The following is a 111,830-nucleotide window of genomic DNA, read 5'->3' on the forward strand; positions in this document are numbered from 1 at the left end:
ATGTTCGCGCTCGGCATGGTGCAGAAGCTGCCCTGCTACAACGGCGGCTGGTTCTTCGGCGCCACCAGCCAGTACGTCCACGCCTGCTACTCGGACATCCCCCACCTCTACTCGGGCCGGGGCTTCGCCGACGGCCTGATCCCCTACTTCGACAAACTGCCCGGGGACATGCAGTACCTGGAGTACCCGGTGCTGACCGGGCTCTTCATGGAAGTCGCCTCGTGGCTGACTCCGCACGGCGGGGCGATCCAGGGCCGGGAGCAGATCTACTGGCTGGTCAATGCCGGCATGCTGATGGTCTGCGCCGCCGTCATCGCGGTCTGTGTGACCCGAACCCACCGGCGGCGCCCGTGGGACGGTCTGCTGGTGGCCCTGGCGCCGGCCTTCGCCCTCACCGCCACCATCAACTGGGACCTGTTGGCGGTCGCCCTGACCGCCGCCGGCATGCTGATGTGGTCGCGCAGTCGCCCGCTGGCGACCGGCGTCCTGATCGGGCTGGCGACCGCGGCGAAGCTCTATCCGGTGCTGCTGCTGGGCCCGCTGCTGGTGCTGTGCTGGCGGGCCGGGACCTGGCGCGCATACGGGCGGACCGTCCTCGGCGCGGCGGTCTCCTGGCTGGTGGTGAACCTGCCGGTGATGATCGCCCACGATGCCTCCGGCTTCCACATCCGGGAGGGCTGGGCGAAGTTCTACACCTTCAGCCAGGAGCGGCCGATCGACTTCGGCTCGCTCTGGCTGTTGCTCTCCCAGCGCACCGGCAACCCGCTGGAGAACGCCAACCTCTACGCGACGCTGCTGATGATCGTCGGCTGCGGCGCCCTCGCGCTGCTGACGCTCTACGCCCCGCGTCGACCGCGCTTCGCCCAACTCGCCTTCCTGGTCGTGGCGTTGTTCATCCTCACCAACAAGGTCTACTCGCCGCAGTACGTCCTGTGGCTGATCCCGCTGGCCGCGCTGGCCCGACCGCGCTGGCGGGACTTCCTGATCTGGCAGGCGTGCGAGGTCATGTACTTCCTGGGGATCTGGATGTACCTGGCCTACACCGGCAACGGCGACAAGCACCAGGGGCTGCCGCCCGAGGGGTACCAACTGGCCATCGCCCTCCACCTGTTGGGCACCCTCTATGTGTGTGCCATGGTCGTCCGGGACATCCTGATGCCCGAGCGCGACGTGGTCCGCAGGGACGGGGACGACGACCCCTCGGGTGGTGTCCTGGACCGCAGCTCCGATGTCTTCGTGCTCGGGCGGACGGCCCACGAGCCGCAGCGCGCGGTGCGCTTCGAGGCGACACCGCGGGTGCGCTGGGGCATCGCGCGGGACTGAGCGACGGAACGCGTCAGGGGCCCGGTGCCGCGGAGAGTTCCGCGGCACCGGGCCCCTGACGTCGTGTGCGGGCCGGCCGGCTCAGCGGTCCACGACGCGGTCGTACTGCGTGGTGGTGTGCCGAAGGTGGGCCACCAACTCCTCGCCCACCTTGGGCTCGGGGGCGTCGCCCGGGACGAAGAGGATCGACACCTGCATGTGCGGGGGCTCGGCGAACCAGCGCTGCTTGCCGGCCCAGACGTACGGCGCCAGGTTGCGGTTGACGCTCGCCAGGCCGGCGCGGGCCACGCCCTTGGCGCGCGGCATCACCCCGTGCAGCGCCTTGGGCGACTCCAGGCCCACGCCGTGCGAGGTGCCGCCGGCCACCACGACGAGGTAGCCGTCCGAGGCCGCCTTCTGCTGGCGGTAGCCGAACCGGTCGCCCTTGGCGACGCGGGTGACGTCGAGGACCGAGCCGCGGTACTCGGTGGCGTCGTGGTCGCCGAGCCACAGCCGGGTGCCGATCCGGGCCCGGAAGCGGGTCTGCGGGAACTGCTGCTGGAGCCGGGCGAATTCGTCGGGCTTGAGGTGGCTGACGAACATGGTGTGCAGCGGGAGGCGGGCGGCGCGCAGCCGGTCCATCCACCCGATGACCTCGTCGACGGAGTCGGAGCCGTCGGTGCGGTCCAGCGGCAGGTGGATCGCGAAGCCCTCCAGCCGGACGTCCTCGATGGCCGCGGCCAGCTTCGGCAGGTCCTCCGGCTGGACGCCGTGCCGCTTCATGCTGCTCATGACCTCGATGACGACACGGGCGCCGACCAGCCCGCCCACGCCCTCGACCGAGGAGACCGAGCGGATCGCCCGATCGGGCAGCGGCACCGGCTCCTCGCCGTGCCGGAAGGGCGTCAGCACCAGCAGGTCGCCGCTGAAGTAGTCCTTGATCTGGGCCGCTTCGTAGGTCGTGCCGACCGCGAGGATGTCGGAACCGAGCCGAGTGGCCTCCTCGGCGAGGCGCTCGTGGCCGAAGCCATAGCCGTTGCCCTTGCAGACCGGGACCAGCCCGGGGAACTGCTGGAGAACGCTCTGCTGATGCGCCCGCCAGCGCGCGGTGTCGACGTAGAGGGTGAGCGCCATGGCCGGCCCGGAACCTTTCTCGTGGGGGTGTGTCAGGAGTACGGACGGAGCGGTCAGCGGCGCGACATGTAGATGTCGAGCGCCTTGTGCAGGAGCTTGTTGAGCGGGAAGTCCCACTCGCCGAGGTACTCCGCCGCCTGCCCGCCCGTGCCGACCTTGAACTGGATCAGGCCGAAGAGGTGGTCGTTCTCGTCCAGCGAGTCGCTGATGCCGCGGAGGTCGTAGACCGAGGCACCGAGCGCGTGGGCGTCCTGGAGCATCCGCCACTGCATCGCGTTGGAGGGCCGGACCTCGCGGCCGATGTTGTCCGAGGCGCCGTACGAGTACCAGACGTGCCCGCCGACGACGAGCATGGTCGCGGCGGAGAGGTTCACCCCGTTGTGGCGGGCGAAGTAGAGCCGCATGCGGTTCGGGTCCTCGGCGTTGAGGGCGGACCACATGCGCTGGAAGTAACTGAGCGGGCGCGGCCGGAACTGGTCGCGCTTCGCGGTGATCTCGTAGAGCCGCTGCCACTCGTCCAGGTCCTGGTAGCCGCCCTGGACGACCTCGACGCCGGCCTTCTCGGCCTTCTTGATGTTGCGGCGCCACAGTTGGTTGAAGCCCTTGTGGACCTCTTCGAGCGGCCGGCCGCCCAGCGGGACCTGGAAGACGTAGCGGGGCTGCACGTCGCCGAAGCCGGCGCCGCCGTCCTCGCCCTGCTGCCACCCCATGCGGCGCAGCCGGTCGGCGACCTCGAAGGCGCGCGCCTCGATGTGGCTGGCCTCGACATCCCGCAGCCGCTTGACGTCGGGGTCCTGGATGCCCGACTTGATCGCGGCGGAGTCCCAGCGGCGGATGACCACCGGCGGGCCCATCTTCACGGAGAAGGCGCCCTGCTGCTTGAGGTGGCCGAGCATCGGCTGCAGCCAGTCCTCCAGGTTCGGCGCGTACCAGTTGATGACCGGGCCCTCGGGAAGGTAGGCGAGGTACCGCTTGATCTTGGGAAGCTGGCGGTAGAGGACCAGACCGGCGCCGACCAGCTCGCCGGACGCGTCGAACCAGCCCAGGCTCTCGGACCGCCACTCGGCCTTGACGTCAGCCCAGGCCGGGACCTGCATGTGGCTCGCCGCGGGCAGGCTCTGGATGTATGCCAGATGCTGCTCTCGACTGATGGTCCTCAGGGTCAGGCTCATGCGGGGCGCTCCTCGGCTGGTGTGTCCCCACGGTCGGGGCTCCGGCTCTCGCGCCGAAGCCTACTGTGACCCGGGAGCGCCCCGTTTGGGCTGTACGGGACCGGGCTCCGTACAGCCGCCGCCGTGACGGGTGCGGTCTAGCCGATGACGCCGCCGAAGAGGCCGCCGTGGGCCAGGCCGATGTAGAACCCGACGCCGGCCGCGCCGAGCCCGATGATCAACAGGAACCGCTCCGCCGTCGTGGAGGAGATGTACTGGCCCCACAGGCCCGTACCGATCCCGATCAGGCCCACCCAGGAACTGACCAGGTGGAGGCTGGGGGAGAGAGCGGTGAAGGCGGCAATCGCTCCGAGGACGAGGGTCACGACCGCGAAGGTGTTCTCTACGGGATGGGTTTGGCCGTCGCTGTTGAGGATCGCGAGCAGATTCCGCTGGGTCCGTGCTGCCTGTGCCATACGGCACCTCCCACTGACGGGGCGGCGCACTGTAACGCCGCTCACACCCGTTGCGTTCCAGATTGCGGGGTCCGGCGGGCGGATTTCAACCGGAAGCACGGAGGCAGGTACTCTGTACGGTCTGCGCCCATGTCTGCCCGGATGACGGGCCGGCGGGCGCGGAAACGCATCACGACCCTCCTGCCACGGAACGACCGTGGCCGCTGAGTCCAAAGGAGGTGGGTTCACCATGCGTCACTACGAGGTGATGGTCATCCTCGACCCCGATCTGGAGGAGCGCGCCGTCGCCCCCCTGATCGAGAACTTCCTCTCCGTCGTCCGCGAGGGCAACGGAAAGGTCGAGAAGGTCGACACCTGGGGCCGTCGTCGTCTCTCGTACGAGATCAACAAGAAGCCCGAGGGCATCTACTCGGTCATCGACCTGCAGGCCGAGCCTGCGGTCGTCAAGGAGCTCGACCGTCAGATGAACCTGAACGAGTCGGTTCTTCGGACCAAGGTCCTCCGTCCCGAGACCCACTGAGCGCGTACGCGTTCAGCGGTAACCGGGTTCGAGTAGCAGCAACACCAGCAGCCAGCAGCACACCCGCCGAGAGGTTCCCCTAATGGCAGGCGAGACCGTCATCACGGTCGTCGGCAATCTTGTCGACGACCCCGAGCTGCGCTTCACCCCGTCCGGTGCGGCGGTCGCGAAGTTCCGCGTCGCGTCCACTCCCCGCACCTTCGACCGCCAGACCAACGAGTGGAAGGACGGCGAGAGCCTGTTCCTGACCTGCTCGGTGTGGCGTCAGGCGGCGGAGAACGTCGCCGAATCCCTTACGCGGGGTACCCGCGTGATCGTCCAGGGCCGTCTCAAGCAGCGGTCCTACGAGGATCGCGAGGGCGTGAAGCGCACGGTCTACGAGCTCGACGTCGAGGAAGTGGGCGCGAGCCTGCGGAACGCCACGGCGAAGGTCACCAAGACCAGCGGTCGCGGTGGCCAGGGCGGCGGCTTCGGCGGCGGCCAGCAGGGCGGCGGCCAGGGTGGCGGCGGCTGGGGCGGCGGCCCCAGCGGCGGTCAGCAGGGTGGCGGCGCTCCGGCCGACGACCCGTGGGCCACCGGTGGTCCCTCTGGCGGTGGCCAGGGTGGCGGCGGTGGCTGGGGCGGTGGCTCCGGCGGCTCCGGTGGCGGTGGCTACTCGGACGAGCCGCCCTTCTAGGTCCGGCCATGCGCTCCTCCGCCGGTGTTTCACGTGAAACGGCGTGTTTCACGTGAAACGAGGTCGGAGAGCGGCCGGCGCCTGAGGGCGTCAGCACACACTTCTTGAACTCACTGGAGAGAGACAATGGCGAAGCCGCCTGCTCGCAAGCCTAAGAAGAAGGTTTGCGTGTTCTGCAAGGAGAAGATCTCCTACGTCGACTACAAGGACACGAACCTGCTGCGGAAGTTCATCTCCGACCGCGGCAAGATCCGTGCCCGCCGGGTCACCGGTAACTGCACTCAGCACCAGCGTGACGTCGCCACGGCCGTGAAGAACAGCCGTGAGATGGCGCTGCTGCCCTACACGTCCACCGCGCGATAAGGGAAGGGTGACCGACACATGAAGATCATCCTCACCCACGAGGTCTCCGGCCTCGGCACCGCCGGCGACGTCGTTGACGTCAAGGACGGGTACGCCCGCAACTACCTGGTTCCGCGCGGTTTCGCGATCCGCTGGACCAAGGGTGGCGAGAAGGACGTCGAGCAGATCCGCCGCGGTCGCAAGATCCGCGAGATCGCCACGATCGAGCAGGCCAACGAGGTCAAGGCTCAGCTTGAGGGCGTCAACGTGAAGCTGGCCGTGCGTGCCGGCGAGGCCGGCCGCCTGTTCGGCTCGGTCACCCAGGCCGACATCGCCTCGGCGATCAAGGCCGCCGGTGGTCCGGATGTCGACAAGCGCCGCGTCGAGGTCGGTTCGCCGATCAAGACCCTGGGCGCGCACCAGATCTCGGTGCGTCTGCACGCCGAGGTCGTCGCGAAGCTGGGCGTCGAGGTCATCGCCGCCTGAGCGTAGTTCGCAGCGAACGCCAAAGGGCCGTACTCCCTCGTGGGGTGCGGCCCTTCGCGCTGTGCGGGCGGGCTGAGCGGTGGTCAGTCCTCGTCCTGGGCGCGCTTGTAGAGCTTGGCGATGTCGTCGTCGAAGTACGCGGCGTAGGAGACGTCGTCCTGGTCCCCGCCGCCCTCGTGACCGCCGAGGACGCCGATGACCGTGCCCGTGTGGCTCTTGGGGTCGTAGTCGGCCAGCCAGGGGCTGCCGCTGGTGCCGCCCTCGAAGTCGGTGCACTGGATGCGCATCTGGGTGTCGCTGAACTTCGTGGCGCGGTTCTGGCAGGAGATCGGGGTGTCCCGGCTGGTGGGGTAGCCGGTGATCTTGACCTCGTTGTCGAAGCCGCGGTCGATGCCGAGGGTGTTGCCGCCGAGGACGTCCTGGATCTGCTTGCCGTCCTTGGCGTCGAGGCTGAGGAAGGCGACGTCGAGGTCCTCGTCCTGCGACTTGGCCCAACGGTCGTCCACCACGACCTTGTTGACCTTCCACAGACCGGTGGGCTCGTTGCCGTTGCGGTAGTCCGGGGCGAAGACCAGGTCGTCCACCGGCTTGCCGGTGTCGGCGTCGAAGGCGCAGTGGGCCGCGGTGATCAGCATGTTCCGGCCCGGGCTCTGCACCACGCTCGCGGTGCAGAAGTGGGCACCGTGGTCGTCCTTCTCGAAGACCGCGCCGATCCGGCCGTTCTCCTCGGTCCTGCGCGGGGTGTAGGCGTTGCCGTCCTGGGGCGGGGCGGAGGCCGACGGGTCCTGGTCCTGGGGCGGCCCGCCGGGCTCGCCGGACTTGCCGTAACCGGCGGGGCCACTGCCGGCTCTGCTGTGGTGGTTCTCCTCCGCGGCGTAGCCCACCACTGCGGCTGCCCCGACGATGACGAGCGTCAGGGGCAGGACGGATTTCCTGGCAAGCGAGCGCACAAGGTCATTATCTGTGTAGGGCCGGAATTCGGCAGGTGCTTCATCGCGAGGCCCCGGTCACAATCCACCGTCCGGATCGGGTGCGCAGCCAGAGCGTCAGCATCCGGACGGTCATCATGAGGGCCATCGCCCACCACACGGCGACCAGACCGCCGCCCAGAGCCGGGACGGCCAGGGCGGCCGGGACGAAGACGGCCAGCGTCACCACCATCGCCCCGGCGAGGTAGGGCCCGTCCCCCGCGCCCATGAGGACGCCGTCGAGGATGAAGACGACGCCCGAGACCGGCTGGGTGACCGCGACGACCAGGAGCGCGGCGAGCAGTGGGTGTTGAACGGCGGGGTCGGTGGTGAAGAGGGGGATGAAGAGCGGTCGGGCGAGCGCCACCAGCACGCCGAGGACCACGCCGGAGGCGATGCCCCACTGCACCATCCGGCGGCAGGCGGCCCGGGCGCCGTCCTCGTCCCCGGCGCCGAGGTAGCGCCCGATGATGGCCTGCCCGGCGATGGCGATGGCGTCCAGCGCGAAGGCCAGGAGGGACCAGAGGGACAGCACGATCTGGTGGGCGGCGACCTCGGCGTCGCCGAGCTGGGCGGCGACGGCGGTGGCGATCATCAGCACCGCGCGCAGCGAGAGGGTGCGGATCAGCAGCGGGACGCCGGCCTGGGCGCAGGCCCGGATCCCGGCGGCGTCCGGGCGGAGTGAGGCACCATGGTGGCGGGCGCCGCGGACCACGACGACGAGGTAGGCGGCGGCCATGCCGCACTGGGCGATCACGGTGCCCCAGGCGGAGCCGGCGATGCCGAGGCCGGCGAGGTAGACCAGCCCGGCGTTGAGGGCGGCGTTGGCGGTGAAGCCGCCGATGGCGACGTAGAGCGGGGTCCGGGTGTCCTGGAGGCCGCGCAGGACTCCGGTGGCGGCGAGCACGACCAGCATCGCGGGGATGCCGAGCGCGCTGATCCGCAGGTACGTGGTGGCGTACGGGGCGGCGGCCGGAGAGGCGCCGAAGACCTCGACGAGCCAGGGGGCGGTGGGCAGGACGACGGCGATGACGGCCGCGCCGAGGAGCAGGGCGAGCCAGATGCCGTCCATGCCCTGGCGTATCGCCGCGGGGAGGTCGCCGGCGCCGACCCGGCGGGCGACCGCGGCGGTGGTGGCGTAGGCGAGGAAGACGAAGACCGAGACGGCGGTCGTGAGGAGGGCGGCGGCGACGCCGAGACCGGCGAGCTGGCGGGTGCCGAGGTGGCCGATGACGGCGCTGTCGACCATGACGAAGAGCGGTTCCGCGACCAGGGCACCGAAGGCCGGCAGGGCCAGCGCGATGATCTCGCGGTCATGGCGGCGGGGGGCACGCCGTGGCGTCGCGGGGGCCTGTGTCATGAGCGGCAATCTAATCGTCCACAGGTAACAGATGCAACTATCTTGTGATCCTTACTTTCCGCTCTGTGGAGGTGCCTTCTCTGTGGCGTTCGCGGCGATCATGAACAGGTTGCCGAAGTTTTTCTCCCCCACAGCCTATGGATGAGAAAAGCGCAGGTCAGGTGGGTGTGGATGGCGTAATTGTGTGCTTGTCCACAGAAGTTTCCCCCGGCCCGTGCACAGGATCCGGGGACTTCTCCACAGCTATGGGGCGGTCATCCACACGGCCTGTGGATAACCAGATTGGCGGACGGTGCGTGCGGGCCTACCGTGGTCCGGCACCCGCCGCCTGTTCCGGCCAGGAAACCCCGTCCGAACTCGACGCGCCGTAACCGGAGTCGGGCGACTTGATTGTCAGAGCTGTGCCGTAAGAAAGAACCGCACAGCAAGGTCCGCGTCGCGGACGGGAGGAGGTGCCGGGGTGAGCATTCCCGAGCCCATGGAAGACCCCTGGGCGGACTCCGGTCCGAGCGACCTGCTGCCGGCCGCCCGCTCCCGTCGGGGCGACGGCAAGGGCCGGGGGCGCGGCGACCGCCCGGACCGCGACGACGAGGGCGGTGGTTCCTGGTCCGGCGGCTTCGAGCGCGTCCCCCCGCAGGACCTCGACGCCGAGCAGTCCGTGCTCGGCGGCATGCTGCTGTCCAAGGACGCCATCGCCGATGTCGTCGAGGTGCTCAAGGGCGAGGACTTCTACCGTCCCGCGCACGAGCTGATCTACCAGGCGATCCTCGACCTCTACGCCAAGGGCGAGCCGGCCGACCCGATCACCATCGCCGCCGAGCTCACCAAGCGCGGCGAGATCGGCCGGGTCGGCGGCGGCTCGTACCTGCACACCCTGGTGCAGTCCGTTCCGACGGCCGCCAACGCCGAGTACTACGCGGAGATCGTCCACGAGCGGGCGGTGCTGCGCCGCCTCGTCGAGGCCGGCACCCGGATCACGCAGATGGGATACGCCGCCGACGGCGACGTCGACGAGATCGTCAACAAGGCCCAGGCGGAGATCTACGCCGTCACCGAGCAGCGGACCAGCGAGGACTACCTGCCGCTCGGCGAGATCATGGAGGGCGCGCTCGACGAGATCGAGGCGATCGGCTCGCGCCAGGGTCAGATGACCGGTGTGCCGACCGGCTTCACCGATCTCGACGCGCTCACCAACGGTCTGCACCCGGGCCAGATGATCGTGATCGCGGCCCGTCCGGCCATGGGTAAGTCGACGCTGGCGCTGGACTTCGCGCGGGCCTGCTCGATCAGGAACAACCTGCCGAGCGTGATCTTCTCGCTCGAAATGGGGCGCAACGAGATCGCGATGCGTCTGCTGTCCGCCGAGGCCCGGGTCGCGCTGCACCACATGCGCTCCGGCAGCATGACCGACGACGACTGGACGCGGCTGGCGCGCCGGATGCCGGACGTCTCGGCGGCGCCGCTCTACATCGACGACTCGCCGAACCTCTCGATGATGGAGATCCGCGCCAAGTGCCGCCGGCTGAAGCAGCGCAACGAGCTCAAGCTGGTCGTCATCGACTATCTCCAGCTCATGCAGTCCGGCGGTTCCAAGCGGGCCGAGAGCCGTCAGCAGGAGGTGTCGGACATGTCCCGAAATCTCAAGCTGCTGGCCAAGGAGCTGGAGCTCCCGGTCATCGCGCTCTCGCAGTTGAACCGTGGTCCCGAGCAGCGCACGGACAAGAAGCCGATGGTCTCCGACCTGCGTGAATCCGGTTCCATCGAGCAGGACGCCGACATGGTCATCCTGCTGCACCGCGAGGACGCCTACGAGAAGGAGTCGCCGCGGGCCGGCGAGGCCGACCTGATCGTGGCGAAGCATCGTAACGGTCCCACAGCGACGATCACGGTGGCCTTCCAGGGCCACTACTCGCGCTTCGTGGACATGGCGCAGACCTGAGCCGAGCGGGCACCCCGCGCCGAAGCGGTGGCGCCCGGCGGTCGGGCGGGGCGAACTGCCGCCGGACACCGACCCCGGGCAGATCGGGTTCGAGGCGATCGGCATCCGTCCGGGCTGACCCCACGGTCCGGCCTGGTGGTTTGACCTTCGAGTTGGTCGAAGCCCGACAATCGCGGCCATGGACGACGGGGAACTGTTGGGCATCGGCGCGTTCGCCCGATGCGTGGGGCTGACGCCGAGCGCGCTGCGCTTCTACGACGACTGCGGGGTGCTACGGCCGGACCGGGTGGACGCCGCCACGGGATACCGGCGCTACGGGTCCGGGCAGGTGTCGCGGGCGGTGCGGCTGCGACAACTGCGGGCGGCCGGGCTGCCGTTGGTGGACGTGGAGACCGTGCTCGACGGGCCCGAGGACGCGGCCCGGGACGTACTGCGGGCACATCTGGAGCGGACCCGGCGGGCGGCGGACGAGGCGCGGACCGTCGTGGAGGGCTTTCTGCGCGAGACGTCCGCGTACCCGGCCCGGTCCGCCGGCACGGCACGGGCGCGGGTGGACGGGCCGGAACTCGCCAGCGCGGTGCGTCAGGTGGGGCCCGCGGTGGCGACCGGCGGGGTGGCAGAGGAGTTCCCGGTGCTGGGGTGCGTGCTGCTCGAACTCGCCGACGGGGAAGTGCGGTTGGTGGCCACCGATCGCCATCGTCTGGCGGTGCGGGTGCTGCGGCCGGAGGGCTACGAGGGCGGTCCGCGGCGGGTGCTGATCGCGGCGGACCGCGCGCGGCGGATGGCCGAGTGGGCGGTACGGCAACCGGCGGTGGAGGTGGAGTGGTTCCCGGTCGCGGGGGACGCTCCGGGCGTCGCGCGGGTCCGGTTGCGGAGCGGTCGCGAGTGCTGGGACGTCGACGGGCCGGCCGTCGGAGCCGAGCCGGGGGAGTTCCCGGACTACCGGCTGATGCTGTCCGGGTTGGCCGCCGTCCGGCACCGGGTGATCGTGGACCGGGTCGGGCTGCGGGACGCGGTGGCGGAGCGGAGCGTCGGGCCGACCTCGCTGGCGTTCGGGCCGGACGCGGAGGGCGCCGCGGACGAGACGTTGGAGGTGTCGGGCGGGGAGACCCGGCCCGTACGGCTGCGCGCGGTGCGGACCGGGCCCGGGGTGCGCGTGGCCTTCGATCCGGCCGTCCTGGTGCCGGTGTTGGAGTCGGGCGTGGGGCCCGACGTGCTGCTGGAGATCGTGGCCGCGGACCAGCCCGTCGTCGTCCGTTCCGCGGACCAGGGGAGCTTCACGACGGTGGTGATGCCGGTGCGGGAGCGCTGAGGGGTGGGGAGCCGACGGGCAACGTGGAGAACCGGAGGGCGGGAACGGGCGATGGCTGAGGGGGAGAACGGGCGGATGGATCCGGAACTGCCGGTGGTGCGGCTGTGCGTGGCGGGCATGGAGGCCGAGGCGGAGGGTCGCCCCGGGGCGGCGCGGGAGCTCTTCCGACAGGCGTGGGACGGGGCCCGCGACGACTACGAGGCGTGCATCGCCGCGCACTACCTCGCGCGGCACCAGAACTCGGCGGAGGCGAGGCTGCGTTGGAACAGGGAGTGCTTGGACCGCGCCGACCTGGTCGGGGACGAACGGGTGCGGGGCTTCTATCCGTCGCTGTACCTCAACATGGGGAACGCGCATCGAGAGCTCGGCCAACGCGCCGCCGCCCACCGGTACTTCGTCCGCGCGGCCGAGCGGGTGGCCGAGGCCCCCCGAGGGGCAGTACGGCGACTGGAACCGCTTCGCCGTCGCGGAGGGGTTGCGCGAGACCGCGGGCGAGGGGGACGAGGCGGCCGCGGGGCACGGGAGCATGGGCGCGGGGGGTGTAGAGCCCCTGCGGGTTCTGTTCGCCCGCTGGTGTGAGCGGGGCGATCTCAAGGCGCTGGGGCTGACGTTGCCGGCCTATCTGGGTTTCTTGGGGACGGACGAGGACCGGATGCGGCTGCGGAGTGCGCTGCACATGGTGCATGCGGCGCGCTGGTTGCCCGAGGGCGAACAGGCCGTGCTCCAAGAGGTGTTGGGGGCTTTGGCAGCGTCGTGACGGTGCGCGTCGGGCGGTGTTTCACGTGAAACGGCGCGCTGCTGCATGCGGTTGTTTCACGTGAAACATGGCGGCGTCGTCGACGGCGGGCGGGCAGGATGGCGGCGCGGTGGGCGTCGTCCGCCGTTGACAGGGACCGGCCGGGCCGGTGCGGCCGGCGGGAAGTCTCATTGGGGAGCGTCATGACGGTCGTGGAGTCGACGGAGTCGCAGGAGCCCGGGGCGGGCGAGGGCGGGGTGGGCGCGGTGGTTCCGCGTGACGGTGTCGTCGTCGAAGTGGGTGAGGAGTACGCGGAGTTGTTGCCGCAGACGCGGCGGGGCTTGGTGCGACGGTTGGCGGTTGCGCAGTCCGAGGGGCGGGCGCCGTCGATGATGGGGGCGGTGGTCCGCGGGGGCCGGGTGGTGTGGGCGGGTGCCCGCGGCGCGGTGGACGGGAAGGTGCCGCACGGTGATGTGCAGTACCGGATCGGCTCGCTGACCAAGAACTTCGTGGCCGTGCTGGTGCTGCGGCTCCGGGACGAGCGGCTGCTGGGGCTGGACGATCCCATCGGGACCTACCTCAAGGACGTCCCCGTTCCGGAGGCGACGGTCGCCCAACTCCTCTCACACAGTGCGGGGTTGGCGGCGGAGTCGCGAGGCCCCTGGTGGGAGCGGACCGACGGCGGACTGCGGCCCGAGCCGGCCGATCTGTTCGGTGAACGGTCCCGGGTGCATCCGGTGGGGCGGCGCCACCACTACTCCAATCCCGGATACGCCGTGCTGGGGGCGCTCGTGGAGCGGCTGCGGGGTGGGACGCCGTGGGGCGAGGTCCTGCGGCGCGAGGTGTTGGAGCCGCTAGGCATGGCCCGGACGACGCTTCTGCCGGAGGCGCCGCACGCGGAGGGCTGGGCGGTCCATCCGTGGGCCGATGCGGTGCTGCCCGAGCCCGCGCACGACACCGGATTGATGGGCCCGGCGGGGCAGTTGTGGTCCACGGTGGAGGACCTGTGCCGGTGGGCGGCCTTCTTGCTGCGGGGCGACGAGCGGGTGCTGAGCGGGGCGAGCCTGGCCGAGATGCAGGAGCCCGCGGTGCCGCCGGAGGGCGACACCTGGGACGGGGGGTACGGGCTGGGCACGCAGCTCGTGCGGCGGCGCGGGCGGCTGCTCGCCGGCCACACCGGGTCGATGCCGGGGTTCCTGGCGACGCTGTGGACCGACCGGGGGCAGGACACGGCGGCGCTGGCACTGGCGAACTGCACCTCCGGCGTGCCGATCAGCACGGTGGCGGCCGACTTCCTGGAGATCGTCGCGAGCCAAGAGCCGCGGATCCCGGAGCCGTGGCGCCCGCTGCCGGGCCCGGTGGACGAGGCGCTGCTGGCCCTGACCGGGCCCTGGTACTGGGGCGCGAACCCGTTCGCGCTGCGGTTGATGGACGGGCGCGGGCTGGAGTTGATCACGCTGTCCGGCGGCGGGCGCACCTCGCGCTTCCGGGCCGAGGGCGACGGTACCTGGACCGGGCTGGACGGCTACTACGCCGGCGAGACGCTCCGCGCGCAGCGGGCGCCGGACGGCACGGTCACCCACCTCGACCTGGGGAGCTTCGTCTTCACCCGCGGGCCCTACGAGCCCGCAGGACCGGTGCCGGGCGGGGTGGACCCCGAGGGCTGGCGGGGCGTCTGACCCGGAGGCGGGGAACGGCAGCGGGGGCCGGTCGGGCGGCCCCCGCGCCGCGGGCCATCCGGGCCCGGGGAGGGGCCCGGACCCGGCCGACGGGGGTGCACCGGCGGACGTACAGTCGAGCGAGATGTCAGGAGCCGCCGCAGTGCGCGGCTCGCCACCGCTGGAAGGCCACCGTGACTGCCGTGACTGCGAACGCCGACGCCCCGCTTCTGCTCGACCTGCCGCCGCTCGACGCCGCCCGCTTCGGACGGATCGAGGACAAGGTCGCGGCCCTGATGCGCACCCGCTGCGATGTCGTGACGATGCAGGGCGAGGCGCTGCTGCCCCTGGAGGCGTGCATCCGCTCGGCCGTGCGGCCCGGCAGCACCGCCCTCAACGTCATCACCGGTCCCTACGGCGAGACGTTCGGCGGCTGGCTGCGGTCCTGTGGCGCCGAGGTGATCACCATCAGCGCGCCGTTCACCGGTGCGGTCAGCCCCGAGCAGGTGGCGGACGCGCTGCGGGAGCACCCCGAGATCGACTTCGTGAGCCTGGTGCACGCCGAGGCGGCGACCGGCAACACCAACCCGGTCGCCGAGATCGGCGCGGTGGTGCGGGAGCACGGGGCGCTGCTGATGCTGGACGCGGTCGCTTCGGTGGGCGCCGAGCCGCTGCTCACCGACGCCTGGGGCGTGGACCTCTGTGTCATCGGCGGTCAGAAGGCGCTGGCCGGCCCGGCCGGGGTCTCCGCGGTGTCGGTCAGCGCCCGCGCCTGGGAGCGGATCGCCGCCAACGAGCAGGCGCCGCGGCGCTCTTACCTCTCGCTGCTGGACTGGAAGGAGCGCTGGATCGACGCCGGCCGCACCGCCCTTCCGCACGCCCCGGCGCAGTTGGAGATGCTGGCGCTGGAGCAGGCCGTGGACCGGATCGAGGAGGAGGGGCTGGACGCGGTCGTCACCCGCCACCGGGCGGCCGCCGCGGCGGTCCGGGCGGGCGTCGCGGTGCTCGGCGGCCCGGTGCCGTACGTGATCCGCGACGAGCACGCGGCGCCGGCCGCCACCACGCTCCGTGCGCCGGCGGGGGTGGACGCCCGCGAGGTGGTGTCCGCGGCCCTGGCTGCCGACGGCTCGGTTCCGGTGCAGGCCGCCGCCGGTGCGCTGGCCGCGGAGATGATCAGGGTGAACCACTACGGGCGGGCCGCGGACCGGGCGGTGGTGCTCGCCTCGCTGGCGGCGCTGGCCGCCGGTCTGCGGGCGCTGGGTGTCGCGGTCGACGAGGACGCGGCGGCTGGCGCGGCCGGTGCGGCATGGGACGGGGCCGTCGCCGCGGCCTGAGCCGTGCCGGCCCACTGACTCGGCGGGCGGTTCCCGGCCGCCGGACGCACCTTCGACACGACGCCAGGGGTGTGGTCTGTTTCACGTGAAACAGACCACACCCCTTTTTTTGTGTGGGGGCGCGCCTACGCCCGCCGTGTCCGGCGTGCTGCCCGCCCGGAGCCCGCGTCGCCGCCCTCGCCTCCGTCTCCCCGCTGTCTCCGTCGCCCCGCGCCCCGTTCCCCGCGCCTCCCCTCCCCGCCCGTCACCCCAGCGTGGCGATCCGCACGTGTGTTTTAACGGCCTCGTAGAATCGGAACGATCAACCCGGTTGTTCTCCCGGGTGTGGAGCGCGGAGGAGCCGGGTGGTGCCAGCAGGTGTGTGGCGGGCGGAGAGCCGGTCGGCGACCCCGCGCGCGGATGCCCGGCGCAATCGTGCGCTGGTGCTCCAGGCGGCCCGATCCGCCTTTGAGGAACGGGGGTTGGGCGTCCCGCTCGATGAGATCGCCCGGCGCGCCGGGGTCGGTGCCGGGACGGTGTACCGCCATTTCCCTTCCAAGGAGGCCCTGTTCAGGGCGGCGGTCCGGGACCGGCTGCGGCTCTTCGCCGATGCGGCTGGGGAGTTGACCGATGCGGATGACCCCGGCGAGGTGTTCTTCCGCTTCCTGGCGTCGGTGGTGCGGCTCGCCGCCCCCAATCGGGCGCTCTGCGAGGTGCTGGAGGCGGCCGGGGGAAGCGGTCCCGGGGCGACCGAGGAGGGCGATGCGGGCCCGGAGCTGGAGTTCCTGGTGGCCCTCGCCGTGCTGCTGGCGCGGGCCCAACGTGCCGGCGCGGTAAGGGCGGACGTCGATCTGGACGACGTCCGCGTGCTGCTGGCGGGGTGTCTGACGATGGAGCGTCGGCGGTCGGCCGGGCAGGGGGCCGCGGGCGTGGACGGGGAACCCGGTGCGGCGCCGGCGGGCCGGATGGCGGCGCTGCTGCTCGACGGGCTGCGCGCCGACCGAAACGTAACGGAACTTCCGACAGCGGGGGCGAAGCGTAACGAAACCCGGTGTCAGGTGTGCGGGGCGGCGCTCGCGGCGGCGCGCACCGGGCGGCCCGCGCGGTACTGCGGCGGGGCCTGCCGACAGAAGGCCCACCGCGCCCGCCGCACCGCTCCCCCGGCCGGCCGCTGACCGTTCCCGGGGGCCGTCAGAGGGTCAGCTTGAAGCCGAGGTGGGACGCCTCGAAGCCGAGCCGCTCGTAGAAGCGGTGGGCGTCGACCCGGGTGGCGTCAGAGGTGAGCTGGACGAGCTGGCAGCCCAGCTTCCGGGACTGGCTGACCGCCCAGTCGATGAGCTCGGTGCCCAGGCCGGCGCCGCGCTCGTCGGCGTGGATCCGCACCGCCTCGATGATCGAGCGGGTGGCGCCGCGCCGGGAGAGTCCGGGGACCACCGTGAGCTGGAGCGTGCCGACGACCCGGCCGCCGCGGACGGCGACGACCAGGTGCTGGTGCGGATCGGCGTCCAGGACGGCGAACGCGGCGCGGTAGGGCGTCAGGTCGTCGGGGGACTCGCGGGTGGCGCCCAGGGGGTCGTCGGCCAGCATCGCCACGATGGCGGGCAGGTCGTCCTCGGTGGCGCGCCTTATCTCAAGATCGCTCATGGCCGCGACCTTATGCCGCGCGGGCCGGCCTGCCCAGGGTTCGGGCGATCGCCGTACCCGCGGCGGGTCGTCCCCGTTACCCGGAGGTGCCGAGCGTCTCGACCGCCGTCACCAGCGGTGCCAGCTCGGGCCGCTGCGCGGCGTCCCGGAGGGCGTCGCGCAGCGCGGTGTCGTGGGCGGGCCGGGCCGCTTCGAGGAGGCGCAGGCCGTCCGGCGTGACGTTGGTGTAGATGCCGCGCCGGTCGTCGGGGCAGAGGTAGCGGGAGAGCAGCCCGCGCTCTTCGAGCCGGGTGACCAGGCGGGTGGTGGCGCTCTGGCTGAGCACGACCGCGTCGGCGACCTGGTGCATCCGGAGGTGGCCGCCGGGCCCGTCGTGTTGCTCGCTGAGCACGTTGAGCACCGAGAACTCCCGGACGCTGAGGCCGTGTTGGGCCTGCAGGGCGCGCTCGATGTGCGACTCGATGCGGCCGTGCAGGGCGGAGAGCGCGCACCAGCCCTGGGCGAGGGCGCCGGAGGCGGCGTCCCGCGTCGTGGTCGTCTCCCGCGTGCGCTGCGTCATCGCAGACCTCCTCATCCGTCGTCCGCACCAGGATAGGCCACATCCGAAATAGTCGGCGCTTGCAAATAAAGCGCGCCTGCAATTATTGTCTGCGCCGGTTGAGGATGTGTGCAATCAAGGGGAAGGACCCGCCATGCCTCTCGCGCTCCTGGCGCTCGCCATCGGCGCCTTCGGGATCGGAACGACCGAGTTCGCGGTCATGGGGCTGCTGCCCGACATGGCGGCGGACTTCGGCGTCTCCATCCCGCTCGCCGGCTACGCGACCACGCTCTACGCCCTCGGCGTGGTGGTCGGCGCCCCCCTGATGACGGTGCTCGGCACCCGCTTCACCCGGAAGCAGATGCTGATGCTGCTGATGGGCCTGTTCGTGGTGGGCAACCTGCTCACCGGCCTGGCGCCCACCTTCGGGCTGGTGCTCGTCGGCCGGGTCGTCTCGGCCTTCGCCCACGGCGCGTTCTTCGGCATCGGCTCGCTGGTGGCCGCCGACCTCGTCGCCCCGGAGAAGCGGGCCATCGCGCTCTCGCTGCTGTTCAGCGGCCTGACCGTGGCCAACGTCGTGGGCGTGCCGGCCGGCACCCTGGTCAGCCAGCAGCTCGGCTGGCGCACCACGTTCTACGCGATCACCGTGCTCGGCGTGCTGGGGCTGTTCGGCATCGTGAAGCTGGTCCCGGCGCAACGGGCCAGGGCGGCCGCCCGGATCGGCAGCGAGCTGGCGGTCTTCCGCAACCCGCAGGTCGGCCTGGCGATGCTGATGACCGTCCTCGGCTTCGGCGGGGTCTTCGCGGCCCTCACCTACCTCGCCTCGATGATGACCGGGGTCGCCGGCTTCGCGCCGTCCTCCGTCGTCTGGCTGCTCGCGGTCTTCGGCCTCGGGATGGTCGGCGGGAACCTCGTCTCCGGCCGGTTCACCGACCGCGCCATGATGCCGATGCTCTACGCGTCCCTGGCCGGACTGGCGGTGGTGCTGGCCGCGTTCACCTTCACCGCGCACCACAAGGTCGCCGCGGTGATCACCATCGGGCTGATCGGCTTCTTCGGCTTCGCGACCGTACCGCCGCTCCAGAAGCGGGTGTTGGACCAGGCGGCCGCCGCGCCCACCCTGGCCTCGGCCGGCAACATCGCGGCCTTCAACTTCGGCAATGCGCTGGCCGCGTGGCTCGGCGGCCTGGTGATCTCGGGCGGGCTCGGGCTGACCGCGCCCAACTGGGTGGGCGCGTTGATGACGGTCGTGGCGCTGGGGGTGGCGGTGCTGGCCTCCTCCCTGGAGCGCCGGCAGCCGGGCCACGGCCAGGTGGTGGCCGCGGGCGGTCCGGTCGTGACGGGTGAGCGGACCGAGGGGGTCGAGGCGGCCGCGCCGGCGGCGCGGAGCTGAGCGTTCCGGTTGCCGGTCCCGGTGGGTCCGCGCCGCTGCGGCCCGCCAACGGGCGCCGTCACGACGCGACGCCCGTCCGGGCCCGACCCCCGGTCGGCCGTGCCCCGCGCGGTCGGCCGCCGCGCGTGGTGCGCCCCCACGGCTTGAGGACGGAGAGCGCGGTCAGGAAGAGGTACAGCGCGGAGGCGACCCCCGGGGCCACGAGGAGGCCGACGTCGGACGCGGGGTGACCGGCGGCGGCCGCCGCGGCGAGGCGGGCGACGCCGGGGCGGAGCGCGAGCACCGTCAGCAGCAGGGCCGGGGGCGTCAGCCACGCCTTGGTGAGGACCCAGCGGTACCGGGTCAGCCCCCACGGCGTACCGAGGGCCAGCACCCACCCGCTGGCCAGTGAGGCCAGCGCCACCGGGAGCACCAGGTGGTCGATGAGGAGCCGCATCGCCCGGTAGGCGACCTCGGCGGTCGGGGCGGAGGCGGCCGTGAAGCCGGTGACGCCGAGCACGAACAGCCCGGCGGTGAGCCCCAGCCAGCCGACGGAGCAGGCGACATGGGCGACGAGGAGGGCCCGGCGGGCGGGCCGGCGAAGCTGCATGCCCCCACGGTGCCGGGCGACGGGGAGCGGGACATCTGACGGCGGGAGTATCCGCGTGTACGCGGCGGCGCGTACGGCCCGGGCCTGCCGGCGGACGGCGGGACGTCGGGGGCGGCGACGTCCTCGTTAGGCTCCGGCCATGAGCAAGCTGCATCTGTTCGATATGGACGGCACCCTGCTCCACGGGTCCGCGGCCGCCGTCGAGATCGCCCGTCAGCTGGGGCTGGAGCGCGAGATCGCCGAACTGGAGCGGGCGTTCGCGGCTCGGGAGTTGACCCCGGCGGGCTTCGCGCAGCGGGCCTGCGACCTGTGGGCCGCCGAGCTGACCGAGGCGCATGTGGCGGCGGCCTTCGAGGGGGCGCCGTGGTTGGCCGGCATCCGGGAGGTGTGGGCCGACATCCGGGCCCGCGGCGAGCGGTGCGCCGTGATTTCCCTCTCGCCCGGATTCTTCGTCGAGCGGCTGCTGGACTGGGGCGTCGACACCGCGCACGGCTCCCGTTGGCCCGCGGTGCCGATCCGCACCCCGGTGGAACCGGCCGGCATCCTCTCGTCGTCAGCGAAGGTGCGGATCGCGGACGAGCTCTGTGCGCGGTACGGGCTGGGCCGGGACGACTGCGTGGCATACGGCGACTCGATGTCGGACGTCGAACTCTTCGCGGTGGTACCGGAGTCGGTGGCGGTGAATGCCGATCACCATGTCAGCGACCTGGCCAGGTATGCGTATGCGGGACGTGATCTTCGCGCGGCATACGAACTGGTGCGTACCGGCGGGTAATTCGACGGGGCGCGCGTTTTCCGCGGCGCATTCGTCCGCCGCGGGTACGGAATTTGCCGTCTGTGGGGAGGATCACTGGTATTGGCGGGGGCGCGTTGAGTGTCCCCGGATCGGGGGTTGTGGTTTCAACTACTGCCGGTATGGTCGACTCCGGCTCGACGGGGGGCGGGTCCTTCGCGGGGCGTGGACGGCGGGCAAAGCTCGTCAGCCTAGCGGGGAGACGGCCCGTGTCACCCGGACTTCCGGCTGTTTGTCCGATGCGGTGGAGCGGGGTGGCATGCTGACGGAACGGCATGTGCGCCGCTTGCCACAGGGAAGTGAGATGTGTCCGCGTTAGAGAGTGTTGCCGGGATCGCTTGAGGCGACGAAGAATTCCGGGCAGGGCGGGGGAATTCCGGGCAGTTCCGGTCAGGGGAACGGCAAAGACCACCGAAAGACGTTCGAGGCGAGGCAGACCATGGACGCTCCGACCACCACGTCGGCCGATAACGGTCCTTCTGGCGGCAGCAGTGGCGATTGGGGTTGGTTCACTCCGCCGGCGAAGAAATCTTCCGGAGACGAGCCGGGCCGGCAAAACGGCCGGGACGAGCCGGAACCGGCGCACGAGGACCGCGCCGAGCCCGGCGAACGCGTCGATGCGGAGCGGATACCCAGCCGGCCCGTGAACCCGATACGCCCGGTGGGCACCGCCGCCGAGCGGGAGCGCGAGCCGGAGGCGCAGCGGGTGCCGCGGCAGGGCACGCTGCCCCGGTGGGGGACGGACCGTCAGCTCGCCGCCCCGGACCCCGAGGAGGGCACGGCGCCCGCCGCCCCGCGTCCCGGGACGGAGCCGGAGCCGGTCCACGAGCCCGCCGCGCACACGCCGTTCGACGCCTTCGGCGGCTTCGACCCGCACACTCCGGCTCCCGGGCCCGCCCCGGAGGCCCCCGCGGCCCCACCGAACACGGTGGCCCCCGCCACCCCGTCGGCCGCTCCTGAGCCACCGTCCGCCCCGGCCCCGCCCGCACCACCGGCCCCGCCGGCGGCTTTGCCCTCCCTGGCCGCACTGGAAGCCACCGGCCCGTCAGAAGCGACGGCCTCTCCCGACGCGGTGCTCATCCGGCGCACCATGAACGAGATCGAGCCCGTGGCCGACAAGGTCACCTCGTACTTCTACGCGCTGCTGTTCGTCCAGCACCCCGATCTGCGGGCGCTGTTCCCCGCCTCGATGGACACCCAGCGCGACCGGCTCTTCAAGGCGCTGCTCACCGCCGCCAAGCACGTCGACAACGCCGAGGTGCTCGGCCAGTACCTCACCCAACTCGGCCGCGGCCACCGCAAGTACGGCACCCTGCCCGACCACTATCCGGCGGTCGGCGAGTGCCTGCTGAGCGCGCTCTCCCGTTATGCCACGGCCACGTGGAGCCCGGAGGCCGAGGGCGCCTGGGTGCGTGCCTACACCGCCATCTCCCAGATCATGATCGACGCGGCGGCCGAGGACGAGGCCGTCGCCCCGGCCTGGTGGCAGGCCGAGGTCGTCGCGCACGAACTGCGCACCCCCGACACCGCGGTGGTGACGCTCCGCCCGGACCAGCCGTACCCGTTCCGCGCCGGCCAGTACACCAGCCTGGAGACCCCCTGGTGGCCCCGGGTGTGGCGGCACTACTCCTTCGCCTCGGCGCCGCGCTCCGACGGTCTGCTCTCGTTGCACGTGAAGGCGGTGCCGGCCGGCTGGGTCTCCAACGCGCTGGTGCACCGCGCCCGGCCCGGGGACTCCGTGCGGCTGGGCGCGCCCGCCGGCTCGATGACGGTCGACCACTCCACCGGCAACGGCCTGTTGTGCGTCGGCGGCGGCACCGGCATCGCACCCATCAAGGCGCTGGTCGAGGACATCGCCGAGCACGGCGCCCGGCGCCCGGTGGAGGTCTTCTACGGCGCCCGCAGCGACCACGACCTCTACGACATCGACACCATGCTGCGGCTGGAGCGGACCCACCCCTGGCTCTCCGTCCGCCCGGTCGTCACCGTCGGGCCAGGGACCCGGGGCGGCCCGAACACCCTCACCGGCCAACTCCCCGATGCCGTGCGGCAATACGGGCCGTACCGGGAATACGACGCATATCTTTCCGGCCCGCCGGGGCTGATCCGCAGCGGTGTGGAGGCACTGGTGGGGGTCGGCGTCCCGGCCGGGCGGATTTGGCACGACTCCATCGACGAGCTGGTAGCAACGGGAGACTGAAGCCTTGGCAGCACACGGTGAACACGACCGCGCGACGGAGGGTGGGGACCCGGGCTGGCCGGCGGAGCGGCCCGGGAGCGACGGTGAGCACCTGGTGCAGCGGAGACTCGGGACGACCGCGCGCGCCGACCGCTTCTACGCGGACCAGGTCCTGGACCATCTCAACGCGCGGATGCGGGAGTTCGTGGCCTGCCAGGAGATGTTCTTCCTGGCCACGGCCGACCGGCACGGCGAGTGCGACTCCACCTTCCGGGCCGGTCCGCCCGGCTTCGTCCAGGTGCTGGACGACCGGCTGCTGGCCTATCCGGAGTACCGCGGCAACGGCGTCATGGCCTCCCTCGGCAACCTCTCCGAGAACCCGCGACTGGGCATCCTCATGGTCGACTTCACCCGCTACCGGATCGGGCTGCACATCAACGGCCGGGCCCGGGTGGTGCTGGACGAGGAGATGCGGGCGCACTATCCGGAGCTGCCGGTCGATCCGGTCCCGGGCCGGCGGGCCCAACTGTGGGTGGTGGTCGAGGTCGAGGAGGCGTACATCCACTGCTCCAAGCACATCCCGCACTTCCGGAAGGTCCCGGCGACCGAGCGCCGGGCGCGCGCCTGGGGCACCGACGACGTCAAGCGCAAGGGTGGCGACTTCTTCGGGTCCGCCGCCGAGGCCGACCGGCGCCCGGCGTTCCGCCGCCCGCAGCGCGGGACGGAGCATCTGCGCGGCGGACTGCACGAGGACGTCCCCGACTCCGGCCAACGGCGGCCCGCGCGGGACGACTTGGCCGCGGAGCTGAACGAGGAGTTCCTCGACCGGGTCGACGCGGTGCTGGCCCGGGCCCAGCCGCGCCGGCCGGCCGAGGACGGCCCGGAGTTCCGCGGCTGGTTCGACCGGCGCGACGGCTGACCGGGGGTCGGTCGCTGCTAGCCGAGGTCGGGGGCGTGCATCGCGCGCACGCCCTCGATGTTGCCGTCCAGATAGTGCCGCAGGGAGAGCGGGACGACGTCGACCGAGGCGATCCCGATCCGGGTGAAGGGCACCCGCACGATCTCGTACTCGCCGCACGGCTCCTCGACCTCGGGGCCGTGCCGGCGGGCCGGGTCCATCGAGTCCAGCCGGCAGACGAAGAAGTGCTGCACCTTGACGCCGTCCACCCCGCCGTCGGTGAGGTGCTCGACGGTGTCGACGAAGACCGGCACCACGTCGGTGACCTTGGCGCCCAGCTCCTCGTCCAACTCGCGGTGGAGGGCCTCGATGACCGTGGCGTCCTCCGGCTCCACGCCGCCGCCGGGGGTGATCCAGTACGGGGCCCGGCCCGGCTTGGTGCGCTTGATCAGTACGAGATCCGTGCCGTCGAGCAGGATCGCGCGGGCGGTGCGTTTGACGACTGGCCGTACGGTCATAGGGGACAGATGCCGCAGTCGGGCCGGGGTGAAACCCCCGTCCCACGGCTCACGTCACCAGTCGGCCGCGGTCCGCAGCAGCCACTCGTGTGCCCGCGCGATGTGCGGCAGCCCCAGCGTCCCGGTCCGCACGGCCAGGAAGTAGGTGCGCAGCGGCGGCACCGGCGGGTCGAGGAGGGCGATCACCGCGCCGCTGTCCAGCGCCTCGACGCACAGGTAGCGGGGCAGGACGGCCAGCCCGGCGCCGGCCGCGACGCAGGACAGCACCGCCCGCAGATCGTCGACGACGACCGCGGCGGAGGCGGTCGGTTTGGCGTCGAAGACGGCGGCCCAGTAGCGGGCGATCAGCGGCAGGCTCTCGTGGACCTCGACCAGCGGGACGGGTTCGAGCACGCGGACGCCGCCGGCCTGGACGACGCCGGGGCCGCCCAGCCGGGTCGCCCAGCGGGGCGCGGTGACCAGCACGTGTTCCTCGTCGCAGAGCGGGGTGGCGGTGAGCAGCCCGCCGCGCGGTCGGGTGGTGGTGACGGTCAGGTCGTGGTGGCCGGCGGCCAGGCCGTTCAGCAGCTCGTCGGCGGCGCCGTAGGCGGTGCGTATGGACAGGCCCTGGGAGACCAGCGGGCTCAGCGCGGGTAACGCGCGCTCGGCGGTGAACTCCGGGGGGCCGCCGAGGTGGAGGGTGCGGGTGGTGGAGTCCTGGTCCAGGCCCGCCTCGGTGATCTCGGTGAGGGCGTCGAGGTGGGGCGCGACCTTGTGGGCGAGTTCGTCGCCGAAGGTGGTGGCGGTGACGCCACGGGCGCAACGGACGAAGAGCGGGCGCCCCAACTGGCGCTCCAGCGTGCGTATTTGGCTGGTCACCGCGGGCTGGGAGAGCCCGAGGAGCGCGGCGGCCCGGGTGAACGAGCCGGCCCGGTGGACCGTGACGAAGGTACGCAGCAGGGCCAGATCCATCGCGTACCTCCTGCGCCCCTCAGAAGCCTGGTCGCGGGGCAACTATAAATTTGTCGATAGGGCTGTGTCGCTAGCGTGATTGGACACTGACGCTGAGTCAACTAGCCTTGTTGAAGCGGTTCGTTTCACGTGAAACATCCGGCCCGTGAAGCGTCCGGACCGGATCCACGTTGAGCCGCAGGCCGGCAGGGTGACGAGGGGGGATACCCTGCCGGCCTTTTTTCGCGTAGCGGTGCTGCCGGACCGCGCGCGGGACGTGCCCGTTCGTCCGCCCGACGCGGCACTACGGTCTCGCCGCGTCCAACGCCCGCCGCACATCGGCTATCAGGTCCTGCGGCTCCTCGATGCCGACGGAGAGCCGGATGAAGCCCTCCGGGACGTCGTCGCCGCCCCAGCGGGCCCGGCGTTCGGCGGTGGAGCGCACGCCGCCGAAGCTGGTCGCGTTGTCCACCAGCGTCAGCGCGGCCAGGAACCGCTCCGCGTACGCCCGGTCCGGGAGGACGAAGGAGACCACGCAGCCGAAGCGGCCGGGGCGCATCTGCCGGACCGCGAGGGCATGGGACGGGTCCGACGGCAGGCCGGGGTGGCGCACCCCGGTGACCTCGGGGCGCGCGGTCAGCGCGGTGGCCAACGCCAGCGCGCCCTCGGCCTGTTGGCGGACGCGCAGGGCCAGGGTGGCGAGCGAGCGGTGCGCGAGCCAGCTCTCCATCGGGCCGGGGATCGCGCCGACCGTCTTGCGCCACAGCCGGACGCCGTCGGCCAGCGCCGCGTCACGGGTGCTGGCGTACCCGAGCAGCAGATCGCCGTGGCCGGTCAGGGCCTTGGTGCCGCTGGCGACCGCGAAGTCCGCACCGAGGTCCAACGGGCGCTGGCCGAGCGGGGTGGCGAGGGTGTTGTCGACGGCGACCAGTGCGCCGCGGGCGTGCGCGGCGTCCGCCAGCCGCCGGATGTCGCAGACGTCGAGGCCCGGGTTGGAGGGCGTCTCGATCCACAACAGTTGGGCGCCGTCGAGGACGTCGAGCTGGGCGTCGTCGGCGGTGGGCGCGGTGCGGACCTCGATGCCGTAGCTCTCCAGACGGGCGCGGACCGCGGGCAGGAGCTGGTAGCCGTCGTCGGGGAGCACCACCGCGTCGCCGGTGCGCAGTTGGGAGAAGAGCACGGCGCTGATCGCCGCCATCCCGGAGGCGAAGGCGACGGTGTGCGCGGGCTCGTCCGGCGATTCCAGCTCGCCGATGGCGGCTTCCAGCAGGGACCAGGTGGGGTTGGTGTCGCGGCCGTACGTATACGGGCCGGTGGCCTCGCCGGGGAGATGGAAGTGGGCGGCGAACACCGGGCCGGGGAGGGCCGGTTCGTGGGCCGCCGGCTCCGGGAGCCCGGCCCGGACCGCGCGGGTGCCGTCTGCCGTCATGCGCTCTCCTTGGGGTGCGCCGTCATGCGCTTTCCTTGTGGGGCGGGTGGTGCAGACCCGGTCGCGGCACGGCGGGGCCCGGCGCACCGGAGGTGACCTCGGCCCGGACCGCCTCCAGGAGGCCGTCGCAGGCCGCTTCGATCATCTCCAGGCACGCCGCGAAGCCGGCGGGGCCGCCGTAGTACGGGTCCGGCACGTCGAGGTCCGCGGGCCCGGCGGACGGGCCGGTGCCGCAGCTGTAGGCGCGCAGCAGGTGGACCTTGGCGGCGTCCTCGGCGGTGGGGGCCAGCCGGCGCAGCTCGCGCAGATGGCCCGAGTCGAGCGCGATCACCAGATCGCGGCGGGCGAACCAGGAGGCGCGGAACTGGCGGGCGGTGTGCGCGGACGGATAGCCGCCGGTGCGCAGCACGTCGCGGGTACGGGGGTCGGCTGCTTCGCCCTCGTGCCAGCCGCCGGTGCCGGCGCTGTCGATCTCGACGAGCGCGTCGAGCCCGTCTTCCGCGATGTGGGCACGGAAGACGGACTCGGCCATCGGCGAGCGGCATATGTTGCCGGTGCAGACGAAGCAGACGCGGTACGGGGTGGTCAAGCGTCAGTCCTTGTCGGGGAGGAGCACGTGCATCGCCCAGGAGACGATGGAGACGATCACGCCGCCGAGCAGAGCCGTCCAGAAGCCGTCCACATGGAAGGCGAGGTTGACCTTGCCGGCGAGCCAGGAGGTCAGCAACAGCATCAGGGCGTTCACGACCAGTGTGATCAGGCCGAGCGTGAGGATGAAGAGGGGGAAGGAGAGCACCTTCACCACGGGCTTCACCAGGAAGTTGACCAGCCCGAAGATCAGCGCCACGAGGATCAGCGTGAGCACCTTGCGACCGGTGTTCTCACCGGTGAGCGTGATGCCCCTGAGGAGCCAGATGGCCACGGCCAGTGCCGCGGCATTGGCGAGCGTCTTGACCAGGAAATGCTTCATGGTGAGATCGTCGCAGACGACAGCAGACCGGTGAGAGGTGCGAACGGCATGAAGGCTTTCCGACTGGATGAACTGGAAGCGGAACGGGTCGCGAACGACGGCGCGTATCTCCAGTTCCTCCGGGAGCGCAATATGTCGGTGGGGCTCTACGCACTGGACGCCGGCGGCGTCGACCCGCAGCAGCCGCACCGCCAGGACGAGGTGTACATGGTGGTGAGCGGCCGTGGGGCGATCACGGTGGGGACGGAGACGGAGTCGGTGGCCCGCGGCAGCATCGTCTACGTGCCCGCCGGGGTGCCCCACAAGTTCCACCACATCAGCGAGGATCTCCGGGTCGTGGTGGTCTTCTCTCCGCCCGAAAGCTGAGACCCGACCCCCGGAACCCGTAGGGGTCGGCTCAGGGACGAGCCGGGGCTGTCGGGCCCCCACGGAGGCCCTCGGCGCCCTAGCATCGTTGATGTACAGGGGGAACCGGAGACGCGGCGCGGTAGACGCGAAACACGCGCGGACGGTGCCACCGGACGGCAGAGACCGACAAGAGCGCGACCGACAGAAAGCAGGGCAGAGCAGTGGCTGGTAAGGGGATACTCGCAGGGCTTCCGTGGTGGGTCACCTGGGTCGTGGTGCCCGTCATCCTGATCGTCGTCTTCGGCGGACTGATCACCACCGCACTCGGCTTCCTGATCGGCCTGCTCTTCAAGGTGCTGGTCGCGGCGGCCCTGATCGCCGGTGTCATCTATCTGGTGCGCAGGTTCACCGGTTCCTCGTCCTCGTCGAAGAGCGACTGGTAGGCCGAGCCCGAGCGACCGGTACCGTCCGGCCCCCACCGTCCGACGACGCCCTGCCCCCATCCCGGGGCGGGGCGTCCGGCGTTCCGGGCCCGAGGACGACACTCCCGCGAGGGAGTCGAACGCGGATCGGAAAGCCGGTTGCCGGCCGTCCCGGCGCGCTCGGTGCTCCGGGCGTTGCGCCTGTTCACCATGAGTGCGGGTGGCGCTCCGTAGGGTCAGTGGTGTCCGAGAGGCGGTCGCTCCAGGGGTAACTCCCGGACTTTCGGCTCCCGTTGTGGACCGCCCGGGCTAAAGTGCAGATCGCAGGCGTCTTCCGGACGTTGACGTTCCGGAAAGCACCGAGCGATCGGGCCGGGCGTCGGGGCGGACGTCCTGGGAGACGCGCGGTCGCGGGAGCGGGTCCCGTGGCCGGGGCCGCGGGGACCATGGCGCTCGGACCTGGGGGTTGGCGTTGGTGATCGACAACGGCGAATCCGGCTCGCACCCCACCCTGATCGGGTCGGTGCAGCGGGCGCTGCGACTCCTGGAGGCGGTGGCCGCGCACGCCGGCGGCGCGCCCGCCAAGCAGCTGGCCAGGGAGGCCCAACTGCCGCTGCCCACCACGTATCACCTGCTCCGGACGCTGACCCACGAGGGCTATCTGCGCCGGCAGAACGGCGTGTTCGTGATCGGCGAGGGCGCCGAGTCCCTCGGCCAGGCGGGGGCCCGGCGGCGCCGCCGTCGCGAGCTGGCCGACGCCCTGGCCGCCGCGGGCCGCGAACTCGGTGCCGCCGTCTACTTCGCCGTCTACCGCGAGGGGGAGATCGAGGTGGTGGCGATAACCGACGACCCGGCGCGACCACCCGTCGAGGAATGGGTCGACTTCCGCTCCACCGCCCACGCCCACGCAATCGGGCAGTGCCTGCTGGCGCAGCTCGACGAGGCGACCAGGAAAGAACATCTGTCGCGCTATCCCGTGCAGTCGATAACGCCCTTTTCGGTGCGTTCCGAGGGTGATCTGCTGAATCGGCTGGCTACGGTGCGTCGCGGCCAGGTCGCCTACGATCGCCAGGAATATGCCTTGGGCACGGTGTGCTCGGCGATCCCCATTCGCGTCGGCTCGGCCGCCGCGACCCTGGCGGTTTCTCTTCCTGCGACGGAAGTGCACCGATTGCAAACAGTTACGAACCGACTACGGAAAATGGCGGAGACGGTACTAACGACACTCGCTTTCTCTATCAGTATCTGAAAACTCACTCCTTGTGATCTGCCTGCACGTGACCGACGATGGCGTCAATAGGGCTTCAGGGGATGATTCCCGGCCATCTCCGATCAAGTGCGGGGCAGTGGTTGATGAACGACACGGTTCAGGCAGAAGTGATCATGAGCTTCCTCGTCTCGGAGGAGCTCTCCTTCCGGATCCCGGTGGAATTGGATTTCGACAGCGGCGACCCCTACGCCGTCCGGCTCACCTTCGATCTTCCCGGCGACGCGCCCGTGACCTGGGTGTTCGGCCGTGAACTGCTGCTGGACGGGCTGAACCACCCGGCCGGCGAGGGGGACGTACGAGTCGAGCCGTCCTCCCCCGAGCGACTCAGCGATGTCTACATCAGCCTCCAAGTCGGCCCGGAGCGCGCCCTGTTCCGGGCCAGCGCACCACCGCTGATCGCCTTCCTGGACCGCACGGACCGCATCGTTCCACTCGGCAAGGAGGAGGTCTGCGACACCCTGGAGGCCACGCTGGACCGGATCCTTGCGGAGGCCCCGGCCGGCTGACCCCCGGTCGCCGGCCCTCCACTGCACCGTTGCCGCGCCCGGCCGGACGTCGGTCACCCCTGCCCGGAACCCCCAACGCCCGCCGCCCACCCGCCACTTCGCCCGCCCCTCGTCCCCGCTCGCCCGCCCCCCGTGTCGCCCGCTCAGTGCTTGCGGCGTCGCCCGCGCGCCGCCCGGCGCCCGCCCCGTCCCCCGGCGCTCGCCCCGCCCGGCGCCGGACGATCCGCCGACACCACCAGGGCCGCCAGCAGGGTGGTCACCGGCACCGACGCGACCAGCCCGATGCTGCCCACGAGCGTGCGGACGATCTCCTCCGCCACCACTTCGCTGCCGGCGACCGTGCCGACGCTGCTCTGCGCGATCGAGAACAGCAGGAGCAGCGGTAGCGCGGCGCCCGCGTAGGCCATGACCAGGGTGTTCACCACGGAGGCGATATGGTCGCGCCCGATCCGCATCGCTGCGCCGTACAGCTTGCGCCAACCCGCCGACGGATCAGCGTCCTTGAGCTCCCACACCGCGGCGGTCTGGGTCACCGTCACATCGTCGAGCACCCCCAGCGACCCGATGATGACGCCCGCCAGCAGCAGGCCGCGGATCTCGATGTTCGGGTAGAGCCCGTGCACCAGGCCGGTGGTGTCGTCCGTATTGCCGGTCAGCAGCGCCCAGTTGATGAACACCGAGCCCAACAGCCCGATGAGCAACAGCGAGGCGAGGGTGCCGAGCACCGCCACGGACGTGCGGGCCGTCAGCCCGTGGCACATGTAGAGCGCGATCAGCATGATGGCGCTGCCGCCGACCATCGCCACCACCAACGGATCGGAGCCCTGGAGGATCGCCGGCAGGATGAACATCGTCAACAGCCCGAAGCTGGCCGCCAGCGCGACCAGCGCCAGCACTCCGCGCAGCCGTCCGATGGCCACCACGGCGAGGGCGAAGAGCGCGGCGAGCACCCACATCGGAACGGTGCGGTCGACGTCGGTCACCGCGTACTGCAGTTCCTTCGGCGCCTTGGGGGAGTAGGAGACGACCACGTCCTGCCCGGTCGTGTAGTGCCGCGAGGCGTCCGGCGTCACCACCGTCTGGAAGGTCCGGCCGGCGTTCTGCCCCGTGGTCACCTTGACCGTCGCCTGCTCGCAGGGCTTGTCCCGGGCCGCTCCGCCGGTGGCCGGCTGCCCGCCCGGCGTGGTGGGACCCGGCTGCTGCTCGGCGTGCACCGCCGCGCAGTTGACCTCCTCGACCTTGATGACCCGGGCGCTCTCGGTCGGCTGGTCGAAGCCCACGCCGGACGGCTTGTGCGGGGGTGCGCCACCGGGCCAGAGGACGATCAGGCCGACCGCGACGGCGACCGCGAACGGGATCAGGACGGCGGCGATGACCTTGCGCAGATGCCGGGAGACGGGGGCGGCGGGCCCGTGGCTGTGGGTGTGGGTAGGGGCGGCGGGGACGTGCGGGACTTGGGGAGGGCTCACCGCTCGATCATTGCAAGAAGCGATGGGGCCCCCTGTTCACACTGCCGCATCGGCCGCTACCGTGGTGACACCTTTGCAATCGCGGGAGCTCGGAGCACCGGGCTGAGAGGGCGCTGACCTCCGTCCCAGCGGTGTTTCACGTGAAACACCGGATGACGGAAGCCGCTGCGTCGACCGCCGAACCTGTTACCGGGTAATGCCGGCGTAGGGAGTTGGGTCTCAATGACTCTGGATGCACGCACGCCCGAAAACGACCCGGCCGACGGCGAGCAGTCGCAGATCGGCTGGCACAAGGGCTATGTCTCCGGATCGCGTCCGGACCTCCGGGTCCCGGTCCGGCGGGTGCACCTCACCAACGGCAAGCATGTGACGCTCTACGACACATCAGGGCCGTACACCGACCCCGCCATCGAAACCGATGTCCGCCGCGGTCTGGCACCGCTGCGGGAGAACTGGATCATCACCCGCGGCGACACCGAGGAGTACGCGGGCCGCCCGATGCGTCCCGAGGACGACGGGATCAAGCACACCTCCCCGCGCGGGGGCCTGCGCAACCTCGACGCGGTCTTCCCGGGTCGGCCGCGGCAGCCGCGCCGCGGCCGGGACGGTGCCCCGGTCACGCAGCTCGCCTACGCGCAGCGCGGCGAGATCACCGCGGAGATGGAGTACGTCGCCCTCCGCGAGAACGTCAGCCCCGAGTTCGTGCGGGACGAGATCGCGGCCGGACGCGCGGTACTGCCCGCGAACATCAACCACCCGGAGATCGAGCCGATGATCATCGGCAAGAACTTCCTGGTGAAGGTGAACGCCAACATCGGCAATTCCGCGGTCACTTCCTCGATCGAGGAGGAGGTGGAGAAGATGACCTGGGCGACCCGCTGGGGCGCCGACACGGTCATGGACCTCTCCACCGGCCGCAACATCCACACCACCCGTGAGTGGGTGCTCCGCAACTCCCCCGTGCCGATCGGCACCGTCCCCCTCTACCAGGCGCTGGAGAAGGTCGACGGCAAGGCCGAGGAGCTGACCTGGGAGATCTACAAGGACACCGTCATCGAGCAGGCCGAGCAGGGCGTCGACTACATGACGGTGCACGCCGGCGTGCTGCTCCGCTACGTCCCGCTGACCGCCAACCGCAAGACCGGCATCGTCTCCCGCGGCGGCTCGATCATGGCGGCCTGGTGCCTGGCGCACCACCAGGAGTCGTTCCTCTACACGCACTTCGAGGAGCTCTGCGACATCCTGGCCGCCTACGACGTCACCTTCTCGCTCGGCGACGGCCTGCGCCCCGGCTCCATCGCGGACGCCAACGACGAGGCGCAGTTCGCCGAGTTGCGGACCCTCGGCGAGCTGAACACCATCGCCAAGCGGCACGGCGTGCAGACCATGATCGAGGGCCCGGGCCACGTCCCGATGCACAAGATCAAGGAGAACATCGACCTCCAGCAGGAGATCTGCGAGGAGGCCCCGTTCTACACGCTCGGCCCACTCACCACCGACATCGCGCCCGCCTACGACCACATCACCTCCGGCATTGGCGCCGCGATGATCGCCTGGTGGGGCACCGCCATGCTCTGCTACGTCACGCCCAAGGAGCACCTGGGACTCCCGGACCGCGACGACGTCAAGACCGGCGTCATCACGTACAAGATCGCGGCCCATGCGGCGGACCTGGCCAAGGGCCACCCGGGCGCCCAGGAATGGGACGACGCCCTCTCCGACGCCCGCTTCGAGTTCCGCTGGGAGGACCAGTTCAACCTGGCCCTCGACCCGGACACCGCCCGCGCCTTCCACGACGCGACGCTGCCCGCGGAGCCGGCCAAGACGGCCCACTTCTGCTCGATGTGCGGGCCGAAGTTCTGCTCGATGAAAATTAGCAGAAGCATCACAGAGCAGTTCGGCGGTGGGGAGGGCTCGACGCCTGACGAAATCGCGGCGGGGATGCTGGAGAAGTCCAAGGAGTTCGCGGCGGCCGGCAACCGGGTCTATCTGCCGTTGGCCGACTCCTGACGTGGAGGGCCGCCGCCGACGACGCGGAGATCCGTCAGAAGCGCCCTAGCCTGAGCTTGTGCCAACGGATGCGCCCCGTCCCCTTTTTAGGGGCGGGGCGCATCCGTGTGTACTGCCTCCAGCAGCGTCAGCTGCTTGCTGGAGAGCGTCCGTGCTCCAGGTACTGCGTGTGCCCCTGGGCCCGCGCCGTGATCGCCGTCTTCACGCGCCGGGCGAGTCGGGGGATCAACAACCCTTCAAGATCGCCTGCGGGTTGGAACTCGGCAGCCAAGAGCTCGCCGGGGTCGAGCTTGATCTCGGCGAATTGCTCCGGGCGCAGTTGCCCGCCATCGAACACGTACAGGACCTTGTCGCCCTCGGCCTCGCTCGGCGCCCAGTCAACGACCAGCAACGGGCCGATGCCCGGGGTGATGCCTAGCTCCTCCTGGACCTCGCGTCGGCAGGCGGTCAGCGGGGATTCCCCGCGCTCGATATACCCGCCGGGGATCTCCCACTTCGGCTTGTAGGACGGCTTGACCAAGAGGACCTGGTCCTGGTCGTCGAAGAACAGCGCGCCTGCTGCCATCCGCGGGGTTGCCATGCGCTGTTCGTGCTCGTTCTCGGCCATGTTGCCGACCCTAGCGGCCGTCGCTTGGCGGTCGTGAGATGCCTCGACCCCTGTCATTCGTTGTGCACGTCGTGTGACACTCGGCGGGGCAGAGCGAGGGGAGCGTGGCCGTGCGCGGCATGACTGACCATCTTGAGTTCGGCAAGCGCGTGAGGTTCTACCGCAAGCGCCGGGGCATGCAGCAGCGTCAACTCGGCGAGCTGCTGGGGCGGTCTGAGGACTGGGTGTACCGGGTCGAGTCCGGCCGGATTCCCGTGAACAACGTCAAGATGCTCGCGGACCTGGCCGATGCGCTGCGGGTGCACATCGAGGACCTGCAAGGGGCGCCGGTGTTGCTGGAGGACAGCGACGGGTTCGCGGCCAGTGTGCCCGCGATCCGGGCCGCGTTGATGCAGTCCCGGCGGTTGGCCGGTTCTCTGATCGCCGGTGGGGAGCCGCTGAGGTTGGGGCTCCTGGAGGTGGAGGTTGGGACAGCGTGGGAGCTGTATCAGGCTGGTGAGTTCGCCTCGCTGGCTGAGCGGCTGCCTCGCCTGATGGCTGATGCGCGGTCCGCGAAGAATGAGTTGGCGTCGGGAGACGAACGCCGGGAGGCTCAGCGGCTGTTTGCGCTGTCATGCCATGTGGCGGCGGCGCTGCTGCGGAAGTTGGGTGAGACCAACCTGGCGTGGACGGCCGCGGACCAAGGCGAGATGGCGGCGATTGATTCGGGTGACACTGCCGCCCTCTTGTCCCTACGGCGGGGCATCGCTCATGTGCAGATCGGCGCCAACATGGCGGCGGAAGCGGTGAAGAGCACTCTGGACAGTGCCGATGACCTGGAGCGCGGCTGGTGGGCCTCCTCCCCAGTGGCGCTCTCCCTGTACGGAACGCTGTTCCTCAACGGCTCCATCGCCGCAGCCCGGATGAGGAACCGCGAGATGACCACCTACATGCTCGGCAAGGCGAACGAAGCAGCCGAACGGCTAGGCACGGACGGCAACGAGATGTGGACCGCCTTCGGCCCGGCGAACGTGGGTATCCATCGGCTTGCGACCGCCCTTGAGTTCGAGGACTACCAGCGGGCTGTCGACATAGCGCCCACGGTGCGGGCGGTGGGGCTTCCCAAGGAGCGGCGGGCGCGGCTGCGGCTGGATGTCGCTCGGGTCTACGGGGAGACTGGGCGGACCGATGACGCAGTGGACAATCTGAAGCGGGCCTATACGACCGCGCCGGAGCAGATGAGGGCGCACGAGTTCGCGCGAGACTTGGCGCGTAGGCTGCACAAACGCTCGCGGCGGCGGGACGCGCAGCAACTCGCCGTTGACCTGGGGGCGATCGCCTAGCTGGTAGCCGGAAAGAAAAGCACGAACCCGGAATTTTCTTCCGGGTCCGCTCGTGTTTGGGGTCCTACCTTCTTCACCGTTCGACGTCCCATAGGCGTCTGGAAGGCGGTAGGTGACGGTGGATCGCAGCGCGATGGGCACCCGAAGAAGCGCGACCAGGACCGGGAGCCGGCCGGTGGTGAGTCGCTGGGCGCGGCATCCGCGCTGCGTCGCGCTGGCCCGTGCCGAGTTGGGCAAGGTGCTGGTCCGGTGGCGGCTGACCGAGGTGTCCGACGATGCCCTCCTGGTGCTGTCCGAACTGCTGACCAACGCGGTGCGCCATGCCCAAGGCTCCCGTGGCCGGGAGATCGAGACGCGATATTCCCGGGAGCCGCGTGGCGTTCGTATCGAGGTGCACGACGCTGCCCAGAGCTGGCCGCAGCCCCGTGTGCCCGACGTCGACGCCGACGGCGGCAGGGGCCTGACGATCGTTGCCGCGCTGGCTGCCTGCTGGGGCACGGAAGTAAGGGACGGCGGCATCGGGAAGTTGGTGTGGGCCGTCGTTGCGGCCCCCGACGGAGGTGAGGCGTGATGGCGCGGATGTCCGTGCTGAAGGTACGCGGTGGCGACGTGGTGTGCGTCGGCGGTCAGTGGCGAGAGGTCAAGGGGGTCCGATCCGGCGTTCGTTCATCGGGGCGCCCCTTGGCGGTTCTGACGTTCAAGGAGGGGCCGTCGCTCAGCATCGACGCTGGGGAAGAACTGGCCGTGCGCCGTGGTGGGCGGGGGCGGGGGTGATGGCGATTACCGAGACCTTGCACGTCGCGAACTGGGGGATGAACGTTGGCATTTCGGATAGCGGATCGACCTACGAGAACCAGTGCGTGACCTGCGGTCAGAAGTCCGGCATGGCCGTCACGGCGGAGGGGCCGGACACCTGGTGCCTGCGGCACGCGCAGCGTACGGGGCACACCGAATTCCGCGGCTCGGTCACTACGTTCTTCCGCGCTTCCCTGGCAAAGGGGCCTCGTTGATGACTGCTAACGATCACGAGCAGCGTGCGGCGGAGATCATCGCGCAGTACAACGCGGGTCTGCCTGTGAAGCGGCTGGAAGAGCGGTTCGCGCTCTCGACGTGGGCGCTCTACAACCTGCTGCAACGTCATCAGGTGCCGCTGCGAGGAACGATGCGCCCGGACTCGGCAACGAGTAGGGCAGTGGCGGAGTACGAACGGCAGCGCGCCGACGGTATGACGCGTGACGAGATCGCGGAGAAGTTCGGGATCAAGCCCGGCACCTTGTATCGGGCGCTGCTGCGGAGGAGATCGACGGTAAGTCGCTGACGGCGCGCCAACCCTCCTGGGGCTGGTCCTCGCCGTGCACAACAACCTCAGACGTCATACCGGACCACCCCTCTAACCCTGGCAGGCGCGGGGTGGTCCGGCTGGGGCCCACGTAGGCGAACCCCGGTGCCGATGGTACCGGGGCCGTCGTCGTGGGTTCATCCGGCGGGCTCGCCAAATGTGCTGCTCAACCGCTGGTCAGGGAAAGGGACGTGACGATATGTGCGACATCGGGGGAGATGGCTTCGAGGCGGAGGGCCTGGACCCTGACGCGCTGCTGTGGGTGCGTGGTGTGGACTACCTGACCGGCTGGCGTGAGGCGGCGCGGGTGGCGGCGGAGCTGGGCGACGCGCTGACGGCGGTCGGCGTGGACCTGGAGGGGGCGAAGCTCCAGGCCGTCTCGGCCGCAGACGGTTCCGGCGTGGTCCGACTCGATCTGCCGACGGCTACGGCGCGCGAGGTGGCCGTGCTTACACGCGTGGCGGCGACGAAGTGGCGTAAGGCGGGGTGACGGGCAGCCGGCCGGGGGACGTGCGGTGCCTGGGTGGCGCGCTGTGCAACCGCCGGTGGTCGTGGGGACTTTGGGCGGGAGCTGCCACGGGGCGAGAGAACAGGGGGCCTTACGCTCGCCGCGAATCGGGCTGGTCTTGGACCTGCCCGCAATGGCCCGATCGGCCCCCTGTTCTTAGAGGCTCGCCCCGTGGTGGCTGCCTAAAGTCTCCACGGCCGCCGGCCCCAGCCACAACGCCCCGATCCGGTACGGCGGTTGCCCGCTGGCGAGCACTCGCTGCGTGCCGTGGTGTGCGGGCGGTGGGCGCTCGCCGGGACCGGCCGGCAGGCCGCAGCCCGGCGGGGCGGCCTAACCGCCCGGCGCGCCGCAGGCGCGCCCTTGAGTAAGTGAAGCCAGCTTTCGACAGTCGCCGAGCCGCGGGCTTTAGGCGGTGCGGAGTGCGCGGGGGCTGTCGGCGGAGAGGTGGTAGGCGAGTTGGGCGCGGTCGGCGCCGGTGCGCAGCTCTTCAAGGAGCAAGGGGCGCCGCTCGGCCCCAAGGGTCACGCGCGAAGCCAGCAGGATCGGCGTCACGTCGGGGACCCGTAGTGCGTCGCGTTCGTCGGGCAAGGGCATGCGGGCGCTGACGGTCTCGTCCCAGGTGAGCTCGTGCCCGGTCGCGGCAAGCAGGGCGTAGATCTGCCCGGGATCGGCGTCCGGGGCTTTGGCAAGTTCCTCGGCCTGGTCGGCGGTGGCGAACGGGATGAGCACGCGGTGCAGGGCGCGGGCCTCGGTGTGCGGGTCGGACAGCAGCCGATCGACGGCGAACAGCGCCTCGCCTTCAGGGAGTTCGAGCAACTGGCCTGTGATCGCCGTGGTCGTGGTGCGATGGACGGTGGGGGCCTCGATCTGCTGCCAGTCCTGGTGGCCGGTGCGGAAGGTCTTGCCGCTGCGGGTGATGGTCCGCTCGATGTTCACCGCGGGGGCGGGGAGTGCGCGCACGTAGCTGCCCTTGCCGTGGATGACCTCGATCAGCCCTTCGGCGCGAAGCGCATCGATGGCCTTGCGCACGGTCGGCCGGCTGACCCCGTACCGCTCGATGAGCTGAGCTTCCGACGGGAGCAGGGACCCGGGCTTGTACTCACCAGTGGTGATACCGCTTCGGATCTCGGCCGCGACTTGCTGGTAGAGCGCGCCGGGGCGCTGGATTTCTCCCATGTCGGGGGTCTCCTCATCACCTGTTGTCGGCTGTCGTGACGTTATCTGACGTCACTCGTAAGCATAAGTTCTTGCCCTGGCGGGTCAAGGCGTGCATAGTGGATAGCAACTCGTAAGCACGAGTGACGTCACATGACGTCTCGCCTTTGTGTGCTCAAGGGGGCCACCACTCATGCAGTCCATCCCTGTGGACACCTCCCGGCTCGGCGTGCTCCGGTGCGCGGTCGGACCCGAGCCGAAGCTCGCGGACTTCGAAACCAAGCAGGTCAAGAAGGACCGGGAAGGCAACACCATCTACACCGTCGGCGTGACGGTGCGTCAGGACGGGCGGCGGGTCTCGGTGATCGAGATCGCCGTACCGGGCGAACCCAAGGGCGTCGCCGAGGGCATCGAAGTGCGGGTGACCGGCATGGAAGCCTTCGCCTGGGCCATGGGCGACCGGCACGGAATCAGCTTCCGCGCCGCCGCCATCACCCCCGTACCCGCCCCGTCTGCTGGTTCCGCCGGTAAGGGCGGCGGTGCCTGATGGGAATGCTCCTGTTCACCTGCGTCCTCGCGCTGGTGATCTGGTTACTGGTCTTCGGCAACGAACTGCGACGGCGTCAGCCGCAATGGCACTGGTACCTCGTCGGCTACCCGATCACCGCGCTACGCGTGACGTTCACCTGGCGCCGGGTCGCTTACCTCAACGGCCTGACCGTCTCCCACAAACCAAACCGGCGAGTGCTCGGCGACCTGGCGGTCAAGGGAGAACCGCTACGCACCCACACCCCCCGCATTTCCTTCCCCCGCGCCACCCCGTACGGCCTGGAGGTGACCGTTCGACTCCAGGCGGGGCAGACCCCGGCGCCCTTCCTCGCCTCGGCCGACTCCTTCGCCCACGCCTGGCGTGTCCACGGGGTGCGTGTCGTCTCCCCTGAACGCGGCGTCGTACGGCTCACCGCCACAGCCCGTGACCCACTGGAGCACACGGAGCACCCCGGTGCGTCGGGATCGGCGGAGCTGCTGTCGGTGACCGTCGGCGGTCTGGAGACGGGGCGCGCGTGGGTGATGAACTTCCGCCGGGTTCCGCACTGGTTGATCGTCGGCGCGACGCAATCGGGCAAGTCCACGCTACTGGCACGGCTGGTCACCGAACTCGCTCCGCAACCGGTCGCCCTGGTCGGTATCGACTGCAAGGGCGGCATGGAGCTGGGCCTGCTGGAAATGCGGCTCTCCGCTCTGGCCACCTGTCGCAGTGAGGCGGTCACTGTGCTGGCCGCGCTGGTCACCGAGATGCAGGACCGCATGCGCAAATGCCGTGCCGCGGGGGCCCGTTCGATCTGGGAGCTACCCGAGAGGGCACGGCCCGTGCCCGTCGTCGTGATCGTCGATGAACTGGCGGAGCTGTACCTGACCAACGGCAGCAAGGAACAGCGCGCCGAAGCCGAGGAGTGCACGACCTACCTCCTGCGCGTGGCCCAACTCGGCGCCGCCCTCGGCCTCCACCTGGTCGTCGCCGGCCAACGCGTCGGCTCCGACCTCGGCCCCGGCGTCACCGCGCTACGGGCACAGCTCAGCGGCCGGATCTGCCACCGGGTCAACGACCCCGGCACCGCCGAGATGGCACTCGGCGACCTCAACAAGGACGCCGTGGTCGTCGCGCAGTCCATCGGTGAAGCCGAACGAGGAGTGGCCGTCACCACCAGCGATACGGGTGGGTGGACGCGCGGCCGGTCTCACCTGGCGACGCCGGCCGAAGCGCGGGCAGCCGCGGCCGAGTTCGCCAGGTTGACGCCCCGCCCGAAGTTCCTGGCGGGCACTCCCGGAGGAGGGACGCTCCTGTGAGCGAGCACTCGGCCACGCTGCTCGCCGTGGTCTTCGGCGCCATCACCGTCCTCCTCGTCCGCTCCCGCGACTGCAAGTGGTGGGAGGCGACCCTGATCGCCCTGTTCGGCATGTACGCGGGCCAGACGCCCCTCCTCTTCGCCGCGGATGGCCTCGTGCACTGGGTCATCTCCATCGCCACCCACACCTGACAGCCAGAAAGGCACCAAGCGATGACCATGCGCCCCGTCCGCTGCCCCGTCTGCAAGGGACAGCGCTACTTCAGGACCCCCTCCGGCCAACGGCGCCGCTGCCGCTGCTGCCGGGGCACCGGCACCGTCCGCTAACCCACCCACCGACGACAGAAGGGATCGCCGTGGACCCATCCGACCCAACCGCCACCGTCCGTGCCGCTTCGGCGGCTCACCCTGGGAGGTCCCCACCATCACCGCCGACATCACCTCGGCTGACAGGCGCGCCGCCGTCGACCGCGCGGCGCGCCTGCGTCAGCTCTCCGACATCGACCGCGACGCCATCCAACTCGCCCAAGACCCGCAATTCCCCCGTTGGTTGGAGCAGGTCACCGCCACAGGTGGCTGCGCCCACCCGATCCACCTCACGGGCTCCACCACCACCCGCGACGCAGCCACCGGCGAGATCCTGCACCACTACGACACCCGCAACGAGCCCGGCGAACGGCTCCTCGTCCGCTGTCGCAACCGCCGGGCAACCGTCTGCGCTCCCTGCTCCCGCCTCCACGCCGGTGACACCTTCCACCTCGTCCGTGCCGGTCTTCTCGGGGGCAAGAACGTCCCCGCCGAGGTACGCGAGCACCCTCGGCTCTTCGTTACCCTTACCGCTCCGTCGTTCGGGTCGGTCCACCGTGCTACCGCGGACGGCGAACGGTGCCGTCCTCGCCGCAACGTGGAACGCTGCGAGCATGGCCGTCCCCGTGGCTGCCCGGCTGCGCACGACGACACCGACCCGCTCATCGGTCAGCCCCTGTGCCCTGACTGCTACGACTACCCGGCGCACGTCCTGTGGCACGCCCACGCCGGCCGGCTGTGGAAGGCGTTCACGGACAACTTCTACAACCACCTCGCCGCCCGCACCGGACGCACCCGCACTGGCCTACGCCGCGCCGTCCGCATCTCCTACGCCAAAGTCGCCGAGTATCAAAGGCGCGCCGCTGTTCACGTCCATGCGGTCGTGCGCCTGGACGGCGCGTCAGGTCCCGGTGATCCGGCTCCTGCGTGGGCGTCGTGCAAAGACCTGACTGCTGCCGTGCGGACCGCCGCAGCAGCGGTCCTCCTGCCCACTCCGTACAGCCGGGCCGTGGGAGTACACGAACTGTGCTGGGGCTCCGAGCTGGACGCCCGGCCGCTCCGAGCCTTCGACGGGAACGAGGGCCCGGCTGACGAGGCCATAGCGGCCTACGTCGCCAAGTACGTGACCAAGGGCGCCAACGACACGGGGGCCGGCACCGACTACCGACTCTCGTCCTTGGACGACATTGACGCCATGCCCGTCACTCCGCACGTTCGGGCGCTGCTGCGAACCTGCTGGAGACTTGGCGGGCTCGCCGAGTTCGAGCCCCTGCGACTGCGGGCCTGGGCCCACACCCTCGGCTACCGAGGCCACATCCTCACCAAATCCCGCGTCTACTCCACTACTTACACAGCTCTCCGCGCCGAACGCGCAGCGCACCAGGGCGCTACGACCAAGACCGACCTACCCAACGTCCCCGACACGGTCACGGACGCGCACTGGCGCTATGCCGGCTCCGGCCACACTCCCGGCGCTGCTCTCATCGCGTTCGGTGTCGCTGAAGATCTCGCGTGCAACAGGGAGTTGGTACGCGAGGCATCGAACGCTACGGGTGATGAGTGATGAGCCGCGTTCGGTCAGAGCAAGCGGCGAATGCCAACAGGAGATCCAAAGAAGAAGCCGCTAAGAGAGCATGGGTTGAACGGCATGTACGCGAATCTCCCCCACTCTCCGACGATCAGTTGCGGAGCCTGGGGGAGATCCTGGGGCTTCAGCTCATCCGCCGGAAGTCCGCGGCACGGGCTTGAGGAGTTCCGGGTCGAATGCCTTGTTGCCCTTGCCGCCAGGTACGGCGATCACTGCGCTGAGAACCTTCTTGATCGCGTCTCGCTTCTGCGTGAGCGTCTTCGACGTCCACGCACTTTCGATGTCCTCTTGCGCCGCTTCCGCCTCGGCCTTCAGCGCTTCGTGCTTGGCCCGGTCAGCACGTAGCTCCTTGATGCGCCGTTCCCAGACCGGAAGGTTGCGGAAGAAAGTCTCGTCGTCGATGTCCTCGTCTTCGTCGTCCTGCCAGCGGCGTTCAAGCTCGTTGCGGCTCGTGATTGCCCGTTGCAGGGCATCGGCCTTGTCCCAGTCGGGCACGTCCTGGGACTTGCTCGCCGCGTCCTCCACCAGCTTGGTGATGACGAATTCCTCGATCAGCTCATCCGTCTTGTCGCCGCGCTTGTAGGTCTTGTTGCAGCCGCCATCCACGGTCTTCTTGCACATGTAGGCGTGCTTGTACGTGAGCCAGTCGTTCGCCTTGACCCCGATCATCTTGCTGTTGCAGACGGTCCCGTCTTCGAGCACGTTTCCGCAGCGAAGAATGCCGGTGAGCAAGTACTTGTGGACCAGGCCGCCACGAGGCAGACCGGACCCTTGACCCCGCTCCTTGATCTTTGCTGTGACAGCGAACCATTCCTTCGGGGTGATGATTGATTCCCACTCGCCCACGATCGGTTGGTCGTCGCCGTCACGGACCAACTCGCCCTTGATCTCCCGGTATCCACACAGCCGCGCGTTCAAGAGGACCTGCTTGACGGTCTGGTACTGGAACGGATTGCCGCGGCTCGTGATGAACTCGGCTTCCTTCCAACGGCGGGTAATCTCCGAGATGGAGGCACCGGCGATCACGTCGTGCACGGCCTTCCGGATCGCTTCTGCTTCTTTCATGCGGAGCGTGACCTTGTCGTCGTCCCATCCGAAGGGGCGCCATGCTGCGACGGCCTGGCCGCGGACCGCGCGGCTGCGGTGGCTGTTCCGGGATCGCCGCTGCTTCTTCCTCGTCTCGCTGAGGGACATGGCCACACCCACGAGCCCCTTGATCTCGAAACCTTCCGCGTACAGATCCTGCACGCCGTTCGAGTCGTGGTAGACGCGTCCTTCATGTGACGTGAACGCCTTCAGGTAGCGCTCCCAGTCGCTCGGACGCCGGTACAGGCGATCGTCGTTCACGGCCATGACGCCGTGGATCGGGTAGCCCTCCGGCGTGGTGCCTGTCGCGAGATCGTTGAGCAGTTGCTCGAAGTCGTCGCGAACGACGCTTTCCTTGCTGGCGCTCTTGTCGTTGTCCGTATAGCGGTAGACGACCAACCAGTCGAGCTTGCCGGCGTCTCCTGCCATGTCGCGGTGCTGGTCCTCGATGCCGTGGGCGTCCTTGACCCGGCCGTCGAACGAGATCCGGGCGTAACAGACGACGCACCTGAGATTGGGGTTGGCGGCTGCCATCGCGCGGACTTCCTCGACGGACGGCAGTCCCTCCGGCACGCCTCGCAGCTTGCTGATGACCTCTTCACGCTTGCCCACAGGGGTCCCCCTCGGTCCGTAGGACGGGCTGCTGGAACGACCGTAGCGTATGGAGGCTTAGCTAATGTTGTGCTCGATGAAGATCTCCCAGGACATCCGTCGTGAACACGGTGGTGCTCTGGCGGTCGATCCCGAGGCCGGGATGGCCGAGAAGTCGCGGGAGTTCGCGGCGGCCGGCAACCGCGTGTACCTGCCGATCGCGGACTGAGCGGGCCGGAGCGAGCACCGCGGGCCGGGCCGGCCCGAAGACGCGTCTGTGGCGCGGTCTTCGGCCGGCCCGCTCCGGGTCCGCGGCGCTCCGGCCTACTCCGGTCGCTGCTCCGGCCCCCCGTAGTCCGGGCTGCTGAAGTCCGGGCGGGAGTAGCGGGGGCCGGACCAGGAGGCACCGCTGTCGGGGCTGGCGAAGCGCGGGCGGGTGTAACCGAGGGTGGGGGTGCGGCGCTCGGGGGCCTCCAGGGGGCGGGGGACGTAGCGGGCCGGGTCGTCCGTCGGATCGGCCGAGGGGTCGGCCAACGCCTCGCGGAGGAAGGGCAGTAGCCCGCGCTCCAGGAGGGCCTCCCGCCAGACGCCGTGGGCGCTGTCCAGCGCGGCGGCGCGCTCCTTTGCCGCGGTGTCGCGGGACGCGCCGTTGCGCAGCGCGGTGACGAGCACGCAGCCCATGGCGACCAGCGCACCGGCGGCGGCCAGCGCCGCGAAGATCCAACCGACGCTGACCAGCGGCCGGGAGACGGCCGGGTCCGGGTCGACGGCGCGCAGCACATAGCCGATGACGAGGAAGAGGACGGCCGCGATCCCGGCGAGCACCGGGATGAGCACGGTGGCCATCGCCGCAAGGCCGAAGCCGGCCGCATCGGCGGCCGGTTCGTCGTCCGCGGTGTCCGGTCCGCCCCCCTCGTCAGGTGACCGGTCCGTCGACGGGCTATCACCGCGCACGCCGTATGCGGTGGGCGCAGGGGCGCGCAGTTCGGCGCGCAGCCGTATGTAGCGCTGGTATTCGGCCGTCGCGCAGGCGGCGATCGCGCTGGTCGCGCTGAGCGCCATCACGCGCAACTGCTCGGTGCTGAGCCGGTGTTCGGCGGCAGCGGCGGCGTGGTCGTCCGGGCGGTATGCGGCGGTGCGCAGCGCCTCATCAAGGATCCGCGCGAATTCCGCGCGGTCCTCGTTCAGCAGGTGCGGAGCGCTGTTCATGTGGATCCCCCGAAGCTCCGTAGTGCCGTACGGGCCGGCCTGGGCCGGGCGCCGGGCGGAAACGGAGGAGAGCCTGCTACGGATAGACCGATGGTAGAGGGCTCGCGGCGGGGGGTGACAGGGAGTTTGTGGAATTTCCGGTCGGCCCCGACCGGATTCCTTCCGTCCCGCTCGTCCGACGGAGCGGAGCCCGCCCCTCCGGTGAACCGTCAGCCGGCCAACGGGAGTTGGCAGACCAGCAGCTTTCCGGCCATCGTGATACCGCCGTCCATCGCGATGGCCAGTCCGTCCGCATAGACGTGCGGACCGTCCACCGCGGCCCCGTCGCCGTCGCCGTCCTCCGCGCCGACCTCGCCCAGGAGGTACGGGATCGGGCTGTGCCCGTGCACCACGCGGGTGCCGCCGTAGGTGTCGAGCAGCTCCCGGACGGCCCCCACGCCGGCGGCCTCGTCGCGGAAGGCGAACCGCTTGGTGAACTTGCGGAAGAGGTCCCAGACTTCGTCCGCCTCGCTGCGCGTCAGCACGTCGTGGACGGTGTCGTTGACCTCCTCGATGGAGGTGCCGTATTCGAGGTAGGCGGTGGTGTCGGAGTGCACGAGCAGGTGCCCGTCCTCCTCCATCACGGCGTCGAGGCGGGCCATCCACTGGATGTGGTGGTCCTGCAGCCGGTCCATGTCGGTCTTCTGGCCGCCGTTGAGGAGCCACGCCGCGTGGAAGGAGGCGGTGCCCGCGCCGGACTGGACGGGGGTGTCGCCGAACCGCTTGGCGCCCAGCAGCAGCAGTTCGTGGTTGCCCATCAGGGCCTTGCAGTAGCCGCCGGCCGCCGCGGCCTCGGCGGAGAGCTGCATGACCAGGTCGATGACGCCGATGCCGTCCGGGCCGCGGTCGGTGAAGTCGCCGAGGAACCACAGCCGGGCGTTGCCGGCCGCCCACCCGCCCTCGGCGTCGATCAGCCCCTCGGCCTCCAACGCGGCGCGCAGCTCGTCGTAGTAGCCGTGCACGTCGCCGACGACGTACAGCGGGCCCAGCCCCTCGGCGGCGGGCGCCGGCTCCGGGACGGACAGCACCGACGGGTGGTCCACGAGGGTGTCCGTGTGGCCGATGACCGGCAGGTCGCGGGCGGTTGGGGTGTACTCCTCGGGCAGCGGGGCCACGGGCGCGGGCGGCGCGACCGGGGGCGCCGCGGGCGCGGCGAGCGGGGGACCGGCCGGCGGTCCCGAGGGCGCTCCGGGCGGCGGAACGGACCCCGGAGGTTGTGCCCCCATGGTCCACACCATGGGTCCTTGACTGGCCCCCTGAGTCATCGACCCCTCCACCGTTGCGCCGCCGTGCACCTCTCGGACCTTTGCCTGGTCGACGGCGGTCCGCGGTGTCGTGCGCCCATCATAGGAACGCCGCTCGCGGGTTGTGACGCACCCGGGGGTGATCAATCCTGTGGAGCCCGGCATTCACGATGGTTTTCTCCCGGGATCGCCCTGTTTTTCCTCGGTGGACCGGCCGCCCCGTGCGCCCGGCCCGCCGTGCCGGGCGCACGTTCAATCGCCGGCCGGGCCCCGCGGCGGGCTGACGGTCGTCCGCGGGGAGCGGCGCTGCGAGGAGGTCCGCACGATCAGGTCGGTCGGTATCACCTGCTCGACCGGGCAGCTACCGTCGAGCCCCTCGATGGCGTCGATCAGGATCTGGACGACGGCGGTACCGATCCGCCGCGGCTTGAGGGAGAGCGTGGTGATCGGCGGCTCGGTGGTGGCGTAGACGGTGGACTCGCTGCAGCAGACCAGCAGCAGGTCGTCCGGCACCCGCAGGCCGTAGCGGCGGGCCGCGGCCAGCAGGTCGGTGCCGTTGGGGTCGAACAGCCCGTAGACCGCGTCCGGTCGGTCCGGGCGGGCCAGCAGCCGGTCCGCGGCCACCGCCCCCGCCCGCGGGTCGTACGCGGGATAGGACTCGTAGACCGGGTCCTGGCCGACGCGCTCGCACCAGCTCAGGTACGCGGTGGTCGACAGCCGGGTGTAGGTGTCGGTGGTGGTGCCCGTGAGCAGCCCGATGCGGCGGGCGCCGGCCTCGGCGAGGTGGTCGAGCAGGCCGAGCACGGCCTCCTCGTGGTCGTTGTCGACCCAGCCGGTGACCGGGAGGGTGCCGCCGGGGCGACCGTCGGAGACGACGGGGACGCCGTGCCGGACGAGCTCGGTGACGACGGGGTCGCCGTCGGCCGGATCGATGACGACGGTGCCGTCGAGGGCGACGTTGGACCAGACGTCGTGCCGGGAGGTCGCGGGCAGGATGACCAGCGCGTAGCCGCGGGCCAGCGCGGCCGAGGTGGCGGCCCTGGCCATCTCGGCGAAGTACGCGAACTCGGTGAAGGTGAAAGGTTCATCCCCGTACGTGGTCACGGTCAGACCGATGAGGCCGGACCTGCCGGTACGGAGGGTGCGGGCGGCGGCGGACGGGCGGTAGCCCAGCCGGTCGGCCACCTCGCGGACGTGGCTACGGGTGGCATCCGGAAGCCGGCCCTTGCCGTTGAGCGCGTCGGAGACAGTCGTGATCGATACGCCGGCTGCGGCGGCCACGTCCCGGATGCCCGCCCGTCCCAGTCGGCGACCGGTCGACCGGCCCACCTGGTGCTTCCCTGCTGCTGTCATGGCGAGCCGATAGTAGGGCTCGGTACGGCCATTCGCGGCGGACCGATGACGATGGCGAGAAGGCACGTTTCTGCATGGTGATGCACCCTCAATTACCTTGAAATATAAGGAAGTTGTTGATTTCGGCAATCAATCAAGGAGAGTGAAATCCGCTCTACCTGGCGATCCGCCCAGGTCTCGAAGAGGTCTCAAGTCACCTTGACGAGGGACGCGCGCCACGGAGCGAGCCACCGGCGCGCGACTCCAGGACTAGCGCTCCCTCGAGGGTGCGCGCCCGGCGCCCGCTACGGCGGTGCCGGTGGAACGGTGGATTTTCCGGGGCCTGCCGCTGGGAGGGGCAATCCTCATAAGGTGTGCAGTATTGGAGTCGAGAGGGATGGTTGAGGAGGACCTGCGGTGAGCGAGAAGACCCCGAGGCTGCGTGCTGCACTGGACGGTGTCCCCACCTACAAGCCGGGGCGGCCGGCGGCGGCCGGCGGCCCGGTCGCGTACAAGTTGTCCTCCAACGAGAACCCCTATCCGCCGCTCCCGGGCGTCCTGGAGAGCGCGGTGGCGGCCGCCGGATCGTTCAACCGCTACCCCGACATGGCGTGCACGGGGCTGATGGCGGAGCTGGCCGACCGGTTCTCGGTGCCGCTCACGCACCTGGCGACCGGCACCGGATCGGTCGGGGTGGCCCAGCAGTTGGTCCAGTCGACGGCCGGTCCCGGTGACGAAGTGATCTACGCCTGGCGGTCGTTCGAGGCGTACCCGATCATCACGCAGGTCTCCGGCGCGACGTCGGTGCAGGTGCCGTTGACCTCCGACGAGGTGCACGACCTGGAGGCGATGCTGGCGGCGATCACCGAACGGACCCGGCTGATCTTCGTCTGCAACCCCAACAACCCCACCGGCACCGTCGTGCGCCGTGCGGAACTGGAGTCCTTCCTGGACCGGGTGCCGGGCGACATCCTGGTGGTGCTCGACGAGGCGTACCGCGAGTTCATCCGCGACGAGGACGTGCCGGACGGGATCGAGCTCTACCGGGACCGCCCCAACGTCTGTGTGCTGCGCACGTTTTCCAAGGCGTACGGGCTGGCCGGGCTGCGGGTCGGCTTCGCGGTGGCGCACCCGGAGGTGGCCGCCGCGCTGCGCAAGACGGCGGTGCCGTTCGGCGTGAGCCAGCTCGCCCAGGAGGCCGCGGTCGCGTCGCTGCGCAGTGAGGCGGCGCTGCTGGAGCGGGTCGATGCGCTGGTCGCCGACCGGGCCCGGGTGCACGACGCGCTGGTGGCCCAGGGGTGGACCGTGCCGGCCTCGGAGGCGAACTTCGTCTGGCTGCGGCTGGGGGACCGGACGACCGAGTTCGCCGAGGCGTGCGAGCGGGCCGGGGTGGTCGTGCGGCCGTTCCCGGGCGAGGGCGTGCGGGTGACGATCGGTGAGAAGCCGGCGATGGACCTGTTCCTGCAGGCGGCGGAGGAGTTCCGCAAGGCGCTGTAGCCCTTTCGCCGACGGGCGGGCGCGGTGGCGCGCCTCCGTCGTGGTGGTGTTCTCTGAGGCCGCGGGTCCATCGGACCCGCGGCCTCAACTATGTGCGCCCTCAGGCGAGTTGGACGTGGACGGCGTCGCCGGCGCGGACGGTGGCCAGCGCGCGCGGGTCGCCGTCGACGCGGCCCACCACGTTGCAGGGGGAGGTCAGCCGGGATTCTCCCCCGAACCTCGTTCGGGAGGATCCCCACCCGCGGGATATCGGGGTGGGTCCGTAGGGGAGCGCGAGGGCGTTGCCCTCGGTCCAGAAGGCGACCGTGCCGGGCTCGACGACCTGGCGGGCGTCGGGCTCCAGGGCGGGGGTGAGCCCGGTGTCGAAGTAGACCTCCTCGCCCCAGGTGCGGGCGGTGGACCGGAGCGGCAGGGCGGCGAGGAGCGCGGCGGCGGTCGGGGTGTCGTCGAGGGTGGCGATCACGTTTCCGGCGGGCCAGGAGATGCGGATCTTCATGACGGCGAATTCAACAATATGTTGAAGAAGTGCGGAAGGGTGCTCGCATAATCACGGCATAAATGTTTCACCGGCCATGGATTCCAGCGTGATGGCAGTCACGTACCCCCCTTCCGCAAGGCCGGAGTCGCATGGGAGATAATGCTTGTGAATGTGAACGCGTTCACAAGCTCGCGTCCTGGTTTGTGCTGCTTTATGTAGCACAAAAGGGACAAGCCGTTGCTGTAACGGCGACGTAAGGACGTAAGGAGGTCGCGACGTGGAACTGGCGCTGGCGCCAGAGACTATGGCGCGATGGCAATTCGGCATCACGACCGTCTACCACTTCCTGTTCGTGCCCCTGACGATCTCGCTCGCTGCCCTGGTGGCTGGGTTGGAGACCGCATGGGTGCGCACGGGTAAGCAGAAGTACCTCAAGGCCACCAAGTTCTGGGGCAAGCTGTTCCTGATCAATATCGCGATGGGCGTTGTCACCGGCATCGTCCAGGAATTCCAGTTCGGTATGAACTGGTCCGACTACTCGCGGTTCGTCGGGGACGTCTTCGGTGCGCCGCTCGCCTTCGAAGCCTTGATCGCGTTCTTCTTCGAGTCCACCTTCATCGGATTGTGGATCTTCGGCTGGGACAAGCTGCCGAAGAAGATCCACTGCTTCTGCATGTGGATGGTCTCGATCGGCACCATCCTCTCGGCGTACTTCATCCTGGCGGCGAACTCCTGGATGCAGCACCCGGTCGGCTACAAGTACAACCGCGCCACCGGGCGGGCCGAACTCACCGACTTCTGGAAGGTGCTGACGCAGGACACCACCCTGGTCGTCGTCTTCCACACCCTGACCGCGGCCTTCCTGACCGGTGCCGCGTTCATGGTCGGCGTCGCGGCGTACCACCTGATGCGCAAGAAGCACGTCAAGGTGATGCGGACGTCGCTGCGGCTCGGCCTGGTCACCCTGGTCGTCGCCGGACTACTCACCGCGGTCAGCGGCGACAGCCTGGGCAAGGTCATGTTCAAGCAGCAGCCGATGAAGATGGCCTCGGCCGAGGCGCTGTGGGACACGGCCGCGCCCGCGCCGTTCTCGGTCTTCTCCTACGGCGACGTCGCCAAGGGGCACAACAAGGTCGCCATCGAGATACCCGGCGTGCTGTCCTTCCTCGCGCACAGCGACTTCTCCTCGCCCGTCCCCGGCATCAACGACGTCAACAAGTCCGAGCAGCAGAAGTTCGGGCCCGGCGACTACCGGCCCAACATCCCGGTCACCTACTGGGGCTTCCGCTGGATGATCGGCTTCGGGATGACGTCGTTCGTCATCGGTCTGGCCGGACTCTGGCTCACCCGCAAGAAGTTCTGGCTCGCGCCCGCGCTGCGGACCGGCGACGAGGAACCACCGCACCTCGCGCTCACCAAGAACAGGACGCTGGGCGAGCGACTGACCAAGTGGTACTGGCGACTGGCCTTCCTCACCCTCGGCTTCCCGCTGATCGCGAACTCGTGGGGCTGGATCTTCACCGAGATGGGCCGCCAACCCTGGGTCGTCTACGGCGTGCTGCGCACCCGTGACGCGGTCTCGCCCGGCGTCTCGCAGGGCGAGGTGATCACCTCGCTGGTCGTCTTCACCACGCTCTACGCGATCCTCGCCGTGGTCGAAGTCAGGCTGCTGGCGAAGTACATCAAGGCCGGACCCCAGGAACTCTCCGACTCCGACCTCAACCCGCCCACCAAGATCGGCGGCGACTCCACGGACGCCGACCGGCCGATGGCCTTCTCGTACTAAGGAGGCGACCGTGCAACTCCACGACGTCTGGTTCGTCCTCATCGCCTTCCTCTGGACCGGGTACTTCTTCCTCGAAGGCTTCGACTTCGGGATCGGCGTGCTCACCAAGCTGCTCGCCCGGGACCGGCGCGAGAAGCGGGTGTTGATCAACACCATCGGTCCGGTCTGGGACGGCAACGAGGTCTGGCTGCTCAGCGCGGGCGGGGCGACCTTCGCCGCCTTCCCCGACTGGTACGCCACCCTCTTCTCCGGGTTCTACCTCCCGTTGCTGCTGATCCTGGTCTGCCTGATCGTGCGCGGTGTCGCGTTCGAGTACCGCGCCAAGCGGCCCGAGGAGCGCTGGCAGCGCAACTGGGAGCACGCGATCTTCTGGACCTCGCTGCTGCCCGCCGTGTTGTGGGGCGTGGCCTTCGGCAACATCGTCCACGGCGTCAAGATCGATGCCCACAAGGAGTACGTCGGCACCGTGCTCGACCTGCTCAACCCGTATGCGCTCCTCGGCGGTCTGGTCACGCTGGCGCTGTTCACCTTCCACGGTGCGGTGTTCGCGTCGCTGAAGACCGTGGGGGACATCCGGGAGCGGGCGCGCCGGATGGCGGGCGTCCTCGGGCTGATCACCGCCGTGCTCGCGGTCGGGTTCCTGGGCTGGACCCAGGCCGACAAGGGCGACGGCACCAGCCTGATCGCCATGATCGTCGCGGTGGTGGCGCTGGTCGCCGCGCTCGGGGCCAACCGGCTCGGGCGCGAGGGCTGGGCGTTCGCCTTCTCCGGGATCACCATCGTGGCCGCCGTCGCCATGCTGTTCCTGACGCTCTTCCCGAACGTCATGCCGTCGACGCTGAACGAGAGTTGGAGCCTCACGGTCGCCAACGCCTCGTCCAGCCCCTACACCCTGAAGATCATGACGTGGTGCGCCGGCATCGCCGCGCCGCTCGTGATGCTCTACCAGGGGTGGACCTATTGGGTGTTCCGCAAGCGGATCGGCACCCAGCACATCGCCGAAGCCCACTAGCCGCGTCCCGCCCCGCCAGGGCGGGACCGGGAGAACGGAAGGTTTCACGTGAAACCGATCGACCCGCGCCTGCTCCGATACGCCCGCGCCACCCGCGGATTCCTCGTCGCGGTGGTGGTGCTCGGGCTTGCCGGAGCGGGCCTGGTCATCGGACAGGCCATGCTCATCGCGGAGATCGTGGTCGGCGCCTTCCAACACGGCCGTCCGCTTGGCGCGTTGGTCACGCCGGTGGCGCTGCTCGCCGCGGTTTCCGTGGGCCGGGGGCTGGTCTCCTGGCTCACGGAGTTGGCCGCGCACCGCGCCAGCGCCTCGGTCAAGTCCGAGCTGCGGATGCGACTGCTCGCGCGGGCCGCGGAGTTGGGCCCGGGGGTGGCGGTCCGCCGCGCCGAGGGCACCGCGGACACCGGCAACCTGGAGCTGAGGACCGGGGAGTTGACGACCCTGGCCACCCGCGGCATCGACGCCCTGGACGACTACTTCGCCCGCTATCTCCCGCAGTTGGGTCTGGCGGTCGTGGTGCCGGTCGCGGTGCTGGCCCGGATCGTCACCGGGGACTGGATCTCCGCGCTGACCATCGTCATCACCCTGCCGCTGATCCCGCTCTTCATGGTCCTGATCGGCTGGGCCACCCAGTCGCGGATGGACCGCCAATGGCGGCTGCTGTCCCGGCTGTCCGGGCACTTCCTCGACGTCGTCGAGGGGCTGCCGACGCTGAAGGTCTTCGGCCGGGCCAAGGCCCAGGCCGCCGCCATCCGCGCGATCACCAGCCAGTACCGCCGGGCCACCCTGCGCACCCTGCGGATCGCGTTCCTCTCGTCCTTCGCCCTCGAACTCCTCGCCACCATCTCCGTGGCCCTGGTCGCGGTCGGCATCGGCATGCGCCTGGTGAACGGTGAACTCGACCTCTACACGGGGCTGATGGTGCTGGTGCTGGCACCCGAGGCGTATCTGCCGCTGCGGCAGGTGGGGGCGCAGTACCACGCCGCGGCCGAGGGACTCTCGGCGGCGGAGGAGATCTTCGCCGTGCTGGAGACCCGGCCGCGGACACCCGGCACCGCGCCCGCGCCCGCGGGCACCGGGCTGTCCGTCGAGGGGCTGGTGGTCCGCCATCCCGGACGCACCGCCGCCTCGCTGCCCGCGACCTCCTTCGAGGTCCGGCCCGGCGAGACCGTCGCCCTGGTCGGGCCCTCCGGCGCCGGCAAGTCCACGCTGCTGAGCGTGGTGCTCGGCTTCACCGAGCCGTCCGAGGGGCGGGTCCGCGTCGACGGGCGGGACATCGCCGGCCTCTCCCCCGACGACTGGCGCCGCCGGATCGCCTGGGTGCCGCAGCATCCGCACCTCTTCGCCGGCTCCATCGCCGAGAACGTCCGACTGATGCGGCCGGACGCCGATGACGCCGCGGTCCGCGCCGCCTTGGACGAGGCCGGGGCGCTGGACTTCGTCGACGCCCTGCCGGACGGCGCGGCCACCCGCCTCGGGGAGTCCGGCGCCGGGCTCTCCGCCGGCCAGCGGCAGCGCATCGCGCTCGCCCGGGCCTTCCTCGCCGACCGCCCGATCGTGCTGCTCGACGAGCCGACCGCCAACCTGGACGGCGAGACCGAGGAGGCGCTGGTCGAGGCCGTCGCTCGACTCGCGGCCGGGCGGACGGTGTTGCTGGTGGTCCACCGGCCGGCGCTGCTGGCGGTGGCCGACCGGACGGTGCGGTTGGTGGCGCCGGAGGAGGGCGCCGGGACGGCGGAGCCGGTGGCCGCTAAGGCGCCGGTGGCCGGCGCCCCGGAGGTTCCGGCCGAGCCGGGCCCGGTGGTGGACTCCGGGGCGGTGCCGGCCGGCGGTGCCGCGCCCGCTCCCGCCCCGGTTTCGGCGTCGCGCTCCGCGTTGCGGCGGCTGCGCGGCCTGGCCCGGGCCCGGCGGGCGCGCTTCGGGCTGGCGCTGCTGCTCGGCAGCCTGGCGCTGGGGTGCGCGGTCGGGCTGATGGCGACCTCCGGCTGGCTGATCTCGCGGGCCTCGCAGGAACCGCCGGTGCTCTATCTGATGGTGGCGGTGACCGCGACCAGGGCGTTCGGCATCGGCCGGGCGGTGTTCCGGTACGCGGAGCGGCTGGTGGCGCACGATGCGGTGTTCCGGATGCTGGCCGATGTCCGGGTCGCCGTCTTCCGGCGGCTGGAGCGCCTGGCGCCGGCCGGGCTCAAGGAGCGCCGCCGCGGCGATCTGCTGTCGCGGCTGGTGGCCGATGTCGACGCGGTGCAGGACTACTTCCTGCGCTGGCTGCTGCCCGTCGGGGCGGCGGTGCTGGTCGGCGCGGGCACCGTCGCCTTCACCGGCTGGCTGCTGCCGGAGGCCGGGCTGATCCTCGCTGTCGGGCTGCTGCTCGCCGGTGCCGCGGTGCCGGCGCTGTCGAGTGCGCTGGCGCGGCGCGCGGAGCGGCGGCTGTCGCCGGCCCGCGGGACGCTCGCCACCCGCGTCGTCGATCTCCTCACCGGGACCGCCGAGTTGACGGTCGCCGGTGCCCTCGGAGCCCGTACGGAGGCGGTGCGCCGCGCCGACCGGGACCTGACCCGGATCGCGTCCCGCTCGGCCGCCGCGGCCGGTGCCGGTGCCGGGCTGTCGGCGCTGCTGTGCGGACTGACCGTGGCCGCCGCCGCGGTGGTGGGCATCCAAGCGGTGCACGCGGGCCGGCTGGCGGGCGTGGAACTGGCCGTCATCGTGCTGGTCCCGCTCGCCGCGTTCGAGGTGGTGGCCGATCTGCCGCTGGCCGCGCAGTACCGCCGGCGCACCCGGCACGCCGCCGAGCGGGTCTTCGAGGTGCTGGACGCCCCGGCGCCGGTCCGCGAGCCGGACGCCCCGGCGCCCGCGCCCGCGGCACCGTTCCCGCTGGTCCTGAACGGGCTGACCGCACGTCACCCCGGCCAGGAGGTCCCGGCGTTGGACGGCGTCGACCTCACGCTCGCCCCGGGCCGCCGGCTCGCCGTCGTCGGGCCGTCCGGCTCCGGCAAGACCACGCTCGCGCAGGTGCTGCTGCGCTTCCTGGACCGGGAGTCGGGGGTGTACACGCTGGCCGGGACGGACGCCGAGGAACTGGCCGGCGACGCGGTCCGGCGGCTGGTCGGGCTGTGCGCGCAGGACGCGCACCTCTTCGACAGCTCGCTGCGGGAGAACCTCCGGCTGGCCCGGCGGGACCGCGGCGACGGCCCAGGCGCCGCGGATGACCGGGACCTCTGGGAGGCGCTCGGCCGGGCGCGGCTGGCGGACTGGGTGCGCGGGCTGCCCGACGGGCTGGACACCATGGTCGGGGAGCACGGCGCACGGCTGTCCGGCGGCCAGCGGCAGCGGTTGGCCCTGGCCCGCGCGCTGCTCGCGGACTTCCCGGTGCTGGTGCTGGACGAGCCCGCGGAACACCTCGACCTGGCCACCGCCGACGCGCTGACCGCCGATCTGCTGGCCGCCACCGAGGGCCGGACGACGCTGCTGATCACGCATCGGCTCGCCGGTCTGGACGCGGTCGACGAGGTGCTCGTCCTGGACCGGGGCCGGGTGGCGCAGCGCGGCACCTACGCGGAGCTGGCCGCGGCCGACGGTCCGTTCCGGCGGATGTTGGAGCGCGAGCGGGCGGTGGACGCGGCGTACCCGCGGATGGTGTCCGCCGGAGGCCGGGAGCTCGCCAGGGTGCCCGCGTCCGCGTGAGGCGGGGCGGGGCACCGGCGCGCGCCGTCGCCCCGCCCCATCGCTCGCCAGGACGGTGTCCCATAACTGAACTTTCCTCGGAAATGGGCCCTTATTAGGCTCGTGGCATGGCAGCCACGGCAGGATCGCCTTCAGACCCCGCGGACCCCGCGCGCAGCGGCGAGCGCCCGGACCCCATGGACGCCGCCACCGAGGCCACCCGCAGCCTCCAGGGACTGTCGTCCAAGCTGACCGCGCGGGTGCCGCAGTTGCTGGAGGCGATGCGCACCATCGGCGCGGGGCTGGACCTGCACATCACGCTGGACCGGATCGTGGAGACCGCCGCCGAGCTCGCCCATGCGCGCTATGCGGCGATCGGGATCATCGACGACGCCCGGGAGGGGTTGTCGGACTTCGTGACCTACGGCGTGACCGGGGAGCAGCACGAGCGGATCGGTGCGCTGCCCGACGGCCACAAGGGCCTGCTCGGCGCGCTGATCCACGATCCGAAGCCGGTGCGGCTGGCCGATCTCACCAGGGACCCGCGCTCGGCGGGGTTCCCGCCGGGCCACCCGCCGATGCGCTCGTTCCTGGGTGTCCCGATCCGCGTCCGGGGCGAGATCTTCGGCAACCTCTATCTGACCGAGAAGCGCGGCGGGGAGTTCAGCGAAGAGGACCTGCACATGGTGCGGGTGCTGGCGACCGAGGCGGGCATCGCGATCGGCAACGCCCGCCTGTACGCGGCGGCCCGGCACCGGGAGCGGTGGATCGACGGCTCGGTGGCGGTGACCACCGAACTGCTCGCCGGTAGCGACGTCGATGACGCGCTCGCGGTGGTCGCCGAGCAGGCCCGGAAGTTGGCGGATTCGGCGGCCGGCATCGTGCTGCTGCCCGACGAGGACGGGGGGTTGGAGATCGTCGCGGTGTCGGCGGACGACCCGACCGGGATCATCGGCACCCAGATCCCGCGGGACAGCCCCGTGACCGAGCAACTCCTCGCCGGTGACCCGGTGTTCGTGGACGATTCGGCCAGCGACCCGCGGATGGTCACCCACCTCGCGCCGCGCTACGGGCCGAGCATGATGCTGCCGCTCAAGAGCGGGGGGCGGGTGCTGGGCACCCTCGCCACGCCACGGGCCCGCGGCGCCCGTCCGTTCTCCGCCGCCGAGCGGACCCTGGCCACGCAGTTCGCCGCACAGGCCGCGCTGGCGCTGGTGCTGGCCGACGCCCAGCGCGACCGGGAGCGGCTGGCGGTCTTCGAGGACCGCGACCGGATCGCCCGCGACCTGCACGACCTCGTGATCCAGCGGCTGTTCGCGACGGGGATGGTGCTGGAGAGTGCCCAGCGCAGAACCGTGGTGCCGGAGGTGGCGGGCCGGGTCGGCAAGGCCATCGACGAACTCGACATCACCATCCAGGAGATCAGGACCGCGATCTTCGCCCTTCAGCAGAGCCCCGCCGAGGCGCCGTCGGGGCTGCAGACCCGGGTCCTGCGGGAGATCGGCACCGCCGCCGTGCCGCTCGGCTTCCAGCCCTCGGCGCAGTTCTTCGGTCCGGTCGATGCCAAGGTCAGCGAACTGGCCGGGAAGAACCTGATCGCCGCGCTGCGTGAGGCGCTGTCGAACGCCTTCCGGCACGCCGGGGCGACCCGGATCGAGGTGGTGGTCGACGCGACGATCAGCTTGCCGGACGGCACCCCCGGAGTCCGGTTGACGGTCGCGGACGACGGGGTGGGGATCACGGAGGGCGGTCGCCGCAGCGGACTGAAGAACCTCGCCAAGCGGGCGGAGTCGCTGGGCGGTTCGAGCACCTACGGGCCCGGGCTGGGCGAGGACGGCGGGGGGACGATGGTGAGGTGGGAGGCGCCGCGGTGAGGGAGCGGGGCGTTGGCCGGCCCGGCACGGTTTCACGTGAAACCCACGCCCTTTTCCGGGAGTTGACGCGTTTCACGTGAAACGGAGCCGCTGGAGAAGCACGTGCCGTTTCACGTGAAACAACTCAACTCGCCCTATCCGCCTGTGGTTTCACGGGAAACCGCTCTTGCCGCTCTCCCGGCGCCTCCCCGGTGGTTTCCGAAGGCGGCTCAACGCTCCTGAAGAATCCGCTCGATGGCGAGCGCCACGCCGTCGTCGTTGTTGGACTCCGTGCGGTGGGTGGTGACCGCCAGCACGTCGGGGTGGGCGTTGGCCATGGCGTACGAGGTGCCGGCCCAGGTGAGCATCTCGATGTCGTTCGGCATGTCTCCGAAGGCAACGACCTCGTCCGGCGCGATACCGCGCTCCGCGCAACATCGGGCGAGGGTGCCGGCCTTGCTGACGCCCAGGCCGCTGATCTCCAGGAGGGCGGTGGGGCTGGACCGGGTGAAGGACGCCAGGTGGCCCGCGGTGGCTCGGGCCAGCGTGAGGAAGGCGTCGGGGTCGAGGTCGGGGTGGTGCGCCAGCAGCTTGAGCACGGGCTGCTCGGCGCCGTCGACCGCCGCGGTTCCCGCGTCCGGTCCGGTTGCCTCGGCGTCGGCCGAGAAGGGGCCGTCCGTGCCGGCGCCGTCCTCCGGAGCGGGGCACGACGGCGCGGTGAAGTCCTCGGAGAGCAGCTCCTCGGCCGGCGCTATCGCCGCGGCCGGGTCGAGGAGGAAGGGCGGGTACCGCGGCTCGTAGTGGATGCCGCCGGTGCGCTCGACGGCGAAGGAGGAGCCGGGGGCCGCCTCGCGCAGGGCGTGGACGACGTCGAGCGCCACCTTCTGGTCGAGGGGGCTGACCTCCACGATCCGGTTGCCCCGGTGCAGATCGACGACGGCGGCGCCGTTCGCGCAGATCGCCAGGCCGTGGCCGTGCACATGGTCGCTGACCACGTCCATCCAGCGGGCCGGCCGCCCGGTGACGAAGAACACCTCGATGCCCGCCTCCTCCGCGGCGGCCAGCGCGGCGATGGTCCGGTCGGAGACCCTCTTGTCGTCGTGCAGCAGCGTGCCGTCGAGGTCGGTGGCGATCAGCCGGATGGGCCGGGGCGGCGTGGCGGAGGCATCAGTCACGGGGTCATCTTCGCGTACCGGTACGTAGGGGCCTGCGGTGGGTGGCCCGCACGAGCCCGGGGGAAGACGCGGCCGGACGGGGTTTCCGCGGGAGCCCCGTACGCTCGGGGACATGCGACTGAGCACTGTGATCCTGCCCGTCCGCCGTTGGTCCGAGGGCGGGAAGGAGGCGTGGCAGCGCGCCGAGGAACTGGGTTTCCACGCTGCGTACACCTATGACCACCTGTCCTGGCGCAGCTTCCGCGACCTCACGTGGTTCGGCGCCCTCCCGACGCTGACCGCGGCCGCCGCCGCGACCTCCCGGATACGCCTGGGCACCCTCGTCACCTCGCCGAACTTCCGCCACCCGGTCACCCTCGCCAAGGAACTGATCTCGCTGGACGACATCAGCCAGGGCCGGGTCACGCTGGGCATCGGCGCCGGCGGCAACGGTTTCGACGCCACGGCGCTCGGCCAGGAGCCCTGGTCACCGCGTGAACGGGCCGACCGCTTCGCCGAGTTCACCACCCTGCTGGATCGGCTGCTGACCCAGGACGCCGTCACGTACGAGGGCACGCACTACTCCGCCGACGAGGCGCGCAATGTCCCCGGCTGTGTGCAGCGACCGCGGCTGCCGTTCGCGGTGGCGGCCACCGGCCCCCGCGGGCTGAAGCTGGCGGCCCGCCACGGCCAGGCGTGGGTGACGACCGGCGACCCCAAGGTCTCGAACGCGGGCGGCACGCCGGCCGAGTCCCGTGACGCCATCCGCCGGCAGATCGAGGGGCTGGCGAAGGCGTGCGCCGACCAGGGCCGGGACCTCGGTGAACTGCGGAAGATCATGCTGACCGGCTTCACGCCGGACCAGCCGTTGGATTCCCTGGACGCCTTCGTGGACTTCGCCGGCCGGCACGCCGAGTTGGGCATCGACGAGCTGGTGATCCACTGGCCGATCGCCGATTCGATCTTCGCCGCCGACCCGGCGGTCTTCGAGCGGATTGCCACCGAGGGGCTGGCGCAGCTCGGCTCCTAGCGGTACATCCACGACGTCAGTCCGTGCGCCCTGGTTCACCTCGGGATCCGGCCGAGGCTTTACCCGGTATATAGCCATCAAGAGGGAGAATTAGGGCAGCGGCGCAGTGTGTGGGGCCCGGCGCGCGCGAGGACGGCGTGTGACCGGGCCGGGGCACTGCGCGAAGTGCGGTGCGTTGTGGAGGAGCCATGGCACAGACCCGATTCGCCCCGGACCGGGGGCTGACCTCGCGCATGGTCATGACGATGTTCTTCATCGGACTGCTGTACGTCGTGGTCGTCAGCGCTCTGGTGGTGCTGCTCAAGGGCGCCTGGGTGGTGGTGCTGCTGATCGCGGGGGCCATGTTCATCGCGCAGTTCTGGTACAGCGACCGGATCGCGGCCTTCAGCATGGGCGCGCGCGAGGTCACGCCGGAGCAGGCGCCCGAACTGCACGGCGCGGTGGACCGGCTGTGCGCGCTGGCCGACATGCCCAAGCCGAGGGTGGCGATCGCCGAGTCGGACGTGCCGAACGCCTTCGCCACCGGCCGTAACCAGAAGAACTCCATGGTCTGCGCCACGACCGGCCTGCTCAGGCGGCTGGAGCCGGAGGAACTGGAGGGCGTGCTGGCCCATGAGCTCTCCCATGTCGCCCACCGCGACGTCGCGGTGATGACCATCGCCTCGTTCCTCGGCGTCCTGGCCGGCATCATCACCCGCGCCGCCCTGTGGAGCGGTGTGGGCCGCAACAACCGGGACCAGAACGCCGCCATCGCCGTGCTGGTCGTCACCGCCGTCAGCGTCGTCGTCTACGCCATCAGCTTCCTGCTCACCAGGCTGCTCTCGCGTTACCGCGAGCTGTCCGCGGACCGCGCCGCCGCGCTGCTGACCGGCCGCCCCTCGGCGCTGGCCTCCGCCCTGACGAAGGTCACCGGTCAGATCGCGCGGATCCCGACCGAGGACCTCCGCAAGGCCCAGCCGTTCAACGCCTTCTACTTCGCCCCGGCGTTCAACAAGGAGAGCTTCAACCAACTGCTGTCCTCGCACCCCACGTTGGAGCAGCGGCTCGACCAGCTCGGCCGGATAGCGGCGGAGTTGGGGCGGCCGTGAGCGGCAGCGCCCGGCGGGACGACGGAGGACGGCGGGTGGGATGTTTCCCGTGAAACATTCCGCGGAGCCAACGCAGCAACGGATCAAGGAGTAAGCCGCGCATGGGATTTCTGGACGCCATCCTCGGCCGCAGCAAGCCGGTACGCCCGGATCTGGACCAGCTCTTCGCGCTGCCGTCGGCCGCGGTCACCCTCCAGGCCGCGGCCGAATTCACCCCCACCGGGCTCGGGTCGGTGTGCTTCGCGAGCGTGGAGGGCGGCGCCTTCTCGCGGCTCCAGGAGGAGGCGCGTGCGCTCCTGGACGGTTCGGTGGAGTTCACGCAGGACGCCTACGGCTATACGTGGCTGCTGGTGCGGCACGCGCCGGAGGACGTGGCGGGCGTCGTCAACGACCTCCACGCGGTCAACACCTCCCTGGAGGAGGCGGGGTTCGGGCCGCAACTGCTGTGTTCGCTGCTCGGCTTCCGCGATGCGCGGCAGCGGTCGCTGGCGCTGGTCTACCTCTACAAGCGCGGCACGTTCTACCCGTTCGCGCCCCGGCCCGATGGTGGGGAGAAGCGCGACAATCCGCTCGAACTCCAGGTGCGGGCGATGCTCGGGAACGACCTGACCATCGAGAAGGACCTTGCCCGGTGGTTCCCCGTGTGGGGGGCGCCGGGACTCTGACCCGCCTGCCGTTGCCGGCGACCACTTCCACCCACTCCGCCAGGGAGAAGGGGGGTCCGTGCCGCGCGGCCGCTTCGGGTGGCTCGGTGACCGGCACCCAGTCCCGTGCGTCGAGGGCGATGCCGATCCGGTCCGGCGTGTGGCGACGCGCGTCCGGCGCGCCTCACTCCGTGGGGGGCGGCTCCGCCTCCGGCCCTCCGTCCCGGGTCTGCCGTCCCCCGTCGTGCTGCGCGCGGGCCAGTTCGCTGGCCTTCTCGGCCTTGGCGCTGGTCACCTCGTCGGCGGCCCAGCGGGCCCACTCCTCCATCGTCGCGGTCATCCGCAGGCCGTATTCGAGCGCGATCCGCCCGTAGACGGAGATCATCTCGTCGTCCCACTCCGAGGTGCGGTCGACCTCCTCGTATGCGGTGCGCTCCTGGGCGGCGTTCTCGGCCCGGGTGAGCAGATACGTCTGTGCCTCAAGCGGCGTGAGGATGCCGAGGAAGAACACCCGCAGCAGGCCGTCGTGGCGCTGGACGCCGGTGGGCGCGACATCGGTGAGCCAGTGGCGCAGCTCGGCCAGGCCGTCGTCGGTGATCGCGTATTCCTTGCGACCGCGCGGACCGTGGGCGGTGACCTCCACCAGGCCGGCCGTCGTGAGCTTGTTGAGCTCGCCGTACACCTGGCTCTGGGTCGCCGGCCAGACGCTGCTGAGCGAGGCGTTGAACAGCTTCATCAAGTCGTAGCCGCTCGCCGGGGATTCGGAGAGCAGACCCAGCACCGCGTGTCTCAGGCTCATGACGCGCACACTACCTTCCACAACTGACACGTCAAAGCTGGACTTTCCAATCTCGACATGTCACAGTTGGAATGTCGCTGGGGTGGGGAGGATCGATCCCGGGGCTTGCGTTGCGGTCGTGTTCGCGGCCCGGCGCAGGAATGACGCAGCCGTCGACCGTGGCCGGTCGCGAACAAGGGGGGAATCATGAGCTATCTGCGGGGCTTCGTGCCGTGGCTGGTCTTCGCGGGGGTGTCCGCGATCGGCTGGCAGTGGGGGGCGCTCGCCGGGCTGTTGGCCTGCGTGGTGCTGCTGACAGCGGACCGCGCCGCGGGGTTCTCGCTGGAAGCCCGGCTGCTGGAGTACGGCACGCTCCTCTACTTCGCCGCCCTCTCCGTCCTGGCCTTCACCCATCCCGACAGTGCCCTCAAGGCATACAGCGGCGCACTCTCGATGGGTTGGCTCGCGCTCGTCTCCTGGGCGTCGATCGCCGTCCGGCGCCCCTTCACCGTGGCGATCGCCCGCCGCATGGCCCCGCCCGAGGTCTGGCACACCCCGTTGTTCCGCCGCGTCAACGTCGTGATCACCGCGGCCTGGTCCCTGTCCTTCACGCTGTCCGCGATCGCCCAGGCGGTCATAGTCGCCGAGGGCCTGGGCCCCGTCTTCTCGATCCTCGTGCAGATCGCCGGGTTCGCCCTTCCCGCCCGCTTCACCGCCGCATACCCGGAGCGCGCCCGGGCCCGCTTCCTGCAACGGTCCGGCACTCAGCTCGACATCCAGAGAGGTATCGCCGCATGACCACCACACCGTCCACCTCGGCCTCCGAATCCCTCGCCCCGCCACCGCACTTGGCCGGCAACTTCGCCCCGGTCACCGACGAACTGACCGCCTACGACCTCCCGGTCACCGGTGCCATCCCACCGGAGCTCACGGGGTGGTACCTGCGCAACGGCCCCAACCCGCGGGACGCCGCCAGCCCGCACTGGTTCTTCGGGGACGGCATGGTCCACGGCGTGCGTCTGGAGGGCGGCCGGGCCATCTCCTACCGCAACCGCTGGGTCCGCACCTCGACGTTCACCGACGCCATCCGCGTCGTCGACGCCCAGGGGCACCGCGATCTGGCGGCCGGCTCGGCCAACACCCATGTCGTCCGGCATGCCGGACGCACGCTGGCGCTGGTCGAGTCGTCCTTCCCCTGCGAAATCGACTGCCGTCCGGGGCACGAGCTGGAGACCCTCGGCCCCCACGATTTCGGCGGCCGGCTCACCACCGCCATGACCGCCCACCCCAAGACCTGCCCCGTCACCGGTGAGCTGCACTTCTTCGGCTACGGCAGCGGAGCGCCGCCCTATCTGACCTACCACCGGGCGGACGCGGCAGGGGAGTTGACGGTCAGCCGGCCCATCGAGGTGCCCGCCGCCACGATGATGCACGACTTCCATCTGACGGCCCGCCATGTCGTCTTCATGGACCTGCCGATGGTCCACGACCGCGGCCGCCCCGGCATGCCGTACGGCTGGGATCCCGAATACGGGGCCCGCCTGGGGGTGTTGCGCCGCGACGACCCCTACGGCGAGGTCCGCTGGCTGGCCATCGACCCCTGCTATGTCTTCCACTCGCTGAACGCCCACGACGACGGCGACCAGCGGATCGTCCTCTACGTATCCCGGTACGCCACGCTGGACGCCCCGGCGCCGCCCTGCCTGTGGCGCTGGACGATCGATCTCGCGGCCGGCACCGTGACCGAGGAGCAAATCGACGACCGGGTGGGCGAGTTCCCCCGGATAGACGACCGGCTCGCGGGTCAGCCCGCCCGCTTCGGCCATGTCACCGCCGCCGAGGCCCCGGGGACGGGCGCGATACCCGGGGCCCTGATCCGCTACGACCTGTGGACCGGCGCGACGGCCCGCCATGACTTCGGCCCGGGCCGCGTCCCGAGCGAGGCGGCGTTCGCCCCGGCCGACGACCGGCCGGGCGGACCGGGTTGGCTGATCGCCTACGTCTATGACGCCACCACCGACACCAGCGATCTGGTGATCCTCGACGCGGAGGACGTCAGCGCCGGCCCGGTCGCCACGGTGTCCCTACCCCGCCGGGTGCCTTACGGATTCCACGGCAACTGGCTCCCGGATCCGGCCGCTTGAGAGAACCCGTCGGGGTGGCCGGGCGGGCGCGGTGTCCGGCTCGATCCTTGACAACTGGAGAGAGAAGCAGGCGGGGCACGGCCGGCGGCCGCGGTTGGCCGCCCGGGGCAGCTCAGCGTCCCGGGGCGTCCCCCGCCCCGGTCCCGGGGCCGCGCGCTTCGGCGGCCAGGGCGTCCATGGCGCGGGCGTGCACCTCGCGCTGTGCGGCGGCGGCGATAAAAGCGGCGGCGTTCCCCGGACCCACCAGATCACGCACCGCCCGAACCACCTCGTCGGGCAGCAGCACGGCTTCCGAGCCGGTCGCGGGACGGGGGTCCGCGACGGGACCGGAGGCCGGGGCCTTCATGGGGCGGGCCTCCGGGAGAGGGCTGGCCGTTGCCTCGGCCGCCCAGGAGCCGCGCCCGGCCTCGGCCCGCTCAACGGACCGTGCGCTGTCGCCCGGCTCGTGGGATGCCGGCGCGGCCGGGCACCGGGCGTCCGTGGCGGTGCGGTCGTCGTCCGGTCCGTTCGGCGCGGTGGCGACCGGATCCCGTTGGTCGGGGGGCAGGGCCTCCGTCAGGTGGTGGCGGATGTATCGGCTGGCCAGTGTGCGCATGGCGCGGGCGAGTTCGGCGTCGACGGTCTGCTGGGCCAGCGGGCGCAACCGCCGCACCAGCGTCGTGGCCTCCGCCGCCTCGGCCTCGGTGGGCGGGTGGTCCAGGAACGCCTGGAAGACGTGCTTGGTGGTGAAGTCCAGGAAACGGGAGGCGATGTGCTCCACCTGGCCGCGCAGCTCCCGCAGATGCCCGGAGATCGCCAACAGCGGGACGCCCGCCGAGTACAACTCGACGGCGACGGCGAGCTCCTGCGGGCTGGGGACCAGGAACTCGTCGTCCCGCCCGGGCACGGGCACGAGCACGCTCAGCTCGACGGCCTCGGCGACCGCCTGTTCGTTCGGGGCACCACCGAAGGCGGTGTCCAGGTCGGTTCGGCTGACGCGGGTCGGCTTCTCGTCCGTCCACGGTCCGTCGATCTCGGCGACCAGGCCCAGGACCCCGTCGAGCCCGCGTCCGGCGTCCCAGGCTTCGAGGAGCTCCTTGATGCTGGCGAGGGTGTAACCGCGGTCGAGCAGGTCGGCGATCTGGCGCAGCCGGGCCAGATGGGCGTCGCCGTAGACGTTGGCGCGGCCGCGCCGTTCGGGGCGGGGCAGCAGCCCCCGGTCCTGGTAGGCGCGGATGGTGCGGACCGTGGCGCCACTGAGATGGGCCAGGTCCTCGATGCGGTACTCGGCCGTCGGCGGCGGCTCGGTGGTCACTGCGGTGCTCCTTACGGGGCGGCCACCTCGTCGGGGTGGCCGTGGGCCGGTCAGCCATCCCCGGGTGGTGGCGGCAGGGCGGTTGCCTACGGGGTGGCCGTGCCGGAGGCCGGGTGGGCCACGGGCGCTGGCCCCGCCACGGGCGGCCTCGGCATGGGCCGGGTCTGGCGGTGCCACGATACGGCCGCCGCGGGGACCCGGGCGGGGCGGCCGCGGCTGCGTTACGGGTGGCCGGCCACGGCGTAAGCCCGCCCGTTACGGCCGGGCCGGCCCGTCACGGCTCCGGCCCGCCCGCAGCGCCCGGCCCCGGCCACCCACGTCCCGGCCCGCAGGCCGCCGTACCGGAGCCGGAGCGTGCGCGCGTCACGGCAGAGCCGCGCGCCCCACCGCGCCCGCTGCGGTGCGGGCGGCCGGGGAGGAGGCCAGGTAGGCGATGGCGGCACGGAGCGAGCCTTCCTGGGAGGGGTGGTAGGAGCGCCGGAGGTAGCGGGGGACCGCCGCGCCCAGTTCCCGCCAGGTGGGCAGCAGGCCCTTGCGGGCGGCGCGGTTGTGCTGGCGCAGCGAGTAGCGGGCGCGCGTGGCCAGTTGGGGATCGCGGCGTAGGAGGTAGGCCGCGCCCCAGGCCCAGAGGTAGAGCAGGACCGGCGCCGTCACGGCCATCGCCAGGGCCCGGCGGGCGTAGCGGGCGGGTTCCTCGCCGCCGGTGTGCTGGTACATGTCGAAGGCGACCGCCCGGTGTTCGACCTCCTCGGCGCCGTGCCAGCGGAGCAGATCGAGCATCACCGGGTCGGGGGCGACGCGGTCCAGGCCGTCGGCGGCCAGCACCCAGTTGCCCAGCACAGCGGTGAACTGCTCGATGGCGGCGATCAGGGCGAGCCGGAAGCGCAGCCACTCCCGCTCGGGCACCGGGGTGCCGAAGGGAGGCCGCTCCCCCAGGAGGTACTCGAAGAGGAAGTCGACGTGCCGGGTGTAGGGGGCGGTGTCGAGGCCCTGGTGGGCCAGGTGGTCCAGGACGTAGGAGTGCTGGACGCTGTGGGTGGCCTCCTGGCCCATGAACCCCTTGACGTCCTTGAGGAGTTGCTCGTCCCGGACGAGGGGGAGGGCCTCCTTGAAGACCTTGACGAACCACCGTTCGCCGGCGGGGAGCAGCAGGTGCAGCACATTGATCACATGGGTGGCGGTGGGTTCGTCCGGTATCCAGTGCAGCGGTGTCTCGCGCCAGTCGAAGGCGACCCGGCGGGGCGCGATGGGGTGGTGCTCCTGGGGGCGGGGCGTGCTCATCAGCGGCTCCTGACGTGCGGGTTCTCCTGATCGTGGGCGTGGGGCGGGCGTTCGGGCCGGGGCGGCCCGAACGCACACCGGGTGCGGGCTGTGGGTCGAGGGGGCCGGCTACAGGGGCGGTTCGATGCGGGCGAGGGCCCGCAGCGCCCGCGGCGTGAAGCGGGACAGCAGTCGGGCGCCGTGCGCCTCGGGCGTGACCGGGACCACCGCCTGGTTGCGGACGACCGCGCGCAGGATCGCGTCGGCGACCTTCTCCGGCGGGTAGTTGCGCTTCCCGTACATCCGCGCGGCCTTGTCCTGGCGGCGCTTCTCCTCCTCGGCGGAGACGCCGGTGAAGCGGGCGGTCCCGGTGATGCTGGTGTTGACCAGCCCGGGGCAGATGGCGGTGACGCCGATGCCCCGGCCGGCGAGTTCGGCGCGCAGGCACTCGCTGAGCATCAGGACGGCCGCCTTGGAGGTGCTGTAGGCGGGCAGGATCCGGGACGGCTGGAAGGCGGCGGCCGAGGCGGTGTTGACGATGTGGCCACCCTGGCCGCGGTCCGCCATCCGCCCGCCGAAGATCCGGCAGCCGTGGATGACGCCCCACAGGTTGACGTCCAGGACCTTCTTCCAGTCCTCGGCGGTGGTGTCCAGGAAGGAGCCGGACAGACCGATGCCGGCGTTGTTGACCAGCACGTCCACGGGGCCGTACTCGGCGTCGACCTTGTCGGCCAGCTTCTCCATCGCCGCCTCGTCGGAGACGTCGACGGCCTCGCCCCACGCCTCCGGTGCGCCGATCAGCCGCGCGAGCTCGGCGGTCCGGGACGCCCCCTCCCCGTCCCGGTCGACGGCGATGACCCGCGCGCCGGCCTCCGCGAAGGCGAACGCGGTGGCCCGGCCAATGCCGCTGGCCGCGCCGGTCACCAACACCAGTTGGCCACCGAAGCGATCGGCGTACGGGCCGGTGGCCACGACGCCCTTCGCCGGATCGCCCTCCTCCTTGGCGGTGATGAACTCACCGATCCAGGCGACGAGTTGGTCGGGGCGGGTGCGGGGCACCCAGTGCTTGGCCGGGAGCGTGCGGCGCACCAATTGAGGCGCCCACTGGTCGAGATCGTCGTAGAGCCGCTGGGAGAGGAACGCGTCCCCGGTCGGGACGATGAGCTGGACCGGGCAGTGGGCGTAGGCGTCGGCGCGGGGGCGGCGCAGCCGGGCGCGGACGTTGTCGCGGTAGAGCCAGGCGCCGTGCGCCGCGTCGGTGGGGAGTGACGCGGTGGGGTAGTCGCCGTCGGGCACCTTCTCCACCCGCTGGAGGATGCTCGACCAGCGCTTGCCGAGCGGGCCCTTCCAGGCGAGCTCGGGGAGCGCGGGTGTGTGCAGCAGGTAGACGTACCAGGACTTGGCTCCCTGGCCCAGCAGTTGGGCCGCCCGCCCGGGGGTGGGGCGGGCCATCCGCTTCTTGATCCAGTGGCCGAAGTGGTCGAGGGACGGCCCGGACATCGAGGTGAAGGAGGCGATCCGACCCTCCGTGCGCCGCACGGTGGCGAACTCCCAGGACTGGACGGAGCCCCAGTCGTGGCCCACGAGGTGGACCGGCCGATCGGGGCTGACCGCGTCCGCCACGGCCAGGAAGTCGTCGGTCAGCTTCTCCAGGGTGAAGCCGCCGCGCAGCGGCCGCGGCGCGGTGGACCGGCCGCAGCCCCGGACGTCGTAGAGCACCACGTGGAAGCGCTCGGCCAGGCCGCGGGCGACCTCGGACCACACCTCCTTGCTGTCCGGGTAGCCGTGCACCAGCACCACCGTGGGCCGGTCCGGATCGCCGAGTTCGGCGACGCACAGTTCGATCCCGCCGGTGCGCACCCGGCGCTCCCGGGCCTCCGGGAGCCCGGCGGTCGTCGCCGTCCCCCCGTCCGCCCGTTCGCGGCCCTGCTGTGCGTCCCGTCCACGTCCCGTCTTCACGCGGCCTTCTCCTCCTGCCAGCGCCGCACGTGCGGCAGATCGTCGTCCAGCCAAAAGGCGCTCTCCTGCGGGTCCTTGGAGTCCGTCACGACCAGGATCTCCTCGAACTTCGCCCCGGTGCCCCGGAAGCCGAGGTGGGGCTCGACCGCCCACAGGCCGGGCTGCGGTGGGTGGTCGGAGAAGCGGTACGGGCTCCACAGCGGGGACCAGCCCTCCCGGTGGCCGTGCAGCGCGTCCGAGGCGAGGCCCTTGAGGGACTGGGTGCCGAACCCGAAGAGGGTGGGGGACCAGCGGCGCTGCCGGACCCGGTCGACCTTGTGCGCGATGACGCCGAAGGGATAGGCACGGTGGCGGTTGGCGTACCCCTGCCGGATCATCAGCCGGTCGACGTCCTGGTAGATCTCGCGCAGCGGGCGTCGTTCGCGCACCTCGCGCAGGATCAGTTCGCGGTGGGCCTCAAGGTCGGCGAGGAGCCGGTCGTGCAGGGGGTTGAGGCCCAGGCAGCCGGAGTAGCCGATGTCGGCGGTGAAGCCGTTGTGCACCGGTGCCATGTCGAGGATGAACGGCATCCCCGGTTCCAGTTGCCGGTTGGTCGGGAAGAACTGGAGCGGCACGCGGAAGTCGACGAACGCGGTGCGGTCGCCGAACCACGCGAACGGCAGGTGGAACCAGTCCTGCACGCCGCGCTCGCGCAGCCACTCGCGCTGCATCCGTGCCGCGGCACGCTCGGTGATCCCGGGCTTGAGCTGGGCGGCCACCGCTTCCGCGCAGGCGTAGGCGAGCCGTTGGACCTCCCGGAATCCCCTGAGCTCGGTGGTGAGTCCTCCCGTTGCTGCTGCGGTCGCTGAGGTGACTGAGGCCATCGCCAACCGTCCGTCCGTGAGCGGTCCATTGCGGTACGTGCCCGTAACTTGCCACTGATGAATGTGACAATGACCGGCGGCTGCGTCAAGGGGTGTGCGCCGACGTGGCCGACGACACGGCGCACCCCTGAGTCCGACTGCCGCTGGAGCATGAGAACCCCTACGGGTTCGTCGTACCGGAGTGGTACGCGAAGACCACCGCTGGGGTTGACGACGGGTGTGGTGGGTGCCACTACCTTCGAACACGTGACTGTGATCGTGACCGAAAGCCTGACCAAGCGGTACCCGAGGGTGACCGCGCTGGACCGGCTCTCCGTGGACATCGCCCCCGGCGTGACGGGCCTGGTGGGTGCCAACGGTGCCGGCAAGTCGACCCTGATCAAGATCCTGCTCGGTCTGGCCCCGGCCACCGAGGGGACCGCCCGCGTCCTCGGGCTGGACGTGACCAAGGACGGCGGCACCATCCGTGAGCGGGTCGGCTACATGCCCGAGCACGACTGCCTGCCGCCGGACGTCTCGGCCACCGAGTTCGTGGTGCACATGGCGCGGATGTCCGGCCTGCCGCCGACCGCCGCCCGGGAGCGCACCGCCGACACCCTGCGCCACGTCGGCCTCTACGAGGAGCGGTACCGCCCCATCGGCGGCTACTCCACGGGCATGAAGCAGCGGGTGAAACTGGCCCAGGCGCTGGTGCACGACCCGCAGTTGGTCTTCCTGGACGAGCCGACCAACGGCCTGGACCCGGTGGGCCGGGACGAGATGCTCGGCCTCATCCGGCGGGTCCACACCGACTTCGGGATCTCGGTCCTGGTCACCTCCCACCTCCTGGGGGAGCTGGAGCGGACCTGCGACCACGTCGTCGTGGTCGACGGCGGCAGGCTGCTGCGGTCCTCCTCCACCACGGAGTTCACCAAGGTCACCACCTCACTGGCGGTGGAGGTCACGGACACTGACGCCCACCCGGACGGCACCGGCGCGCTGCGCGCCGCGCTGACCGCGGCCGGCGCCGCGGTGACCACCGGCGCCCCCGGGACGGAGGGGCTCGCCTCCCCCGGGCACGTCCTCTTCGTCGAGGCGTCCGGGGACGGGACGTACGACCTGGTGCGGGACACCGTCGCCGGGCTCGGGCTGGGCCTGGTGCGGATGGAGCAGCGCCGGCACCAGATCGCCGAGGTGTTCCGCGACGCGGACGCGCAGGCGGCGGCAGGGGCGCGGCCGCAGGCCGGTGCCGCGCAGGAGAGCAACGCGACGGCGGGGCGGGGCACCGATCGCCCCACCACCGTGGGCGGAGGGAACGCAGGATGAGTACGGAAACCACGCCGGGCGGCGCCTACATCCACAACATCGGCTACCGGCACTACGACGGCCCCCGGTTGGGCCGCGGCTACGCCCGGCGGTCGCTGTTCTCGCAGAGCCTGCGCGGCGCCTACGGCATCGGGCGGTCGGCGAAGAGCAAGGTGCTGCCGATGCTGCTCTTCGCGGTGATGTGCCTGCCGGCCGGCATCCTGGTCGCGGTGACAATGTTCACCAAGGCCCACAGCCTGCCGCTGGGTTACACCGAATACGCCGTCTACCTCCAGGCCGTCATCGGCCTCTACCTGGCGTCCCAGGCCCCGCAGTCCGTCTCCCGCGACCTGCGCTTCAAGACCACGCCGCTGTACTTCTCCCGGCCGATCGAGCGGGCCGACTACGTCATGGCGAAGTTCGCGGCGATGGCGAGCGCGCTGTTCCTGCTCACCGCCGCGCCGCTGGTGATCCTCTATGTCGGGGCGCTGCTGGGGAAGTTGGACTTCCTCGACCAGACCAAGGGGTTCGGGCAGGGGCTGGTCAGCGTGGCGCTGCTGTCGCTGCTGTTCGCCGGCATCGGGCTGGTCGTCTCGGCGCTCACGCCCCGGCGCGGGTTCGGCGTCGCCGCCGTGATCGCCGTGCTCACCATCCCGTACGGCGCGGTCAGCGCGATCCAGGGCATCGCCACCCTCCGGGGCAGCGACGGCGCCGTCGGCTGGCTGGGGCTGTTCTCGCCCATCACCCTCGTCGACGGCGTGCAGGCCACGTTCCTGGGCGGCAGCAGCTCCTTCCCCAACGGGCTGACGCCGTCCACCGCCGCCGGGTTCGTCTCTCTCCTCGTCTCGCTGCTCGTCATAGCCGGCTGCTACGGCCTGCTGATGCGCCGCTACCGGAAGGCCGGACTGTGACCGCCCGCCCCTCGCCGTCGCCCGAAGACCACCCCTCAAGGAATGGGCTGCGCCCATGAGCACTCTCAGCATCGACCACGTCTCGCGCTGGTTCGGCAACGTCGTCGCCGTCAACGACATCACCATGACCATCGCCCCCGGCGTCACCGGCCTGCTCGGCCCCAACGGTGCCGGCAAGTCCACCCTCATCAACATGATGGGCGGCTTCCTCGCCCCCTCCAACGGCACCGTCACCCTCGACGGCACGACGGTCTGGCGCAATGCCGCCAGCTACCGCCACATCGGCCTCGTCCCGGAGCGCGAGGCGATGTACGACTTCCTCACGGGCCGCGAATTCGTCCTGGCCAACGCCGAGTTGCACGGCCTCGGCCGGGCCGCGGCGGCCCGGGCGCTGGCCACGGTCGAGATGGAGCACGCTCAGGACCGCAGGATCTCCACGTACAGCAAGGGCATGCGGCAGCGGGTGAAGATGGCCTCCGCGCTGGTCCACGACCCGTCGGTGCTGCTGCTCGACGAGCCGTTCAACGGGATGGACCCGCGGCAGCGGATGCAACTGATGGAGCTGCTGCGGCGGATGGGCGACGAGGGCCGCACGGTCCTGTTCTCCTCGCACATCCTCGAAGAGGTCGAGCAACTGGCCTCGCACATCGAGGTGGTGGTGGCCGGCCGGCATGCGGCCTCCGGCGACTTCCGCAAGATCCGCCGGCTGATGACCGACCGCCCGCACCGCTACCTCGTCCGGTCCGACAACGACCGGGCGCTGGCCGGAGCGCTGATAGCCGACCCCTCGACGGCCGGCATCGAGGTGGACGTGGTGGAGGGCGCCCTGCGCATCCAGGCCGTCGACTTCGGCCGGTTCACCGAACTCCTGCCGAGGGTCGCCCGCGACCACGGCATCCGGTTGCTGACCGTCTCGCCCTCCGACGAGTCGCTGGAATCGGTCTTCTCCTACCTCGTAGCGGCCTGAGGCCAGAAAGGAGCCCTGAGGCACATGTCCACGACCTCTCCCGCGGCCCCGCCGGCGCCCGCCGCCGCGCCCAAGGCCGCGCTCTTCCACCCGACCGTCGCCCGGCTCACCTACCGGGCGCTGCTCGGCCGGCGCCGCGCCCTGATCCTCTTCGCGCTGCCCGCCCTCCTGGTGGCGATCGCCCTGGTCGTCCGGGCGTTGACCGGCGCCGACGACGCCACCGCCGGCGGCATCCTGGGCGGCTTCGCGCTGGGCACGATGGTCCCGCTGATCGGCGTGATCGCGGGCACGGGCGCGATCGGCCCGGAGATCGACGACGGCTCGGTGGTCTACCTCCTGGCCAAGCCGGTCCGCCGCTCGACGATCATCGTGACCAAGCTGCTGGTCGCGATCGGGGTGACCGTCGTGTTCTCGGCGATACCGGTGCTCGTCGCCGGCTTCGTCCTGAACGGCAACAGCCAGCAGATAGCCGTGGCGTACGCGGTGGCTGCGGCCATCGCCTCGGTCGCCTACAGCGCGCTCTTCCTGCTGTTCGGCACCATCACCCGGCACGCCGTGGTCTTCGGCCTGGTCTACGCCCTGGTCTGGGAGGCGTTCGTGGGCAACGTCGTGCCCGGTGCGCGGACCCTCAGCATCCAGCAGTGGGCGCTCGCGGTGGGGCAGAAGGTCGGCGCCGACGGCGCGTTGAGCTCCGCGGTCCAACTGCCGCTCGCCGTCTGCCTGCTGGTGGCCGTCACCGGCGCCGCGACCTGGTACGCGGCGCGTCGGCTGAAGGCCCTGACGCTGGCCGGGGAGGAGTAGGCGCGCCCCGCCCGGACGGGCGATCGTCCGGGCGGCGCCGGGTGCGGGCCGGGCCCGCGGCGTCGGGCGGGCCGCGGGTGGCCGGACGGCTATTCGCCGGCGGTGGTGGTGTTGCCGGAGCCGCCGGTGGCGCCGTTCTTCTGGCCGTTGTTGAACTCCTGCACGTTCCGTAGGTGTTCCTGGTAGTTGGCGGTGAAGCGGGTGTCGCCCGGTTTGACGGTGACGAAGTAGAGCCAGTCGCCGGCGGGCGGCGCGGCCGCCGCCTTGAGCGCGTCGGCACCGGGGTTGGCGATCGGGGTCGGCGGCAGGCCCTCGAACTTGTAGGTGTTGTACGGGCTGTTGGTGCGGGTGTCGGCGTGGGTGGTGTGCAGCGTGCTGCGGCCGAGCGCGTAGTTGATCGTCGAGTCCATCTGCAGCGGCATGTTCCTGGCGAGCCGGTTGTCGACGACCCGGGCGACCTTGCCCATGTCGGCCGGCCGGTCCGCCTCGGCCTGCACGATGCTGGCGATCACCACGGTGCGGTACTGGGTGATGCCGTCGGCGGTCAGCCGCTGGCCGGCGGTCTTGACCATGTAGGAGAGCAGCGACTCCGGGGTGGTGTCCTTGCGGAGGGGGTACGTCGCGGGGAAGAGGTAGCCCTCGGGGTTGCCCTTCGCCTCGGCGGGCAGGTCGAGGTGCGCGGTCTTGGCGGCCCGTGCGGTGGTGCCCTGGGGCACGTGCAGGGCCTGGTCGACGGAGGCGTAGATCTGAGAGGCCCGCTGGCCCTCCGGGACGGCGAGCTGACCGTACTGCCGCTCGCGCAGCAGCCGCGGCACGATCAGCACGGCGAGGACGACCACGACACACAGAACGGCGACGAGAAGGAGCCAGCCGGTGCGGGAGAGCCGCGGTCCGGGCCGGCGACCGGCGTGCTGAACATCGCTCATGGGGGCACGGTAGGCCAGCCGGCTGTGAAGCGGCACGGTCACGTCGCGTGGGAGCGCGGCGGGTTCTCCGGGCCGGCCGTCCGCTGATCGAACCCCGGCCCGGGCTCGACTACCACGCAGGGTCGCGCCGCGCTCACCACCCGCGGCTAGACCGTTGGTGGGGCGGCGGGAAGAAGGGCGTCAGCGGTGGGACGGCGGGGGCAGTGGGAGACCTGGGGGACGAGTGGGGCGGCCGCCACCCCAGGCGGTCGCCAGCCCCCGACGCGGATCCGGGCCCGGCCGTGGATCCGGACCCGGCCGCGAAGCCGAGCCAGGCCACGACGCCGGGCCCGAGGCAGCCTGCCTTACCGATCCGGGTCAGCTCGCCCCCAGCGCGAGGGGCACAGACGGCGGGCAGGGCGGGCAGGGCAGGCAAGGCGGGTAGCGAACCCAGCGGAGTCGGCCGGCCCCGCGGCACGCGGGCCGCTCAGCTCGCCCCGCCGATCCGGCGGTCGCGGCCCGCGCCCAGAGCCAGGAGGGCGAGGCCGGCGCAGACGGCGAGCAGGAGGAGGAGCGGGACGGTCCAGCCGTCGGTGGCCTGGTGGACGGCGCCCAGGGCCAGGGGGCCGACCGCGGCCAGGAGGTAGCCGCCGGTCTGCGACATACCGGAGAGCCGGGCGGCGGTGTGCGCGTCGCCGGACCGCAGCACCATCATCGTCAGGGCCAGGCCGAGCGCACCGCCCTGGCCGACGCCGAGGATCGCCGCCCACAGCCAGGCGCCGGCCACCGGCGCGATCAGCAGCCCCGTGACACCGCAGGCCATCAGCGCGGAGACCGCCACGCCCAGCGCTCGCTGGCGGCGCATCCGGCCGGCGAGCGTCGGGACCACGAACGAACCGACCGTCTGCACCAGCGTGCTGAAGGCGAAGACCAGTCCGGCCTCGCTCTTGCCCATGCCGTGGTCGGTGAAGATCGTCGGCATCCAGGCGATGATCACGTAGGCGATCAGCGACTGCGAGCCCATGAAGACCGTCACCTGCCAGGCGAGCGGCGAGCGGGTCAGCTTCGGGCCGGACCCGGCGGCGTGGGCGGGCGTCGCCGCGGCCTCGCCGTGGTGCGTGCCCCGGCGGGCGAGCACGGCCTGCGGGAGCCAGACGAGGGCGGCCACGGCGGCGAGCAGCGCCCAGGAGACGAGGGAGCCCTGCCAACTGCCGAGCGCGTTCTCCAACGGGACGGCCGAGGCGGCCGAGACGGTCGCGCCGAGGATCATCGCGGTCGAGTAGAGCGCCGTCATGCCCGCCGCGCGCTCCGGAAAGTCCCGCTTGATCAGGCCCGGCATCAACACGTTGAGCAGGGCTATGGACGCGCCCACCACCGCGCAGCCGGCGAACAGCGCGGCGACCGGCGGCGCGATCCGCAGCACGATGCCGCCGCACAGCGCGACCAGCGCGCCGCACAGGGCCGCTTCGGTGCCCCAACGGCGCGCCGCCCGCGGCGCGATGAGCGAGCCCAGGCCCATGAAGACGAGCGGAATGGTGGTCACCAGGCTGGTGGCGGTGGCGGCCAGGTGGAAGTGCTGCGCCATCTCGTTGAGCAGCGGCGAGACGCCGGCGAGCGCGGCCCGCATGTTCACCGCGGCGAGGACGATGCCGACGAGGAGGAGGGCGGGGTGGGTCCGCAGTCGGCGCCGGGCCGCGGCCACTTGCGGGGCCGGGATCAGGTCTTCCTCGGCGTCGATGAGATCGGCCGGAGCGGTCGAGTCGGTCCCTGACATGCGTGCGTACCTAGCCAATCGTGCACTCGTGATGGGGAGGGGAGAGCAGGGGAGGGGGAGGAGTGGGGAGGGGAAGGCAGGGGGGAATGAGGGGAGTTGGGGAAGGGGAAGGGGAAGAAGCCGCGGGGTCAGTCGTCGGCGGCGGCGAGGAGGGCCTCTACGGCCCGTTTGGGCTTGTCCAGGAGGGCACGGGTGGCGCGTTCGGCGGCGCCCGGGTCGCCGTGGGCGATCGCGTCCAGGACGGCTCGGTGGTCGCCGTGCACGATCTTCGGCATCGCCTGGTCGTCGAGGGCGGTGACCAGCGCCTCCCGTACGGAGCTGCTGAACCAGCCGTAGGTCGCCGTCAACGCGGTGTTGTGCGCGGCCTCGACGACGGCCTTGTGGAAGGCGATGTCGTGGTCGGCGTAGAGCTCCAGGCTGCCGGAGTGCGGCTGGCCCTCGGCGTCCTCCAGCTCGACCTGGGCGTCCAGGGCCGCCCGCATCCGGGCCAGGTCGGCGGGTTCGTGGCGGAGCGCGGCGAGCCGGGCGGCCTCCGCCTCCAGGGCGATGCGGAGCTCCAAGACGTCGCGGATGCCGGCCCGTTGGACGCCCCGCATGATCTCCGCCGGGTCCGCGGTGGAGACGACGAAGGTGCCCTCGCCCTGGCGCGAGCGGAGCATCCCGGCGTGGACGAGGACGCGCACCGCCTCGCGGACGGTGTTGCGGCCGACCTGGAGCTGTTCGGCGAGGGCGTGCTCGGTGGGGATGCGGGTGCCGACCTGCCACTCGCCGGCGGCGAGCTGGGCACGGAGGGCCTCGACGACCGTGTCGACGAGGGATTGCCGTCCTGCTGCCTTGAGTGCCATCGCCCTGTTTCCGTGCCCGTCCTGTGCGTCGTGTTGTGCCTGGGCCGCTCATGCCGTTCCCACCCAGTTGCCCAGTCATCCTACAACTGACTGTTTCGTGGGCCAACTAAATGCCCTGCGGGTGGGATGGCCCGGCGGCCCGCGGACAGCCCCACGCACCTGCGAGACCGGACAAGAACGGAGACCAGAGGGACCAGAGAGGCCAGAGAAGCCAGAGAGGCCAGAGAAGCCAGAGAAGATCCAGAGAAGGCCGGAGAGCCGGAGACTGGAGAGCCGGAGACCAGAGACCGGGGAAACGGGGATCAGATGGCCGGCAGTTTCTACCACGTGTGCTTCGTCGTGCCCGATATGGCCGCGGCGATACGGGACTTGGGGGCGGCGGCCGGCGTCGAGTTCAGCGCGCCGCGGGCGGACCGGATCGGGGAGTGGGACTTCCGGATCGCCTTCACGCGGGGCGCCCCGCCCCACATCGAGCTGATCGAGCCGGCGGCGCCGGGCGGCCCGTGGGACGTGTCCGAGGGGGCGCGCTTCGACCACCTGGGGTTCTGGACGCGGTCGATCGAGGACGGCGGCCGGCGGCTGGCGGCGGCGGGGCTCCCGGAGGAGTTCAGCGGGTGCCCCTACGGGCGACCGTTCGCCTACCACCGGGTGGGGAGCATCGGCGCCCGGGTCGAACTGGTCGATCTGGCCCGCCAGCCGGCCTTCCTGGCGGCCTGGAACCCGGGCGGGGAGCCGATGCCCCCGGTGGAGGCCGGGCCGGCCCCCGTGGCCGCGGAGACGGTGATGCCCCCGGTGGAGGGGCCTTGAACAGGCGCGCCTCCACCGGGGGGTCGGGGGTCAGGGCCGCTGGGAGCGGGCCCTGAGCAGATGGCACAGCAGACCCCGCTTCAGGCCGTGCAGCAGGGTCCGCATCAGAGCCCGATGTCCCGCTCCTGGATGTCCGCCAGGGACTCCCGGCGGACCAGGAGTCGGGCGTGGCCCGAGGTGACCGCGACGACCGGCGGGCGGCCGACGAGGTTGTAGCCGGAGGCCATCGACAGGTGGTACGCGCCGGCCACGGGGACCGCGAGCAGGTCGCCGGGGCGGACGTCGGAGGGCAGTTGGACGTCGGAGGCGAGCACGTCGCCGGCCTCGCAGTGTCGGCCCACGACGGTGACCGGTTCGGTGGCGGCGGCCGAGTGGCGGCCGACCAACCGGGGCGCGTAGCGGACCCCGTAGAGCGCGGGCCGCGGGTTGTCGCTCATCCCGCCGTCCACCGCGACGAAGGTGGTGGAGCCGGTGCGCTTGACGGCGAGCACCCGGTAGAGGACGACGCCCGCGGGGCCGACGATGGCGCGGCCCGGCTCGATGGCCAGCCGCGGCACCGGAAGGCCGGCCGCCGCGCAGCCGCCGGCGAGTTCGGCGCGGACCTTGGTGGCGAGGCTGGCCACGTCGAGGGTGGGCTCGCCCGGGCGGTACGCGACGCCGTGGCCGCCGCCGAGGTCCAGCTCGGGCAGGATCACGCCGTGCTGCTCGTGGACCCGGGCCAGCAGGCCGACCAGCCGGCGCACGGCCGAGAGGTAGGGCTTGACGGCGGTGATCTGGGAGCCCAAGTGGCAGTGCACGCCGACGAGTTCGAGGCGCGGCTGGCCCAGGACACGGGTGATGGCGTGCTGGGCGGAGCCGTCGGCGAGGGACAGCCCGAACTTCTGGTCCTCGGTGCCGGTGCGGATCTTGGCGTGGCCGCCGGCGGCGATGCCCGGGACGACCCGGATCAGCACCTTCTGCCGGCTGCCCACCGGGACCGCGGCGGCCAGCCGGGCGATCTCGGAGGTGCTGTCGATGACGATCCGGCCGACGCCGAGCCGCAGCGCGGCCCGCAGGTCGGTGGGGCTCTTGGCGTTGCCGTGCAGCACGATGCGCTCGGGCGGGAAGCCGGTGGTGACGGCGAGTTCCAGTTCGCCGGCGGAGCAGACGTCCAGGCCCAGGCCCTCCTCCGCGACCCAGTGCGCCATGGCGCGGCACAGGAACGCCTTGGCCGCGTAGTAGACGTCGGTGTCGGGGAAGGCGCGGAGGTAGGCGCGGCAGCGGCTGCGCACCTCGTCCTCGTCCAGGATGTAGGCGGGGGTGCCGAAGTGGTCGGCGAGTTCGGTGAGCGCGACGCCGCCGAGGGAGAGGTCCTCGTCGGCCAGGGGCACGGTGGAGGCGGGCCAGATGGCGAGCTCGTCGGCGTCCGGGGAAGCGGACGGGCGTGGGGCCGTCGTGCGCGGTGCGGGCGGTGCCGGGGTGCCGGCCGTCCGGGGCAGGGTGGTGTGGCTCATGGTGGGGGTGCCGCTTCCTCAGACGGCCCGTAGACGACTGCTACGGGGGATGCGGGGTGCGGGGGTGAGGCGGGGCTCGCGCAGGACGTCGGGGGCCAGGCGCGGTTCGCGGGGCAGGTCGGCGGTCAGCCGCGGGTCGCGGGCGACGTCGCGGACCGGCCGCGGGTCGCGGGCGAGGTCCGGGAAGGCCCGGCCGTCCCGCGCGACGTCGGGGGCGATGCGCGGGTCGACGGTCACGGTGGTCGCGCCGACCGGCTCGGTCAGCGCGCGCAGCGCGGGCTCGGAGAGCCGCACCCAGGGCTGGCCGCCGCCGAGGACCTCGGCCAGCCGCTGAAGCGAGGTGAAGCCGACGGCCGTGCGGCCGCCGAGCGGCGTGCGGAACAGGCGGGCGGTGCAGCCCGCGGGTCCCGACCGGACGGGTACGAAGAGAGGTCCGGCCGGGACGCGATCAGCAGGCTCGGGGTCTTCCGCGGGGTGATGGTGGGACACGTCGTTGCTCCTCGACGGGACGGCGGCCCCGGACCGTTGGTGGACTTGTGCGTATGCCGGGGCTCGGCACTGACGCTATGCCCGCTGCGGGGGGCCTCCGGCCGCTCCATGACGCTTCGTTGACGCTTTGCGGACCGGACTTGACGCGATGCTGCCATCGTCGGCCGGAGTGTGCGGGTCGAAGCGCGCGTGCCGGTCGCTCCGTGCTGCGGGAGGCCGGCGGACGGTGACCGGACCCGGGTGTTCCGCTGCGGTTGCGCTGGTCCTCCGGGTGTGCGTGCGCCCGTCTTTCCGGTGTGTGGGCGGCGGCCGTTGACCTTGACACTGTGGAAACCGCTCGACTGGGAGGCGTCATGTTCACCATCGGAGATTTCGCCCGGTACGGCCGGGTATCGGCCCGCATGCTGCGTCACTACGACGCGATCGGGCTGCTGCCGCCGGCCCGTACCGACCCCGTCACCGGCTACCGCTTCTACGCGGCCGGCCAGCTCGCCCGGCTCAACCGCATCATCGCGCTCAAGGACCTGGGATTCGGCCTCCAGCAGGTGGCGGCCATCCTGGACGAGCGGGTGGACGCGGCGGAGCTGCGCGGCATGCTGCGGCTGCGGCGGGCGGAGCTGGCGGCGGAGAGGAGCGCGGCCGAGGCCCGGCTGGCGCAGGTCGAGGCGAGGCTCCGGTCGATCGAGAGTGAGGGACACATGTCCGTCGACGACGTGGTGCTCAAGCGCACCGAACCGGTCCTGCTCGCCGAGTTGCGCGGGACCGCCGCGAGCTACGGCCCCGAGGACATCGGCCCGGTCATCGCGCCGCTCTACGCGGAGTTGGGGCGCCGGCTGGCCGCCGCCGGGGTGAGCGCGGCCGGCCCGGGGCTGGCGTACTACGAGGACGCGCCGGAGGGCGCCGGGGACGCGGTCGTGGTGCACGCCGGGTGCCAGGTCACCCGCGAGGAGCTGGCAAGGGCCGCGCGGGAGCGGGGAGACGACCCCGGAGCCGTGGGTTCCGCGGCTGACCGGACCGGGCGCGGTTTCGACGTCGTCACGCTGCCGGGGCTCGACCTCGCGGCGACCGTCGTCCACCGCGGCCCGATGAGCCGGATCATGCCGACCGCGCAGCACCTGGCGCGCTGGATCGACGGCAACGGCTACCGCTCGGCCGGATACGCCCGCGAGCTGTACCTGGAGTGCCCGGAGGACCAGGAGGGGTGGGTCACCGAGATTCAGGAGCCGGTCGTGCGGGCCTGAGGCAGGAGCCCGGGGGCGGCGCCCGGCGACCTGAGGGCGGCGGTCGAAGTCCCGCCCGTCAGCCACCGGTTCACCGTCTCGGCGAACTCCACCGCCGCCGGGCCGAGCGCCGCCCACTGCCGCACCGCCCACCCGGTCGTCAGCGGCGGCAGCGCCGGTATCGGCACCAGGCGCAGGCCCGGGTGGCCGGCGGTGGCCCGGTGGCCGGGGAGGCGGGGGACGACGGCGGGGCCGACGCCGAGCTCGGCGAGCAGCAGCGCGGTGTCCCAGTCGGCGACGCTGGTGGCGCTGGGCCCCGGCACCTCGTCCCCGGGGGCCAACGCCCCGTCCCGGTGGCCGAGATGGCCGTCGAGGCGCATCCGGGAGGTGGAGTTCTCCGGTAGCCGGATGAGGCGGAGGCCGGCGAGTTCGTCCGGTTCGATGCGGTCGCGGGCGGCCAGCGGATCGTCGGCGCGCACCGCGAGCACCCAGGGCAGGCCGATCACCGGGTGCTGCTCGATGCCCCGTATGGGCGGGCCGATGGTGATCCAGGCGAGGTCGGAGTCCCCGTCCGCGACCGCCTCGAAGCAGCGGCGGCTGGAACTCTCGGTGTGGAACTCCAAGGTGACGTGCGGCTGCCGGTCCCGGAAGGCCACCACCGCGTCGGACATGAAGTGCCGGACGGTGGTGGCGCCGGTGGTGACCCGGACCGTCCCGCCGTCGCCCCGGCGCATGTCGGCGAGCCGGCGCAGCGCCAGGTCCAGCGCGCCCAGGCCGTCGAGGGCCGCGCGGTGCAGGACGCGGCCCGCGGCGGTCGGCGCCACCCCGCGCGGCCGGCGCTCCAACAGGCCGATGCCCGCCGCCCGTTCGAGGCGCTTGACGCGCTGGCTGACGGCGGACTGGGTACAGCCCAGGTCGCGGGCGACGGCGCTGAGGCTGCCCGCCTCGCAGACGGCCACGAAGGCCCGCAGATCGTCGAGGGTCACCGGGCCACGCTAGCCCGGGGTCCGACGCCAACCCAAGCCTGAGCTAAGGGATTTGGAAGGAAACCCGAGGATTGACTTGGGAGTGGCGTCCCGGGACGATCGTTGGCAGGGCCCAGGGCGGCAACCCGGAACCGTGGACGGCCGTGCGGTTCCGGGTGCCGACCCGCCCGCACGGCCGTCCTACGGGGTCACGCCGTGGCCGGCGCCCGCTCGCCCGTGGGCGCGTCCTGCGCGTGCCGGCCGCCCGTACGGGAGCCGGGTGCGGGCCCGTCTTCCGCGCGCGGCGCGCGCCGGACCACCGCGAGGACCAACAGGCCGGTGACGACCGCCACCAGACCGGAGATCAGCGTGATCTCCCGCAGCCCGGAGAGGTAGCCGGCGGCGAGCGCGCCCCGGCCGCCCGTCGCGGCCCCGGAGTCGCTCAGCGCGCTGCCGAAGACCGTCCCGAGGACGGCGATGCCGAACGCGAACCCGAGCTGGCGGAAGGTGTTCACCGCCCCGCTCGCCATCCCGGCCCGCTGCGGCGGGGCCGCGCCCAGCGCCGCCGACACCAGCACCGGCATCGCCGCGCCGACGCCGAGCCCGCTCACCGCCAGGCCGGGGATCAGGGTCGCCCAGTCGGACCCGGTGCCGAGCAGCGCGGCGTGCAGCAGCCCGCCCGCGCCGATCAGCAGCACGCCGATGCCGAGCGGGAGTTGGGGCGCCAGGCGCTGCAGCCACCGGCCGCCGAAGGCGCCGACCAACAGGGACATCAGCGCCATCGGGGTCACCGCCAGCCCCGCCCCGATCGGGCTGAGGCCGAGCAGGTTCTGCGCCCACAGGCCCACGAACGTCAGGTACGGGAAGGCCGCCGCCTGCATCAGCAGCGCCGCCGCCATCAACACCGCGAACGACGGGCGGCGCAGCAGCCGGAGGTCCAACAGCGGTGCGGCGGTGCGCCGTTCCGCTACCACGAACACCAGCAGCGCCAGGACGGCGAGCGCCAGCGCGGTCAGCGTGCCGGTCTCCGTCCAGCCGTGCTCGCCGCCGCGCATCAGTCCGTACGTCAGCGCGCCCGCGCAGAGCGTGAAGGAGAGGGCGCCCGGCCAGTCGATGCGGGCGAGGGCGGACCGGCCGCCCGCGCCGCCGCGCGCGCGGTCGGGGTCGCCGTAGGACTCGTCGAGGTGCCGCAGGGACAGCCAGACGGCGACCGCGGTCAGCGGCAGGTTGACCAGGAAGATCGCCCGCCAGTCGGTCCACTCGGTGAGCATCCCGCCCAGGACGGGGCCGACCGCGGCCGCCGCCCCGCTGGTGCCGCCCCAGACGCCGAACGCCACGCCGCGGTCCCGGCCCTGGTAGGCGGCCATCAGCAGCGGGGTGTTGCTGGCGAACATCGCCGCCGCGCCGACGCCCTGCACGACCCGGGCCGCGACCAGCAGGTCCGCGCCGGGCGCCAGCCCGCAGGCCAGCGAGGCGAGGGCGAACAGCACCAGCCCGCCGACGTAGACGCGGCGGCGCCCGAAGAGGTCGGCCGCCGAGCCCGCCACCATCAACAGCGCGGCCAGCGCCAGCGCATAGGCGTCCAGCACCCACTGGAGGGAGGTGAAGGAGGCGCCCAGGCCGTCGGCGATCTTGGGCAGCGCGGTGTTCACGATCGTCACGTCGACGAGCAGCATGAAGTTGCCGAGGGTGATGGCCACCAGGGGCCACCACTTGCCGCGCGCCCTGGGGGCCCGGCCGTCGCCGCCCCCTCCGGGCCCGCTCCCGGGTGCGTACCGCATGATCATTTCCTCCGTTGGGTGGTGCGCGTCGTTCCGACGGCCGGGCAGGGCGCCCGGCCGGTGGTCCACTCTCCGCCGGGCCCGGCCCGCTCCCCCAGCCACGGCGCTGCCGGCGGCGCAATCCGACACGGGTTAGCCTCCAACGGTGAAAACCGACGGTTCCGCCCCCCGGCCCGCGCCGTTCGACGACCTCGACCGCCGGCTCATCCAGGCCCTCCAGACCGACGGCCGGGCCCCCTTCAGCCGGATCGCCGCGGTGCTGGGCGTCTCCGACCAGACCGTCGCCCGGCGCTACGGCCGGCACCGGGGCTCCGGCGCGTTCCGGGTGCTGGGACTGGCCGAGCCGCGGGCGCTGGGCGAGGTGGAGTGGATGGTGCGGGTGCAGTGCGCGCCGGACGCCGCGCTGCCGGTCGCCGAGGCGCTGGCCCGCCGCTCGGATACCTCCTGGGTCAGCCTGATGTCCGGCGGCACCGAGATCACCGCGGTGTGCCGGGCGTCCAGCAGCGAGCACAGCGACGCGCTGCTGCTCCAGAAGCTGCCGCGCACCCCGAGCGTGGTCGGGGTGACCGCGCACTGCCTGCTGCACGAGTTCTACGGCGGCCCGCAGAGCGCGGTCAGCAAGTCCGGCGCGCTGACCGAGGAGGAGGTGGCCCGGCTGAGCCCGCCGCCGCCCCGGCCGCTCGACGAGCCGGTGGTGCTCTCGGACGGCGACCGCCGGCTGTTCGAGGCGCTCGGCCGGGACGGCCGCGCCCCGCTCGCCGAACTGGCCGCGGTCACCGGCTGGTCGCCCACCACCGTCCGCCGTCGGCTGGAGTCCCTCCGGTCGGACGGCGTCCTGTACTACGACGTCGACTACGCTCAGCACGAGTACGGATACGGCGTGATGGTCGCCCTGTGGCTGTCGGTCGCGCCCGCCGAACTCGCCGCCACCGGCGAGGCGTTGGCGGCGCACCCGGAGGTCGCGTTCGCCGGCGCCACCACCGGTCCGCACAACCTCTTCGCGTCCATCCTGTGCCGGGACACCGGCGCCCTCTACACCTACCTGACGACCCGGATCGCGGCCCTCCCCGGTGTGCGGACGATGGAGAGCGCGCCCCGGATCCGGCACATCAAGGGTCCGGGCCCCTACCTCGCCCCGGTCACGACGAGGAGCCGCCGATGAAGCCACCGCCGCCCCGGGTCCTGGCGGTCCGGGCGAAGGACCTGGTGTGGGACTGGGTGCGGTCGACGCCCGGGACCCACATCTGGCTGCTGATCATCGGGATCACCAGCCTGGTGATCGCCTCGGCCTCCGCCCGCCTTGAGCAGTTCCTGCTGCACCGCAACAGCAGCAACATCCACGAGCTGAACGAGCACCCGGTGCCGGCGCTGCTGATCAGCGGGTTCTGGATCGAGCAGCCGGGCTCGTTCCTGCTGTACGCGGTGATGTTCGAGCTGGTGCACGCCAACGTCGAGCGCTGGATGGGGAGTTGGCGCTGGCTGCTGACGGTCGGCGCGGCGCACGTCGCGGCCACCCTGGCCAGTCAGGAGCTGGTGCTGCTGGCCATCGAGGGCCACCGGCTGCCGCGCTCGATGACCCACGTCGTGGACATCGGCGTCTCCTACGGGCTGGCGGCCGCGGCCGGCGTGCTGACCTACCGGCTGCCGCCGCCGTGGCGCTACGCCTACCTCGTCGGGGTGCTGGCCTTCTTCGGGGTGCCGTTGGCGACCGGCGCGACCTTCACCGACTTCGGGCACGCCATCGCCCTGGCGATGGGCCTCGCGTGCTGGCCGCTGACCCCGGCGGCGCGCGTCGGGCCGGCGGACGGGGACGGGGGGCCCTGCTCGATCGAGGGCGGGGCCTCGGGCAAGACGGGGCCGGGCGGCGGCGCCGGTGTGCCGCCGCCCGAGGGCCGTCAGGAGTAGAGCCGCTCCAGGACCACGGCGATGCCGTCGTCTTCGTTGGAGGCGGTGATCTCGTCGGCGACGGCCTTGAGTTCGTCGTGAGCGTCGGCCATCGCCACCCCGTGCGCGGCCCAGCCGAACATCGGGATGTCGTTGGGCATGTCGCCGAAGGCGATGGTGTCCCGCGCCGTGACGCCCAGGCGGCGGGCGGCCAGCGAGAGGCCGGTGGCCTTGGTCAGGCCCAGCGGCAGCAGTTCGACGATCCGGGGCCCGGCGACCATGACGCCGACCAGGTCGCCGGCGACCTGTCGGGCGGCCTCGGCCAGCGCGTCGTCGTCCAGGGTCGGGTGCTGGAGGTAGACCTTGTTGAGCGGCGCGGCCCACAGCTCGCCCGGGTCGTCGACCGGGAGGTGCGGCAGCGGGCCCTCCTGGACCGCGTAGCCGGGGGTGACCAGCACCTCGCCGGCCAGGCCGTCCCGGCTCGCGGCCAGGTGGAGCGGGCCGACCTCGGCCTCGATCTTGGACAGCGCGAGGCCGGCGAGCTGGCGGTCCAGGGTCACCGAGGTCAACAGCCGCTGCTCGCCGGCGTGGTAGACCTGCGCGCCCTGCCCGCACACCGCCAGGCCCCGGTAGTCCAGGGCGTCGAGGATGTGCCGGGTCCAGGGCACCGCCCGGCCGGTGACGACGATGTGCGCCGCGCCCGCCGCGGTGGCCGCGGCGAGCGCCTCACAGGTGCGCGCGGAGACGGTCTCGTCGTGGCGCAGCAGCGTCCCGTCGAGGTCCGTCGCGACGAGCTTGTACGGCAGCGGCGACCAAGCCGGGGCTGAGGAGTTCACTTGGCGACGGGCTCCAGCACCTCACGGCCGCCCAGGTAGGGGCGGAGCACCTCGGGGACGCGGACCGAGCCGTCGGGCCGCTGGTGGTTCTCGAAGAGCGCCACGATGGTCCGCGGGACGGCGCAGAGCGTGCCGTTGAGCGTGGCCAGCGGGCGAACCTTCGGCTTGCCCTCGTCGGTCTCCCGCATCCGCACCGACAGGCGGCGGGCCTGGAACTCGTTGCAGTTGGAGGCCGACGTCAGCTCGCGGTACTTGCCCTGGGTCGGGATCCACGCCTCGCAGTCGAACTTGCGGGAGGCGGACGCGCCCAGGTCGCCGGTGGCGACGTCGATCACCTGGAACGGCAGCTCCAGGGAGGTCAGCCACTGCTTCTCCCACTCCAGCAGCCGCTGGTGCTCGGCCTCGGCGTCCTCCGGCGCGACGTAGGAGAACATCTCCACCTTGTCGAACTGGTGGACCCGGAAGATGCCGCGGGTGTCCTTGCCGTAGGTGCCGGCCTCGCGGCGGAAGCACGGCGAGAAACCGGCGTAGCGCAGCGGCAGTTGCTCGGCGTCGACGATCTCGTCCATGTGGTACGCGGCGAGCGGGACCTCGGAGGTGCCGACGAGGTAGTAGTCGTCGCGCTCCAGGTGGTAGACGTTCTCGGCGGCCTGGCCGAGGAAGCCGGTGCCCTCCATGGCGCGGGGGCGGACCAGGGCGGGCGTCAGCATCGGCGTGAAGCCGGCCGCGGTGGCCTGCGCGATGGCGGCGTTGACCAGCGCGAGCTCCAGCAGGGCGCCGACGCCGGTGAGGTAGTAGAAGCGCGAGCCGGAGACCTTGGCGCCGCGCTCGACGTCGATGGCGCTGAGCAGTTCGCCGATCTCCAGGTGGTCCTTGGGCGCGAAGCCCTCGGCGGCGAAGTCGCGGAGGGTGCCGTGCGTCTCCAGGACCGTGAAGTCCTCCTCGCCGCCCACCGGGACGTCGGGGTGGACGAGGTTGCCCAGCTTCCGCAGCAGCGCCTGGGTCTCCTCCTTCGCCTCGTCCTGCTCGGCGTCGGCGGCCTTGACGGCGGCGGCGAGCTCGCCGGCCTTCCTCAGCAGCTCGGCCTTCTCCTCGCCGGCGGCCTTGGGGATGAGCTTGCCGAGCGCCTTCTGCTCGGAGCGCAGCTCGTCGAAGCGGACGCCGGACGACCTGCGCCGCTCGTCGGCGGAGAGGAGCGCGTCGACGAGCTCGACGTCCTCTCCACGGGCGCGCTGGGAGGCGCGCACACGGTCGGGGTCCTCACGGAGCAGGCGAAGGTCTATCACCCCACCAGGCTACCGGGGACGGGAGCGCCCCTCGAAGCGCTATTCACCGGTGGGGCTTTTTGCCCGTTTTGCGGTTATTTATTCCGTTGCGGGGAAGCGAGGGGGAGTGTGGTGGCGGCGAGGGGGAATCGGCTCGGCGGGACGTTCGCGGGCGGTGGTGATGACGCTTGTCGCGGCGGTTGTCGCGGTGGTTGTCGTGACGCTTCGTGAGGCCCTGCGGAATTCCCGGTTCATGCCGCGAAAAGGGCATTCGCGGCATGGATTCCCTTGGGGTCGGCGCCCCGCCGGCGCGGTTGCGCCCAGGTTATCCCCCGGGTTGTCCACAGGGGGGAGGGGTTGGCGGATTCTTATCCACAGGCTGTGTGTGAGATCTGTGGAAGCCGGAATTGATCATTCTGCACCCGAAATGCTCGCTATGGATTCTTCGTCCAAACCCTGTTCACGCACTCTTTCGTGTGGGATTACCTCGCCCTAAAGGATTGATCACGGGAATTGTGCTGACGCGTGCCCCAGTGGTCCACTGTGGGTAACTGTGGATGTATGTGGGGTCACTAGGGGGATATGTCGACTCCGTCCGACTCGCATGTCGACTTACCCACAGGTCGAGAAGCGGGCCTGTGGATAACTTTGTGGACAACCGCAGGGGTGGTCGGACGGCACCTCGGAACGGCGCCTCCGGTCCCACCGAAGGCGCAGGTCACAGCCCGTAACGCGGGCGGGAGGGGGCGGACCGGCTCAGCCCCGGCCGTCCAGGCAGCGCGTCAGCCAGTCCGACGCCTCGGCGAACGCGGTGTCGGTCACCTGCGGCCGGACGCTCGCGGTCACCTCGTCGGCCCGCGGGTACGAGCCGAGGAACCGCACCTCGCGGCAGACCCGCTTGAGGCCCATCAGCACCTCGCCCACCCGGCGGTCGGTGACGTGCCCCTCGCAGTCGACCGAGAAGCAGTAGCGGCCGATGCCCTCGCCGGTCGGCCGGGACTCGATCCGCATCATGTTCACGCCGCGGACCGCGTACTCCTGGAGCAGCTCCAGCAGCGCGCCGGGGTGGTCGGCGGACAGCCACAGCACGACCGAGGTCTTGTCCGCGCCGGTGGGCGCCGCGGGCCGGGCCGGGCGGCCGACCAGGACGAAGCGGGTGGCGGCGTTCTGCGCGTCGTGGATGTCGGTGACCAGCGGCGTCAGCCCGTACGTCGCGGCCGCGAACTCCCCGGCGAACGCGCCGTCGTAGCGGCCCTCCTGCACCAGCCGCGCGCCGTCGGCGTTGGAGGCCGCCGACTCCCAGACCGCGTCCGGGAGTTGGGCCGCCAGCCACCGGCGGACCTGGGGCTGGGCGACCGGGTGCCCGGTCACCGTCTTCACGTCGGTCAGCTCGGTGCCCGGGCGGACCAGGAGGGCGAAGGCGATCGGCAGCAGCACCTCGCGGTAGATCATCAGCGGTTCGCCGGAGGCCAGTTCGTCGAGGGTGGTGGTCACCCCGCCCTCGACGGAGTTCTCGATCGGCACCAGCGCGGCGGCGGCCTCGCCGGCGCGCACCGCGTCCAGCGCGGCCGGGACCGACACCATCGGCACCAGTTCCCGGGTCGCCGCCTCGGGGAGGGTGCGCAGCGCCGCCTCCGTGAAGGTGCCCGCGGGACCGAGATAGGTATAGCGACTGGCCGACATGGAAGTGGACTCCCTCACGTGCCTGCGGGAGCGCCCCGCCGTCTTCCGCCCTGCCCTGTCACGATACCGAGCCGACGGGGGCCCGGCGGACGCGTCCCACCAAGCGGTCAGCCCTCCAGCAGCGACTGGGCCACGTAGTCGCCCTCCGACGGGGCCGGCGGCACCGCGTACAGGCCGCTGGCCTCGTGCCGCAGGAACGGCGAGAGCGCGTCGCCGCGGTCCAGCTTCCGCTGGATCTGGGTGAAGGCGCGCAGCGGGTCGGCCTGCCAGCAGACGAAGAGCAGCCCGGCGTCCGGGGCGCCGTCGTCGCGGAAGCCGTCGTGGAAGGAGAACGGGCGGCGCAGCATCGCCGAGCCCTGGTTGGCCTCGGGGGCGGCGATCCGGGCGTGCGCGTTGGCGGGGATCACCGGCAGCCCGTCGGCTCCGGTGGCGTCCAGCTTCATCGGGGTGGTCTCGGTGCCGCCGGTCAGCGGGGCGCCGTTGTCCTTGCGCCGGCCTATGACCCGCTCCTGCTCGGTGCGGGAGCGCTTCTCCCAGTCGTCCAGCAGCATCCGGATGCGGCGCACCACCGCGTACGAACCGCCGCGCATCCACTCCTGCTGGGTCTCCGCGCCGACGAAGATCCGCCGGTCGAAGTCCGGTTGGGACGGCTTGGGGTTGTTGGTGCCGTCGATCTGGCCCATGAGGTTGCGGGCGGTCAACGGCTGCGCGGTGGCGCCCGGGGTGCGGTTGAAGCCGTTCATCTGCCACCGCAGCCGGGCGGTGTCCGCCGCCTCCTTCTGGAGCGCGCGCAGCGCGTGGAAGGCGACCAGCGCGTCGTCGGCGCCGATCTGGACCCACAGGTCGCCGTCGCTGCGCTTGGGGTCGAGGGCGTCGGCGGAGAAGCTCGGCAGCGGGTCGAGTTGGACCGGTCGGTGTCCGGTCAGGCCGGTCCGGTCGAAGAAGCCGTGGCCCAGGCCGAAGGTGACGGTCAGCGAGGACGGGCCGGCGTCCAGCGCCACGTCGGTGTCGGCGGCCGGGGTGCGCCCGGCCATCAACTCCTGCGCGGTGCGCGTCCAGCGGCGCAGCAGCGCGGCGGCCTCCTTGCGGCCGGCGCCGGGCGCCAGGTCGAAGGCGACGAGATGGCCGCGGGCCTGGAGCGGAGTGGTGATGCCCGCCTGCTGCTTGGCGCCCGAGGCCCGAAACGGCACCGCGGTCGACCCGATCGTGGTCAGCGCCTGCGGGTCGTCGCCCATGGCCCGCGCGGCCGAGACGCCGAGGGCGCCGCCGGCCCCGCCGAGGATCAGCCCGGTCGCGCCGGCCGCGCCGACGGTCCCCAGGAGGCGGCGGCGGGACAGCTCCACGGTGGTGCCGTCCGCGGTGGACGGCCCGTCGGGGGTGCGGGCGGCGTCGTCCTGCGGGGTGTCCTTGACGTCCTGCTGCTTGCTCATCAGTTGATTGTCACGTTCCTGGTCTCGGTCACCTGGTCGATGTCGGAGGTCCGGACGAGCAGCGAGAGCTCCCACCGCCCGGGGACCGGGAGTTGGACGCCGCTGGCGGTCCAGTGGCCGGTCCCGCTGTGCCGGAGCGCGACCGGGAGCGGCCCCAGCTTCTTGGCGGCGAGCGTGAAGGAGACCTTCACCTCGGGCACGTCCCGGACCTTCCCCGACGGGTCGGCGATCCGCAGCCGCAGCTCGTTGCCGCCGCCGCTGTGCCCGGGGTCGAGGTCGAGGCGGGCGGTGCCCTTGCCGTCCGGGCCGCCGGTGTCGAACGGGACGGTCAGCACCCGCGGTTGGTTGGCGTCGGGGGACTGCCCGGCCTGGGCGGCCTGCACGGCCTCCTCGGTGCGGGCCGGCTCGGTGGTGGTCAGGGCGGTGGTCACCCCGAGCAGCAGCACCGCGACGGTGGCCTCGGCCAGGACGGAGCGGCGCAGCCCGTGCCGCACCGGGTCGGCGTCCCGGACCTGCTTCTTGCGGGCGGTGGCCAACGCGTCCCGTTGGCGGGCCAGTTGGGCGGCGCGCACCGGGTCGACGGCGGCGCCGCCGGAGTCCCCGGAAGCGGCGCCGCCGGCGGGGACGGCGGCGGGCTCGGGTGCCGGGGCCGCGGAGTCCGCCGCCTCGGCCGCCGCGGTCCGCCCGGCCGCGTCCGCCAGGCGCCCCGTCCACCGTCGGGACAGCCCCGCGACGGCCACCATGACCACCACCAGCCCCACCTTGACCAGCAGCAACTGCCCGTAGGAGGTGTCGACCAGCGCGCGCCAGGTGCCGACCTGCCGCCAGGACTGGTAGATGCCGGTGGCGACCAGCACCAGGACGGAGCCGAAGGCGATCCGGGAGAACCGGCGGACGGCGGCCCGCTCGATCGCCGGGCCCCAGTAGAGGGACACCAGCAGGGCCGCCAGCCCGCCGAGCCAGGCGGCGACCGCGAGCAGGTGCAGCACGTCGACGGGCATCGCCACGAAGGGCTGGAGCCCGGTCGAGGCGTGCTCGGCGAGCGCCCAGGTGGTGGCGAGCCCGACGGCGACCACCGTCCCGCCGATGCCGAGCCCCAAGGTCAGGTCCGCGCGCCGCTCGGCGCCGTCCTCGGAACCGTCGGAGTCGGCGGAACCGGCCGGCCCGTCGGAGCCGTTGGGCTGCGCCGGCCCGTCGGCGGCCGGCGCGTGCGCCTTGGCGTACGCGCCGAAGAGCACCGCCACGAACAGCGCCGCCGCGGCGAGCAGCAGCAGCCGGCAGAGCAGCGCGGCGCCCGGCTTGGTCAGCAGCGCCCCCTGGAGGCCGCCGAGGTCGAGGACGTCGGCCAGCTTCCCGGACCCGGTGTACGGGGCGCGCAGCAACAGCAGCGCCAGCGTGGCGCCGGTCAGCAGCGCCCACCCCCGGACCACCAGCCGCTGCACCGACCGCACCCGGGAGGCGGCCGGCCGGCAGGCCAGCACGAACGCCGAGCCGCCGACCAGCAGCACGAAACCGGCGTAGGAGAGGTAGCGGCCGACCTGGTAGAGCGCGCCCACCAGGCCGCCGCCGACCTGCTCCTGGGGAACGGCGGCGGCGGTCTTGGACGGCGCCCCGATGGAGAAGGTGAAGGCGCCGGAGACCGGGTGGCTGTCCGCCGAGATCGCCTGCCAGGCGACGGTGTACGTCCCGTTGGGCAGCCCCGGCGGCAGCCCGGCCCCGTACTTGACGGTGCTGCCGCTGCACAGGTCGCGCAGCTTGCCGCGGTCCACCCGCTTGCCCTTCGGATCCAGCACGCGCAGCGAGTCGTTGCCCATCGCCACGCCCTCGGAGAAGGTGAGCGCGACCTGCTCGGGGGCGTGTGCCACCACCGATCCCGGCGCGGGGTCGCTGCCGGTCAGCGCGGCGTGCGCGCTGGCCGGGGCGACGCCCGCGACCAGTGCGCAGAACAGCACCGCCACGACGACCAGCAGCCGCCGCGGTCGGAAGCCGGTGAGGGCCATGGTGCGCGCTCCCCTTCCCGTTGGCATGAGTCCGTCTCCTTCACTGGGGCCGTCGTCCGGCCCGCTGCGTCACGGGGTCCGCGGCGGTGCCGCGGCCGTCACTTCCCCGGCCGGTAGTCGGCCGGCTTCACCGGCACCTCGACCTTCACCGGGGCGGCGGTGGCGAAGTGCAGCTCGATGGTGACCTTCTGGCCGGCGGTGGGCTTGTGCGTCAGGCCCATGAACATCACGTGGTCGCCGCCGGAGCTGAGCTTGAGCTCCCCGTTGGCCGGCACCGGCAGGGAGTTGACGTGCTCCATCTTGTTGCCGTTGGTGGTGTGGAGGCTGATGTCCTTGGACAGGTCGCTGGTGACCGAGGTCAGTTTGTCGGCGGTGCCGCCGTCGTTCTTGACCACGAAGTAGGCGCCGGCCATCTGGTCGGTGACCGGCTGCGGCATGTACGCGCCGCTGACCGAGAGCTTCGGGGCGCTGTCCTTGCCGCCGCAGCCCGCGAGGGCGAGACCGGTGGTGAGGACGAGCGCGGAGGCCATGGCTATCCGGCGGCTGACGGGGGCGAGGGGGGTGGTGCGGCGGGTCACGGGTTCTGTCCCTTAATGATCTTCGGAAGTGCGGTGGTGTAGTTGTCGGCGGTGGCTTCCTGCATGCCCATCCAGTGGATCTTGTCGTCCTTGGGCGAGCTGAGCAGGACCTGGGCGCCGTGGGTGGAGACCACGTCGCCGTTCTTCTTCTTGACCGGCGCCTCGATGCCGATGTTCACGCTGCGGGCGGCCTGTTGGATCTTGTTGAACGGGCCGGTGAGCCCGACGAAGTCCTTGTTGATGCCGCCGAGCCACTTCTTGAGCTGGGCCGGGGTGTCCCGCTCGGGGTCGGAGGTCACGAAGACCACCCGCAGGTCGTTCCGCTCGGCCTGCGGCAACTGCTTCACGGCCACCGCGATGTTGGCCATCGTCGTCGGGCAGACGTCCGGGCAGTTGGTGTAGCCGAAGTAGATCAGGGTCGGGTGGCCCTTGGTCTTCTCCAGCAGGTCGTAGGACTTGCCCTCGGAGTCGGTGAGGGTGAGGTCCGGCTTCTCCATCGGGCTGTCGAGGGTGACGATCGGCTTGGCGGCCGTCCCCCCGGAGACGTCGGCGGCCGGCTTGTCGGCGTCGCCGTTGCCGCAGGCGGTCAGGGTGAGGCCGAGGGCGGCGGCCGCGCCGAGCGCGGACACCAGCAGTTTTCTTCTACGCATGACGGATATGTCCCGTTGTATCGGTTGCTTGGGGCCGGTTCGTGTCAAGAGTCTTCTCGTATCGGGGTGTTCGTGCCGGAGGGGGCCGGACCGGCGTGGGGGCGCCGGTCCGGCCGCGGTGCGCGGCGGGGTGCGGGTCAGGCGTTGCGGCGCCGGCCGGCGAGCACGCCGAAGGCGACGCCGACGATGCCCACGACGATCCCGCCGACGGCCAGCACGCGGGCCGTGGTGTCGCTGGTGGAGGTCGGGGCGGCCGCGGTGTTGCCCTTGGCGCCGTTCTTGCCGTCACCCTGGTCGCCGCCCTGGGCGTCGGCCGCGGTGAGCTTGAGCACCGGAGCCGGGTTCTCCGGTTCCGGGCCGCCCGGCTTGGTCGGCTCGATCCAGCGCACGACCTCCTTGTCGGAGTACGTCTGGAGGGCCTTGAAGGCGATCTGGTCGGCGTCGGTCGGCAGTTGGCCCACGGAGAGCGGGAACTGCTGGAACTGGCCGGGCTCGATGCCCTTGCCGTCCGCGGTCCAAGTGATCTTCGAGGGCGCCTCGTTGATCTTCTCGCCCTCCATCTCGACCGGCTTGGGCAGCTTGGACTTGGTGACCTCCACCGTCCAGCCCGGCACCGGCTGCGGCATGACGGACGCCAGCGGGTGGTCGGTCGGCAGGGCGACCTCGACCTTCACGGTCGAGGCGTTGTCGCGCTCGTTGGGCACCTTGATGTCGACGGTGGCGAAGCCGCCCTTGGGGGCGGTGCCGGGCTGCACGGTGACGTGCGCGAAGGCCGGACCGGCCAACAGCAGCACGCTGCCGGCTGCGATCCCGCCGACGACGGGCAGCCGGCGGGCCAGCCGCCGCGTCGAGGACGCCGAAGCCGGCGCCGCGCTGCTGCCCGAAAACGCTGACATACCGGACTTCTTGGCCATGCTGAAACGCTCCATGAAACGCTCCATGAGGAGAGGGGGAAACGACGGATGACGGGGTGGGCGGGGCCCGGCCCGGCGCGCGACGGCAACGCCCGCGCGCACGCGTCGAATCCCGGGAGTCCTCCGGGAGCGTGGGGTGCGGGGCGTCAGGCCGCGAGGGCCAGGTGACCGTTGGCCGGCGGTCCGCGCCGTACGACGCTGTGGTGCAGCGCCGGATCCCGCGGCGCGGGGGTGTCCCCGTAGGCCGAGGGGGCGCACCGCCCCTGCTCCCGCGCCGCGCCGAGGGCCGCGAGCAGGACGTGGACCAGCGCGAGCGACCGGCGCACCACGCCGATCAGCGCCCGCGCCGCGACCTCGTGCGCCGCCGGGGCGGACAGCCGCACCAGCCGCCACAGCGCGGCCTCGCCCCGCCGCAGCAACCAGCCGAGGCCGAGCGCGGCGAGCAGGTGCCCGAGCACCATGGGGACCGACGGCGCCAGGCAGTGCGCCATCATCGGGACGCCGGCACCGCTCGTCGCGTGCCCACCGGCCCCGGCCAGCCCGGTCTCCTTGGCCATCGCCAGCCCGCCGGGGCCGAGCAGTTGGCGCGCCCCGCCGCCGTCGAGGTCGACGCCGCCCAGCCCGCACGTCAGGTGCCGGGCCAGCGCCACCGCCGCCTCGTCGGAGAGGCCGGCGGCCCGCCCGGAAGAGACCGTCTCCGGGTGCTGGCCCAGTGCGAACAGCGAGTGCAGCGCCATCTGTCCGAGCGCCAGCGCGGCCGCGATCCCCGGCAGCGAGCGCTCCCGGCCGGCCAACGGGGCCGCCACCGCGAACACCGCGACCGCGGCGAGCCCGAGCGTCCACAGCGGAACGGCGGCCAACGAGGCGGCCATGTGCCCGGCCGCGGACAGCGTCACACAGACCGCGGTGAACACCGCGGCCCGCAGCAGCCGCAGATCGGCGGCCGCGCGCGCTGGGGGGACGGCAGGGGCACTCATGGCGGGCGCCATCATCCCACTGCCCCGGTCCGTGGCCTACGGCAGGGTTTCGCCGTGTCCCGCGCGAGGGCTTCACGGGGGCGCCCGCCAGGGGCGTCCGGGATCCCGGGCCGGGCGCGCGGTGGCGTGCACCCGGCACCTCGCCTACACCCGTGCGCTCACTTTCCGCATCCGCCGAATGAGCGGTATCACGTTCCCGAGAGGCTTACGGACCTTGCGGCGAGGCAATACGTATCGGTATGTCGAGCCGCGGCCAGGAGGCAGGAGCGATGAGCATCTGGTGGTCCCTCCATCTGCGGCGTGAGCCCGCGAGCGTGCCGCTCGCCCGACGCCTGCTGCTGGGCGCGATGGAGACCGCCGGCGTCGACCCCGACATCTGCTACGACCTCTCGGTCGCCCTCTCCGAAGCCTGTGCCAACGCCGTCGAGCACGGCGGCGACGCCACCGACGACTACCGCGTCACCGCCTATCTCGACGGCGACACCTGCCGCATCGAGGTCACCGACTCCGGCCCCGGCTTCTGCCGCCCCGCCCCGCCGCATACCGCCGCGGACCGGTCGTTGCCGACGCCGGCCCCCGTCCCCACCCCCGCGCAGGCCCCCGGATACGCCGAGGACGGCCGGGGGCTCTTTTTGATCGAGGCGCTCACCGACCACGTCCAGTACCGCAACCGCACCGGCCGGCGCGGTGCGGTGGTCAGCTTCGACAAGATCCTCAAGTGGCGCGAGGGCGCGGCGCTTCCGATGGCGTCCTGAGCGAGGGCCCTCGCCCCCTCGTCAGTGGTGGCGGTTGAAGACGAGCACGAGGGTCGTGACCACGACGGCCAGGACGACGACCGCGAAGGCGATCTTCCAGGGGCTGTAGGGACGGTCGCCGGTCACCTCGCCGGTCTCGGCGTTGACCATGACCTGCCACTGCTTGCCGTTGTAGACGTACGAGGCGAACCACACGGGCAGCATCAGGAGCTTGTAGGTCACCGCCGTGTAGTCGGTGTTGATCTCGTGCACCCGCTGCCGGTCGCCGCCGATGTCCCGCTTGACGTCCTTCTCGATGACCTCGGCCATCTTCTGCTGGGCGGTCTGGAAACCGGCCTCCGGCTCCACCTCGTACCGCAGGGTCCGGAAGCCCGCCAGGTACTCCTCCTGATACGCCACCGCCTGCTTGAGCGGCCAGGGCTCCAGGGCCTGGAGGCGCTCGGCCGGGATGTTCCCGACGCCGGGGACGAGGACGTCGTCGAAGACGCGCTGGACCGAGCCGTTGACGCGGTACCAGCGGACCTTGGTCTCCTTGTCGTCGCCGCTGCCGACGGTGTACTCCTCGCCGCGCTGGCCGCGGTACGTGGAGGAGGTCTCGGCGTCGTACGTCCAGTGCGGCACGTAGGTGCCGTGCAGGGTCTCGGCCGCGCTGACCTTCTTGAGGTTGTTCGGCGCGAACCAGCGGGAGCGGGCCCACTTGCGCAGGTTGTCGTGCACCTCCCGCTTCGCCACCCGGAACGGCACCAGGCCCTCGGGCGCGATGCGGTCCCCGGCGGCCGACGCGACCAGGGGCGTGGCGCAGAACTGGCAGCGGCCGGAGAGCGCGGTGGTCTCGTTGACCGCGCCGCAGCCGGGGCACTTCAGGGCCTGCCCGCCGGGCTCCAGCGGCTTGGGCGGCAGGCTCGCCAACTCCTCCCACGCGTGCTCCCGCACCTCGCGGTTGACGGGGGCGATGGGCTGCTCGAAGCGGCAGTTGGGGCAGCGCAGGACGCTGGTTCCGGGGGCGTACTCGGTGGTGGAGCCGCAGCTCGGGCAGGCGTAGGTGCGCGGCTGCTGCTGCCCGTCGGGCTGCTGGGGCTGGGGCGGCACAGGCGGCTGCGGTTGCTGGTACGGCTGTTGCTGCTGCGGTGGCGGCTGCTGTTGGTAGGGCTGTGGGGGCTGTTGTTGGTACGGCTGTTGCGGGTACGGCGGTTGGGGAGCCTGCGGCGGGTACGGCTGCTGCGGTGCCTGCTGCGGGTAGGGCTGTTGGTATGGCTGTGGCGGCTGTTGCTGCTGCTGGTATGGCGGTTGGGGTGGGTACGGCTGCTGCGGCTGCTGTGGCTGGTAGGGCTGATAGCTCATGGGTCACGGCCTCCTGGCGGTGGTCACGCCTGCGGCGGCAGCGGGGGCGGGGTGGCGCGGAAGTGCGGGGCGAGCTCCGGCACGTTCTCCACCGGCTGCCACGAGGCCATGCCCTCCCGCCAGGCGAGCATGCCCGGCCGGATCGCGCCCGAGCCGATGTGCCCGGTGAACGTCGCGTGGTCGTAGGGGCCTTGCTGCTGCCCGTCCACGGCCACGTACCACTGGTGCTGCTGACCGGGCAGCGGCGGCGGAACGGCCGCGCCACCCGGGGCCGGTGCGGCCGACGGCTGCTGGCCCTGCGGCTGGTTCTGCTGGGGCGCGAACGCCTGCGCCATCTGCTGGCCGGCGGCCATGCCGAGCCCCAGGCCGATGCCCTCGCCGGCGCCGCCGGGGTTGTTCGCCGCGTCCCGGATCGCGTCCGCGGCCTGGAGGCGCGCGTAGTTGTCGACGTTCCCGATGATGCCCATCCGGCTGCGGGCGTCGATGGCCTGCTCGACCTCGGGCGGCAGCGAGATGTTCTCGATGATGAACTTCGGGATGGACAGGCCGTGCGAGGGGGCCAGTTCGTCGGTGAGCGCCTTGGCCAGCCGGTCGCCGAGCTCGCCCTGGCGCGCGGCGAGGTCGAGCATCGGGATGCCCGAGCCGGCCAGCAGCGTGCCCAGCCGCCCCACGATCAGCTGTCGGAGGTACTCCTCGACCTCCTCGGTGCGGAACTGCGGGTCGGTGCCGGCGAGTTCGGTGATCAGCTTGGCGGGGTCGGAGACCCGCGCCGCGTAGCCGCCGAAGGCCCGCAGCCGCACCATGCCGAACTCCGGGTCCCGGACCGTGACCGGGTTCTGGGTGCCCCACTTCAGGTCCGTGAACTGCCGGGTGGTGACGAAGTAGACCTCTGCCTTGAACGGCGAGTGGAAGCCGTACTTCCAGCCCTGGAGGGTCGCCAGGATCGGCAGGTTCCCGGTCTGGAGCTCGTACATGCCCGGCGCGAAGACGTCGGCGATCCGGCCCTGGTTGACGAAGACGGCGGCCTGCGACTCGCGCACGATGAGCTTGGCGCCCATCTTGATCTCGTTCTCGTAGCGCGGGAAGCGCCAGACGATCGTGTCCCGACTGTCGTCGGTCCACTCGATGATGTCGATGAATTCGCCGCGTACGCGGTCCATGAAGCCCACGACAGGTCCCCCAGTTCGCTCCGCCCGCCCCGGCCGGGCCGTTGCCGGCGGCGACGGGGACGGAGTCCGTCCGCTCGAATGTCCCGCTCATAGTAGAAGCCGGGCCCGGGGGCGGGGGGTGGTGGCTCCGGGTGGCCGGTGCCCGGACGGTCCTTGTTGCGGCACCGGCACATCGGATACGTTCCCGTATCGGTTTGTTACGGACATGGACGCGACAAGGCTGTCGGCCGGTGCGCGGGCGGCCACCGCGGAACCGTAGAGGAGCTCCCATGAGTGAGGACGCCGACGTCATCGTCGTCGGGGCCGGGCTGGCCGGACTGGTCGCCACCCACGAACTCACCCGCGCGGGACGGCGGGTGATCGTGGTCGACCAGGAGAGCGGGGCCAACCTCGGTGGCCAGGCGTTCTGGTCGCTGGGCGGGCTGTTCCTGGTGGACAGCCCCGAGCAGCGGCGGGCCGGCATCAAGGACTCGCCCGAACTGGCGCTGTCCGACTGGCTGGACTCGGCCGGCTTCGACCGCGAGCGGGAGGACCACTGGCCGCGGCAGTGGGCGCAGGCGTACGTGGACTTCGCCGCCGGCGAGAAGCGCCGCTACCTCCACGACCTGGGGCTGCGGCTGACCCCCACCGTCGGCTGGGCCGAGCGCGGCGCCGGCACGGCCAGTGGGCACGGCAACTCCGTGCCCCGCTTCCACCTCACCTGGGGCACCGGCCCCGAGGTCGTCCGGGTCTTCGCCGAGCCGGTGCGGGCCGCGGCCGAGCGCGGGCTGGTGCGGTTCCGACACCGGCACCGGGTCGACGAGTTGATCGTGGAGAACGGGGCGGCGGTCGGGGTGCGCGGCACCACGCTGGTGCCGTCGGACCTGCCGCGCGGCGTGGCCTCCTCGCGCGAGGCCGAGGGGGAGTTCACGCTCCGCGCGCAGGCGGTGGTGGTGACCTCCGGTGGCATCGGCGGCAACCACGAACTGGTCCGCAGGAACTGGCCGGTTGACCGGGTCGGCCCGGCCCCCACGTCGATGATCACCGGCGTGCCCGCCTACGTGGACGGGCGGATGCTCCAGATCACCGAGCGGGCCGGCGGCTCGCTGGTCAACCGCGACCGGATGTGGCACTACACCGAGGGCATCAAGAACTGGGACCCGATCTGGCCCGACCACGCGATCCGGATCATCCCCGGCCCGTCCTCGCTGTGGTTGGACGCCACCGGACGGCGGCTGCCCGCGCCGCTCTTCCCCGGCCACGACACCCTCGGCACCTTGCGCCACATCCTGCACACCGGCCACGACCACACCTGGTTCCTGCTCACCCGCTCCATCGTGGAGAAGGAGTTCGCGCTCTCCGGCTCCGAACAGAACCCGGACATCACGGGCAAGGACCTCAAACTCGCCCTGGCGCGGGTGAAGAAGGGCGCGCCCGGCCCGGTCCAGGCGTTCCTGGACCGCGGGGAGGACTTCGTCGTCCGGCGCACCCTGCGCGAACTGGTCGCCGGGATGAACGCCCTGGAACCGTCGACTCCCCTGGACTACGCGCAGGTTGAGCGGGAGGTGCTGGCCCGGGACCGGGCGGTGGCCCACCCCTACTCCAAGGACCTCCAGGTGATGGCGGTGCGCAACGCGCGGGAGTACTGGCCGGACAAGCTCACCCGGGTCGCCAAACCGCACCGGCTGCTCGACCCGGCGCACGGCCCGTTGATCGCGGTCCGGCTGCACGTGCTGACCCGTAAGACGCTGGGCGGGTTGGAGACCACCTTGGAGTCGCAGGTGGTCCGGCCGGACGGGGAGCCCTTCGACGGGCTCTACGCGGCCGGCGAGGTGGCCGGCTTCGGCGGCGGCGGGGTGCACGGCTACAACGCGCTGGAGGGCACCTTCCTGGGCGGCTGCATCTTCTCCGGCCGGGCGGCGGGCCGGGCGCTGGCCCGGAGGCTGGCGTGAGCGGCCGCACGGCCGCCGACGGGGGCGGGCGCACCGCGCTGGTGACCGGGGCGTCCTCCGGCATCGGCGCCGCGGTGGCGGCGGCGCTGGTCGCCCGCGGCCACCGCGTCCTGGGGACCAGCCGCGACCCGGGAGCCGTCGCGGCGCCGCTGCCCGGCGTCCGCTACCTCCCGCTCGACCTCGCCGACGAGGCGTCCATCGAGGCGTGCGCGGCCGCCGCGGGCCCGGTCGACGTGCTGGTCAACAACGCCGGCGAGAGCCAGAGCGGCCCCTTCGAGGAGCTCCCGACGGCCGCCGTCCGCCGCCTGTTCCAGCTCAACGTCTTCGGCGCCGTCCGCCTCACCCAACTCCTGCTGCCCGGAATGCGGGAGCGCGGCCACGGCCGGGTGGTGATGGTCGGCTCCATGCTGGCCAGCTTCCCGCTCGCCTACCGCTCCTCCTACGTCGCCTCCAAGGCCGCGCTCAAGGGCTTCGCGGACGCCGCCCGGCGCGAACTGGCGCCCTACGGCGTGGCGTTGACCACCGTCGAGCCGGGCTCGATCGCCACCGGCATCAGCGCCCGGCGCACCGACTACCTCGCCGACGGCTCGCCGTTCGCGGACGGGTACCGCACGATGCGGGCCGCCCTCGACGCCAACGAGGCGCGCGGCACCGCCCCGGAGCGCGTCGCCGCCACCGTCCTGAAGGCGATCGAGGCACCCCGTCCGCGGTCGCACTACGCGGTCGGCAGCAACGCCCCCGCGGTCTTTCTGCTGCGGCGGCTGCTGCCCGACGCGGCGGTGGAACGGATGGTGGCCCGCCGGCACGGGCTGCGCTGAGCGACGCCGGGGGCGGGAAGCCAGGAGGAGGGAACCCGGGAAGTTGGCGAGGTCCGGAGCGGGCAAGTCGGGGGGCGCACAAGTCCCGGGAAAATGACGGGAATTCGCCGCTGCGGAGAGGCGGGCTGCGCGGTCTCGCGGGAGGAGGACCTCCCCCGCGGCGTCCCCTGTCCCGGCGAGACCAGCGCGGCACCAGGACTAACGCGAAGTTGCTCGCGTTAATCTGTGTTGGACAATACTTGGCCAGAACCCGCACTGCAATCCGCGCTGCGATCCGCACTACGACCCCGCAACGGAGCCGCCGTGACGACCGCGCATCAGGCCCCGGGCGAGAGCCGCCCCGGAGGGCGTACGGCCCGCACCCGGCGCGCCGTACTGGCCGCCGTCTCCGAGGAGTTGGCCGAGGGCGGCTTCGCCCGGCTCACCATGGAGCGGGTGGCCCAGCGCTCCGGTGTCCACCTCGCGACGCTCTACCGCCGCTGGCGCAGCGTGGACAAGCTGGTCTGCGAGCTGCTGGTCGAGGTGAGCCACGAGGTGCCGCTGCCGGACACCGGCGGCCTCCAGGGCGATCTGCGGGCGCTGGCCCACGCGATAGGGCGGTTCTACGGGGCGGCCCGGACCCGTTGCCTGATCGAGGCGGTGGTCGCCGCGGCGGCCCGCGACCCCCAGGCGGCCAACGCGCTGCGGAGCTTCTTCGACGAACGGCTGGGGCTGGCCGGGGCGATGGTCCGGCGCGGCATCGAGCGCGGCGAACTGCCCGCGGACACCGACCCCAAGGCGGTGATGGCGGCGCTCGGCGCGCCCTTCTACTACCGGATCCTGATCGCCCGCGGCGCGGTGGACCCGGCCCTCGCCGAGTCCACCGCCACCGCCGTCTGGGCCGCGGCCCGCGCGGGCGCGTACGCCACCGCCGGGGGCGGCGAAGGCGCCACCGGCGAAGGGGACTTGAGCGACAACGACGACGGCGCGCCGGGGCGGGCGGTCTGAGCCGCCCGCCCCGGCGCGCCGTTTCGGTCGCGCGCGGGGCTCACTTGCCGAGCAGGTCCGCCATCCACGCCTCGACCTCGTCCGACCGGCGCGGCAGCGCCGTCGACAGGTTGCGGTTGCCGTCCTCGGTCACCAGGATGTCGTCCTCGATCCGGATGCCGATGCCGCGGTACTCCTCGGGCACGGTCAGGTCGTCCGCCTGGAAGTACAGGCCGGGCTCGACGGTCAGCACCATGCCGGGCTCCAGCGTGCCGTTGACATAGCTCTCGGTGCGGGCCGCGGCGCAGTCGTGGACGTCCAGGCCGAGCATGTGGCCGGTGCCGTGCAGGGTCCAGCGGCGCTGGAGGCCCAGCTCCAGGACCCGCTCGACGGGGCCCTCCACCAGGCCCCACTCCACCAGCTTCTCGGCGAGCACCCGCTGGGCCGCGTCGTGGAAGTCGCGGAAGGAGGCGCCCGGCTTCACCGCCGCGATGCCGGCCTCCTGGGCCTCGTAGACCGCGTCGTAGATCTTGCGCTGGAGGTCGGTGTAGCGGCCGTTGATCGGCAGGGTGCGGGTGACGTCCGCGGTGTAGAGGGTGGTGGTCTCCACGCCCGCGTCCAGCAGCAGCAGTTCGCCGGAGCGGACCGCGCCGTCGTTGCGGACCCAGTGCAGGGTGGTGGCGTGCGGCCCGGCGGCGCAGATGGAGCCGTAGCCGACGTCGTTGCCCTCGACCCGGGCGCGCAGGAAGAAGGTGCCCTCGATGTAGCGCTCGCTGGTCGCCTCGGCCTTGTCCAGGACCTTGACGACGTCCGCGAAGCCGCGCGCGGTGGAGTCCACGGCCTTCTGGAGCTCGCCGATCTCGAACGCGTCCTTCACCAGCCGGGCCTCGGAGAGGTACACCCGCAGCTCTTCGTCCCGCTCCGCGGTGACCTTGTCGTGCAGCGCCTGCTCCAGCGGGGCGTCGTACCCGCGGACCACCCGGACCGGGCCGGTGGCCTCCTTGAGCTGCTCGGGCAGCTCGCGGACGTCCTTGCAGGCGATGCCGAGCAGCGCCGCGGACTCGTCGAGGCTGTGCCGGCGGCCGACCCACAGCTCGCCCATGCCGTTGAGCCAGAACTCGCCGTTCTCGCGGTTGGAGCGCGGCAGGCGGTAGAGCGTCTGCTCGTGGCCCTCGGCGCCGTCGGGGCGCGGCTCCAGGACGAGGACGCTGCCGTCGGTCTGGTCGCCGGTGAGGTAGACGTACTCGGTCGCGGCGCGGAAGGCGTACTCGGTGTCGTTGGCGCGGGTCTTGAGCAGGCCCGCGGGGATCACCAGGCGCTCGCCGGGGAAGCGCGCGGAGAGCGCGGCGCGGCGGTCGGCGGCGTGCCCGGCCTGCGCGATCGGTGCGAGGTCGCGCAGCTCGGTGTCGGCCCAGCCGCTCTTCATGTTCTCCGCGAGCTCGTCCGAGACGCCCGGGTACAGGCCGTTCTTGCGCTGCTTGATCGGCTGCTCTTCCTCGTCCGGGGTCTCCGGAGTGAGCTCGTCGGTCACCATGCCTCCTTTTAAGGCGCTTAAGACTGAACCGGATTCCATCGTAAGTGTGAGCGGAAAACGGTCCAGAGGCCGGAAGCCACGAGCTGTCGTGCGCCGCGCGCACAAAGGGTGGGCGCCGTCGCGCCCACCCCTATGACCTGCGGTTTCTCTTCCCTACTCGGCGAAATACGCCGCGAGCAGAACCACGTCCTCCTCCGAGGAGGGGTCGTCGAGGCCCTGCGGCAGCACGGTCGTGACGATGTGGTCGACGACCGCCTCCGGGTCGTGCCGGCTCGCCCGGGGGACGCCGGCGGCCGCGGAGTGCAGACGGGCGAAGGCCCGGTCCATCGGCTCGCCGGTGCGGTGCAGCAGCCCGTCGCTGTAGAGCAGCACGGTCTCGCCGGGGGCCGGTTCGATCTCCACGCTGGGCGCCTCCCAGCAGGCCAGCATGCCGAGCGGCGCGGAGAGCGAGGTCTCCACGAACTCCGCCCGCAGGTCGCCGAGGACCAGCGGCGGGCAGTGACCGGCCCCGGCCAGCACCATCTTGCGCGGCGCCGGGACGTCGAGCCCCGGCGGCAGCGCGGGCGCACCGGGCCCGCCCGCGGCCCCCGGTGGCGGCTCGGTGAAGGCGAACAGCGCGGTGGCGCTGCGGGCCGGCTCGGTCAGCCGCATCAGCAGCTCCAGGTCGGAGAGGACCGCGACCGGGTCCTCGCCCTCCATCACGGCGTAGGCCCGCAGCGAGGCCCGCAGCCGCCCCATGGCGGCCACCGCGCTCGGCCCGGACCCGGTGACCGAGCCCACCGCCAGCCCGAGCGCGCCGTCCGGCAGCGCCAGCGCGTCGTACCAATCGCCGCCGCCGCGCGGCCCGGTGGCGTGCCGCACCGCGAGCCGGACGCCGGGGATCCGCGGCAGCCTGCTGGGCAGCAGCTCCGCTTGCAGGGTGCGGGCGGTCTGTCGGCTGCGGTGGAGTTCGAGGAGCCGGGCGAGGTGCTCGGAGGCGTGCACCCGGTAGAGGCCGACGAGGTGGCGCCGGCGGTCGCCGGGCTCGGCGGGCTCGTCGTAGAGCCAGACCGCGGCGCCGATCCGGCCGACGGAGTCGGCGGCCAGCGGCACGGCGTAGCTGGCGGCGTAGCCGAGGCGGGCGGCGACCTCGCGGAGCCGGGGGTCGAGGCCCTGCTCCCCGGGGATGTCCGGCTCGGCGATCTCGGTCCGGGCCTCGGGGTCGGCGCCGTCGGCCGCGCCGGGCTCGGGCAGGCCGTCCAGTATCCGCGCGAACGACAGGGCGCGGCGCGGCACGGTCTCGATGTGGCCGATCTCGGCGTGGCCGAGGCCGAGGCCGACGGTGGTGCGCGGACCGAGGCCGTCCTGCGGGTCCAGGACGACCAAGCCGCGGCGGGCGCCGACGAGGAAGGCGCCGGCCCGCAGGAGTTCGCGCAGCGCGTCCTCCAACGTCCGGGTGCGGGCGAGCCGTTCGGTGAGGTCGTGGAGGGTGCTGAGGTCGGAGATCCAGCCGGCCAACCGGTCCTGGATGGCGGCGATCCGCTCCACGGGGGAGGGTGCGGCGGGGGCGTCCGGCGCGCCGGAGCGGGCGCCGTCCTGGGGAGCGTCGGTGTCGGACGGGCCGTCAGTGGAGGCGCCGGCGGAGGCAGGCGTCACATGAGGATCGGTAGTGTGCGTGGGAGAGGGGAGAGCTGGTTCGATTCCAGCCACTTTCGGGACGTGCGCGGCGCTCATGGCCGGCGACCCACGTCGCGCCCGGCAAATCCCCAGGTCAGGCCGCGATGTGGCAGGGAGTGCGGCGTTTGTTTGAGTGATGTTGTGCGGTACTGTCGCCCGCTCAATTTCCTCAATAGCATCGCAAACCCCCATGTCATGCTGCTCCGCTATCAATGCCTCCACATGTACACGCACCGGCGATGTGATGTCCAGCACTGTCCCTTTGAGGTTTGTGGTGTCAACGAGGTCTGTAGATTGGCCTGAAAACAGCCCCCCGGGCGTCAATTTGCGGTCTGCTGGCGGCGATCAGCAGCGCGTCATATCCACCGTGGCGGGTACCTACTCGGATAGGTGCGGGGGCAGTTGGGACCGCACCGGAACTCTCCGGCGGGCACCGGCGTCCTATACGGCGACACCGCGACGCACTCCACCAGTGGTGGGATGGCACACCGGAAGCGCAAGCGCCATGCGCGCGCCACCCTCCGCCACGTTCCACGCCCGGTGTACGGCGTGATGCGCTGCCTCGTACACGCGGTGACCAGAGCGCCACGTGTGGTGATCGAGCGCCATCGACCTTCGGGTCGCACAACCCGGCCGGCCGGCCGAACCGCATGACCGGGCCCAAAGCACCAGCTCGTACCGGCCCGGAGCACCACAACGGCAATTGCGAACGGCATGCACCAACGGTGTCAGCTCACCGACGTGCAGTGCGAAGGACCAGCCCTCGGCGTAACGGAAAGGAACGAGCGCTCATGCGCGAGATCCTCGGAAGGCGACGCAAGCCCCTGTTCCGGCGCGGCGGGAGGTCGGCGCTGCTCGGTGCGGCGCTCCACTGCGCCACCGAGTGGCAGTGGCCCGTCCTCCCGGGCGTCGGGCTGCGGCCCGCCGGCCGGCAGCAGGCGGGCGGGCGGCTCGGCCTCGGCGAGCGGGCGCCCCGCCGCTGCAATTGCCCCGATCCCGACTGCGTGGTGCCGGGCGCGCACCCCTTCGACCCGGGGCTGTTGGCGGCCACCACCGACCCGAAGATGGTGCGGTGGTGGTGGACCAACCGCCCGGACGCGCCGATCGTCCTGGCGACCGGCGGCCGGGCCCCGTGCGCGGTGAGCCTGCCCGCGGTCGCCGGGGCCCGCGCGCTGGCCGCGCTGGACCACTTCGGCGTCCGCACCGGCCCCGTGGTGGCCACCCCGACCCGTTGGTCGCTGCTCGTATCGCCGTACGGGCTCCCGGAGTTGGGCGAGCTGCTGAGTTCCCGGGACTGGGTGCCCAGCTCGCTGCGGTTCCACGGCGAGGGCGGCTATCTGGTGCTGCCGCCGTCCCCGACCGGTGCCGGCAAGGTCCGTTGGGAGCGCCCGCCGGCTTCCACCCGGGTCGCGCCCCGGTTGCCGAAGGTCGCCACGATCGTCGACGCGCTGGTCACGGCGAGCACCGCCACCCCCGACGGCGGCAGTCGGCTCGCGTACTGAAGGCCCCTCCGGTGCGACGGCGGCCGCACCGGGAGGTGGCCGGAAAACGCGCCTCTCCGGTTCACCCGTAAGGGTGTGAGCGGTCGTTGGGGGCCGTGGGATCCCCGGGGTCGGACATCCGGTGCCACTCCGGTGGGCCGATAGGTTCGGCGCACCGTCCGCCGGTCGCGGACGGCACTGCCCCCGCCTCCCCCGCCCCGTCGTACCTCTCGCAAGTGGGTCCCATGCAGCGTGCGCGGATTCTCCGCCTGACCGGGCTCGCCGGCACCGCCGTGCTCGCCCTCACCGTCCCCCTGGCCGCCGCGACGGCCGGCCCGGCGGACCGGGCCCAGCCGCCGGCCGCCCGCACGGCCGCCGACGCCCCCGCCGAGCCGCTCGCCGACCTCGTCGGTGCCCTCCTCACGAGCGGCCGCACCGCCCACTGCGGGCCCGAACTCCCCGCCCGGCACGGGCTCACGGCCCGGACCTGCGTCCTCACCGAGGGCGGCCGCACCTGGGCGCGCACCTCGTTCCGGAACTCCACGGGTGAACCGCCGCGGGCCGCGTTGACGCTGCTGCGCCCGGACGGCCGGAACAGCCAGGCGGATTGCGTGGTTCCGGCGGGCGGGGCGCCGGGCGTCTGCGAGACCCCGGGCGGTCCGACGGCGCGCGGGACGCGGGTGTCCTACGGGGCGGTGGCGGAGTTCTCCGACGCGGCGGGGGAGCGGCTGCGGCTGCGCTCGGGCGCCAACTGGACGCCGGGCGGCGGGAGTTCACAGCGGTGAGGGCCCGACCCTGGGCGGGCGGCGGCCCGGGGCCGCGCGACGCGCGTCCGGACATGGAAGCGCCCGGTCGCTGGCGACGGGGGATGCACCAGCGACCGGGCTCTTAGAACCGTAACAAGAGATCGGCGGTTCGCAAATTCGATCGTGGAATTCCGGACGCGGATTTACCGGTGGGCACCGGGGAGTTGCCGCACCGCTGTGACCGGTCTCACGTCCACGGTCGTGTCGTCGGGCCGGTCAGCTCAGCGTGACCTGACGGTTGGTGAGCCCGCCGCGGGCCCGGCGCTCCTCGGTGGTCAGCGGCGCGTCCGTGGCGAGCGCCTTGGCCAGCCGCTCCTGGAACGCGGCGGCCGGACCGGCGACGTCGTCGGCGCTCATCGAGGACGGCAGGTCCCACACCGGGACGACCAGGCCGTGCGCCCGGAACGAGCCGACCAGCCGGGTGCCTTCACCGAGCGCGGAGGTGCCGGCCGCGTGCAGCCGGGCGAGCGCGTCGAGCAGTTGCTCCTCGGGGTGCTCGGTGACCCAGCGCAGGTGGTTCTTCTCCGGGGCCTCGCACCAGTACGCGCCCTCCAGGCCCGGGATGCGGGCGGTGGGGATGGCCGCGGCGTTGGCCCGCTCCAGGGAGGCGGCGACCTCGCCGGTGGCGTTCTCGGCGTTCTCCACCCAGAACTCGAAGCCGGTGTGGACGGTCGGCTCAAAAGGAGCGTCCAGGTCCAACAGGTCCTGCAGCCGCGGCCCGTCGGCGGGGGCCCGCCCGGCGGCGACCGGGTGGCCGGGCTCGGTGGTCAGCGCCCGCTGGAGGGTGTCGGCGAGGTCCCGGCTGATGTCGCCGGACGAGGTGTCGTTCTGGAGGCCGAGCAGCACCGCGCCGTTGTCCCGGCGCAGCGCCGGCCAGGCCATCGGCAGCACGGTGGCCAGCGTCACCGAGGGCACGCCCTCGGGCAGCCCGCCCTTGAGTGTCAACGGGGCGGTGGCGGCGGGCACCAGCTCGCGCAGCGCGACCCAGTCGCACTCGCCGGGCAGCCCCTCGAACGGGCGCCGCACCAGCTCGGTGACGGCGTGCGCGGCCTGCCGGCCGTGGCACGCCTTGTAGCGGCGGCCGGAACCGCACGGGCAGGGCTCGCGGGCGCCGACCACCGGCACCTCGCCGTCCTTGATCTGTACTGCTGCGGCCCGGGGCTGGGGGCGGCGCTTCTTGGCCATGGCGACGGTGCTCCTGGTGGTTCCTGGTCGTACGGACGCGTTCCGGCGCGAGCCTAAAGGAGAGCGGTGCCCGCGGCGCCGGCAACATCGCCGGGAGCGTCGCGAACGCGTCGCAGCGCGGAGCGGGCCGCCGTGTGCGGGGCGGCTCGTTGATGGTCCACCGGGGGCGCCCGCTAGGGGAGTTCGTCGAACTCCGCGAAGGCCAGGCCGGTCGCGCCCCGGCCGTTCCGCGGCCGACGGGACGCGCCCTCGCGCGGGGCCTTCCGCGGCGAGAGCGGCAGCCCGACGGCCATGTCGGTCGTCAGGTCGGCGGTGAGGTCCGCCCCCAGGTCCACGCGCGTAGCGAACGCGCCCTGAAGCGAGAGGGCGGCCCAGACCGTGACCTCTCCCGGGGTGGAGTCGCGCACGCCCCAGTCCTTGGCGAGCGAGCGGATGATCGCCAGCCCCCGGCCGCCGCGCGCGGTGACCGACGGCGTGGCCGGAACCGGACGGGTCGGCCCGCCGCCGTCGGTGACCGCGATGGTCAGTCGCCCCTGCCCGTCGATCCGCCAGGCCGCGCGGACCGAGGCGCCGGGAGCGGAAGCGGAATCCGACACCGCATCCGGCGCGACGCCGTAGCTGTCCGCGGATGCTCGCGCGGATGCGGAATCCGGTGCCTGGGCTTCGCATATCGGACGCGCATGGCGACACGCATTGCTCAGCAGTTCCGAAAGGACCAGGACCGCGTCATCAATGACTGTGTCCTGAACTCCACTTGCCAACAGCTCTTCTCGCATGCGCCGCCTGGCCATGCCGACACCCGCTGGACCATGGGGTACGGCCATGATCGACGACGTCGGCACCTCTTGTGCCACCACCAACGCCACCCCCGAGACCTCCTTTGCCCCACGCCACGGGATGGATGCCCCAATGGACTGGACCGGAAACCGGCCAACCGACACGCAGTGACGCACTCGACACCGTCGAATACGGGCCGAGTGCGCCGGGGCACACCCCGTAAGGAGCCTTACCCCAGGCCGAGTTGCTTACGTACCTGTTTGGGGCGGTTCGTAATGATTGCGTCCACCCCCAAGTCGCGGCACAGCTCCACGTCTGACGCCTCGTTGACCGTCCAGACGTGCACCTGGTGGCCGGCCTGGTGGGCCCTGGCGACGTACTCCGGGTGCGCGCGCAGGATCCGTACGCCGGGGCCGGCGATGCGAACGCCGGGCGGCAGCCGGCCGTCCCGGTGGCGGGGGGTGAGGAACTGCATCAGATAGACGCCCGGGATGTCCGGGGCCGCGGCTCGTACGCGGTGCAGGGAGCGCGCCGAGAAGCTCATGACGCGCACCGGCGGCGCCCAGTCGGGGGTGGCCGGTTTCGTATGGCCGAAGCGCGCCAGCAGTTCGACCAGCCGCTGCTCCACCTGTCCGGCCCAGCGGGTCGGATGCTTCGTCTCGATGGCCAGCTCGACCCGTCGGTCCGCGTCCGCGACCAGCTTCAGCAGTCGCTCCAGGGTCAGTACGGAGGTCCGCTCGGCGTCCTCCTCCTGCTGCCAGTCCGGCTCCTCGTCCGCGCTCACCGGCCGCCCGGTGGCGCGCGCCAGCCGCTCGACGAGGCCCTTGTGCTCCAGCCCCTTCCAGGACCCGAAGTCCAGCGCGGCGAGATCGGCCAGCTCCAGCGCGGAGACCGCCCCGCGACCGTTGGACGTGCGGTTCACCCGCCGGTCGTGGACGCAGACCAGATGGCCGTCGGCGGTCAGCCGGACGTCGCACTCCAGCGCGTCCGCCCCGTCCTC

105 protein-coding genes and 1 riboswitch (2 of these 106 running past the window's edge) are annotated in these 111,830 nt (G+C 72.0%); of the genes, 55 read left to right on the forward strand and 50 right to left on the reverse strand.

Going from position 1 to position 111,830, the window contains the following annotated elements:
• A protein-coding gene (locus ACIQU6_RS01280) for a glycosyltransferase family 87 protein (RefSeq protein WP_403479542.1) crosses the window boundary here: on the forward strand, positions 1-1,323 show its 3' portion. It extends 159 nt beyond the left edge of the window; 1,323 of the gene's 1,482 nt are visible here — the last part of the coding sequence; its start codon lies beyond the left edge, outside the window; its stop codon occupies positions 1,321-1,323.
• Between the two features lie 81 nt (positions 1,324-1,404).
• On the opposite strand, the gene ACIQU6_RS01285 is transcribed toward ACIQU6_RS01280, so the two are convergent.
• From ACIQU6_RS01285 to ACIQU6_RS01295, 3 genes are all read right to left on the reverse strand, one after another.
• On the reverse strand, positions 1,405-2,436 hold the full coding sequence (locus ACIQU6_RS01285; protein WP_403479543.1) for an alanine racemase: 1,032 nt from the start codon (positions 2,434-2,436) through the stop codon (positions 1,405-1,407).
• 53 nt (positions 2,437-2,489) lie between these two features.
• Positions 2,490-3,608 (reverse strand): lipid II:glycine glycyltransferase FemX, encoded by a 1,119-nt coding sequence (locus tag ACIQU6_RS01290; protein WP_403479544.1) that lies wholly within the window; start codon positions 3,606-3,608, stop codon positions 2,490-2,492.
• A 137-nt stretch (positions 3,609-3,745) separates the two neighbouring features.
• A complete protein-coding gene (locus tag ACIQU6_RS01295) occupies positions 3,746-4,063 on the reverse strand; it encodes a hypothetical protein (protein WP_403479545.1) in 318 nt (105 codons plus the stop codon).
• 229 nt (positions 4,064-4,292) lie between these two features.
• On the opposite strand from ACIQU6_RS01295, the gene rpsF reads away from it, so the two are divergent.
• The 4 genes from rpsF (at position 4,293) to rplI (ending at position 6,087) form a co-directional block, all read left to right on the forward strand.
• Positions 4,293-4,583 (forward strand): 30S ribosomal protein S6, encoded by a 291-nt coding sequence (gene rpsF, locus ACIQU6_RS01300; protein ID WP_018542659.1) that lies wholly within the window; start codon positions 4,293-4,295, stop codon positions 4,581-4,583.
• A gap of 82 nt (positions 4,584-4,665) precedes the next feature.
• Positions 4,666-5,259, forward strand: a complete 594-nt coding sequence (locus ACIQU6_RS01305; protein WP_274914620.1) for a single-stranded DNA-binding protein — start codon at positions 4,666-4,668, stop codon at positions 5,257-5,259.
• 126 nt (positions 5,260-5,385) lie between these two features.
• Entirely contained in the window at positions 5,386-5,622 is a 237-nt protein-coding gene (rpsR, locus tag ACIQU6_RS01310) for a 30S ribosomal protein S18 (protein WP_003978893.1), read from the forward strand.
• Positions 5,623-5,640: 18 nt separating this feature from the next.
• On the forward strand, positions 5,641-6,087 hold the full coding sequence (rplI, locus tag ACIQU6_RS01315) for a 50S ribosomal protein L9 (protein WP_274914619.1): 447 nt from the start codon (positions 5,641-5,643) through the stop codon (positions 6,085-6,087).
• Between the two features lie 83 nt (positions 6,088-6,170).
• Here rplI and ACIQU6_RS01320 read toward each other — a convergent pair whose 3' ends face one another.
• Both ACIQU6_RS01320 and ACIQU6_RS01325 read right to left on the reverse strand, forming a co-directional pair.
• Entirely contained in the window at positions 6,171-7,037 is an 867-nt protein-coding gene (locus tag ACIQU6_RS01320; RefSeq protein ID WP_403479546.1) for a trypsin-like serine peptidase, read from the reverse strand.
• Positions 7,038-7,077: 40 nt separating this feature from the next.
• Positions 7,078-8,415, reverse strand: a complete 1,338-nt coding sequence (locus ACIQU6_RS01325; RefSeq protein ID WP_403479547.1) for an MATE family efflux transporter — start codon at positions 8,413-8,415, stop codon at positions 7,078-7,080.
• Positions 8,416-8,875: 460 nt separating this feature from the next.
• On the opposite strand from ACIQU6_RS01325, the gene dnaB reads away from it, so the two are divergent.
• The 6 genes from dnaB to ACIQU6_RS01355 all read left to right on the forward strand — a co-directional run bounded on the left by dnaB (position 8,876) and on the right by ACIQU6_RS01355 (position 16,548).
• Complete coding sequence (gene dnaB / locus ACIQU6_RS01330) at positions 8,876-10,354, forward strand: replicative DNA helicase (protein WP_403479548.1); 1,479 nt, start codon at positions 8,876-8,878, stop codon at positions 10,352-10,354.
• Between the two features lie 178 nt (positions 10,355-10,532).
• Positions 10,533-11,666, forward strand: coding sequence for a MerR family transcriptional regulator (locus ACIQU6_RS01335; protein WP_403479549.1), 1,134 nt, complete (start codon positions 10,533-10,535; stop codon positions 11,664-11,666).
• 475 nt (positions 11,667-12,141) lie between these two features.
• A complete protein-coding gene (locus tag ACIQU6_RS01340; RefSeq protein WP_403479550.1) occupies positions 12,142-12,423 on the forward strand; it encodes a hypothetical protein in 282 nt (93 codons plus the stop codon).
• 182 nt (positions 12,424-12,605) lie between these two features.
• Positions 12,606-14,081, forward strand: coding sequence for a serine hydrolase domain-containing protein (locus ACIQU6_RS01345; RefSeq protein WP_403479551.1), 1,476 nt, complete (start codon positions 12,606-12,608; stop codon positions 14,079-14,081).
• A gap of 173 nt (positions 14,082-14,254) precedes the next feature.
• Positions 14,255-15,394 (forward strand): pyridoxal-phosphate-dependent aminotransferase family protein, encoded by a 1,140-nt coding sequence (locus ACIQU6_RS01350; protein ID WP_403479552.1) that lies wholly within the window; start codon positions 14,255-14,257, stop codon positions 15,392-15,394.
• A 347-nt stretch (positions 15,395-15,741) separates the two neighbouring features.
• Entirely contained in the window at positions 15,742-16,548 is an 807-nt protein-coding gene (locus ACIQU6_RS01355; RefSeq protein ID WP_403479553.1) for a TetR/AcrR family transcriptional regulator, read from the forward strand.
• 16 nt (positions 16,549-16,564) lie between these two features.
• Here the strand turns inward: ACIQU6_RS01355 and ACIQU6_RS01360 are convergent, their stop codons facing one another.
• Positions 16,565-17,017: a GNAT family N-acetyltransferase gene (locus tag ACIQU6_RS01360; RefSeq protein WP_403479554.1), complete on the reverse strand. Its 453-nt coding sequence runs from the start codon at positions 17,015-17,017 to the stop codon at positions 16,565-16,567.
• Positions 17,018-17,093: 76 nt separating this feature from the next.
• Entirely contained in the window at positions 17,094-17,576 is a 483-nt protein-coding gene (locus tag ACIQU6_RS01365; protein WP_403479555.1) for a MarR family winged helix-turn-helix transcriptional regulator, read from the reverse strand.
• Between the two features lie 133 nt (positions 17,577-17,709).
• On the opposite strand from ACIQU6_RS01365, the gene ACIQU6_RS01370 reads away from it, so the two are divergent.
• Positions 17,710-18,948, forward strand: a complete 1,239-nt coding sequence (locus ACIQU6_RS01370) for an MFS transporter (protein ID WP_403479556.1) — start codon at positions 17,710-17,712, stop codon at positions 18,946-18,948.
• A gap of 58 nt (positions 18,949-19,006) precedes the next feature.
• On the opposite strand, the gene ACIQU6_RS01375 is transcribed toward ACIQU6_RS01370, so the two are convergent.
• Complete coding sequence (locus ACIQU6_RS01375; protein WP_403479557.1) at positions 19,007-19,537, reverse strand: DUF2269 domain-containing protein; 531 nt, start codon at positions 19,535-19,537, stop codon at positions 19,007-19,009.
• 139 nt (positions 19,538-19,676) lie between these two features.
• Between ACIQU6_RS01375 and ACIQU6_RS01380 the strand changes: the two genes are divergently transcribed.
• The 3 genes from ACIQU6_RS01380 to ACIQU6_RS01390 all read left to right on the forward strand — a co-directional run bounded on the left by ACIQU6_RS01380 (position 19,677) and on the right by ACIQU6_RS01390 (position 23,428).
• Positions 19,677-20,312, forward strand: a complete 636-nt coding sequence (locus ACIQU6_RS01380; RefSeq protein ID WP_403479558.1) for an HAD family hydrolase — start codon at positions 19,677-19,679, stop codon at positions 20,310-20,312.
• Positions 20,313-20,769: 457 nt separating this feature from the next.
• Positions 20,770-22,530, forward strand: coding sequence for a globin domain-containing protein (locus ACIQU6_RS01385; protein WP_403479559.1), 1,761 nt, complete (start codon positions 20,770-20,772; stop codon positions 22,528-22,530).
• 94 nt (positions 22,531-22,624) lie between these two features.
• A complete protein-coding gene (locus ACIQU6_RS01390) occupies positions 22,625-23,428 on the forward strand; it encodes a pyridoxamine 5'-phosphate oxidase family protein (protein ID WP_403479647.1) in 804 nt (267 codons plus the stop codon).
• A 17-nt stretch (positions 23,429-23,445) separates the two neighbouring features.
• On the opposite strand, the gene ACIQU6_RS01395 is transcribed toward ACIQU6_RS01390, so the two are convergent.
• From ACIQU6_RS01395 to ACIQU6_RS01415, 5 genes are all read right to left on the reverse strand, one after another.
• The gene (locus tag ACIQU6_RS01395) at positions 23,446-23,925 is read right to left on the reverse strand and encodes an NUDIX domain-containing protein (RefSeq protein ID WP_403479560.1); all 480 of its coding nucleotides are present in this window, start codon (positions 23,923-23,925) and stop codon (positions 23,446-23,448) included.
• A gap of 54 nt (positions 23,926-23,979) precedes the next feature.
• Positions 23,980-24,876 carry a LysR family transcriptional regulator gene (locus ACIQU6_RS01400; protein ID WP_403479561.1) on the reverse strand — a complete coding sequence of 299 codons (897 nt, stop codon included), beginning with the start codon at positions 24,874-24,876 and terminating at the stop codon, positions 23,980-23,982.
• A 283-nt stretch (positions 24,877-25,159) separates the two neighbouring features.
• A complete protein-coding gene (locus tag ACIQU6_RS01405; protein ID WP_403479562.1) occupies positions 25,160-26,284 on the reverse strand; it encodes a cystathionine gamma-lyase in 1,125 nt (374 codons plus the stop codon).
• Positions 26,285-26,306: 22 nt separating this feature from the next.
• Positions 26,307-26,873 (reverse strand): low molecular weight protein-tyrosine-phosphatase, encoded by a 567-nt coding sequence (locus ACIQU6_RS01410; RefSeq protein WP_403479563.1) that lies wholly within the window; start codon positions 26,871-26,873, stop codon positions 26,307-26,309.
• A 3-nt stretch (positions 26,874-26,876) separates the two neighbouring features.
• On the reverse strand, positions 26,877-27,254 hold the full coding sequence (locus tag ACIQU6_RS01415; RefSeq protein ID WP_403479564.1) for a phage holin family protein: 378 nt from the start codon (positions 27,252-27,254) through the stop codon (positions 26,877-26,879).
• A gap of 48 nt (positions 27,255-27,302) precedes the next feature.
• On the opposite strand from ACIQU6_RS01415, the gene ACIQU6_RS01420 reads away from it, so the two are divergent.
• From ACIQU6_RS01420 to ACIQU6_RS01435, 4 genes are all read left to right on the forward strand, one after another.
• Positions 27,303-27,620, forward strand: a complete 318-nt coding sequence (locus ACIQU6_RS01420; protein ID WP_403479565.1) for a cupin domain-containing protein — start codon at positions 27,303-27,305, stop codon at positions 27,618-27,620.
• Positions 27,621-27,823: 203 nt separating this feature from the next.
• Complete coding sequence (locus ACIQU6_RS01425; protein ID WP_366334936.1) at positions 27,824-28,045, forward strand: DUF5326 family protein; 222 nt, start codon at positions 27,824-27,826, stop codon at positions 28,043-28,045.
• Positions 28,046-28,496: 451 nt separating this feature from the next.
• Positions 28,497-29,273 (forward strand): IclR family transcriptional regulator, encoded by a 777-nt coding sequence (locus ACIQU6_RS01430; protein WP_403479566.1) that lies wholly within the window; start codon positions 28,497-28,499, stop codon positions 29,271-29,273.
• A gap of 104 nt (positions 29,274-29,377) precedes the next feature.
• Positions 29,378-29,800, forward strand: coding sequence for an SsgA family sporulation/cell division regulator (locus tag ACIQU6_RS01435; RefSeq protein WP_403479567.1), 423 nt, complete (start codon positions 29,378-29,380; stop codon positions 29,798-29,800).
• A gap of 143 nt (positions 29,801-29,943) precedes the next feature.
• Here the strand turns inward: ACIQU6_RS01435 and ACIQU6_RS01440 are convergent, their stop codons facing one another.
• The gene (locus tag ACIQU6_RS01440) at positions 29,944-31,269 is read right to left on the reverse strand and encodes a YibE/F family protein (RefSeq protein WP_403479568.1); all 1,326 of its coding nucleotides are present in this window, start codon (positions 31,267-31,269) and stop codon (positions 29,944-29,946) included.
• A 71-nt stretch (positions 31,270-31,340) separates the two neighbouring features.
• Positions 31,341-31,497: riboswitch (TPP riboswitch) on the forward strand.
• On the opposite strand from ACIQU6_RS01440, the gene thiC reads away from it, so the two are divergent.
• Positions 31,492-33,279, forward strand: coding sequence for a phosphomethylpyrimidine synthase ThiC (gene thiC / locus ACIQU6_RS01445; protein ID WP_403479569.1), 1,788 nt, complete (start codon positions 31,492-31,494; stop codon positions 33,277-33,279). Its footprint overlaps the riboswitch before it by 6 nt.
• Positions 33,280-33,406: 127 nt before the next feature.
• Here thiC and ACIQU6_RS01450 read toward each other — a convergent pair whose 3' ends face one another.
• Entirely contained in the window at positions 33,407-33,886 is a 480-nt protein-coding gene (locus tag ACIQU6_RS01450; protein ID WP_403479570.1) for an NUDIX domain-containing protein, read from the reverse strand.
• Between the two features lie 119 nt (positions 33,887-34,005).
• Between ACIQU6_RS01450 and ACIQU6_RS01455 the strand changes: the two genes are divergently transcribed.
• The 5 genes from ACIQU6_RS01455 to ACIQU6_RS01475 all read left to right on the forward strand — a co-directional run bounded on the left by ACIQU6_RS01455 (position 34,006) and on the right by ACIQU6_RS01475 (position 37,037).
• Complete coding sequence (locus ACIQU6_RS01455; protein WP_403479648.1) at positions 34,006-35,208, forward strand: helix-turn-helix domain-containing protein; 1,203 nt, start codon at positions 34,006-34,008, stop codon at positions 35,206-35,208.
• A 175-nt stretch (positions 35,209-35,383) separates the two neighbouring features.
• Positions 35,384-35,779: an ATP-binding protein gene (locus tag ACIQU6_RS01460; protein ID WP_403479571.1), complete on the forward strand. Its 396-nt coding sequence runs from the start codon at positions 35,384-35,386 to the stop codon at positions 35,777-35,779.
• Between the two features lie 202 nt (positions 35,780-35,981).
• Positions 35,982-36,218 (forward strand): hypothetical protein, encoded by a 237-nt coding sequence (locus ACIQU6_RS01465; RefSeq protein WP_403479572.1) that lies wholly within the window; start codon positions 35,982-35,984, stop codon positions 36,216-36,218.
• Complete coding sequence (locus tag ACIQU6_RS01470; RefSeq protein WP_403479573.1) at positions 36,218-36,526, forward strand: hypothetical protein; 309 nt, start codon at positions 36,218-36,220, stop codon at positions 36,524-36,526. The genes ACIQU6_RS01465 and ACIQU6_RS01470 overlap by 1 nt, the downstream gene beginning before the upstream one ends.
• 220 nt (positions 36,527-36,746) lie before the next feature.
• Positions 36,747-37,037: a hypothetical protein gene (locus tag ACIQU6_RS01475; protein WP_403479574.1), complete on the forward strand. Its 291-nt coding sequence runs from the start codon at positions 36,747-36,749 to the stop codon at positions 37,035-37,037.
• Between the two features lie 423 nt (positions 37,038-37,460).
• Here ACIQU6_RS01475 and ACIQU6_RS01480 read toward each other — a convergent pair whose 3' ends face one another.
• On the reverse strand, positions 37,461-38,231 hold the full coding sequence (locus tag ACIQU6_RS01480; protein ID WP_403479575.1) for a GntR family transcriptional regulator: 771 nt from the start codon (positions 38,229-38,231) through the stop codon (positions 37,461-37,463).
• Positions 38,232-38,403: 172 nt separating this feature from the next.
• On the opposite strand from ACIQU6_RS01480, the gene ACIQU6_RS01485 reads away from it, so the two are divergent.
• The 4 genes from ACIQU6_RS01485 to ACIQU6_RS01500 all read left to right on the forward strand — a co-directional run bounded on the left by ACIQU6_RS01485 (position 38,404) and on the right by ACIQU6_RS01500 (position 41,927).
• Positions 38,404-38,757: a hypothetical protein gene (locus ACIQU6_RS01485; RefSeq protein WP_403479576.1), complete on the forward strand. Its 354-nt coding sequence runs from the start codon at positions 38,404-38,406 to the stop codon at positions 38,755-38,757.
• Positions 38,757-40,058 carry an FtsK/SpoIIIE domain-containing protein gene (locus tag ACIQU6_RS01490; RefSeq protein WP_403479577.1) on the forward strand — a complete coding sequence of 434 codons (1,302 nt, stop codon included), beginning with the start codon at positions 38,757-38,759 and terminating at the stop codon, positions 40,056-40,058. The genes ACIQU6_RS01485 and ACIQU6_RS01490 overlap by 1 nt, the downstream gene beginning before the upstream one ends.
• Positions 40,055-40,249 (forward strand): hypothetical protein, encoded by a 195-nt coding sequence (locus ACIQU6_RS01495; RefSeq protein ID WP_403479578.1) that lies wholly within the window; start codon positions 40,055-40,057, stop codon positions 40,247-40,249. The genes ACIQU6_RS01490 and ACIQU6_RS01495 overlap by 4 nt, the downstream gene beginning before the upstream one ends.
• Positions 40,250-40,538: 289 nt before the next feature.
• Positions 40,539-41,927 carry a replication initiator gene (locus ACIQU6_RS01500; protein WP_403479649.1) on the forward strand — a complete coding sequence of 463 codons (1,389 nt, stop codon included), beginning with the start codon at positions 40,539-40,541 and terminating at the stop codon, positions 41,925-41,927.
• A gap of 153 nt (positions 41,928-42,080) precedes the next feature.
• Here the strand turns inward: ACIQU6_RS01500 and ACIQU6_RS01505 are convergent, their stop codons facing one another.
• On the reverse strand, positions 42,081-43,649 hold the full coding sequence (locus tag ACIQU6_RS01505; RefSeq protein WP_403479579.1) for a recombinase family protein: 1,569 nt from the start codon (positions 43,647-43,649) through the stop codon (positions 42,081-42,083).
• A 76-nt stretch (positions 43,650-43,725) separates the two neighbouring features.
• Here ACIQU6_RS01505 and ACIQU6_RS01510 point away from each other — a divergent pair, with 76 nt between their 5' ends.
• Positions 43,726-43,857 (forward strand): hypothetical protein, encoded by a 132-nt coding sequence (locus tag ACIQU6_RS01510; protein ID WP_403479657.1) that lies wholly within the window; start codon positions 43,726-43,728, stop codon positions 43,855-43,857.
• Between the two features lie 95 nt (positions 43,858-43,952).
• Here ACIQU6_RS01510 and ACIQU6_RS01515 read toward each other — a convergent pair whose 3' ends face one another.
• The 3 genes from ACIQU6_RS01515 to ACIQU6_RS01525 form a co-directional block, all read right to left on the reverse strand.
• A complete protein-coding gene (locus tag ACIQU6_RS01515; protein ID WP_403479580.1) occupies positions 43,953-44,837 on the reverse strand; it encodes a hypothetical protein in 885 nt (294 codons plus the stop codon).
• 209 nt (positions 44,838-45,046) lie between these two features.
• Positions 45,047-46,114, reverse strand: a complete 1,068-nt coding sequence (locus tag ACIQU6_RS01520) for a metallophosphoesterase (protein WP_403479581.1) — start codon at positions 46,112-46,114, stop codon at positions 45,047-45,049.
• 258 nt (positions 46,115-46,372) lie between these two features.
• Positions 46,373-47,473 (reverse strand): LacI family DNA-binding transcriptional regulator, encoded by a 1,101-nt coding sequence (locus ACIQU6_RS01525; RefSeq protein WP_403479582.1) that lies wholly within the window; start codon positions 47,471-47,473, stop codon positions 46,373-46,375.
• Positions 47,474-47,869: 396 nt separating this feature from the next.
• Between ACIQU6_RS01525 and hisC the strand changes: the two genes are divergently transcribed.
• Positions 47,870-48,949, forward strand: coding sequence for a histidinol-phosphate transaminase (gene hisC, locus ACIQU6_RS01530; RefSeq protein WP_403479583.1), 1,080 nt, complete (start codon positions 47,870-47,872; stop codon positions 48,947-48,949).
• Between the two features lie 100 nt (positions 48,950-49,049).
• Here hisC and ACIQU6_RS01535 read toward each other — a convergent pair whose 3' ends face one another.
• On the reverse strand, positions 49,050-49,445 hold the full coding sequence (locus ACIQU6_RS01535) for a cyclophilin-like fold protein (RefSeq protein WP_403479584.1): 396 nt from the start codon (positions 49,443-49,445) through the stop codon (positions 49,050-49,052).
• A 259-nt stretch (positions 49,446-49,704) separates the two neighbouring features.
• Here ACIQU6_RS01535 and ACIQU6_RS01540 point away from each other — a divergent pair, with 259 nt between their 5' ends.
• The 4 genes from ACIQU6_RS01540 (at position 49,705) to ACIQU6_RS01555 (ending at position 57,759) form a co-directional block, all read left to right on the forward strand.
• Entirely contained in the window at positions 49,705-51,213 is a 1,509-nt protein-coding gene (locus tag ACIQU6_RS01540) for a cytochrome ubiquinol oxidase subunit I (protein WP_403479585.1), read from the forward strand.
• A 10-nt stretch (positions 51,214-51,223) separates the two neighbouring features.
• Entirely contained in the window at positions 51,224-52,225 is a 1,002-nt protein-coding gene (cydB, locus tag ACIQU6_RS01545) for a cytochrome d ubiquinol oxidase subunit II (RefSeq protein WP_403479586.1), read from the forward strand.
• Between the two features lie 48 nt (positions 52,226-52,273).
• On the forward strand, positions 52,274-55,906 hold the full coding sequence (gene cydD / locus ACIQU6_RS01550; protein WP_403479587.1) for a thiol reductant ABC exporter subunit CydD: 3,633 nt from the start codon (positions 52,274-52,276) through the stop codon (positions 55,904-55,906).
• A 176-nt stretch (positions 55,907-56,082) separates the two neighbouring features.
• Complete coding sequence (locus ACIQU6_RS01555) at positions 56,083-57,759, forward strand: GAF domain-containing protein (RefSeq protein ID WP_403479650.1); 1,677 nt, start codon at positions 56,083-56,085, stop codon at positions 57,757-57,759.
• A gap of 209 nt (positions 57,760-57,968) precedes the next feature.
• On the opposite strand, the gene ACIQU6_RS01560 is transcribed toward ACIQU6_RS01555, so the two are convergent.
• Complete coding sequence (locus ACIQU6_RS01560) at positions 57,969-58,913, reverse strand: HAD family hydrolase (RefSeq protein ID WP_403479588.1); 945 nt, start codon at positions 58,911-58,913, stop codon at positions 57,969-57,971.
• A gap of 112 nt (positions 58,914-59,025) precedes the next feature.
• Between ACIQU6_RS01560 and ACIQU6_RS01565 the strand changes: the two genes are divergently transcribed.
• The 3 genes from ACIQU6_RS01565 to ACIQU6_RS01575 all read left to right on the forward strand — a co-directional run bounded on the left by ACIQU6_RS01565 (position 59,026) and on the right by ACIQU6_RS01575 (position 61,675).
• The gene (locus tag ACIQU6_RS01565; protein WP_403479589.1) at positions 59,026-59,922 is read left to right on the forward strand and encodes an LLM class flavin-dependent oxidoreductase; all 897 of its coding nucleotides are present in this window, start codon (positions 59,026-59,028) and stop codon (positions 59,920-59,922) included.
• A 188-nt stretch (positions 59,923-60,110) separates the two neighbouring features.
• The gene (htpX, locus tag ACIQU6_RS01570; protein WP_274914585.1) at positions 60,111-61,010 is read left to right on the forward strand and encodes a zinc metalloprotease HtpX; all 900 of its coding nucleotides are present in this window, start codon (positions 60,111-60,113) and stop codon (positions 61,008-61,010) included.
• Between the two features lie 101 nt (positions 61,011-61,111).
• Positions 61,112-61,675 carry a hypothetical protein gene (locus ACIQU6_RS01575; protein WP_403479590.1) on the forward strand — a complete coding sequence of 188 codons (564 nt, stop codon included), beginning with the start codon at positions 61,112-61,114 and terminating at the stop codon, positions 61,673-61,675.
• Positions 61,676-61,838: 163 nt separating this feature from the next.
• On the opposite strand, the gene ACIQU6_RS01580 is transcribed toward ACIQU6_RS01575, so the two are convergent.
• Complete coding sequence (locus ACIQU6_RS01580; protein ID WP_403479591.1) at positions 61,839-62,453, reverse strand: PadR family transcriptional regulator; 615 nt, start codon at positions 62,451-62,453, stop codon at positions 61,839-61,841.
• A gap of 186 nt (positions 62,454-62,639) precedes the next feature.
• Here ACIQU6_RS01580 and ACIQU6_RS01585 point away from each other — a divergent pair, with 186 nt between their 5' ends.
• Together ACIQU6_RS01585 and ACIQU6_RS01590 are read left to right on the forward strand one after the other, a co-directional pair.
• Positions 62,640-63,230: a hypothetical protein gene (locus ACIQU6_RS01585; protein WP_403479592.1), complete on the forward strand. Its 591-nt coding sequence runs from the start codon at positions 62,640-62,642 to the stop codon at positions 63,228-63,230.
• Positions 63,227-64,576 (forward strand): carotenoid oxygenase family protein, encoded by a 1,350-nt coding sequence (locus tag ACIQU6_RS01590; protein WP_403479593.1) that lies wholly within the window; start codon positions 63,227-63,229, stop codon positions 64,574-64,576. The genes ACIQU6_RS01585 and ACIQU6_RS01590 overlap by 4 nt, the downstream gene beginning before the upstream one ends.
• A 112-nt stretch (positions 64,577-64,688) precedes the next feature.
• On the opposite strand, the gene ACIQU6_RS01595 is transcribed toward ACIQU6_RS01590, so the two are convergent.
• From ACIQU6_RS01595 to ACIQU6_RS01610, 4 genes are all read right to left on the reverse strand, one after another.
• A complete protein-coding gene (locus tag ACIQU6_RS01595) occupies positions 64,689-65,870 on the reverse strand; it encodes a MerR family transcriptional regulator (RefSeq protein ID WP_403479594.1) in 1,182 nt (393 codons plus the stop codon).
• A 363-nt stretch (positions 65,871-66,233) separates the two neighbouring features.
• The gene (locus ACIQU6_RS01600) at positions 66,234-67,151 is read right to left on the reverse strand and encodes a metal-dependent hydrolase (RefSeq protein ID WP_403479595.1); all 918 of its coding nucleotides are present in this window, start codon (positions 67,149-67,151) and stop codon (positions 66,234-66,236) included.
• A gap of 108 nt (positions 67,152-67,259) precedes the next feature.
• A complete protein-coding gene (locus ACIQU6_RS01605) occupies positions 67,260-68,990 on the reverse strand; it encodes an SDR family oxidoreductase (RefSeq protein ID WP_403479651.1) in 1,731 nt (576 codons plus the stop codon).
• Between the two features lie 95 nt (positions 68,991-69,085).
• Positions 69,086-69,952 (reverse strand): M24 family metallopeptidase, encoded by an 867-nt coding sequence (locus ACIQU6_RS01610; RefSeq protein ID WP_403479596.1) that lies wholly within the window; start codon positions 69,950-69,952, stop codon positions 69,086-69,088.
• Positions 69,953-70,198: 246 nt separating this feature from the next.
• Between ACIQU6_RS01610 and ACIQU6_RS01615 the strand changes: the two genes are divergently transcribed.
• Genes ACIQU6_RS01615 through ACIQU6_RS01630 form a run of 4 tightly spaced genes read left to right on the forward strand, consistent with a single transcriptional unit; the run spans position 70,199 to position 73,915 of the window.
• A complete protein-coding gene (locus tag ACIQU6_RS01615; RefSeq protein WP_403479597.1) occupies positions 70,199-71,257 on the forward strand; it encodes an ABC transporter ATP-binding protein in 1,059 nt (352 codons plus the stop codon).
• A complete protein-coding gene (locus tag ACIQU6_RS01620) occupies positions 71,254-72,147 on the forward strand; it encodes an ABC transporter permease subunit (RefSeq protein ID WP_403479598.1) in 894 nt (297 codons plus the stop codon). Before ACIQU6_RS01615 ends, ACIQU6_RS01620 begins: the two co-directional genes overlap by 4 nt.
• Positions 72,148-72,202: 55 nt before the next feature.
• A complete protein-coding gene (locus ACIQU6_RS01625) occupies positions 72,203-73,114 on the forward strand; it encodes an ABC transporter ATP-binding protein (protein ID WP_403479599.1) in 912 nt (303 codons plus the stop codon).
• 24 nt (positions 73,115-73,138) lie between these two features.
• Entirely contained in the window at positions 73,139-73,915 is a 777-nt protein-coding gene (locus tag ACIQU6_RS01630) for an ABC transporter permease (protein ID WP_403479600.1), read from the forward strand.
• An 89-nt stretch (positions 73,916-74,004) separates the two neighbouring features.
• On the opposite strand, the gene mltG is transcribed toward ACIQU6_RS01630, so the two are convergent.
• The 3 genes from mltG to ACIQU6_RS01645 form a co-directional block, all read right to left on the reverse strand.
• On the reverse strand, positions 74,005-74,841 hold the full coding sequence (gene mltG, locus ACIQU6_RS01635) for an endolytic transglycosylase MltG (RefSeq protein ID WP_403479601.1): 837 nt from the start codon (positions 74,839-74,841) through the stop codon (positions 74,005-74,007).
• A 466-nt stretch (positions 74,842-75,307) separates the two neighbouring features.
• Positions 75,308-76,594: a CynX/NimT family MFS transporter gene (locus ACIQU6_RS01640; protein ID WP_403479602.1), complete on the reverse strand. Its 1,287-nt coding sequence runs from the start codon at positions 76,592-76,594 to the stop codon at positions 75,308-75,310.
• Positions 76,595-76,722: 128 nt separating this feature from the next.
• The gene (locus ACIQU6_RS01645; RefSeq protein ID WP_403479603.1) at positions 76,723-77,439 is read right to left on the reverse strand and encodes a FadR/GntR family transcriptional regulator; all 717 of its coding nucleotides are present in this window, start codon (positions 77,437-77,439) and stop codon (positions 76,723-76,725) included.
• A gap of 306 nt (positions 77,440-77,745) precedes the next feature.
• Here ACIQU6_RS01645 and ACIQU6_RS01650 point away from each other — a divergent pair, with 306 nt between their 5' ends.
• Positions 77,746-78,246: a VOC family protein gene (locus ACIQU6_RS01650; protein ID WP_403479604.1), complete on the forward strand. Its 501-nt coding sequence runs from the start codon at positions 77,746-77,748 to the stop codon at positions 78,244-78,246.
• Positions 78,247-78,350: 104 nt separating this feature from the next.
• Here ACIQU6_RS01650 and lysA read toward each other — a convergent pair whose 3' ends face one another.
• Together lysA and ACIQU6_RS01660 are read right to left on the reverse strand one after the other, a co-directional pair.
• Entirely contained in the window at positions 78,351-79,739 is a 1,389-nt protein-coding gene (lysA, locus tag ACIQU6_RS01655) for a diaminopimelate decarboxylase (RefSeq protein ID WP_403479605.1), read from the reverse strand.
• A gap of 18 nt (positions 79,740-79,757) precedes the next feature.
• On the reverse strand, positions 79,758-80,228 hold the full coding sequence (locus ACIQU6_RS01660) for an SAV_915 family protein (protein WP_403479606.1): 471 nt from the start codon (positions 80,226-80,228) through the stop codon (positions 79,758-79,760).
• A 353-nt stretch (positions 80,229-80,581) separates the two neighbouring features.
• On the opposite strand from ACIQU6_RS01660, the gene ACIQU6_RS01665 reads away from it, so the two are divergent.
• Positions 80,582-81,469: a MerR family transcriptional regulator gene (locus ACIQU6_RS01665; RefSeq protein WP_403479607.1), complete on the forward strand. Its 888-nt coding sequence runs from the start codon at positions 80,582-80,584 to the stop codon at positions 81,467-81,469.
• Here the strand turns inward: ACIQU6_RS01665 and ACIQU6_RS01670 are convergent.
• Both ACIQU6_RS01670 and ACIQU6_RS01675 read right to left on the reverse strand, forming a co-directional pair.
• Complete coding sequence (locus ACIQU6_RS01670; RefSeq protein ID WP_403479608.1) at positions 81,445-82,434, reverse strand: LysR family transcriptional regulator; 990 nt, start codon at positions 82,432-82,434, stop codon at positions 81,445-81,447. The genes ACIQU6_RS01665 and ACIQU6_RS01670 overlap by 25 nt on opposite strands.
• 188 nt (positions 82,435-82,622) lie before the next feature.
• A complete protein-coding gene (locus ACIQU6_RS01675) occupies positions 82,623-84,194 on the reverse strand; it encodes an MFS transporter (protein ID WP_403479609.1) in 1,572 nt (523 codons plus the stop codon).
• Between the two features lie 145 nt (positions 84,195-84,339).
• Between ACIQU6_RS01675 and ACIQU6_RS01680 the strand changes: the two genes are divergently transcribed.
• Both ACIQU6_RS01680 and ACIQU6_RS01685 read left to right on the forward strand, forming a co-directional pair.
• Entirely contained in the window at positions 84,340-85,356 is a 1,017-nt protein-coding gene (locus tag ACIQU6_RS01680; protein WP_403479610.1) for an Lrp/AsnC family transcriptional regulator, read from the forward strand.
• Positions 85,353-86,099: a rhomboid-like protein gene (locus ACIQU6_RS01685; protein ID WP_403479611.1), complete on the forward strand. Its 747-nt coding sequence runs from the start codon at positions 85,353-85,355 to the stop codon at positions 86,097-86,099. Before ACIQU6_RS01680 ends, ACIQU6_RS01685 begins: the two co-directional genes overlap by 4 nt.
• Here the strand turns inward: ACIQU6_RS01685 and ACIQU6_RS01690 are convergent.
• From ACIQU6_RS01690 to ACIQU6_RS01730, 9 genes are all read right to left on the reverse strand, one after another.
• The gene (locus ACIQU6_RS01690; RefSeq protein ID WP_403479612.1) at positions 86,090-86,914 is read right to left on the reverse strand and encodes an HAD family hydrolase; all 825 of its coding nucleotides are present in this window, start codon (positions 86,912-86,914) and stop codon (positions 86,090-86,092) included. The genes ACIQU6_RS01685 and ACIQU6_RS01690 overlap by 10 nt on opposite strands.
• Positions 86,911-88,200, reverse strand: a complete 1,290-nt coding sequence (gene serS, locus ACIQU6_RS01695; RefSeq protein WP_403479613.1) for a serine--tRNA ligase — start codon at positions 88,198-88,200, stop codon at positions 86,911-86,913. Before serS ends, ACIQU6_RS01690 begins: the two co-directional genes overlap by 4 nt.
• A gap of 735 nt (positions 88,201-88,935) precedes the next feature.
• Positions 88,936-89,862 carry a prephenate dehydratase gene (pheA, locus tag ACIQU6_RS01700; RefSeq protein ID WP_403479614.1) on the reverse strand — a complete coding sequence of 309 codons (927 nt, stop codon included), beginning with the start codon at positions 89,860-89,862 and terminating at the stop codon, positions 88,936-88,938.
• A gap of 107 nt (positions 89,863-89,969) precedes the next feature.
• The gene (efeB, locus tag ACIQU6_RS01705) at positions 89,970-91,292 is read right to left on the reverse strand and encodes an iron uptake transporter deferrochelatase/peroxidase subunit (RefSeq protein ID WP_403479615.1); all 1,323 of its coding nucleotides are present in this window, start codon (positions 91,290-91,292) and stop codon (positions 89,970-89,972) included.
• Entirely contained in the window at positions 91,292-93,292 is a 2,001-nt protein-coding gene (locus tag ACIQU6_RS01710) for a copper resistance protein CopC (protein ID WP_403479652.1), read from the reverse strand. The genes efeB and ACIQU6_RS01710 overlap by 1 nt, the downstream gene beginning before the upstream one ends.
• Before the next feature lie 98 nt (positions 93,293-93,390).
• Positions 93,391-93,870: a copper chaperone PCu(A)C gene (locus ACIQU6_RS01715; protein ID WP_403479616.1), complete on the reverse strand. Its 480-nt coding sequence runs from the start codon at positions 93,868-93,870 to the stop codon at positions 93,391-93,393.
• Complete coding sequence (locus tag ACIQU6_RS01720) at positions 93,867-94,520, reverse strand: SCO family protein (RefSeq protein WP_403479617.1); 654 nt, start codon at positions 94,518-94,520, stop codon at positions 93,867-93,869. Before ACIQU6_RS01720 ends, ACIQU6_RS01715 begins: the two co-directional genes overlap by 4 nt.
• 137 nt (positions 94,521-94,657) lie before the next feature.
• Complete coding sequence (locus ACIQU6_RS01725) at positions 94,658-95,434, reverse strand: YcnI family protein (RefSeq protein WP_403479653.1); 777 nt, start codon at positions 95,432-95,434, stop codon at positions 94,658-94,660.
• Between the two features lie 146 nt (positions 95,435-95,580).
• Positions 95,581-96,411: a hypothetical protein gene (locus ACIQU6_RS01730; protein ID WP_403479618.1), complete on the reverse strand. Its 831-nt coding sequence runs from the start codon at positions 96,409-96,411 to the stop codon at positions 95,581-95,583.
• A gap of 269 nt (positions 96,412-96,680) precedes the next feature.
• On the opposite strand from ACIQU6_RS01730, the gene ACIQU6_RS01735 reads away from it, so the two are divergent.
• Positions 96,681-97,166 carry an ATP-binding protein gene (locus tag ACIQU6_RS01735; RefSeq protein ID WP_403479619.1) on the forward strand — a complete coding sequence of 162 codons (486 nt, stop codon included), beginning with the start codon at positions 96,681-96,683 and terminating at the stop codon, positions 97,164-97,166.
• Between the two features lie 21 nt (positions 97,167-97,187).
• Here ACIQU6_RS01735 and ACIQU6_RS01740 read toward each other — a convergent pair whose 3' ends face one another.
• Both ACIQU6_RS01740 and ACIQU6_RS01745 read right to left on the reverse strand, forming a co-directional pair.
• Positions 97,188-98,507 (reverse strand): hypothetical protein, encoded by a 1,320-nt coding sequence (locus tag ACIQU6_RS01740; RefSeq protein WP_403479620.1) that lies wholly within the window; start codon positions 98,505-98,507, stop codon positions 97,188-97,190.
• A 23-nt stretch (positions 98,508-98,530) separates the two neighbouring features.
• Positions 98,531-99,667, reverse strand: a complete 1,137-nt coding sequence (locus ACIQU6_RS01745; protein ID WP_403479621.1) for an SPFH domain-containing protein — start codon at positions 99,665-99,667, stop codon at positions 98,531-98,533.
• Positions 99,668-99,945: 278 nt separating this feature from the next.
• Between ACIQU6_RS01745 and ACIQU6_RS01750 the strand changes: the two genes are divergently transcribed.
• The 3 genes from ACIQU6_RS01750 to ACIQU6_RS01760 all read left to right on the forward strand — a co-directional run bounded on the left by ACIQU6_RS01750 (position 99,946) and on the right by ACIQU6_RS01760 (position 103,412).
• On the forward strand, positions 99,946-101,607 hold the full coding sequence (locus ACIQU6_RS01750) for an FAD-binding dehydrogenase (protein ID WP_403479622.1): 1,662 nt from the start codon (positions 99,946-99,948) through the stop codon (positions 101,605-101,607).
• A complete protein-coding gene (locus ACIQU6_RS01755; protein ID WP_403479623.1) occupies positions 101,604-102,425 on the forward strand; it encodes an SDR family oxidoreductase in 822 nt (273 codons plus the stop codon). Before ACIQU6_RS01750 ends, ACIQU6_RS01755 begins: the two co-directional genes overlap by 4 nt.
• Positions 102,426-102,728: 303 nt before the next feature.
• Entirely contained in the window at positions 102,729-103,412 is a 684-nt protein-coding gene (locus tag ACIQU6_RS01760; RefSeq protein WP_403479624.1) for a TetR/AcrR family transcriptional regulator, read from the forward strand.
• A 40-nt stretch (positions 103,413-103,452) separates the two neighbouring features.
• On the opposite strand, the gene ACIQU6_RS01765 is transcribed toward ACIQU6_RS01760, so the two are convergent.
• Both ACIQU6_RS01765 and ACIQU6_RS01770 read right to left on the reverse strand, forming a co-directional pair.
• Positions 103,453-104,922 (reverse strand): aminopeptidase P family protein, encoded by a 1,470-nt coding sequence (locus tag ACIQU6_RS01765; protein WP_403479654.1) that lies wholly within the window; start codon positions 104,920-104,922, stop codon positions 103,453-103,455.
• A 156-nt stretch (positions 104,923-105,078) separates the two neighbouring features.
• On the reverse strand, positions 105,079-106,614 hold the full coding sequence (locus tag ACIQU6_RS01770; protein ID WP_403479625.1) for a PP2C family protein-serine/threonine phosphatase: 1,536 nt from the start codon (positions 106,612-106,614) through the stop codon (positions 105,079-105,081).
• 758 nt (positions 106,615-107,372) lie between these two features.
• Here ACIQU6_RS01770 and ACIQU6_RS01775 point away from each other — a divergent pair.
• Complete coding sequence (locus tag ACIQU6_RS01775; protein WP_403479626.1) at positions 107,373-108,083, forward strand: bifunctional DNA primase/polymerase; 711 nt, start codon at positions 107,373-107,375, stop codon at positions 108,081-108,083.
• A gap of 224 nt (positions 108,084-108,307) precedes the next feature.
• The gene (locus ACIQU6_RS01780) at positions 108,308-108,847 is read left to right on the forward strand and encodes a hypothetical protein (RefSeq protein ID WP_403479627.1); all 540 of its coding nucleotides are present in this window, start codon (positions 108,308-108,310) and stop codon (positions 108,845-108,847) included.
• Positions 108,848-109,084: 237 nt separating this feature from the next.
• On the opposite strand, the gene ACIQU6_RS01785 is transcribed toward ACIQU6_RS01780, so the two are convergent.
• Positions 109,085-110,053, reverse strand: a complete 969-nt coding sequence (locus ACIQU6_RS01785) for a DUF5926 family protein (RefSeq protein ID WP_403479628.1) — start codon at positions 110,051-110,053, stop codon at positions 109,085-109,087.
• A 173-nt stretch (positions 110,054-110,226) separates the two neighbouring features.
• Positions 110,227-110,919, reverse strand: a complete 693-nt coding sequence (locus ACIQU6_RS01790) for an ATP-binding protein (RefSeq protein ID WP_403479629.1) — start codon at positions 110,917-110,919, stop codon at positions 110,227-110,229.
• On the opposite strand from ACIQU6_RS01790, the gene ACIQU6_RS01795 reads away from it, so the two are divergent.
• Positions 110,876-111,001, forward strand: coding sequence for a hypothetical protein (locus ACIQU6_RS01795; RefSeq protein ID WP_274919408.1), 126 nt, complete (start codon positions 110,876-110,878; stop codon positions 110,999-111,001). The genes ACIQU6_RS01790 and ACIQU6_RS01795 overlap by 44 nt on opposite strands.
• Positions 111,002-111,059: 58 nt before the next feature.
• On the opposite strand, the gene ACIQU6_RS01800 is transcribed toward ACIQU6_RS01795, so the two are convergent.
• On the reverse strand, positions 111,060-111,830 hold the 3' portion of the coding sequence (locus ACIQU6_RS01800; protein WP_403479630.1) for a glycerophosphodiester phosphodiesterase family protein. 123 nt of this gene lie beyond the right edge of the window; 771 of the gene's 894 nt are visible here — the last part of the coding sequence; its start codon lies off the right edge, out of view; the stop codon is at positions 111,060-111,062.

The organism is Streptomyces sp. NPDC090442, from assembly GCF_044769405.1.
In the GTDB taxonomy this organism is placed as follows: domain Bacteria; phylum Actinomycetota; class Actinomycetes; order Streptomycetales; family Streptomycetaceae; genus Streptomyces.

Bases quoted from the DNA above. Each gene is read 5' to 3' on its own strand.
- ACIQU6_RS01285 (WP_403479543.1), bottom strand. From the start codon at position 2,436: ATGGCGCTCACCCTCTACGTCGACACCGCGCGCTGGCGGGCGCATCAG.
- ACIQU6_RS01290 (WP_403479544.1), bottom strand. From the start codon at position 3,608: ATGAGCCTGACCCTGAGGACCATCAGTCGAGAGCAGCATCTGGCATAC.
- ACIQU6_RS01295 (WP_403479545.1), bottom strand. From the start codon at position 4,063: ATGGCACAGGCAGCACGGACCCAGCGGAATCTGCTCGCGATCCTCAAC.
- rpsF (WP_018542659.1), top strand. From the start codon at position 4,293: ATGCGTCACTACGAGGTGATGGTCATCCTCGACCCCGATCTGGAGGAG.
- ACIQU6_RS01305 (WP_274914620.1), top strand. From the start codon at position 4,666: ATGGCAGGCGAGACCGTCATCACGGTCGTCGGCAATCTTGTCGACGAC.
- rpsR (WP_003978893.1), top strand. From the start codon at position 5,386: ATGGCGAAGCCGCCTGCTCGCAAGCCTAAGAAGAAGGTTTGCGTGTTC.
- rplI (WP_274914619.1), top strand. From the start codon at position 5,641: ATGAAGATCATCCTCACCCACGAGGTCTCCGGCCTCGGCACCGCCGGC.
- ACIQU6_RS01325 (WP_403479547.1), bottom strand. From the start codon at position 8,415: ATGACACAGGCCCCCGCGACGCCACGGCGTGCCCCCCGCCGCCATGAC.
- ACIQU6_RS01335 (WP_403479549.1), top strand. From the start codon at position 10,533: ATGGACGACGGGGAACTGTTGGGCATCGGCGCGTTCGCCCGATGCGTG.
- ACIQU6_RS01345 (WP_403479551.1), top strand. From the start codon at position 12,606: ATGACGGTCGTGGAGTCGACGGAGTCGCAGGAGCCCGGGGCGGGCGAG.
- ACIQU6_RS01360 (WP_403479554.1), bottom strand. From the start codon at position 17,017: ATGAGCGATCTTGAGATAAGGCGCGCCACCGAGGACGACCTGCCCGCC.
- ACIQU6_RS01365 (WP_403479555.1), bottom strand. From the start codon at position 17,576: ATGACGCAGCGCACGCGGGAGACGACCACGACGCGGGACGCCGCCTCC.
- ACIQU6_RS01370 (WP_403479556.1), top strand. From the start codon at position 17,710: ATGCCTCTCGCGCTCCTGGCGCTCGCCATCGGCGCCTTCGGGATCGGA.
- ACIQU6_RS01375 (WP_403479557.1), bottom strand. From the start codon at position 19,537: ATGCAGCTTCGCCGGCCCGCCCGCCGGGCCCTCCTCGTCGCCCATGTC.
- ACIQU6_RS01380 (WP_403479558.1), top strand. From the start codon at position 19,677: ATGAGCAAGCTGCATCTGTTCGATATGGACGGCACCCTGCTCCACGGG.
- ACIQU6_RS01385 (WP_403479559.1), top strand. From the start codon at position 20,770: ATGGACGCTCCGACCACCACGTCGGCCGATAACGGTCCTTCTGGCGGC.
- ACIQU6_RS01395 (WP_403479560.1), bottom strand. From the start codon at position 23,925: ATGACCGTACGGCCAGTCGTCAAACGCACCGCCCGCGCGATCCTGCTC.
- ACIQU6_RS01400 (WP_403479561.1), bottom strand. From the start codon at position 24,876: ATGGATCTGGCCCTGCTGCGTACCTTCGTCACGGTCCACCGGGCCGGC.
- ACIQU6_RS01405 (WP_403479562.1), bottom strand. From the start codon at position 26,284: ATGACGGCAGACGGCACCCGCGCGGTCCGGGCCGGGCTCCCGGAGCCG.
- ACIQU6_RS01415 (WP_403479564.1), bottom strand. From the start codon at position 27,254: ATGAAGCATTTCCTGGTCAAGACGCTCGCCAATGCCGCGGCACTGGCC.
- ACIQU6_RS01420 (WP_403479565.1), top strand. From the start codon at position 27,303: ATGAAGGCTTTCCGACTGGATGAACTGGAAGCGGAACGGGTCGCGAAC.
- ACIQU6_RS01435 (WP_403479567.1), top strand. From the start codon at position 29,378: ATGAACGACACGGTTCAGGCAGAAGTGATCATGAGCTTCCTCGTCTCG.
- thiC (WP_403479569.1), top strand. From the start codon at position 31,492: ATGACTCTGGATGCACGCACGCCCGAAAACGACCCGGCCGACGGCGAG.
- ACIQU6_RS01450 (WP_403479570.1), bottom strand. From the start codon at position 33,886: ATGGCCGAGAACGAGCACGAACAGCGCATGGCAACCCCGCGGATGGCA.
- ACIQU6_RS01455 (WP_403479648.1), top strand. From the start codon at position 34,006: ATGACTGACCATCTTGAGTTCGGCAAGCGCGTGAGGTTCTACCGCAAG.
- ACIQU6_RS01465 (WP_403479572.1), top strand. From the start codon at position 35,982: ATGGCGATTACCGAGACCTTGCACGTCGCGAACTGGGGGATGAACGTT.
- ACIQU6_RS01470 (WP_403479573.1), top strand. From the start codon at position 36,218: ATGACTGCTAACGATCACGAGCAGCGTGCGGCGGAGATCATCGCGCAG.
- ACIQU6_RS01475 (WP_403479574.1), top strand. From the start codon at position 36,747: ATGTGCGACATCGGGGGAGATGGCTTCGAGGCGGAGGGCCTGGACCCT.
- ACIQU6_RS01480 (WP_403479575.1), bottom strand. From the start codon at position 38,231: ATGGGAGAAATCCAGCGCCCCGGCGCGCTCTACCAGCAAGTCGCGGCC.
- ACIQU6_RS01485 (WP_403479576.1), top strand. From the start codon at position 38,404: ATGCAGTCCATCCCTGTGGACACCTCCCGGCTCGGCGTGCTCCGGTGC.
- ACIQU6_RS01490 (WP_403479577.1), top strand. From the start codon at position 38,757: ATGGGAATGCTCCTGTTCACCTGCGTCCTCGCGCTGGTGATCTGGTTA.
- ACIQU6_RS01510 (WP_403479657.1), top strand. From the start codon at position 43,726: ATGAAGATCTCCCAGGACATCCGTCGTGAACACGGTGGTGCTCTGGCG.
- ACIQU6_RS01515 (WP_403479580.1), bottom strand. From the start codon at position 44,837: ATGAACAGCGCTCCGCACCTGCTGAACGAGGACCGCGCGGAATTCGCG.
- ACIQU6_RS01520 (WP_403479581.1), bottom strand. From the start codon at position 46,114: ATGGTGTGGACCATGGGGGCACAACCTCCGGGGTCCGTTCCGCCGCCC.
- ACIQU6_RS01525 (WP_403479582.1), bottom strand. From the start codon at position 47,473: ATGACAGCAGCAGGGAAGCACCAGGTGGGCCGGTCGACCGGTCGCCGA.
- ACIQU6_RS01535 (WP_403479584.1), bottom strand. From the start codon at position 49,445: ATGAAGATCCGCATCTCCTGGCCCGCCGGAAACGTGATCGCCACCCTC.
- ACIQU6_RS01555 (WP_403479650.1), top strand. From the start codon at position 56,083: ATGGACGCCGCCACCGAGGCCACCCGCAGCCTCCAGGGACTGTCGTCC.
- ACIQU6_RS01565 (WP_403479589.1), top strand. From the start codon at position 59,026: ATGCGACTGAGCACTGTGATCCTGCCCGTCCGCCGTTGGTCCGAGGGC.
- htpX (WP_274914585.1), top strand. From the start codon at position 60,111: ATGGCACAGACCCGATTCGCCCCGGACCGGGGGCTGACCTCGCGCATG.
- ACIQU6_RS01575 (WP_403479590.1), top strand. From the start codon at position 61,112: ATGGGATTTCTGGACGCCATCCTCGGCCGCAGCAAGCCGGTACGCCCG.
- ACIQU6_RS01580 (WP_403479591.1), bottom strand. From the start codon at position 62,453: ATGAGCCTGAGACACGCGGTGCTGGGTCTGCTCTCCGAATCCCCGGCG.
- ACIQU6_RS01585 (WP_403479592.1), top strand. From the start codon at position 62,640: ATGAGCTATCTGCGGGGCTTCGTGCCGTGGCTGGTCTTCGCGGGGGTG.
- ACIQU6_RS01590 (WP_403479593.1), top strand. From the start codon at position 63,227: ATGACCACCACACCGTCCACCTCGGCCTCCGAATCCCTCGCCCCGCCA.
- ACIQU6_RS01600 (WP_403479595.1), bottom strand. From the start codon at position 67,151: ATGAGCACGCCCCGCCCCCAGGAGCACCACCCCATCGCGCCCCGCCGG.
- ACIQU6_RS01610 (WP_403479596.1), bottom strand. From the start codon at position 69,952: ATGGCCTCAGTCACCTCAGCGACCGCAGCAGCAACGGGAGGACTCACC.
- ACIQU6_RS01620 (WP_403479598.1), top strand. From the start codon at position 71,254: ATGAGTACGGAAACCACGCCGGGCGGCGCCTACATCCACAACATCGGC.
- ACIQU6_RS01625 (WP_403479599.1), top strand. From the start codon at position 72,203: ATGAGCACTCTCAGCATCGACCACGTCTCGCGCTGGTTCGGCAACGTC.
- ACIQU6_RS01630 (WP_403479600.1), top strand. From the start codon at position 73,139: ATGTCCACGACCTCTCCCGCGGCCCCGCCGGCGCCCGCCGCCGCGCCC.
- mltG (WP_403479601.1), bottom strand. From the start codon at position 74,841: ATGAGCGATGTTCAGCACGCCGGTCGCCGGCCCGGACCGCGGCTCTCC.
- ACIQU6_RS01640 (WP_403479602.1), bottom strand. From the start codon at position 76,594: ATGTCAGGGACCGACTCGACCGCTCCGGCCGATCTCATCGACGCCGAG.
- ACIQU6_RS01645 (WP_403479603.1), bottom strand. From the start codon at position 77,439: ATGGCACTCAAGGCAGCAGGACGGCAATCCCTCGTCGACACGGTCGTC.
- ACIQU6_RS01650 (WP_403479604.1), top strand. From the start codon at position 77,746: ATGGCCGGCAGTTTCTACCACGTGTGCTTCGTCGTGCCCGATATGGCC.
- lysA (WP_403479605.1), bottom strand. From the start codon at position 79,739: ATGAGCCACACCACCCTGCCCCGGACGGCCGGCACCCCGGCACCGCCC.
- ACIQU6_RS01665 (WP_403479607.1), top strand. From the start codon at position 80,582: ATGTTCACCATCGGAGATTTCGCCCGGTACGGCCGGGTATCGGCCCGC.
- ACIQU6_RS01675 (WP_403479609.1), bottom strand. From the start codon at position 84,194: ATGCGGTACGCACCCGGGAGCGGGCCCGGAGGGGGCGGCGACGGCCGG.
- ACIQU6_RS01685 (WP_403479611.1), top strand. From the start codon at position 85,353: ATGAAGCCACCGCCGCCCCGGGTCCTGGCGGTCCGGGCGAAGGACCTG.
- pheA (WP_403479614.1), bottom strand. From the start codon at position 89,862: ATGTCGGCCAGTCGCTATACCTATCTCGGTCCCGCGGGCACCTTCACG.
- efeB (WP_403479615.1), bottom strand. From the start codon at position 91,292: ATGAGCAAGCAGCAGGACGTCAAGGACACCCCGCAGGACGACGCCGCC.
- ACIQU6_RS01710 (WP_403479652.1), bottom strand. From the start codon at position 93,292: ATGGCCCTCACCGGCTTCCGACCGCGGCGGCTGCTGGTCGTCGTGGCG.
- ACIQU6_RS01720 (WP_403479617.1), bottom strand. From the start codon at position 94,520: ATGCGTAGAAGAAAACTGCTGGTGTCCGCGCTCGGCGCGGCCGCCGCC.
- ACIQU6_RS01725 (WP_403479653.1), bottom strand. From the start codon at position 95,434: ATGGCCAAGAAGTCCGGTATGTCAGCGTTTTCGGGCAGCAGCGCGGCG.
- ACIQU6_RS01730 (WP_403479618.1), bottom strand. From the start codon at position 96,411: ATGAGTGCCCCTGCCGTCCCCCCAGCGCGCGCGGCCGCCGATCTGCGG.
- ACIQU6_RS01735 (WP_403479619.1), top strand. From the start codon at position 96,681: ATGAGCATCTGGTGGTCCCTCCATCTGCGGCGTGAGCCCGCGAGCGTG.
- ACIQU6_RS01740 (WP_403479620.1), bottom strand. From the start codon at position 98,507: ATGAGCTATCAGCCCTACCAGCCACAGCAGCCGCAGCAGCCGTACCCA.
- ACIQU6_RS01745 (WP_403479621.1), bottom strand. From the start codon at position 99,667: ATGGACCGCGTACGCGGCGAATTCATCGACATCATCGAGTGGACCGAC.
- ACIQU6_RS01750 (WP_403479622.1), top strand. From the start codon at position 99,946: ATGAGTGAGGACGCCGACGTCATCGTCGTCGGGGCCGGGCTGGCCGGA.
- ACIQU6_RS01775 (WP_403479626.1), top strand. From the start codon at position 107,373: ATGCGCGAGATCCTCGGAAGGCGACGCAAGCCCCTGTTCCGGCGCGGC.
- ACIQU6_RS01780 (WP_403479627.1), top strand. From the start codon at position 108,308: ATGCAGCGTGCGCGGATTCTCCGCCTGACCGGGCTCGCCGGCACCGCC.
- ACIQU6_RS01785 (WP_403479628.1), bottom strand. From the start codon at position 110,053: ATGGCCAAGAAGCGCCGCCCCCAGCCCCGGGCCGCAGCAGTACAGATC.
- ACIQU6_RS01795 (WP_274919408.1), top strand. From the start codon at position 110,876: ATGATCGACGACGTCGGCACCTCTTGTGCCACCACCAACGCCACCCCC.